This window comes from Shewanella sp. 10N.286.52.E4 (genome assembly GCF_041468785.1).
GTDB lineage: Bacteria > Pseudomonadota > Gammaproteobacteria > Enterobacterales > Shewanellaceae > Shewanella > Shewanella electrodiphila.
This window is the reverse complement of record NZ_JBFRJJ010000024.1, coordinates 1-115,343: the sequence shown is the minus strand read 5'-3', so window position 1 is coordinate 115,343 and position 115,343 is coordinate 1. Positions and strand designations below refer to the sequence as shown.

Below are 115,343 nucleotides of genomic sequence, written 5' to 3'. Positions count from 1 at the left end.
GGCTTTTTTATGATTAATTCTTAAGGCAATAACTAGTTATGATTCGAGACTATTTTTTATAAACTGAAACAAGTAGCCAAATCGTACAAGATAACTCTACGAGCTAAAGATGCAATAATATATCAGTCGGCTTATTGACTGTTGCTGTTGGACTCTGACTTAATAAATCTTCTAAGCTATGTGCACCATAAGTGACCGCAATGCTACTCACACCCGCATTATTTGCCATTGCAATATCAAGCTTTGAATCACCAATCATCACTGCCTGTTCAGCATTGATATCTAACTCATCAAGTAAAGATGTGATCATCGAAGGGTGCGGTTTAGACTCAGCTTCATCAGCAGAACGAGTAGCCACAAAATATTTACCTAAACCCGTTTCAGACAACATTCTATCAAGACCTGCTCTGCGTTTACCGGTAGCAATGGCTAACGTGTGCCCTGCTGCTTGAATTTGAGATAACACATTCTCAATACCGTCAAACAAAGGCGAAGGCGTCACATTAATGTTTAAGTAGTAGTTTTTGTAAGCTTCCAAAAGTTCGTCGTACATATCAGCATTGTGAGGAAACAACTTTTCCATCGCAGGTAAAATAGACAAACCGATAATATCGCGGACTTGTTGCTCTGAAGGAACAACTAAACTTAATTCTTTCGCCACACATTGCATGCAATCAACTATTTTACCGATTGAATCCATTAATGTGCCATCCCAATCAAAGATGACTAACTGATACTGTTTTGTCTGATTTGGGTTCATGCGCGCTTTAACTTCTCTAAGGTTGCTAATAAAACATCATCTAATGGCGCTTTTACTGTCGTCACTTCATCATTTTCAGGATGTATAAACTTAAGTTCAGCCGCATGCAAAAATAAACGATTTAAACCTTTGTCACGCATAGCATCATCAAACTTCTTCTCACTGTACTTATCATCACAGGCTATTGCATGACCTGCATATTGACAATGTACTCGAATTTGGTGAGTTCGACCTGTTACTGGACTCGCTTTAACTAATGTGCAGCCTTGGTAACGCTGCATAATCTTATAACGGGTTTCAGATGCTTTACCTTCAGGGTTTACTCTGACTATTCGCTCACCGGATTTAAGAGTGATTTTAAGTAACGACGCTTTAATGACTTTATCTTTAGCTTGCCAATCACCGCGAACCAAAGCCATATAATCTTTCTGCATCGTTTTCTTACGCAGTTGATCGTGTAAATGTTTTAATGCGCTGCGTTTCTTAGCAATCAGTAACACACCTGACGTGTCTTTATCTAATCGATGAACCAACTCTAAAAACTTTTGCTGTGGTCGTAATGAACGAAGGCCTTCAATCACACCAAAATCAACACCACTGCCACCGTGAACAGCAATTCCCGCAGGTTTATTCAATACGATAAGATGATTATCTTCATGAATAATACGTGCCTCTAACTGAGTCACTTTCGATAATTTAGCTGAAGGGGCTGTACGATGATCTTTTTCAGCCATTCTCACTGGCGGAATACGCACCACATCATCAATTTGTAATTTATACTCAGGTTTTATCCTTTTCTTATTTACACGCACCTCTCCTTTTCGCACGATTCTATAAATCATGCTTTTAGGAACACCTTTTAATTTGGTGAGAAGAAAATTATCAATGCGTTGCTCAAAATGATCTTCATCAATGGTGACCAACTGAACTTTTGTGGGAGTTTCTGTATTCATGATGCGCCTATAGTAATTACGGCGCACATTGTACCCTAAGTTTTACCTTGATGGGATAATAAGAATTCGTTGTTTTGATTGCTGTCTAAATTGTTTATTGCTATATTTGCGCAGTGATTGAGGATAAACAGTGAATAAATTGTTCACAACCTCAATTTATTATGGTGTTTTTTCAGTAGAATTCATGAACACGGCAGGTCGCAAATCATTGATTTGCAGACTGTAAACATCACAAAGCAATAAGAATTGCTTTTACAGTTAAACCGTCTGTTTCATCATTATTTAAAAAGTTTTCCTGAAACATTGCACCCCCAAATTCGAACAAATTTTAGCTTGTTATCAAACAGACCGATTCGACTTGGGCATTACCGGATAAGAAATTTTAAAATTTATGGGGTTGGTTGCGTATTAACAACGAATTCCTTGTTTTTGTAATCATTAAAAAATAAGCCATAAATAGGATGCGACACGCAGCGAATGCGTCTTACAGCAATGCGCACCTAACTTGCCTAAAAACCAGCCGTGAGGCTTTGTGAATAATAATTTTAGGCCCGTAATGCAACGATAAGTCTTTGTTTGATGACCTTATTAGAAGAATTAAGTCATCATGAAACGTATGTTAATAAATGCAACTCAATCGGAAGAGTTGCGCGTTGCCCTAGTAGATGGGCAACAATTGTATGATCTGGATATCGAAAGCCCAGGCCATGAACAAAAAAAATCAAATATCTATAAAGGCACCATCACTCGCGTAGAACCTTCTTTAGAAGCTGCGTTTGTTGATTACGGCGCTGATCGTCACGGTTTCCTTCCGCTTAAAGAAATCGCACGCGAATACTTCCCTAAAGGTTACTCTTTCCAAGGTCGCCCAAATATCAAAGAAGTGGTATCTGAAGGCCAAGAAGTTATCGTACAAATCGACAAAGAAGAACGTGGTAATAAAGGCGCCGCCTTAACAACGTTTATCTCTCTTGCTGGTTCTTACTTAGTGTTAATGCCTAATAACCCACGTGCTGGCGGTATTTCTCGTCGCATCGAAGGTGATGAGCGTACTGAGCTTAAAGCAGCAATGTCTGAGTTATCTGTACCTAACGGTATGGGTCTTATTGTACGTACAGCTGGTGTTGGTAAAGACGCTGCTGAACTAAAATGGGACCTTAAAGTTCTTCAACATCATTGGGATGCCATTCAGGAAGCTGCTCAAAGCAAGCCTGCACCATTCCTTATTCACCAAGAAAGTAACGTAATTGTTCGCGCAATCCGTGATTACTTACGCCGTGATGTTGGTGAAATCTTAATTGATCACCCACGTATTTTTGAAGAAGCGAAACAGCATATTGGCCTTGTTCGCCCTGATTTCGTTGAACGTGTTAAGCGTTACGAATCTGAAGTGCCGCTATTCACTCACTTCCAAATTGAGTCTCAAATTGAGTCAGCTTTCCAACGTGAAGTTCGTTTGCCTTCTGGCGGTTCAATTGTTATTGACCCGACTGAAGCATTAACGTCTATCGATATTAACTCTGCACGTGCTACAAAAGGCGGAGATATCGAAGAAACAGCATTAAACACTAACCTAGAAGCTGCTGATGAAATTGCCCGTCAATTACGTCTTCGTGACTTAGGCGGTTTAGTGGTTATCGATTTCATCGATATGACCCCTGTTAGACACCAACGTGAAGTTGAAAACAGAATGCGTGATGCGGTTCATTTAGACCGTGCTCGTGTACAATTAGGTCGTATTTCTCGTTTTGGTTTGATGGAAATGTCACGCCAACGTCTACGCCCTTCTCTTGGTGAATCTGCAGGTCATTTATGTCCTCGCTGTCATGGCCAAGGTACGATTCGTAGTACTGAATCTTTAGCTCTTTCTATCCTTCGCTTAATGGAAGAAGAAGCGATTAAAGAAAACACCTCGCAAATCGAAGCTGTTGTACCTGTTGATGTTGCTGCATTCTTATTGAACGAAAAGCGTAAAGCAATTCGCATCACTGAAGAACGTCACAATGTTGAAGTGTACGTAATCCCAGATTCGCACATGACAACACCTGACTACCGCGTATCACGTTTAAGAAGCGATGATGAAGTCGTTGAGTCAAGCTATAAGCGTGTAGAAAAACCTGAAGCTAAGTTGTACGAACCACGTAAACTAGAACGTGCAGAAGCACAACAGCCAGCTATTAAAGGTTTTGGTACGCCAAAAAATGTAGCGCCAAAACCGACAGTTGAACAGCCTGCTAAAGTTGAAGCTACTGCATCAGAGCCTGGTTTCTTCGCTAAAATGGTTTCAGCGATTAGCAAACTATTCTCATCAGATGAGCCTGCAAAAACTGAATCTAAGCCATCAGACAAAAATCGTAAAGATGGTCAAAACAACCGTCGTAACCGTCGCAATGATTCACGTCGCACTGACAATCGTCGCAATCGTAATGACAACCGCAGCGATAACCGTAACGATGCTGATAACAAAGGCAGAGACAACAAAGGTCGTAACAAGAAGTCTGACAGAGATGTTGCTAACAAAGAGCAAGCTGATAAACGTCCGACTAAGAATGACCCTAAAGTTAATACAAATAAACCTGTTGCAGATAAGCCACGTGCTGAAGGCGAGAAATCACCTAAGCAGGAAGCTGCCAGAGAACGTCGTCAACGTCGTAACATGCGCCGTAAAGTTCGAATTGAAAACGAACAAAATGAAGCTAAGTTAAATGACGTTGCCACAACTGAAACTACTGCTTCAGTTGAAACAGCTAAGCCTGTTGCGACAGAACAAGCAGCTAAACCGGCTCGTACTCGTCGTCCAAGAAAAGATAACACAGCAAAAACTGAGCAAGTTAAGTCTGAATCAGTTGAAGCGGTAACATCTGAATCAGCAAAAGATGCTCAAGTTATCAAAACTGAAAAAACTGATTCTGAAGTGAAAGTTGACTCTGCAGTTGTCGAAACCACGGTTGAAGCAACAAGTTCAGCGCCTGTAGCTGCCCCAGCTGAAGCATCAGCTGAAGCATCAGCAGAAGCGCCTGTTGTTACATCTGAAGATAATGCTGAAGACAGTGATGAGAAACAAGGTCAGCGTCGTAGCCGTCGTAGCCCTCGTCATTTGCGTGCAGCGGGTCAACGTCGCCGTCGTGATGAAGATGAAACTGCGCCAGCAACAGCTGTATTTACTCCAGTTGATGAACTAGAAAAACAACTCGATGCAGAACAAGCTGAAGCAGCAGTTGAAGTTAAAACTGAGGCTCCTGCTGTTGAAACAACACCTGTTGTTGAAGAAGTTAAAGTTGAAGCACCTGTTGCTCAAGAGCCTGCAGTTGAAGAAGTTAAAACTGAAGCGCCTGTTGCTCAAGAGCCTGTAGCTGAAGAAGTTAAAACTGAAGCGCCTATTGCTCAAAAGCCTGTAGCTGAAGAAGTTAAAGCTGAAGCGCCTATAGCTCAAGAGCCTGTAGTTGAAGAAGTTAAAACTGAAGCGCCTATTGCTCAAAAGCCTGTAGCTGAAGAAGTTAAAACTGAAGCGCCTATTGCTCAAGAGCCTGTAACTGAAGACGTTAAAGTTGAACCGCTAAAAGCACCAGCTAAAGATAATTCAATCGCTTCTGCACCTATGGCTAAGCCTGCGGCTATTCAACGCAAAGTTGTTGCTACACCAACAGCATCTGCCGCGAAAGTTGAAGCGCCAGCTAAAAAACCTGCTGCCGCTAGTCGCTTTGGTTCTATGGTGATGTCAGATACAACTAAACCTGTTTCTGAAGCTCGTACTCAGCAAGCTGTCCCTAAAGGTCGTGAATATGAAAAATCACAACCTGATGCTGAAGCATCTAAGTCTAGAATGGCAAATAGTGCTTCGTCTGATACGACAAAAGCTTAATGATTTAAGTTCAGTCTAAAAGACTCATTTAAAAACCACGCTAATTAGCGTGGTTTTTTTATATTTACAATTTAATGAATTATTCTATTTATAATCAATTAAGATTAATTTCAGGTTTAGCGCAGCATTAAATTTTGTTAACATACGCACACTTTTATTATCAAACACATCAATTGTTTTCAGGGGCTAAATGTTCGATCTACTTCGTCACAAAACAAGCAGTAGCAAAGCAGATATTTTATCTGGATTGACTGTTGCACTAGCACTTATACCAGAGGCTGTTGCTTTTGCATTTGTCGCTCAAGTTGAACCTATGGTCGGTTTATACGCAGCCTTTATCATGGGTATTATTACTGCTGTTATTGGCGGGCGCCCAGGCATGATTTCTGGCGCAACCGGCGCTATGGCAGTTGTCATGGTATCGCTTGTTGTTGAGCATGGAGTACAGTATTTATTTGCAGCGGTGGTGCTAGCGGGGATAATTCAGATATCCGCAGGTATATTCAAGCTCGGTAAATTTATACGCATTGTTCCTTATCCTGTGATGATTGGCTTTGTAAACGGTCTCGCTATTGTTATTTTCCTTGCCCAGCTTGGACAATTTAAAGTCAAAGATGCCGCAGGAAACATGATCTGGTTGGCACAAGAGCCATTAATGATTATGCTCGGCTTAGTCGCTTTAACGATGGCGATCATCCACTTTTTACCAAAATTAACCACTGCGATTCCGTCTTCATTAGTCGCGATTTTAACGGTTACCGCAATCGTAGTTGGTTTAGATTTGGATACGCGTAATGTACTCGATTTCTTAAAAACCATGAGTGGTGATGAGCATGCAACCATTGCAGGCACCTTGCCTAGTTTTGCCATTCCAAGTGTGCCATTTACTCTAGATACCCTATTTATTATCCTTCCGTATGCATTTATTCTTGCTGCAATTGGTTTAATTGAATCACTGTTAACACTTACCGTTATTGATGAAATGACCAATAGTCGTGGTAAAAGTAACAAAGAATGTGTTGGTCAAGGTGTGGGGAATATTACCAGTGGCTTCTTCGGCGCTATGGGTGGGTGTGCAATGATTGGTCAATCAATCATTAATATCAACTCAGGTGGTCGTGGTCGTTTATCTGGCATAACAGCAGCTTTAGCACTACTTGCCTTTATCTTATTTGGCTCAGCATTCATTGAAATTATCCCCCTAGCCGCGCTAGTCGGTGTAATGTTCATTGTGGTTCTCGGGACATTTGAATGGGCTAGTTTTAAAGTCATGGGCAAAGTACCAAAGCATGATGCATTCGTTATCGTCTTAGTCACTGCTGTGACCGTATTTACCGATTTGGCATTTGCTGTTTTTGTTGGTGTTATTGTTTCAGCACTCGTGTTTGCATGGGAACACGCAAAACACATCAACGTTGAAACTAATACAGATGCCAATGGCTGGAAAGTTTACAAGTTAAATGGCCCATTGTTCTTTGGCTCTGTATCTAACTTCTTAGATCTTTTCGATGCAACTAATGATCCTGAAGATATCATTGTAGATTTCCAAAATTCGCGCGTTGCTGATCATTCAGCACTTGATGCTATTGATACGTTAGCTGAACGATATGTTGCGGCGGGTAAAAAATTACACTTACGACACTTAAGTCCAGACTGTAAAGATTTACTCCATAAGGCACGTGATTTAGTTGAAGTTAATGTGATTGAAGATCCACATTACAAAGTGGCAGATGATGCACTGGATTCTTAATCCGAATCAATAAGTGATGTTATTCCATCAACAAAAAAGCGAACTAGATAGTTCGCTTTTTTATTGGGTTACCGCTTTGTCAACGTAGGTATTTCTTACATCAACTAGACTAATCTTTCTTTAGTAATGCCTCAAATTGTCTCATCGCCTGTTCAAACTTGGGCTTGATAAGTAGTTGGCAATAAGGTTGTTCTGCATTTTTAGCAAAATAGTCATCATGAAAGTTTTCTGCATGATAAAAAGTTTCGTACATAGAAACTTCAGTCACAATAGGTTTTGGCCAAATCCCCTGCTGTATCAATTTACTAATTGCAATTGTCGCTTGATCGACTTGCTCAGCATTATGAGTAAATATCACCGAACGGTATTGTGGACCTTTATCATTACCTTGTTGATTCAAAGTGGTAGGATCATGAATCGCAAAAAATACCGACAGTAAGGTGTTGTAACTAATCACAGCTGGATTAAATGTCACTTGTATGACTTCGGCATGACCTGTAATACCACTGCATACCGCATCATAATGTGCATCTTCTGTTGTGCCGCCACTATAACCAGAATAAACACTCTCAACCCCGTCGAGCCTTTGGAAAACGGCCTCTATACACCAAAAGCAACCTGCACCAAATGTGGCCATTTGCATCGATTTGGCCGCTTTAGATTTCTCTGCTTCTATTTCATCGTAACTTTTAAAAACCATTGAAATAGAGTTGACACAATGACGCATATTTTTACCGGTGAGCATTTCACCTTTAAACACATGACCAAGATGACCGCCACATTCATAGCAAGTAATTTCTGTGCGTTGGCCATCTGCATCTACAGTACGCTTGATTGCACCATGTATTTCATCATCAAATGCAGGCCAGCCACAAAAAGCATTAAATTTATGTTCGCTTTTATATAAAGGCGCTAAGCATTTTTTACACAGATATAAACCTTCAGCTTCATGATTGACGTATTCTCCACTAAATGGACGTTCAGTTCCTTTCTGCTCAATGACATACTTTTCAAACTCAGTTAATTCATTCATTTGCATCGTCCTAACTTCAATCTTAGCCTTCTCACTTTAAAGCAATAGTTAAACAGATGGCAGTATGCCGAATAAAGATCACTATTTCGACTTATAAGACCGCTTTTTAGATCAAAAAATTGCGACAAAGTGTGACGGAGGTTAAAATCACATTGGGTCAAATAAAACAATAAGTAGAAAACATGAAATTAGAAACAATTGATTACCGCTCAGAGGGCTGTGCAAAGCAGTTTGTTGAGTCATTAAGAGAAACAGGGTTTGGTGTATTATCCAATCACCCAATCAGTAAAGAACTCGTCGAAACCATCTATAAAGAATGGTATGAGTTTTTCCAGTCTGAACAAAAAAATGATTTTTTATTCAAACCAGAAACACAGGATGGGTTTTTCCCAGCCTCAATTTCTGAAACGGCCAAAGGCCATAGCGTAAAAGATATCAAAGAATATTTTCACGTTTACCCTTGGGGCCGCATTCCTGAATCATTAAAAGCCAACATTCTGGCTTACTATAAACATGCTAATGAATTAGCTGCGGAATTATTGGGTTGGATTGAAGAGTATGCACCTGCTGAGGTAGCTGCAAAATTTTCAATTCCGCTGCCAGCCATGATAGCTGAAAGCGAAAAAACATTATTACGTGTTCTGCACTACCCACCAATGGCTGGCGATGAAGAACTAGGCGCAATTCGCGCAGCAGCACATGAAGATATTAACTTAATTACTGTACTACCCGCGGCTAACGAGCCGGGTCTTCAAGTACAAACCAAAGATGATAATTGGATAGATGTACCCAGTGATTTTGGTAATATCATTATTAATATCGGTGATATGCTTCAAGAAGCATCTGGTGGTTATTATCCATCAACGTCACATCGAGTCATTAACCCTGAAGGAACAGATAAGACCAAATCGCGTATTTCGTTACCACTGTTTTTACATCCCAACCCAGAAGTGGTGTTATCTGAGCGCTACACAGCAGATAGCTACTTAATGGAAAGACTACGAGAGCTTGGCGTTATTTAAGTTCTTGAGTATTTCCAATAAGTTTAAAGCGCCAAATGGCGCTTTTTTTTATCATTTAACGGCATAACAAGGTAGAATATGCCCCCTTTGTTAGTAGTGGTTTTAAAAAAGGCAAACACATGGCAATTCAATGGTACCCAGGACACATGCACAAAGCTCGAAAAGAGATTGAAGAGGCAATGCCTCAAGTCGATCTTGTCATCGAAGTATTAGATGCGCGTATTCCATATAGTAGTGAAAACCCTATGGTTTCAACCTTAAGGGGCGATAAGCCATGTATTAAACTACTCAATAAATCTGACCTAGCCGATCCTAAAGTGACCGCACGCTGGATTGAATACCTAGAGCGTGAACAAGGTGTAAAAGCAACTGCGATAACCACACTTCAACCAGGTCAAGTTAAAAGCATTCCTGATATTTGTCGTAAGTTAGTTCCTTCTCGCGACAAACTTGAAAAAGATATTCGTACCATGATTATGGGGATCCCGAATGTCGGTAAGTCCACTATTATTAATACCCTTGCGGGTCGCACTCTCGCAAAAACAGGTAACGAACCCGCTGTCACCAAGCGTCAACAACGTATCAATTTAAAAAATGGCATCGTACTGTCTGACACTCCTGGTATTTTATGGCCAAAGGTTGATAACGAATCAAGTAGTTATCGTTTAGCTGTCACAGGTGCGATTAAAGATACTGCAATGGAATATGAAGATGTCGCCATGTTCGCTGCAGAGTATTTTCTTCACGCTTACCCTGAAGAGATTTGTGAGCGATATAAACTCAAGTCACTGCCTGAAACCGATATTGAATTACTCGAAGAAATTGGCCGTAAACGCGGTGCATTAAGACCAGGCGGTCGTATTGATTTACACAAAGCATCTGAATTACTACTCCATGAATTCCGCTCAGGAAAAACAGGCTTATTGACCTTAGAAACCCCTGAAATGGCTGAGATTGAAAAAGCTGAAGTAGCGCGAGTGATGGCAGAAAAAGAAGCCATTAAACAGCAAAAGATTGAACAAGAAAAATTAAAACGTTCAGGTAAACGTCATCAAAATGGTTAACCCTAATTAGTTATTACGTTACGATAGAACAAATAAAGGCTTATCAAATGATAAGCCTTTATTCGTTAAATTAGAGAGATTATGCCGATTTAATCCGCTTTGCCAACGCAACTAAACTTGCATCCAACAAATCTAAAACCACTTCAAAACCATTCTCGCCGCCGTAATAAGGATCGGGCACTTCCATTACACCGTTAACGTCATCTGCTACAAAGGATAAAATCAACCTCAATTTATGTTGGTATTGAGAAGGACAGCGAATGATTAAATCATCCATATTAGCGTTATCAGCTGCCAATATTAAGTCAAACTGCTCAAAATCTTGGTCTATTACTTTACGTGCTTTCATACCACTGAACTCTAATCCACGAGCCTCACCTGCTTTGATTGAACGAGGATCCGGTGGGTTTCCTTGATGATAGGCAGCTGTTCCTGCTGAATCTATATGAATTTCAAGAGCTAACTCAGCAACTTTATGGCGAAAAACAGCTTCAGCGCTAGGCGAGCGGCAAATATTACCGAGACAAACAAAAAGTACAGACTTAACCTGACTCAAGTTTAGCGTTTGTATCGCATCAGCTTTAGAATGGGATTGGGATTCCAATACTTACTCCTTTATTTCGCTTGGAAAAATCGTCGATTTAGCTAACCTAATATTAACTAGGTTTAGGTCAAAAAGCCTATATTTATTCATTCCTTAATCTTAAAAAATGTGCGAATCGTGGAATGCCGTTTTTCGTCAGCCCTAAATATTGGTAAGTGATGATAGAGCCAATTGCCGGCGGGTTAGCTCTTTGATGATCACTAAAACCACTGCCAATTTTAAACTGTTTTCCATCAGGCATTTCAACAGTGAGAGAGCCTAGTAAACCTGAATATTTCCCCTTACCTTCGTTATAAGCGATGACAATGGCTTCAGCATCATAGCGAGGTTTGAGTTTAACAATATCTTGGCTGCGGCCCACTTTATACAAGGCCGATTTTTTATGTAGCATCAGGCCTTCAGCTTTTAGTGCTATAACACGATTAAGTTCTTGATATAGCGCTTCGTGAGTTGAGAATGATTGTTGGGGGATCATGTTTATGTACTTAGAGTGAGACGCTATTTGTGCCATGCCTTGCACACGCTGACTAAATTCGCCCTTATGTTCTGGCATATCAAAAATCATAAACTTAACTTGTCGCCACAAGGGGTTATCGACCCTCTGACTTCGCGATAGCGCGGACACTGATTCAAAATCATTACGTTTAATCCATAACTCGCCATCCAGTTTAGACGCTGGAAAGTCTGCAACAAACCAATCAGGCACGGATATCTTTCTACCAGAGCGAGACAACAGATGTTCACCATTCCAATAGCCTCTTACACCATCAAGCTTTTCACTGACAAAGTATTGTTCAACCTTGATGTCATCTTGAAACCGGCTAGCAAGTTGAATGGGAGGCTTTTCAGCTGCAAATAATGGAACAGAAAGTAATAAATAGATGGGAAGAAATATAATAGACAGTAAATATCTTTGCATAGTAGCATCCTTGCTAGTAATAATTTGAAAATGAAACCTATTGGACTTGATCAATACACTGCTGCCACAACAGCGACCATATTGAATAGCAACAGTAGTCGGCTCCTACCTTAGTTAACAGCTAGCATAGTTAACCCCAGCAATAGACAACAACTCTGACACTAAACAGCATTCAAGATAATTGATTTTAGTAAAGATTTTATATTTTGCTATGTTAAGGGCTGATATAACAATCTACCTACGTTACAAACAAAATGAGATATAGGCATAAAATGAAACCGGTAAATAATAATGGCTTTAAACGGATCATCCGAGCGACTGGATTTTCATTACAGGGGTTAACAAGCGCCTGGAAAAATGAAGCTGCATTTAGACAAGAACTTATCTTAGCAATGGTATTACTCCCTATTGCACTTTTCACCAATGTCAGCTTTATCGAATCAATATTAATGATAATGACTTTGTTCATCGTACTTATCACAGAGTTACTTAACTCAGCCATCGAAGCGGTCGTCGATAGAATAGGTGATGAAATCCATCCTTTAAGTGGTCAAGCCAAAGACGTGGCTTCTGCAGCGGTATTTTTAAGTTTGGCATTGTGCGCTATAACGTGGGGCGCAATATTGATCAATGCTTACTTATTATAGCTATTCGTCCGAATCACTCTCTTGTAGTAAAGACAGCTAAAAACATTAAATGATCCAGCTAAGATCAACGATAAATTTTATGTGTTAGTACTAGCAGAGCTTGTTCAATTTCATCAATTCGCTCACTGTTAATCCAATGCGCGGCGTAAATATGTCTGCGCATTGGCTCAACGCCTTCAACTAAAAACAGTTCAGATTGTAAAAGCTTTTCCTCAACCATCGTTTCAGGCAAAAAAGCACTACCGCCATTGCTCATTAGATAATCAAATGCTATTTGCGCAGAACTGGTATGTAGAGATGCCATGGGAAAGTATGCTAACTCTTGGGCATGCATGATATTAAAAGCGGTACCCCAATCCACTTTCACATACTGGTATTGGCTTATATCATTCACCGATAAATCAGGCTTGTCAGCCACCAATATTAAATTCACACGGTGTAGTTTAGTGATTTCGATATCATCGATACGCAGAGGATCAAAACTTAGCGCGATATCTAGCGTTCTTTCAGACAACTGTTTTGACATCACAGCCGTGGTTATCACATCAGTTCTTAAAGACACGTCTTGTAAGCCAGAACATAATGGTTGCATCAATTTATTTAAGTAGCTATCCCAAACATTGTGTCCAATACCAAGGCTAAGTTGTACTAGCTGACTGCCTGACAATGATACATCTTGCTTTGCCCTTTCAACTGCGGTTAACACGGCATTGGCATGCTCTAGTAATCGCTCACCCGCTGGTGTGGGCTGAATATTATTTCGCTCTCTATTAAACAGCGAAACACCTAACATATTCTCAAGCTGTTTAACTCTGAAGCTCACAGCGCTACGAGTTAAAAATAGATTATCTGCAGCTTTTCCAAAATGACGGGTGCGATAAACTTCTAAATACGTTTTTAATAAATCAGTATCCATAATGGATTAATACTCAAACAGGAATGTACGAGGTTATTTTAATATCGCTTTATAGCAAAATTATGGCAAAGAGTAATTAGCTTTAACACTTGTAGACGTAATATCAAATCAGCAAAAAATTGACAAACCCTCTCAATTACAAATTTTTAACACTTAGTCAAAATACTGACTGTAAATTCCATAAAATAATCAGTAAATATTCCATTAATGTTCCCTTAAACACACTGAACACTTCATTTTAAAGATTCATTAAACCAAGCCAAGCCTCACCACAAAACTCAACTTAAAGCTTTTAAAACAGGCACTTAAATTTATCATACAAATATTTAGCTTTAGCCCGATGTTTGTCGATACTTCTAAACTTTGATCTAGGATCACTTTTCAGCACATTTTAACCAACAAAGTCTTCACATTTAGTTACATAGTGCTAGTATTAGTACGCAAAAAGATATAACCCTGATTATAAAATAAAAATAAAAAGCACGTCTAACTCACAATGAGTTCATATTAAGTGCGGAGATAAAATGTTTAAGCGAGCCTCTTTAGGACTTTTAGCTGTGGTTTGTACTACTGGCCATGTTAAAGCTGACGAATACAAATTTACCCTTGGTGCATTTTACGCTAGCTCAGATTCAACGATGCTAGTGAAAAGTGCTAAAGATACGGGTAATTATTATTTGCTCGATTTTGAGGATGACTTGCTGTTAACCGAAGATCAATTCCTACCTTTTTTTGAATTCCAATATAGCTTCAAAGAACGCCACCACATTTATGTCGATTGGAAGTCATTACACCGTAATGCCGATACCCCACAGTTAGGTTTTGATATCGAAATCCCTGAGTTCGGTGATAATGATCAAAGCTATGTCATTGACGGCAGTGCTAAATTATCGACCACATTAAATATCGATATTTTAAGAATTGGTTACGGATATGATATTTGGGAAGGCAATGATTATACTGTAGGCGGCTCAATTGGTTTGCATACTATGTTTGTAGAAACCATATTTGAAGGCGACATTAGCCTCTGTGGCGAAACTAGCGAGCCAAATAGCTTGTGTGATACCGTCTCATTTACGCCTAAAGTTGTTGATAACGCGTTAACAGCACCTTTACCAAATATTGGTTTATTCGGCATGTACGAATTTTACCCAGGTTGGCAGTTTAGTGCTCATGCACAATACTTTGCTATTAAGTATGATAATTTTAAAGGTTCATTAGTCGATATTCGAGCAGGTGTTAGTGCCATGATCTGTGAAAACTTCCACTTATCTTTGGCGTATAATTATTACGATGTTGACGTTGATATTGAGCGTTCTCGTAGTATCTTGGATAAAGAATTTAGAACTTTAGATTACAATATAAATTATAGTTTTACTGGCCCCATGTTTGCCGTATCCTATTCATTCTAATGTTCAAAAAGCACCTTAATAAAGGTGCTTATATAACGTTGAAGATTAATAATTAAGTCACTTTCAAGCATCAACATTCATTAAAATTATGCCTCTTTTCTTTTGATAGTTTGCAAAGTGACCTCAACTGGTATTGAGGAATTGCATGTCAACTGATCTACTAAAATCTGCCGCTTTAAATTTAAAAAAAGCCGTTCCTTTAATGTTGAAACACAGCATTCCAACCACGCCGACCAATTATGCACTTTGGTACACATATGTGGCCGAATCCAATCCCAAGCTTAACCTTGCCCTCGATTCAGCTATTGCACAAAACCAGCAATACTCTCCTGTTTCCAGCGAATTACTTTACCGAGAACACATTTCAGATCCCGTTGAGCTAGATGTGCGTGATATGAGACAAAACCTTGATGCAATGGTTTGCGAGCTGTCTCAATCCTTAAAAGACACTAATCATGACACCAACAATTTTCAATCAAAAATCGAAAAGGAATTTAGTAAGTTAAGCGAACTTGAAAGCAAAGGCTTTTCACTTGAGCAAGTTATCAAGGTCGTTCGCAATATCGTCAGTGAGTCAGCAAATATACATTCAAGTACCGTTAGTTTTACCCAGCAATTGGACAAAGCACAATCAGAGATAAATACCCTCAAACAACGCCTAGCTGAATCTGAAAAAGATGTTTTATTTGATGCATTAACTGAAGCATTAAACCGCCGTGCATTTAACGAAGATATTAATGCCCTTATCAGTCAATCTCCGTCAGGGGCTTGTTTGATCATCGCCGATATTGACCATTTCAAACAATTCAATGACACCTTCGGCCACCAGCTGGGGGATTTAGTGCTCAAAGTAGTATCTAAACGGTTACAGGAATCTTGTCGTGATGGGGTTAAACTTTACCGATTTGGTGGCGAAGAGTTTGCAATTTTATTGCCTAACAGCAAACAACGCATTGCAAGACAACTGGCTGAAGCCATGCGCCGCTCTATAGAAAAACTGAGCGTCAAAGACCGACGCAGCGAAACACGTATTGATAATATTACTGCTTCATTCGGCGTCAGTGAATGGAAAGAAAAACAAACAACCAGTCAGCTGATTGAAAGTGCTGACAAGTTGTTATACGAAGCAAAACGATTAGGTCGTAATAGAGTGATGCCCATTTCAAATTAAACGATGACCACTGTTTACTTTCTTGGCCGTCACCACATAGCGATAATCGCTGTTAGCAGATAAATCTTCAAACGGATAACACGTTATTAAAGTTAACTGGTTATCCGTTGTCATATTAAGTACCTCAGTTTGTGTTTCGTGAACGATATCAATATGCGTGATTAAGTAGTTCTGCTGCATTCCGTATGATGTTTCAAGCTCAACAATGTCCCCTTTTTTCACTTGTTGCAGTGGTAAAAAATGAGTATCTCTATGCCCTGCAATAATGGTATTACCTTGCTCACCCACTCCAGCGCCACTTAATACTAAGCTTGGGCCAAATGCTAAGTTTCGCCCTGAAGCCCCCGCGAGAACAAACATTGGCTGGCCTATTGGATATAAGTCAGTTTCTTTATCTGCGTATAATTTTAACTTAGCCACAGGGTGTGTATCTGCCCAGCTCCAAGGTTTATGCGGTAATTGATCTTCTAAGGTTTTACTCCATGCCTGCTCAATCAAATATTGAGCAAAATTAGCTTTAATTTGCATATACGCTCCTTGCGATAAAAAACTCACTCCTATCAATGCCACACAACTCGGAATAATCCATTTAAATGACATAATAAGACCCGCCTTGCTCGTTATTTTTGGGCAAAATGAGTCGCTGTGCGGGTAACAAACCTTTTAGCCAAAGGCCATGTAGCAAAGCAATGATAAGTAGGCTTAGCCCGATTAAAATGTTTAGCCGACTAGATGTTGCAGTTTGAGGCAAAACACCTTGAGGTCTTTTCCAGCCATCAGGCATATGTCTTTTCACTTGTTGATTGCGATTAAATTCGGCCATAGGGTTCACAGGCGTTTTATCAACCGCAACTAGGCTTGTTTGCGATGTAACTAAATGATATTTCATTCCCAATGCCTCCACTTGCTTTTTCACTCGCTGTAAGTTGCTGCGACTTTGGGTGGCTTCAATGGCATCAATTTGCGCATTTGCCCAGATTAAATCCAGACCCGCTGCTTGTTTGGGTGCATTACGGTTTATCTGATGTTGCCAAAATTGTCCTTGGCTATAACCTGAAACAATTAAATCTTGTTGGTTATATGAAGGCGATTTATAACTCACTAATAATGGTTCATCTTGATATAAATCGGGGATCTGAGCAGGCCAATAATCAGGTACTGTGCCATCTTGATAAGTTAACTTAATATCTGTACTCACTGGTTTCTCGATTTTAGCGAGTAATTGCGAAATTTTGCTTTTTACTTCAGACGTTTTACCAATGTATGTATATGTACCGCGCCCAAACATAGCTGCACGTTCCATAAAGTATGAATTAGGCGCCGAACCGATCCCTACGGTGAATAACCTGCTGTCGCCTAATTCAGCTTCAATTTGCTGAAATAAGCCATGCTCATTACTCACCGCGCCATCAGTGATAAAAATAACTTGCCTTAACAACGTTGAATGCTCTTGTGCGCGATTAAATTCATCCTCGTGATTTCCAGCTTGATTTGCAGCGTGAGTCAAAGACACTGATAAGGCTTTACTGATTTCAGTTCCACCATTGGCTTCAAGTTGACGGACAAACTGATTAGCTTTGCCGATATTGCTACTTGAGCCTACTAATGACTGTTCAGATAACTGACTCGTCGCGTGATTAAACTCAATCACATTGAATTTATCTTGGCTGGTTAATCCTGCAAGCGCATAAAGCATCGCTTGTTTGGCCTGTTCTAAAGAGCCGCCTGACATTGAGCCTGAAGTATCAATCACTAAAATTAACTCTCGTGGCACGTGATGTTTACTGATGTCATCGTTTGTATTTGGGTCCCTTTGAACAAATTGGCTTTGATTTGACGCTGCTGGAGGTGTCAGCATGACTAAACCATATTCCACTTGATTAAGCTTTGCCTTGTTATCAATATGCTCATTACTCTTTTTATTACTATGTTCTTTACTCTGTTGATTAACGACTTCATGAGTCTGACCTTGCTGAGTAAACACTGCTGTCAGCGGCGATAAGCTTTCATTAGCCTGGGCTCGCCAGGTCAGCACAAAATCTTTATTGGCTTTTTGTTGCCCCACAAGCGATATTTGCCATTTATCCCCTGCTCCAACCTTTTTAATCTCTTGGTATGGGCTGTTGATATCTGCAACATTAAAGCCTGCTTCTAATTCCACTTGTAAGTTGACCGTTACCCCGTCTGAGTTTTTATCATCCAGTTCGTAATCAATCTCACTTCGATCGTCTGCCTCTGGGTACAATAAAAATTCAGGTGAAAAACTTAACAGTGATGACGGCAATGTTGGCGATAAAGATTCATACGATTGTTGCGATAATTCAGACGTTACAGTCACCCCATTGACTTTCTTACGATTAACAGTCTCGCCATCAACCGCCGAAGATCCTGGCTTATACCTAGGGTTAATCGTCATCGGAAATCGTAAGCTAAACTCACCGTCTCTATAGCGCAGTTTTTCTTGATAACTAATTTCAACCGTTAATGTTTCCTTCGGCCCAAGATTAGCGACTTCTGTGGTGAATATATTAGCGCGTTGCTGTGAGACGAGACTGGCTCTTTTCCCCTGAGACTTTGCTTTTTCAAATGTGGCTTTAGCTTGCTTTTTAGGTTGAATATCGCCTTCAATAACCCGCTCGCCGATAATGAGGCGCATTTGATCGACCGCACTATTAGACGATAACGGGAAAATATAACTACCATTAATCCAATCACTAGATTGGTTTGTGAAGGTTTGCTTAACACTCACCCTATTTGTCCAGCCAGAGACTTTCATCCTGACATCAGTTTTTAAAGGTAAACTTTCAAATTGCTGACCATTAACCTGATAACGCAATATTCCTTGGGTCACTTCGGATAAGTCATTTCCTTTATGCTCAGAGCCAGTATTTCTGCGATCTGATGATCCCATGGCATGCACTGGAAACAACACATTCAAAAGCATCAATGCCAACAGAATTAGACCTGAACAGCCATAGGCTGCTAGATCAAGCTTGTTAGTGGCATTCCTAATTACAGGTATTTTCCTGTTTCGGTAACGGGTTAACCTTTTCATCGTTTCTCTCCTTGAACTCGGTACTCCCTTCGATGAAACGCTGCCAACTCAGCAAGGTTTCACGAAGGTTGAATCTTTAATAAAGGTTAATTAGTTAGCAGCGAGAGCTTCACCGACAGGCATAATTTTCAATGTGACACGACGGTCAAAAAAGTCATTTTCAAAACTTTGCTGGGCATGTAATGGCGCTGATGCTCCAAATGCTTTGGCATGTAGACGCTCAGCTGATACGCCTTGGCTTTGTAGATAACTTGTCACTTCAATCAGTCTTTGCTCAGAAAGCGCCTGGTTAAATGTGCTATCTCCGCGACGATCTGCGTAGCCCGTCAAATCCAACATTAATTCAGGAGATAAAGCCATTAAGTAAGCCACGTCATCAAGTTGTTGCTCAAAGTGTGGCTCGATAGTGGACGACCCTGTTTTGAACTGCACATTCAAGCCAATAGCTAATTCTTGTAACTGTTGTTGCTGCGCTTCACGCAAGTCAGTTAATTGCGATTGCACGAGTAAATACTCATCCGTCACCTCTGCAAGTGATTGCTGTTTTTCATGTAAGGCTGTTAACTCAGACGTTTGGGTTTCAATAGATTGCTGTTGCTGCACTAACATTTCTTTCTGAGTTTGAATTTCAGAATCATCACCTACTGTTTTACCAATTAAGGTACCGGCAAACGCGCCGATAATTGCACCAACAGGCCCGCCTACCACTGCGCCTAATACAGCACCTGACGTCAGTCCGACTAACTCTTCAGTGTGTTCACGCTCAGTGACTTGTTCGGTCATTGGCTCAGTATTAGCAACTGAGATAGTAGAAATAAATAAACTGCTGATTACGGCTACTGCGATTAATTGCTTTTTCATGGTGATTCCTTTTGTGTTCTAGTTAAGTCATAAAATGAAGGAGACAATGAGTGATTCAATAAACAAACTTGAATGTCGCTGCGTCTCATTCGATGTCACTATTAAACACAATAGAAATGGCAACCAAGGGGCATAAAAATGGCAATGTAGAGATGAAATGTGGCAACAATATGGCAATTACTTTGTGACGATTTTTTTGGATTAAAAATCATGTATAGTCAGCCATATAAGTCACAAGAAAAACCAATACATGAAAAGAATTGCCATCGTTGAAGATGAAGTTGCTATTAGAGAAAACTACAAAGAATTGCTACAACAGCAAGGCTATAATGTGCAGGGCTATGCCAACCGTCCCGCAGCAATGCTGGCCTTCAATGCTCGCCTTCCGGACTTAGCTATTATTGATATCGGTTTGGAAAATGAAATCGATGGGGGTTTTACCTTATGTCAGTCACTTCGTTCAATGTCGAGCAGCTTGCCGATTATTTTTCTCACCGCAAGAGACAGTGATTTTGATACCGTTTGCGGCCTTCGCTTAGGCGCAGATGATTACTTATCAAAAGATGTTAGCTTTCCGCATTTAATTGCCCGTATTGCCGCGCTTTTTAGACGTTCAGAACTCATTGGCGCTGCCACCGTCGAAGATAACCTCATCGAACATGGTGCATTAACCATTGATGGCAATCGAATTCAAGTATATTGGAACCAACAACCCATTGAGTTAACCGTAACTGAGTTTTGGATGGTGCATGCGATGGCAAAACATCCCGGGCACGTCCGCAGTCGCCAAGACCTAATGCAAGAAGCTAAAATTTTTGTCGATGACAGTACTATTACTTCTCATGTTAAACGGATTCGTAAAAAGTTCATCAGCGCAGATAAAGACTTTAATTGTATAGATACCGTTTACGGCATGGGTTATCGCTGGGATAGTGTTAGCTAATGTTTAATATTCCCATAGGTCTGCGTGCCAAAGTCGTTATCTTGTCTTTATTCTTACTTTGCTTGCCTTGGCTGGGTTATGAGTATGTGTGGGAGATGGAAAAGTATTTACGACATGGGCAAGAAAAAACCTTAGAAGGCACAACCCAAGCATTAGCAACTGCGTTGCATGAACGGCCGAAACTGTTTAATCATCAAGCGAGTTTTTTAAGCCAAGTTGAAAAAGGCCGCGACCTTTATGCTTACCCATTATCAGGCCCAATTCAATTAGATGGTAAGCTGATTGATTGGCAGCAGTACCAGCACCGTATGATCAATTACGCTAGTGATCATGTGATTTTTAATCGAAATGAAAATCAACCGGTTGATATTCACTTTACCCACATGGTGGGTAAATATGCTGGCTACTTATATGGTTTCTTTAAAGTACACGATAAACAGTTGGTTTATCGCAGTAAAAATAGCTTACGTGTCGATAAGAACGACCACTTAGTGATTGCCACTCAATCACCAGATGGCCAATTTAGACGTTATATCGTTGCTAACACACAAGATGGCTGGTTAAGCGCATTTGAATTGCCTCAAGATCCAGCTCAGTCCATGCCAGTAACACCAGAAATTCGTATCCAAGGACAGTGGCTAGCGACGAAAGATGGCTACAATATCGAGTTTAGAATGCCGCTTTCTATGGTGGGCAGTAAACTTGGTTTTGCGATTTATAATGTCGACGATGTTAAAACTCGCACTGTGAATACCATTATTGGCACTTCCGCTATCGACTCTGTGGCTCAATTAGGGACGGTATTGGTGCCCTCACCTGAAATTGAAAACATCATTAAAGGCATGAGCCATAACAGCTCGCGTATTTGGGTGGTTGATAACCACGGCCGTGTGTTAGCAAAATCAGGGGATATCCGCGCGACTAACAATGTCTGGTCTTCAAGTTTAAATGAAACAGAAACAGCCAGTGCTTGGCGCCAATTTAAAAGTGATCACTTATTGCCTTTGTATTATAAAATTCTCACTAAACCACCACAGGACTTTGTTGACTCATTGCAAGATTCAACCGAACTCAATGGTAGTCACATTCAACAGGCTTTAGATGGCAAACGGGCATCAACTTGGCGTCTAACACCAGATAACAAAGCCGTTGTCTTAGCTGCTGCTAGCCCTATTTGGATTGATGATAAAGTCATGGGCGCTGTCATTGCAGAAGAAACCACCCATGGGATCCGCACGTTACGTAATCGCGCTTTAGAAAAGTTATTTAATGTCATCTTAACGATTATGAGCATGGGCACATTAGCGCTATTCATATTTGCCTCAAGTATCTCAAGCCGCATTCGAAAACTGCGCGACCAATCTGAGCAAGCCATTGATAGCCAAGGCCGAGTGAGACAACAAATTGTGCCGTCTAAAACCCGTGATGAAATAGGCGATTTGTCACGTAGCTTTGCTAATATTGTTGGCAGACTAGGACAATATACCCATTACCTTGAAAACATGTCATCACGCTTATCCCATGAGCTTAGAACCCCTGTGGCAGTGGTGCGCTCTTCTCTTGAACACTTAAGTCTACAACCTCTTGAACCTGCAAGTGAAAAGTATGTCGCCCGCGCCCAAGAAGGTGTGAGCCGTTTACATCTTATTTTAAATAACTTGAGTGAAGCAACTCGTCTTGAAGCCAGTTTATCCCATGTTGAACAAAGTGATTTTTCACTGCAACAAGTTGTCAGCGGTTGTATGCAAGGGTATCAATACACCTATCCTGATAACGAGTTTGCTGTCGCCATTGATGAGCACACTATGTCTATGAACGGTGTGCCAGAATACATTGCCCAATTAATGGATAAACTGATTAATAATGCGATTGAATTTAGTACTGAAGATCCGATTGAAGTTTCGTTGAAACAATCAGGAAAAATGGCCAAGTTAACGGTTAGCAACCGCGGCCCTTTATTACCTCAAGATATGAGTGAGCAAATTTTTGAATCTATGGTGTCGATCAGGCCACAAGGCATGCAAACAAAGCCTCATTTAGGCTTAGGGCTATATATCGTGAGATTAATCACCGAGTTTCATCAAGGGGAAATACATGCACAAAACCTCGCTGATGGTTCTGGTGTGCAATTTAGTTTGGCGTTTCCAATTACAGACCCTAAGTAAGCTAAGCACACGATAAATCGTCATTTATATTCGACTAGCGCTTTATTATGGCCGTATAGATGGTAGGATGGCTAAATTAATAGATAACATCACCTTGTATCAATTGGGAATGAGTTTATGAGTAATCAGCAAGACAAACTAGCCACTCAAATTGTCAGTGTCGGTAGAGAAAAGAAATACTCGAAAGGGATTATTAACCCACCAGTATATCGCGCATCGACAGTCGTATTCGATACCATGGATGACATGCGTTTTGCGATTAAAAACAAAACCAATGGCGAAATGTTTTACGGCCGCCGTGGCACCCCTACTCATTTCTCTTTTCAACAAGCAATCAGTGAATTAGAAGGCGGCGCAGGTACTGCGCTTTACCCATCTGGTGCTGGTGCTATTAGTGCTGCTCTGTTGTCCTTCTTAAAAAGTGGCGATCATTTATTAATGGTCGATAGCGCCTATGAACCGACGCGTGATTTATGTAATAAGCTGCTGGCAGGCTTTGGCATTGAAACCACTTACTACGATCCGCTTATTGGCGAAGGGATTAAAGACTTAATTCAGCCGAATACAAGAGTCTTGTTCCTAGAATCCCCTGGGTCTATCACCATGGAGATTCAAGATGTGCCAACATTAAGCCGAATCGCACATGAACATGATGTTGTGGTAATGCTCGATAATACTTGGGCATCGCCAATTAATTCCCGCCCTTTTGAAATGGGCGTGGATATCTCCATCCAAGCTGCAACCAAGTACATCGTCGGCCATTCAGATGTGATGATGGGCACAGCAACAGCCAATGAAGCACATTGGGAACAACTGCGTGAAAATAGTTATATCATGGGCCAGACAACGTCACCTGACGATGTGTACCTCGCCGCGCGTGGTTTACGCACATTAGGTGTAAGAATGGCCCAGCATGATAAGAATGCGCTTAAAGTCGCCAATTGGTTAGCTAGCCGACCTGAAGTGGATCATTTACGTCATCCTGCCTTTGAAACCTGCCCTGGTCATGAATTTTATCAACGTGATTTTAGTGGTGGTAATGGCCTATTCTCATTTGTATTAAAACAAGGCAACTTAGCCTCTGTCACTGCATTTGTTGAAAACATGCGTCATTTTAAAATGGGCTTTTCATGGGGCGGATATGAGAGCCTTATTTTAGGTGTATTCGGTATTGACAGACTGCGTACTGCAACAACATGGGATACCAGTAAACCACTGATTCGACTTCATATTGGCTTAGAAGATCCTGATGATTTAATTGCGGATTTAACTGAAGCATTCGAGCGCTTTAATGCTGTTATTGACAAATAACACGATAGATTAACAGCCAATAAAAACTAAGGGCCTTCTCAGTGAGAAAGCCCTTTTTTATATTTTTCAAATACAATTAAACGCGCTACAGCAATTTAGTTAGCATTAACAATAGACTGTAATACTTTACGTAATTCATCACTGTTAGCTTTAGATAATCCAATAATCACACTGGGTTTCTGACCACGAGTTTCAATTTCAACCTTGTCCCAAATAATACCGCTACGGTAATTAAACCCTGCAATTTTATTCCATGGTACTTCATCCGTGTTATTCCACAGTCTAAACACACCGGGGGTATTAATCGTGATTTTATCTTCATCGGTTATGATTTCTTGCGGAAGAAGTCGAAACCTAAACAGCAAAGAGGCCAACACTTCCGTGTTGAATGCCATGGACAACTGACCCACATCAACACTTATCTGGCTAAAGCGATAACGACAGTGCATGCACACCTTAGCACCAGCAGGTAATGTCCCATAACAGTCGGGGCAGACATGCTCTGATAAATACTCATGACAATGAGCGCATTTGAGAGCGCCTTCATTCAGTTCACTTTGGCAAAAAGGACAATCCATGTAATCACCATTTATTTTATAAGTTAACCATTAACTTAAGCTATGCCCATGATACTTCAAGATGCAAAGTCAGTAAGGCAATATAGTGCCAAGATGCTAGGCATAAAATTGAAGTATAGTTATTCTACATCGATATTTTATAACAACGCAGATTGGTGCTATTTGACTTGCCCTACGGGGCGCAAGCTCGAAAACCATTGCTTCGAAAGCCATTGCTACGTTGTAACCTTTGAAAAGTGAATAACAATTACCTCAGCTTACGCCTTGCATTGTTATCCGAGCTTGTGCCTGACAAAGCATCTTGAGGTAACATGGGTATATCAGTACCTCAACTAGCAAGCTTAAAGCTAAATCGCAGGCTGCGGCTGACGATAAGCCTTTGTAGCCCACAGAGGTACAGTGGATAAACTGTGTTTGTAACTGCCTGATGTTTCTTTCGTTGAATATGAAACATACATTAAAGTTTGATTTTCTTTATCAAAAATACGTCGAATTTTCATGGTTTTAAAAAAGATACTTTTTGACTTTTTAAATACAATCTCGCCTGATGCTGACATATCAATTTGTGCAATCATTTCTGGTGTAATTTCACCCGTTTGTCGGCATGAAATAGCCGAATCGGATGGATCTGAAAAGCTTAAATCAGCTTCAATACTGGCAACATGACACGTTACACCTGAAACGATCGGGTCGACCATCATATTTAGCTTAATATCTTTGGTCGTAAAAACACCTAAACTGACTTTACCAACATCATCACTGCAACTCATTGTTAGCATGCTAGCAGCCACAACAAGTATTGCCGCAGTAGTTTTAGTCAGCGAAGGCATTAACGCTTTGTTATTCAGTGTCGACTTTAATGGAGCAAACATCATTTTACTTTTCCTTAAGAATTAAATACTTTACCAGCCCAGCGCACAAGACCACTGGTCACACTACCAAAATGATCACCAACAACGATTTCTGCATCAGTAAATTGCTCGGCAATGCATTGATGAATAACCGGACTTTTTGCGGTGCCGCCAGTAACATAAACCACATCAGGCATAACGCCAGTCCCCTCCACCGCTTGCTTCATAATTGTCACCAACTTAGCAACGGGTTGATCAACCGCAGTTTCAAAATCAGTTTGATTTACCGGCACAGTAAATAAAGGCTCAATAAATGACAAGTCAGCGCTGTACTCAGACTGTGATGATAAACCTATTTTAGATTGCTCCGCTTGGCGTACAAACTGATAACTCATTTGATGTTGTCTTAATGATTTAAGACGTGTTAATAATGCAGGTTTTGACGAATCTTTAATTAACTCATCAATTAATTTTGCCGTAGCAAGCGAGCCAAAATCACGCTGAGCGCTGATATCATTTACCGCAACACCATTCCAAAACGGTTGTCTTGGTACGGTTAAATTGTTTTTCAATTGAGAACCAAGACCAAGGTGCGGCATAAAACAATTCATTGCTACGGCAATATCTAAATCGTTACCGCCAACACGTTGTCCACTATGGCCTAGTACATCTTCACTGCGATCTGTTTTGTGTTGTAAGTCTGGCCCCATTTTCACCATAGAACAATCCGTAGTACCACCACCGACATCAACCACTAATACTGTTTGATTACGTGTCATTGAAGCTTCATAATCCATCGCAGCAGCCATTGGCTCAAACAAAAAACTCACCTCTTCAAAACCCGCGCGTTTAGCTGCAGTTTCTAAAATAGTTTGCGCTTGTTGGTTGCTTAACTCTCCGCCAATGCCTTGAAAGTTGACTGGTCTGCCAATAACGGCTTTGGTAATAGGTTCATTGATCACTTTGTTCGCGCGAGACATCACTTCTAACATCATAAGCGTCACGATGTCTTCAAACAGTCCTACCTGCTCAACTCTTAACCCACTGGCACCCAAAAATGACTTTGGCGAACGGACATAAAACCCTTCGTCAGGCAGCTCCAAATATGCTTGAATCGCCTCAGGGCCAACAAACACCACTTGCTCATCTGGGTAAATATCCAAATCATGGCGAACCATTCTTGCGCGGCTAAGTTGTGCAGAGCGCAGCTTGCCATATTCAGCTTTTAGCTCTGGTGCAATACGCTGATAAACAGCTTCGGCAATTAACTCTCGGTCCATTGCATATAAGGTCGATGATAAGAAATTACTGTCGCCATTGATCGGAATTAACGTCACTTCACCATTTTTTTCAATTCCTACGGAACAATTAGCACTGCCATAATCAAACCCAATAAACATTTCTTACCACTCAAAAATTCAAATCAATGCTAAAAATAACACAAGCGCTATATAGGATCTTATAAAGTTTAGCGTTCACTGTTATTTCGCTGACATTTTCATCAATTGGTTTAATTTGCTTAATCAATTTGTTGCGTCTTTGAATTTACTGAAAACAGTGTTCACACACAATGTGTTCACATAGCTGTCATATAACTGCAGTAAAATACCTTCCTATTTTTATTCATATTAAACAGCTGATTAGCTACCTCTATCCGATAGTACTATTTAAGCGCTACCTATTTAGTGATAGATTAATTTTTGCAGCATTGCTTTGCAGGAGCCCATCATGAACGAACCTCGACATCACAAATTTATCGATAAAGAACTCTCTTGGTTATCATTCAATGAGCGCGTATTGCAAGAAGCTTATGACACATCAGTGCCTTTAATCGAGCGAGTTAGATTCTTAGGGATTTTTTCTAGCAATATGGATGAATTTTTCCAAGTCAGAGTGGCTGCAGTTCGCCGCGCTATCTTGGTGTCGGGGATCAGTTCAAAGCAACTAGAATATCAAAGCTTGATGGCTAAGATTCAAGCTAAAGTATTAGATTTACAAGAAAAGTTTGATCAAATATATCCAGTGCTAATGAAAGAGCTCGCGCGCTGCAATATCTTTTTAATCAATGAAACTCAACTAAGCGAGTTTCATAGTGCCTGGCTTAAGAAGTATTTTAAAAATCAACTTAAACGACATATTGCACCACATATTATCAATGAAGATAGTGACTTGGTTCAGCACTTAGTTGATGGCACAACTTATCTCGTGGCCAGTTTACAAAGCGGTGAAAACAAAGAATACGCATTAATTGAAGTGCCGAATAAAAATGTACCGCGCTTTCTTGAATTACCTACTGAAAAAACTTCTAAAATAAAGCACTTAATATTGCTCGACAATATTATTCGTCATTGTATTGATGATTTATTTAGACCCTTTTTTGAATTCGATACCATTAACGTGTTTTCAATGAAAATGACCCGAGATGCTGACTACAATATCAGTAATGAACTTGAGCAAACAACTTTAGAGCGCATGACTAAAGGGATTAAGAAACGCTTAAAAGCTCAGCCTGTAAGATTGGTTTACGATAGAAATATGCCTGATGATATGCTCGAGATGTTAAAGTCTCATTTGCATATCAGCTCGACAGAATGCTTAGTTCCTGGCGGTCGTTATCACAGCTTTAAAGATTTTATGGACTTCCCTAATCCAAGTCGTAAAAAACTAGTCAATGAAAAGCTTCACCCTATTGATAGCAGTCAGTTTTTAGCCTTTGATAATAGCTTCGATGCCATTAGGCATAGAGATATCATGCTCAATTATCCATATCATAAATTCTCGCATTTCACAGAGTTAGTCAGACAAGCCGCTTATGATCCAGCAGTTAAATTCATTAAAATAAACTTATACCGTGTGGCTAAAAAGAGTCACATAATGCAATCACTTATTGATGCGGTTAAAAACGGTAAACGCGTCACCGCTGTAATTGAATTAAGAGCGCGCTTTGATGAAGAGTCCAATATTAACTGGACTCGCCGCTTAGCTGAAGCAGGTGTAAAAGTTCATCACGGTATCCCTAGTTTAAAAGTGCATTCAAAACTGTGCCTAATTGGTCGTAAAGAAGAGAATAAAACCCAATATTATTGTCATATTGGTTCAGGTAATTTCAACGAAGGAACTGCACGCTTTTACACTGATTTCTCGTTATTCTCAGCAAACCAAGATATTGCCGGTGAAGTAAAACAAGTCTTTGACCTCATTGAACGACCTTACCGCAAAGATGAATTCAACCATTTAATTGTCTCACCTTATAATTCTAGAAATAAGCTCATTGGTTTAATCAATAATGAAATTGAACAAGCTAAGCAGAATAAGCCTGCCAGTATTCAACTGAAATTAAACAATCTAGTCGACGACATCATGATTAATAAACTCTATGAAGCGTCACAAGCGGGTGTCAAAATCACCATGCTAATACGCGGTATGTGCAGTTTAATTCCTCAAGTCCCTGGGCAAAGCGATAACATTAAGGTTTTCAGTATTATTGACCGCTATTTAGAGCATTCGCGCGTTATGTTGTTTCATGCTGGCGGTGAACAAAAACTGTTTATAGGGTCGTCAGATTGGATGACACGAAATATTGATGAACGAATTGAAGTCACTACGCCTGTATATGATAAGCAGTTGAAACAGATGGTTATTGCTATACTTTCACTGCAATTTAAAGATAATACAAAGTCTAGGGTGATTAACCAGCAGCAAGACAACCGATATCACCCAAGAGGAAATAAACGAAAGCTTCGCAGCCAAGTGGCCATTCATCAATACCTCAATGGCTATGAGAAAAAAGTAACAAGTGCACTCGCTGCAATAAGTAACACAACAACTCATTGTTTAAATAACAATAAGAAACTACAAGAATTACCACAAGAGGCGTAGATTTGGCAGATGTTATTGCAGAAGACTCACAACATTTTGTCGCTATCGACATGGGGTCTAATAGTTTTCACTTAGTCATAGCCCGCGAACAAGATGGGCTATTACAAGTGCTGCACAAAGAAAAGCGCCAAGTGCAATTGGCTAAATATTTAGACAACCAAAATGTGCTAGATGAAGTTGCTATCGACAATGGTGTTCAGTGTCTTAAAGATTTCAGTCAACGTTTTTCAAACTTAGCCAAGACGCAAGTCAAAATAGTCGCAACCCACACACTTCGTGTTGCTAAGAACCGACAATCATTTTTAAAAGCCGCCAGAAAAATACTGCCCTATCCCATTGATGTGGTCTCAGGGCATGAAGAAGCTCGCTTGATCTACACTGGTATTGCCCACAGCCAAGTACTGAAACAGAAAAATATTGTCATTGATATTGGTGGTGGCTCAACAGAAGTCATTGTGGGGAATGAAAAACGCGCAAAACATTTAGCCAGTTTAAAATGTGGTTGTGTCAGTTATAACAAGCGTTTCTTTATTAATGGTCAGTTATCAAAAGATGCTTTTAAGCAGGCGATTTTAGCAGCAGACAAGCAGTTTGCAGGCTTAAGTCAAGTGTACTTTAATCAAGACTGGTCACTTGTATTGGGTAGCTCAGGTTCTGCTAAAGCCATTTCGCTTGCGATTAGTGAAATTACCGATAACGGCGAAGGCATTACCGCTAAAAACCTGCTGGCATTAAAGAAACACCTGATTAATATAGGCAGCATTGAAAAACTCGTATTTGAGCATTTAGATGACAGAAGAATCCCATTATTGGCTGCAGGCCTAGCTATTCTTATCAGCTTTTTCAGGCAGTTAGGTATTGAAAGCCTGCAAGCGGCTAAAGGCGCTCTACGTGAAGGGGTATTGTACGAACTGGCTAAAATTGAGCAGCAAAATGATATAAGACAACGCACGTTATCAAGTTTAACTCAGTTATATCATACTGATTCAAATCAAGCGCTTAAAGTAACCAATACTGCGCTGACATTATTTGAGCAAGTCACAGAAAAGTGGCAGCTGACGGATTATCGCTGGCTTTTAGAAGGTGCCTGCCAGCTACATGAAATAGGTATTTCGATTAACTCAAAGTCTCACCATAAACACGGAAGTTACATTCTTGATAATAGTGATTTACCAGGATTTAATCAGCAACAGCAACAATTATTAGCCTTGCTTGTTGGCAACCATAGAAAGAAAATCAATTACCTGTCAATCACCATTGCTGATGAAACACAGCGCCTTGCCTTTTTCAGATTATTGACCCTTTTGCGATTAGCAGTGCTATTTAATCTTGGCCGTACATCCAGTAGTTATCAGCACATAATCGTAAAAGCACAGCAGGCAGATTTCAATGTCATATTTTCTGGTGAGCAAGCCAAACATAATGAATTATTACTGCAAGATTTATACGCTGAGCAAAAGAGATTGGCCACAATTGGGATTAACCTCAGTTTTGGTTAGTCTCAATTATAGTTAGTCTCAATGTTAACTAATCTCAATTTAAATTAAGCTCGGTTGCCGTTAATCTGAACAACTAGTTAAAAAACTAAAAAAGCATCCATATGGATGCTTTTATACTTTGGTTAATCACTAAAACTCTGATACGAAGCTAGAAATTTGACCAATAGACCTTGGCGTGCAACATAAACTTGCATACTTAGCTTTTACTTTTCATTTTGCGCTTGTTTTAGTGACTCTTTATCTTTGCGACGCTGGGCAATAACTTGTTTTACTTCGCTACCAATATGCGCTTCGCCACGCTGTTTCGCTAGCTGAACTTGGCGTTCACGTTCGATAAAACGTTGGCGTTGCTCATCAGATATTTTATCAATACAATGGGGACAACTTACACCTTGCACATAAGCTTCTGATTGCATTTCTTCTTGAGTGATAGGCATACGGCATGCGTTGCACTGATCGTAAATGCCTTTTTCAAGGTCATGATTCACTGCAACTCGATTATCAAATACAAAGCACTCACCTTCCCACATGCTTTGTTCAGGTTTGACTTCTTCAAGGTATTTTAAAATGCCACCTTCAAGATGATAAACATCTTCAAAGCCTTGCTCTTTTAGATAAGCAGTCGATTTTTCGCAGCGAATACCACCGGTACAAAACATAGCCACTTTTTTGTGTTTAGCAGGGTCTAGATTTTCTTTGACGTAATCAGGAAACTCTCGAAATGTCTCTGTTACTGGGTTAACGGCATCTTTAAAGGTACCGATTTTAACTTCGTAATCATTACGTGTATCAACCAGTAATACTTCAGGGTCGGAAATAAGTGCATTCCAATCCTTTGGTTTAACGTAGGTACCAACGACTTCACGAGGGTCGATACCCTCTACACCCATGGTCACAATTTCTTTTTTAAGTTTTACCTTAGTGCGATAAAAAGGCATGTCTTCATCAAAAGAAAACTTACAGACAATATCAGCTAAGCCTTCTTGAGTTGCCAGCCATGCAAGTAACCCATCAATGGCTTGCTGACTACCTGCAACTGTGCCGTTAATACCTTCTTTAGCGAGTAATAAGGTACCGCGGATCTCGGCATTTTCCATATGGGCTAATAATGGCGCTCTAATGGATTCGAAATGAGGAAACGCAACAAATTTATATAAAGCACAAACAACGACTTGTGACATGGGGTTCTCCGCAAGCTGGAACTTAATTTCCAGAGCATTTAATGTAAGCTGACTAATGCAAGACTACTTAAGGTGACAGACCTCAAATAAAGGCGCGAAATTGTACCCTAATCACAGTCTTTACGGCAATTAAATTTGATTCAGATCACATACTTTGATGCTCAAGTTAGGATTTATCACTAACAATTCATTTATTAACCTCTTAAAATGAATCAAATACTTAATAAAAAATAACTCAAATTATGATCCTATATAGTTTTAGACGTTGCCCATATGCTATGCGCGCCCGCTTAGGGTTACATTTATCTTCATTAAACCCGCAAATACGTGAAATAATACTAAAAAATAAGCCGACTCAATTACTCGACATTTCACCTAAAGGCACGGTACCTGTATTAGTGGTAAACACGCAGCAAGATACTGGCGGCGCTGGTGTAGACCATCACCCTTTTGTACTAGAAGAAAGCCTAGACATTGTCCATTTTTCTCTAGGTAATTATCCTGCAACCAATAGCGAATATTTATGCAAAGATGAATATGATTTATTAATTCGCTCTCTAAATGATGCCAATGCTAAAACACTAATTGAAAAAAATGATAACGAATTTAAAGCCTGGCTAGATAAATACAAATACGCAGATAGACACCTTGAGTATTCTGAAGAGTATTATCGAGAAAACGCATGTAAATTCATTGCATTACTGGAACAGAGATTAAGCGACTCCACGCACTTATTTGCTGACAGCCCTACCTATGCAGATTTTGCTATTTTTCCGTTTGTCAGACAGTTCGCCCATGTAAATAAAAATTGGTTTGAGCAGAGCCAATACTCCAAAGTGAGGCAGTGGCTAAAACTTCACATTGAAAGCAATTTATTTCAGGTAGTTATGCGTAAGTATCCACTATGGCTTGATGATATTAATCAACAAATGAGTTTAAAAAGCACACTATAGTTTAGTAACTGCTTAATTAAACAGCTCAACTTCAAACTTTTGTATAAATATTCATAAAAACCATTGAATTAGTAAGACTAATTAGAGTAAGTTATATCAACTTAAAGATGGATTTTTAATTGTTTTTACTGCGAAATCCTAAAATGAGATTAAGCTTAAATAAGTCTCTTTGCAGTAATCAAGGATGTAGACATGGAACAAATGGATTTGGTGATGTTATTAATACTGTTATTAAGTATTTTGCATATCATGTTTTGTCATCGAGCAATAACAACGGGTGCTCATATCGACAATGTACGAAGGTATCTATGGGGAACAATTAGCTTGATTTTTGGGCCTTTAGGTTATTATATTTATCAAAATTTACTCCCGCTAGACTCCTTAGACCCAAGTGAATAAAAGCTCAAGTATATGACGCTGATACATTACAGCGTCATATTTTATCTACAGATGTTTTCACCTGATAGCGCCGAATCCTTCACTATTTATTAAAGCCTATATTTGGTGAATCAATACTCAAACTTATTAGACTCAAGCTCATTAGACTCAAGGTTTGTATTAGCCCAGATTTTATCAAAGCTAGTCATTTATCTAGGCTGAGCAAATATCAAAGAAAGCGAGCAAATTGACGTCCAGGCTTTAACGGTTTAACAGGTGCGTTAACTGCTGGCGTACCTACGTATAAGAATCCCACTATTTGCTCATCTTCGGCTAAGCCTAAACCTTCATTAACAACCGCGCTAAAAGCAAAGTCACCTGTGCGCCACACTGCGCCAAGCCCTAATGAAAAAGCCGCTTGCTGCATTGCCATCGTGGCACAACCTGCTGCCAGTTGTTGCTCAAGTAAAGGAACTTTAGGGTGCTGCTGATTTTTGGTCGCGATAGTGATGACCATAGGGGCACGGTGTGGCATATTTTTAGCTTTAGCGATAAAGGCTTCTTCTGCTCCGTTTGCAGTCGCTGCTTTAACAAAAATATCGCCTAACTTATTAAGACCATCACCAGTAGCAATGATAAATTCCCATGGCGTTAATGCACCATGATCAGGCACACGTGCGCCAGCATTAAGAATGAAATCAAGTTGAGACTCTGAAGGAGCAGGTTGAGTTAATCTCGGCGTTGATTGTCGGGTAAGTAATAATTCTGATGCGTCCAATGAAATGTCCTTTTTATCAATCACATTAATTAAATTCTGACTGATACTAACAAAAATCCCACATTGAAGTGGGATTTTTTAATGACTCAATTTATGACATAAAACGCTTTCGAATAAAGTAATCAACGCTAGTGTATCGGCCACCACCCATCATGAGTAGAGCCAGCAACATAAATAAATAGGTAATGGCAAACTCTATACCATTATTTAAGATAACAAAGTTACCTGAGCTAGTAAGCCATTCATAATTACCGTGCTGTTGCAAAATTGACTTCGCAGCAGCCAATTTTTCAGCAGATGCGGCAACATTATCATTCGCAAGCCAAGAACTAGCATCTGCAATAGCTAACCAGCCGTTATCAATGTGAACAGCAAATGCCGCAACCAACATGGTAAACATCATTGGAATAGCCACTAATCGAGTAGCTAAACCAATCAATAATAAGAAACCACCAAATAACTCAGTACCTGCAGCAAGTGCTGTCATCACCTCAGGCATTGGTAGTCCCAATCCCCAATCTGGATTACCAAACCATGCAGCAGTATCGCTAAAATGCGACAACTTATTATAACCTGCCTGCATTAATACCGGCGCAAGATAAATACGTAATGCTAATGGTGCTAAACCTTCAAGGTGTTTTAAAAAATTTAAAAACTGCTGGTAAAGGTTGGTCATATTTATTCCTTAAAATATTCATTCATTACGTCAATAGACCAAGCTTAGTCGATAATTATTTCATCGCAGGTAATTAAAACAGCCAAAAATAGTACCTGAATTATTTTATCTCACTTGAAAGATCACTTAAGTCAGTAATTAGTTCTTCCATTTTACCGGTAAAATGTTGCCTTTGTTTGGCGGATAAACTGCGATTAATATCAATCACCAATTGACCAAATAATCGAGAATTTTGATCAACATGTTGCTGGTAAACCTCTGACTTTAATTCATCTGGTGAGGTCATTAATAAACGCATACGTTGTTCTAATAAGCGTTCATCATCACGCATTTCAATCGCTTGTTGAAACTCTCTTAACCATTCAAGTCGATATTCGAGCCACATATCTAAGGTCGCAATACGCTGTTTATTATACTTTTTAACTAAACTTTGTTGTTCTGTAGATACGCTGCCTAACCAATCATCAATACGATCTAATATCTTTTCATTGGAATCTTCTAATAACTCTTGTTGTGTCTTTCCTGCATACTTTTTGTTTAAGTCTTTATTATCTTGTTTGAGCTGTTCAATCATGCCATTGGCTTGTTCATCAGATAAGCTTGCAAGGATGGGTAATAAATCAGGTAGGATAAAGTCGAAAATACGGAACCAGTGAGCCTTTGCATCCGTAACTTGTTGCTGCCACATTTCGGGCGTCACAGTTTGCGTTTCAATCGCAGTAGAAAGTGTATTGAGTTGTTGGCTATACCTTAATAATTCATCTTTTTGATGCCAGATGAGGAATTTATCTAGTAGAACATCAAATTGTTTTTGCTGACTCTTATCTAAAGTCACATATTCCTCGACCCGCCATTCTATGGCCCAATCAAGAAAAAAATAACTAAATTTAGTTGAGCAGCCAACTAAAAATACCACCAGCAATATTGGAACGAATGACTTCTTCAACGGACGTTCTCCTTAATCTTGGCTATTGATTAAGAATAATAGTCTTATGATATTAAAGATAGGTATTTGTTGAATAACGTAAAATATGAAGCTTTTACCTCAGCAATATCTGTCAGCTTGTTACCTACAATTGGTGCTTCAGCTTCCTTTCCCGTGTCTTCAACCTCTGTTCCTGCCATCATTAATGCCCAAGCGGCAGCAAACATCCAAAAACAATTAATGATTTGCCTTACATACTGGCTAGCGCCAGCCTTAAGATTTGGTTGCTCAGCAAAATATTGTTTACATAAGCTGGTCACTTGATGCGAAGTTAATTGGTGAGTTGTCAAAACAGAGGCCAAATCAAACATTGGGTGACTGGCCGCACAATATTCAAAATCAATGCATTGCAATTTATCATCGCAAAACAACAAATTATAGGGTGATAAATCTCGATGGCAAAACTGAGGAGCTATCAAGCATGATTCCAAATCAGCCAACCAAGCATTCATCTCAACTTGTCGTTGCTTTAACTGTCTGAACGAACTCTGCCATTGTTGATTTTTTTCAACTTGAGAAATGGTTGTTAAAGACTCGAGGTAAACTTGCCATTGCTGCGTTAAGCTGATGACTTTAGGTGGCAAAGGTAGCCTTGATAACTCGCAGAGTAATTTTAACAGGTGCTCAACGGGGTCAAGTGCTTGTTGTTGCTTATTTTTTAATAGCGTTTGATCCTCTGCGGATTGAGATATTGGATTTAGATGAAAAACAGAATTAACCGGGCGTTCTCGGGAATTAAAGCCGTTTTCAGAGTATATAGATGACCAATCAAACCTATCTTGCTTAATAAATTCGCTCAAATAAAACTGTTTATTAGCACTTTTCCAGATCAGCTTTGGCGCTAATTTAACTGCTTCAACCATCTGCCAGCAAATGACTTCATTGTCTCTATCACACCATTGTTGAACATTTTTATTATCACGCAGCACCCAATCTTGATGAAGCATGTGGAGCCGATAATTACTATTGCTTAAACCAGCAGATAGCTTAGTGACGCCAATACAATGTGAACTTATCTCAGTCACAAAATTTGACGGCAGTAGTCTTTGAAATGATGCAGGCAATACAGACCAAGGATTAAATTTTTTCATCTATTTCTGCATTTTAGTTCAGGCTCCACTCTGGCTCCATTCTTGCTCCACTCTGGCTTTAAAGTCATTTTAAACGCCTTTATTTTGCTAGAGATAAATTAACGTCAAGGCTATCTTGCTGCATTTTCTTGCGCCACATGAAATAACCACTGACAGCCATGAACAGATATAAAATAAGTAAACCAGATGTGAGCATCAAGCCTTTCTGTAAGTATAAATAAATCGATAATGAATTAATCACCATCCAGTAATACCAATTCTCAATGATCTTTTTCGCCACTAGATAGGTTGTCATCACAGCAAAGCATGTCGTTAATGCATCAAGGTAAGGAAACGAAGCTGAGGTATTCGTTGCCATTAAATAGCCTACGACTAGAGAGATTATGCTTGTAACGGCAATAATTATTAGATGAGTCTTCAGTGACCAACTGATAATGGGAGAAGCCGTGTTGTGGACATCGCCGGCACCATAACGCCACAACCAAAAACCATAAATAGCCATTGCCATGTAATATACATTCAACAATGACTCCATCAATAATGAGACTTTCCAAAACAACACGGTGTAAATTGCCGTACTGACAAATGCTGCAGCCCAGCACCAGATATTAGTTCTCATGGCGAGAACTAAATATGCGATGGCCAATATGACAGCAACCGCCTCCCAGCCAGTCATAGCGGTGGCTTCAGCGATGGCCGTTTGTATTGATTGAAAAATCTCAGCAAGCATAATAAGGCGCTTCTTTTTCTATTTTGAGCGAATTAACAAGTTTTATTCTGTATGGCTTAAATCTAATTCGCCACCGATAAACTTACATACAAAAACAGCCTTGCCCCACTTTTGATGGGCGGCTTCCATTTCTACCGCAAGCATTGACATCACATCTGCATATTCGCCACAGATTTGTGTTGCCATCGCATTGGTTTTTCTTTCAATGTTTGAATAGCTATCAACACGACCAATAAACCATTTAATCGGATCTAAATAGTTTTCGTTAAATGGATACATACTGATTTCAGCAGTTAATTTCATCAGGAATTCCTTAGGTACGTCTCAATTAAAAATACCGCCATAGTCTAGCAAATTATGGCGGTATTTCACTGAAATACGTTGTAAAAATATATTGTTAAAACTATTGTAATTATTAAAGAAAATGATCTTTAACGATTACTCATTAACGCTACATAAACTTCACATCAAGGGTAATACCTAATTGACGAGGGTCGCCATAACGAACGTATTGTTTGTCAGCCCAATCTAAATCTGGCTCGTTACCAAAGTAGAAACCTCTTACACCATATTGCTCATCAAATAAATTCCTGCCCCACAGGTATGCTGACCACATTTGTGACTCATAGCCAATGCGAGCATTGAAGATAGTATAAGCATCGGACTTTGATTCATTACTGTCTGAGTAATAAAAATCACTTTTGCCACTCGCATTAAGGTTAGTAAACCAACCTGAATCACTGACATAACTCATACCAGCACTATAGGTAAAGTTAGGCGCATGCGCTTGGTCACGACCTGTCAAATCAATCACGTTGCCATACTTATCGTTATATTGATAATCACCGTATTCAGTTTCTAACCAACCAACACTGCCATAAAACTGAATATTATCTGTCGCATAGTATTTAAAATCAGCTTCTGCACCGTAATTTTTGGCGCTGCCTGCATTTTCTGTATACAGAATAAAGCGCTGCTGATCATCTGGATCTTGTTGTGACGCTGATACTTGTTGGTTTTGACGGTCCATATAAAATAACGCCATATTCGTCGCAACCACACCATCTAACCAAGATGACTTAAGACCTAATTCGTAGTTATATAAGATTTCAGTATCGAACTCTTTTTTATCCGCCAATTCCGGTGGTAATGTCATGTTAAAACCACCAGCTTTATATCCTCGCGCGATTCTGAAATAAGCATTATGATCTTGGTTCAAGCTTTTCGAAATCGCTAAATGGCCGCCCCACATATTCTCTGTTGGGTCGAACTCATCGCCGTTGCTATCGTTGTATTCACTTTCTCGGCGTTCTAAACGTACACCAGCAGAAAAGACATAACCGTCGCCAAACTGGGTATCTGTTTGAGCAAAAACAGCATAATTGGTTGCTTCATATTCAGATTGTAAAACCTCGTCAGGCCAGCCATTATATTCAGAATATAAATCATTATCTTCTTTTAGGTTCATACCATATAAACCCAATAACCAATCAGTTGAATCATTAAAGATTCGACCCGCTTCGTTTGAACTGATCCTAAACTCTTGTGAAATAGTTTTACGATCGCCTTGTTTATCCCATGTGTAATCGTACACACACGGCTCAGTGCCAATAACAGCCCAACTGTCATCATAGGCTGGACATTCTTTAGATGCCCAATATTCAGGGTTAGCCCAGTCACCGTCATAATTATGATGATGATCAGTTTGCGCAAATGAGGTTAACGAGGTGAGTTCAAATTTTTCAAACTGAGAGAAAATTGCTTTTAAACCTACACCTGTGGTTTTTTGAGCATCAACACCTGGTGCATCTGTGATGGTATCAAAACCATTGTTATCCAGTGTCCAAGCATCATAACCATTATCAAAGTTAGCGTGTAATAGGGTTAAATCTAATTGGACATCATCAGATGCGTACCAGCGCAGTTTAGCTCTAGCCGTAAACTCGTCGCGGGCATTGGTATCTTCACGTTCAAGGTAAGTATTATCGCGGTAACCATTTTGAGAATGCTGCTCTAGAGAAACGCGATAAAGTAATTTTCCTGAATCAGAAATTGGACCAGAGCTGAAACCGGAGAATGTCTGTAAGTCGTCGTCGCCCATTGATACTTGCGCGCCATGTTCAAACACATCTGTAGGGTCATTACTTTTTAAATAAATCAAACCCGCTAACGCATTAGCACCGTATTGCGTACCTTGAGGCCCGCGCAAGACTTCAACTTGTTGCATGTCGTACATGCTCGAAACCATGCCAATACCAGACAAGTCGATATCATCTACAATAAAGCCAACCGATGAATTAGGTGCGCCCTGATACTCTTCTTGTTCACCCACACCACGGATTTGGAAGTATTTAGGGCGAGAGCTGCCACCAGACCAGTTAAAGTTAGCAATTGAGTTTAAAACGTCTTCAAAATGTTGAGCGCCTTCATCTTGCAATTGTTGACTGTCAATAACGGTGACACTAGATGGCGCTTTTTCAAGTTCTATACTGCTAAAATCAGCATTAACAACAATCACTTCCATTTTTTCAGCATTAGGAGCAACGCGTTCGATATTTTCTGTTTGAGCAACAGCGGAAGTTGATAAAGCAGCGAGAATGGCTATCGCAATAGGCGATTTAGATTTTAATAAAGACATAGGACCTCAAATAATAATTTTGAGATCCGGCAAGCATAGCGAATGAGTGATGTGCATCTGTGACAATCTTGTCGCATTAACTATGTGTTAATTACGCTATGATAAATCAGTTGTCGTAAATAAATGCAGCCTATTCCTACGCCGGTATGAGCCGGATCAGGTTCTAAGGGTTTGTCATTAGACATCTCAGTTAGCTCAATATTGAGTTAACACCCCTTGGCGAGGCGGATTATAAACGATTCAACTTAAGTACGACACTATTACCGTGAACTTTTCATTAACTATTTAAGTACAAATTTATATCACACAGCAATAAAAAATATATAGCGATAAAAAAACACCCAATTAGGGTGTTTTTAATACTCAAAATACAGATTAGTTAGAGAATGCTTTACGCACGTACACATCAAAACGTGTCGCATTGGCATTAGGCGCTAACGCTGTTACTTGCATTTGCTGTTTGCCATGTAACTTTAACGACTTCCAACTTGTGGCCTCATCTTCGATAGTAAAACCGCTGACATCATACCAAGTGAACTTATATTGTAGGCGTAAATCGCTGCCAACTTGGCTCATAATAAGTGCTGAACCTTGTAGCAAGTCCCCTTGAGTACGTACTCTTACTTGCTCAACGGCAACTTCTTGACCAAATGAGTAATTATCCACTCTCGTGACACCATTTGAACCCGCTGAAACCCCTGCTGTGTGATTGGCACAAGCAGACATCATTAATACTAATGTTACAACAACGATAGACAGTTTCATGATTGTTCCTCTGGGTACTATTTTCTTATTAAGAATACTTATTAAGAATACTGTAAAAAATGGCTTATGTTTAATTTACACTTTATTGGTCTAATAAAAAATGGGCTCTAGCTGTTGCTATCAACTGCTTTCTATTAGTTTGCCAACAATTTATCGTTACGTGGGCGACTCTGCGCCCCTGACGAGTAATTTTACACTCTGCAAAGGTATCTTGGTGTAAGCCAGCACGTAAGTAATCAATTGAGAAGTCAATGATCTTAGGTACCTTCTTCGCCTGCATAAATACCATTAATTGCACAATCGCCGACATTTCCATAAAGCCCGCAATAACACCCCCATGGATGGCAGGTAAAATAGGATTTCCGATATTGTCGTCTTTTTGTGGCAATTTAAACACCATTTCATCACCGAAACGGTTAACACTCATGCCAATAAATTGCGTGTACGGCACTTTTGCCAGCAGATAACTGTAATCATTAAGATCAATAGCACGCTTCACAATATCATGAACGTTTAATTCATCGTCAACGAGTACTTCGCTGTCAGTTTTTGAAGAAGTGCCAGTACTAAGGTTTTTATTAACAGCGAGCTCATCGCTGGTGCTAGTGTCTCCCATTAATGCTTGGCGGAATTCTTCGCCGACCATTTCTGGACTTATTCGCATAAAAGAGCCAACAGCATGAGCAATAGGATCATCAACACTGTCTTGATAAGCAATGGCTCTTGTAAAAGCAACGTTAGCTGATAAACGATAACACTCAGCAATCGCATAAAGTGGCTTATCAGGTTCTGCGGGTTTCATATAATCAACACGCAAATCCAAAGTTGGCGATATCTCTAGAGACTCATATTTAGCTAAAATTGCACTCACAACCGACGTACCTGATGCCGTGTCGATTAACGTAGTTACCACACCACCATGGATAACTCCGGTATCAGGATCACCAATAATATCTTGGCTGTATGGTAGTTCGAGTAACACATGATGCTCACTCGCCTCAAGTACGCTGATGTTCAGGCGGCGACATTGGGCTAACTGGTTCACGAAACGAGTCGCAACTTGCGTTAGCGGAAAAAATTCACTGTTTATTTTCATTGGGTTAGAACTATCCTGCATGATTAAGCATTGAACCTAACGGTTTGCCGCCTACTAGATGCATGTGGATATGATAAACCTCTTGGCCACCATGCTTATTGCAATTCATGATTAATCGATAACCGTCTTCGGCTATCCCCGCTTCATCAGCAAGCTTTGCCGCAACAGACATCATGCGTCCTAAAGCTAACTCATCGGACGCTTTGATATCGTTAGTCGTTGGAATAAGGTGATTTGGGATAATTAAAATATGCGTTGGAGCTTGCGGGGAAATATCACGAAAAGCGGTCACCAACTCGTCTTGAAATAAAATATCCGCAGGAATTTCGCGGCGAATAATTTTACTAAAAATGGTTTCTTCGGCCATGGGTAATCATCCTTATCGTTATTTGTGAGGTGAACTTTACTATAGAGCGCGCCAACTAGATTATCTTATAGTATCAACTACGACCTTTGTCACTCCAGTAAATGTACATTTTAGATTTTGTCGTCTTGTACATATGCATTTGCACATTGGCAGTGATTTTGGCAGCATTGTGGTTCTTCTAGCTCGCATTTCTTTTTAGCAACACCAACTTATTTGGAAATTGTTCATGCATTATCACATCATTGCTATCGATCCTAAAGCGCATTTATTTGAAGTCACTCAAACAATTAGCAAAGCAAAACTGCAGCAAACACTGTCATTGCCTTCTTGGTTACCAGGAAGCTACATGATCCGTGATTTTGCAAGAAACCTAATCGATATAAAGGCAATAGATAAAAATGGGCAACCAATTGAGGTGCTTCAGCTAGATAAACAAACTTGGCAATGTCAAAACAGCGACAGTTTTATTAACATTTCTTATCAGGTTTACGCTTGGGACTTATCCGTGCGATCAGCTCACCTAGATACGACTCACGGATTTTTTAATGGCAGCAGTGTTTTCTTATGCGCTGAAGGGCTTGAGCAAGAAAAACACACATTAACCATTGAAAAACCAGTATTGCCTGAATTGAGTGATTGGAAACTTGCCACCAGCATGAAACGAACCTCTGGTGAACAATTTGGCTTTGGTGAGTTCTACGCTGGTAGTTATGATGATTTTATCGATCATCCTGTAGAAATGGGCAACCTCGCGATTGCCAGTTTTGAAGCATGCGGCGTACCTCACGATATCGTTCTCAGCGGTAAACATCGCGCATCACTAACCCGTTTATGTAAAGACTTAAAAGCCATTTGCGAGTACCAAATAAACCTCTTTGGTGGCATTGCACCTTTTGAGCGATATGTGTTTCTTACCACAGTATTAGGCAATGGTTTTGGCGGTTTAGAACACAGAGCAAGTACGGCGCTAATGTGCTCAAGAAAAGATTTACCTACTGATATGCACCATGAAGTGAATAAAGATTACCGGGTTTATTTATCCTTATGCAGCCATGAATATTTCCATAGTTGGAATGTAAAACGGATTAAGCCTGCTGAATTCACCCCGTTTGATTTATCCAAAGAAGCTTATACAGAGCAATTATGGGCTTATGAAGGTATCACATCCTACTTCGATGATTTTTTAACTTATCGCAGTGGCTGTGTCGATCAAACTCAATATCTCACTATGTTAAGCGAGATAATGACTCGAGTGTATCGTTCACAAGGGCGTTTTAAGCAAACCTTAAAATCATCAAGTTTTAATGCTTGGACTAAGTTTTATAAACAAGATGAGAATGCCAATAATGCCATTGTGAGTTATTACACTAAAGGCGCCTTGTTCGCCTTATTCTTGGATCTCACCATCAGAATTGAAACAGAAGGCAAACAGAGTTTAGATGATGTCATGCGCACGCTTTGGCAAGAGTTCGGTGCAAAAGGAATTGGCACTGAGATTAATACTCACCAACAAATTGTCGAAAGCCTGCTAAATCGCAATTGTGATGAGTTATTTGCTTACCTCGATAACACCCAGGATATCCCGCTTGAGCCTTTATTTAACCAAGTCGGTATCACACTTCGCCTCAGAGCCAGTGCCGGCAATGCTGATTTAGGCGGTGGAGAAACCAAAGGATATAAAATAGCATTTGGCGCAAAAACGAAGCCTGAGTCTCTAGGCCTTAAAGTCTTGACGGTTACCCAAAGCAGCCCTGCTCATCAAGCTGGACTGAGCGCGGGTGATTTATTGATCGCAGCAAATAACTTACAAGTTGATGCGCAATTTGAAGCACAATTACAATCAATGAGTTTGGGCGATGAAGTCACGTTAACTTGGTTTAGAAGAGATGAGTTAATGCAAGGTGTTATGACAATTAGCTCTGCAATAACTGATACCGTTAGTCTTGATATCCACGACCAAGAAAAACTGAATATTTGGCTGTAACGCTATAGCCATGACCTAAATATCAAATAAAAATTGAATACGCTTTTATTTCTGAATATAAGACATATTCAATTATTTACAGCAATAAAAAAGGTGCCATATAGGCACCTTTTTTTACTGTAAATAATGGAGCTTTAACGTGTGTTAGCCGCGCTTAATTCTTGCACTCACTCTGGCTTCACTGTGGGCTTCTAACCAATACTTTTGCAAAGTTTCATTTTGCAGACCTGTGACAGAATCACCTAAGTTCCAAGCACCTTTCCAAATACCATCTGCAATTAAATGTACTACAGCACTTTCAATCGCTGACACAACACAAAGGCTTACAGGTTCATTTGAGGTGTAACCGACTTCAGCTTCTAGTAAATCTTGAGCGTCAATAAATTTAAATACACCAGCGGTGATTTCTTTTGAAATTACCGATTTAGTTGTAGTAACACTACTTAAAAGGCGACCAGTTCGAATATCAACTGCACGTAGGTTTACAGTAATACTATCCACACGATACTGACCAGAAGCACCAATACCTAAATATCGCGCGCCAGCACCACCTGTTTTGATGTTAGTGTCATAAGCAACAATACCGCCTTCCATCAATACTTGGGCGCTGTTTAATTGAGGCAGTTTATTCTTATTACCATTTAAGCCAGCACGTAAAATTTTACGCTCGGTTAATAAGTTTTGCAGCCCTTCTCGCTCAACAGGTATAAACCATGCAGAATCATTCAATGATTGCGCTAAAAATGCAGTTCCAGATTGCGGCACCGCAGTTGAAAAGTTACTAGACGGGATTGGTTTATATTGACCTGTTTGATCTCTAAAGTCATAAACTGCAGCAATCATGGCACCTTGAGGAAAAGGCAAGCTGACCAAATCGTAGTAAGTCTCACCTTTTGGCATTAAACTCGATGTTGCGTCTATGTCTGCAAACTCATCATCAACAGAAGAACATGCTGTTAACGAAAGAAGAAATAAACTGACTAAAATCTTATTCATTTTATCCTCCTGTAGACACTAGGCCGCCGACTTCGATTATCGTCGTTTCACCCGTTAGTAGATCTGTAATATGTACGAGTAACGTTCCATCTTCATTAACAACGTTAATTTCGAAATCATCGGTTTTAAGATAACCTTCATTACCATTAGCTGCATCATTAAAGAGTTGAGACATTAACCTAGATTCTAACGAACTTGCTAAACGTTCCAAAGCTGTTGGCGCGACATATCCCGTTCCACCTGAAGATTCAGGCTCATGATCATTTTGAGCAAGTGCATTATTTAATAAATACTGACCATTTAAGTAGCTACCACCAAAAGCGGGATTAACCGGAGTATAAACTAACTGAGTGGCGCTAATATTTGCCGAAAAAACTAACGCCGCGGAGGTAAATAATATTTTTTTCATGTGCGGTCCCTGCCTATATTTCATCGGGAGCTAAGTCTGGGTCTAAAAAAGCTCCCAAAAGCGCCCGTTCATTTTCCTGTTTAATCACTGTGTTAACTCTTTTCGCAGCATAATTTGCTTGATCATCCAAGTTTCTACTGATTGGGGAAACAAAGGTGACGAAAATAGTTTTTCGATTCTGTTGAATCAACATTTTACTACCGCTTCTGGCAGTAGCTTGTTCGATAATAGTAATGCCTGAATGTTTCGTTATTCCGCCAATATCTCTATAAGCCCCGACAAACTGACGATAAAAACGATGCCCAAGACGTGTCATTGCACGATTTAGAATGAGTCCATCGATTAAGTCAGTTTCATCTTTAGGAATAGAATCACTCGTATCTTGAGGTTTTACTTTAATTTCTTTTTGAATATTTTTATCTGTAGCAGAGGTTACAGGCTCTTTAGCATCTTCTTGACGTTGAGCCTGTGTTTGATCAATCACTTCATTTGGAGCTTTATTGATGGTCTCTACTGTATCCACAGATTGAGATACAGAAGAGTTTTCAGCAAATACGTTGCCTGAAATTAATAGTGTTAAAAACATCAAATTGATGTTTTTCATACTCTAACCTCATGCATATGAGTTTGTGCCCAAGCAATTGCCTGGCCTCGACTTGAAACACCTATTTTTCTAAAAGCACGATATAAATGTGTTTTAATGGTACTTTCACTGACAAACAGTTGGTTAGCAATATCCAAGTTTGTGCTACCTGATAGTAAAGCTTGTAGCACTTCCCTTTCTCTAATCGTCAAGTGCTCACTCTCATCATCAGCAATATCACTCAATAACGATTTATGTAAATCATTCGGAATAATACTTCTTCCTTTCAATATTTCATTTAATCCACTACTAACTTGACTTAATTCTGCATCACAGTAAAAAACACCGGCAGTTGTAGCAGGATGAATTAGAAATTTTGCATCGACTTGCTTAGGAAAGTTTAAAAAAACAGTTTTTACAGCATAATGTTCCCTTTCTATCAATTTTTGTAATTGATAGACCTGCTGTAAGTCAATTGTCGCTAAATCAAATACGACTAGAGAATTTTGATGAGATGACAGTTGCGAACTCATTGTTGCTGGGGTGGCTTTAGCTAACTTCACAAGAAACTCTTGCGGCCAACGACAGTCTAATAAATCAACTAATAACTGAGAACGAGAAACTATCATCCAATTGACAACTTTAAACATTAATTACACTCCATTGTGACTAGATGATTAAATTGAACATGTATTGATAAATCATTTACAAGGTAATCTGACAATCCAAGTACAGATAACATTAACTTGTAAAGCAAAGAGCTAGCACTTAACAACGTACTAGCTCTTGTTAAATATTATCAAGGTAGATATGTAATAACTATTAGCCTAACGGGTGTTTTTACTTACTCCAATAGACGAAAGTATTACGATATTACATGCCTTGGTTAACCGTAATGTTGTTACCCGCACCTGAGGTTACTGCAAATGAGCTGTTACCATTACCTATTTGAGATACCGATACAGTACTACCTGAACTCATGTAACCACCAGCGAATGAAAGGTTGCCTTCACCTGTTTGAATAACTGAAACAGTGTTAGAGTCACCCATTATTGCACCAGCATATGATTCATTTAAATCACCAGTCTGAACTAAATCAACTGTAGAACCTAAATCATCAGTCAAAGTGAATGAATAGTTGTCATTACCAGCTTGAGTAACGTTAACCATATCGCCTGCACCGTACTGTTCGTTTTCAGCGGTATTTAAATCACCAGTTTGGGTTAATGTTGCTTGGTCACCAGCACCAAACTGTTGCGAAGAAACCATGTTACCTAAACCGCCAGGTGTAGAAGTTTGTACCACGGTAGCAGTATTATCAGTCCCTGATTGTGCCACCCCTGCCTCATTAGAATCTTCATTTTGAGTTACAGAAGCTTCATTATTATCACCTAATTGTGCAGTAACTGCGGTGTTCGCATTACCAGTCTGAACAACGGTAGCCATATTTGAGATAGAGAAATCTTGAGCAGTCGCTGCAATGTTATCGTTACCTGTTTGAGTAATGACTGCAGAAGTATCATCACTACCTGCACCTAACAAATGGTTGTCAGTTCGTTGCCCTATTAATGCATCATTACCTGAGCCAGTTTGATTAACAGTACCGACAGCAGCATTAGAAACAACTTGAACAATCGCAGCTCTATTAAAGCCAGAACCGCCACCATATTGGTTAATCGTTGCCACAGCATTATCTGATTGAGTATTTACTGCAGCTGCATAATCATCATTACCATACTGATTAATTGTTGAATTAGCTGTATCACCACTATCTTGAATAATACGACCCCAGTTATTATCACCCATTTGAGTAACAGTGGCTGCAGCATCAAGGCCGTTATTAAATCTTTGTTCAACTGTTGCTAAGTTACCAGCACCAACTGACGTAATTGTCGCTGTTGCAGAATCTGTTGCGTCATGCTGATAAACACTACCCATATTTTCAGAACCATCTTGGGTAATAAAAGCATGTGAATTAGTGGTATCAGCTTGTTCAATACTTGCAACACTGTCAGAGCCGTACTGCATAATAGTCGCATCATTATCCATGCTATTTACGACTTGCGTTACGGTTGCAGACTGGTTCGTCCCCATCTGCTCAACCCATGCTTCATTATCATCGCTAGATGCATTAACAGAAGATGCTAAAACCGCTGCCGAAACAAGTATTGCTAATTTTGAATATTTCATGTCGTCTTTCCCTTTACTGAATTAAATTAAAGATTTCCTTGGGTTACTTGGTAATTCTTAAAAGCACCCACCTGATGAAACGTTATATCGTGATTTGAGCCTAATTGGTTGATCTCAATATTGTTATAGAAACCAGCTTGGGTTACTTCAGCATTGTTGTAATCTCCTTCTTGATATAAATCGATAGAAGAACCAACCCCACCTTGCCCAACAAACGCTGTATTATTTGTCCCTATTTGCATTATTTGTAATTCTAAATAAGCACCAGTTTGTATTACTTCTGCGCTATTTTCTTGCCCTTGTTGCTGTACATTAAGAAAGTTGCTTTGACCAAATTGATTCACGTTTGCCACATTACCTTGCCCAGACTGACTTACAATCAAGTCATTAGACCAACCAAACTGCGTAATTGTTGCCTCGTTAAACCCATGGGACAATTCATCAATCTCACTGATATCTTGACCTGCAAAACTCGGAAATGATAAGCACAATCCAATAGCACTTAATACGGCCATTTGAAACATACGAAAATTCGCATTATATCCATTGCAGATTGAACACTTATTCAAGGTCATGCTTCCTGCCTCCTTGTTTTTCGATGTATATCAATTATGACTTGATATATGAACTTTTAAATCCGCCCCGAGTATTAAAGGGAGCTATACCAATAGGTTAAAAAAATTCTCAACCCCCACTTTAGTACTAGACTGACAAATAGCACTAATAGAGATAACAAACTGTTATTAAAGGCAAAAAAATTATTGAGTTACTTAAAGGGGATATTACGAAAGAATGAGGAAGAAACTATAGACGGCAAGAAGCATCAAACTCTATTGCATTCAAATAAGTCAACTTAGCAGTAAGTACATAACCCATATAAGCAGAGTTGCGCACGTACTTTGCCAGAACTTAATTGGGTTTCTTTGAATAAAAGGAATGAAGGTTTTAGAGTCGGTTTGACTGGGCGTAGTTAAGGCGTGAATGAACTCATTGGTGTCAACAAAACGTAATGATGGCTCAACTGATAAAGCCTTTTCTAATGCTTTATCCATCCACTCTGGCACCATAGGGTTGGTTTTATACACAGGCACATAGCATAATTTAACAAAATCATTTCGACTATGACACTTGGCTAATTGACCTTTAAAAGGTGGTTCACCCGCCAGCATTTCATAAGCTATGACTGCAAATGAAAATAAGTCTGCCCTACCATCTGATTGATAACCTAAGATCACTTCAGGCGAGGTATAGTCTGCGGTGCCAAGAATTTGATCGCGTTTAAGTGGTGTATTAATTTCAGCTATACCTTTTATATGGCAGGCGCCAAAATCAATAATTTTAACCACACCTTCACGAGTGATAAAGATATTGTCAGGTTTCAAATCTTGATGAAGGGTTTCTTTACGGTGAAAGGCACGAATACCAGTTTCAATTTGTTTTAATAACTGCAGCACATCTTCAACTGGGCCACGTTGATGCTGCACCATCCAATCGGCGAGGCTTAACCCTTGTAAATATTCAGTAAGATAATATAACGCTGACTTATTCAGGTGATGATCGACGACTTTCACCACATGCTGACTACTTATTCTGTGACCAATCCAACTTTCAAGCATAAAACGCTCAATATAAGCAGCATCATCAATATAATTAACCGATGGGGTTTTCATGCAGCGTTCTTCGCCCAGCTTATTTTGTACAATATACACCTGGCTTCGCTGACTTTGATGAAGCACCTTAGTGACTTCATAATCATCGAGCTTCATGCCAACCTCCATGGGTGGCGGAAATGGACGACTAGACAGTTTTTGGTATACATCATCGATAGCTTGGGTGGGCAATTGTTTTATGCTGATAAGTTGTGCACTTAAATTATCGCCACTGTCCAACTCATAAGCTTTATCGACTAGGTTTTGACAAAAGGTTTCACAGGCATCATCTGTTAATAAAGGGCTACTCTGTTGAAATTTTACTAAACTTTTTAATAATTCATGATCGGTCACCACATCATGAATTCCATCCGTGGTTAGCAAATATATGTCATCAAGTTCAATATTAAATTGTTTGTAATCCACCTCTAAATTGACATCCATCCCTAACGCACGGGTTAAGTAACTGGTAAATTCATTAACAGAAGTACTATGATCACGGCTAAGTTTAACAAGTTGACCTTGGCGAAAACGATAAATTCTTGAATCACCAGCATGTAACATGTGCGCCGAGCAAGATTTAAATACTAATGCGCTGAAGGTACAAACGTAACCTTTACGCGCATCACGATAGTCTTGACCTAACCCATAAAGCCAGCGATTTAATGCTGTTAAAACACGGGTACTGGAAGTCAATACGCTCCAAGACTCAGGTGTTGAATAGTAATCAGCGATAAAGTTAGACACACTAATAGCAGATGCCTTGGCACCACCTTCAGCCGCACTCACTCCATCGCTGATGACACTCACAATTCCTTTTGTCGTTAAGGTCAATCCCGTAGGTATTTTAATCCCAATTGCATCTTCGTTTTCTGGTTTACGGCCTTTGCTCGACACTTGTCCAGCAAACACTGCTAATGCGCCAGAGATGGGTAATTGTTCTTGTTTTTCTGGGCTAGTTTGAATCGACTTAGATGTAATTTTAGAGCGGCTAGCCTCATGTTTTGTCATAGCATCAGTTTTAGACTCTACATTTTGTTTAAGATTCAATTGCATCTCAATCCTTTAAAAGTCTAACACCGTAGAGTGAATACAATACGGTGTTAGCTGTTGGTATAAAAGCTTAAACACTAGGGCCGGTTCAATGCTTTATGATGATTAACCTAGCGCTTTAGTTAACACTGATTAATGTCACCTCACCTTTTTCATTCACTTCTGTCATATGACCTTTAGGTTCTGCCATAAAGAATAAAGTGATAAACCCAAGTACGGCGCTCACAGCAATCACATAGAAAAAGGTTGATGTGGGTACCATCGAATAAACGGTCAGAAAGAATACTGCACCAACATTACCATATGCGCCTGTCATACCCGCAATCTGGCCAGTTAAACGACGCTTAATCAAAGGAACTGCAGCAAATACCGCACCTTCGCCACCTTGTACAAAGAAAGAACAAGCCATAACTACCACAATTGCAACTGGTAATGACCAAGTGCCATCAATTTGCCCGACGGCAAAATAACCCACCGCTAAACCCGCAGTTAAAATTAATAAGGTATTCTTGCGACCAAACTTATCACTTAACCAACCACCGCCAGGACGAGACATTAAGTTCATAAAGGCATAGCTTGAAGCGACCATACCTGCTTGTGCCATACCCAAACCAAATGTTTCCGCAAAAAATAACGGCAACATAGACACCACTGCCAATTCAGAGCCAAATGTGGTGAAGTACAACACATTTAACACCGCTACTTGCTTAAATGGATAACGCTCAAATTCAGGCACTTCTTTAACAAAAATATCCTTGTTAACCTGATAAGTCTGATACAAATCGACAAAGAATACTCCTACCAACGCAGCATAAATAATGTTAGTGGTTTGCTCATCTAGCATACTGACGCCAGCAGGAGAAAGCTTCCAAGCAAGTAACGCAAGGGTTGCATACATAGGGATTTTCATGAAGATCAGTAAAGCAAAATCACCTTTACTGGTGACTTCCAAGCCACCCGCTTTTTTAGGCTTAAAATAAGTCGAACCTTTGGGTGTATCGGTGACATTAAAATAATAAACAAAAGCAAACACTAAACTCATCAAGCCTGTTAGGCCAATGGCATAGCGCCAACCATCTTCACCACCAAAAAATATGGCGATAGCAGGTAAAGTAAATGCAGCTGCTGCACTACCAAAATTACCCCAACCACCGTAAATGCCTTCAGCAGTGCCAAGCTCTTTCGCTGGGAACCATTCACTAACGATACGGATCCCAATCACAAAGCCCGCACCAATAAAACCAATTAAAAAACGCGCTAAAGCTAACTGCTCAAAGGTATCTGCTACAGCAAACATAAAACACGGTATCGAACACACACCCATTAACACTGAGTAAGTGAGCCTAGGGCCATATTTATCCGTCACCATACCAATGATAATTCGAGCTGGAATCGTTAACGCCACGTTTAAAATGAGCAGGGTCTTTATTTGTGATGTAGTCAGACCTAAGGTATCTGCAATCACACTGAGTAAAGGTGCAGCATTAAACCAAACCACAAAAGTGATAAAAAAAGCCATCCAGCTTAAATGCAGTGTTTTCATCTTGCCCGAAAACGAAAATAAGTTAAATTTTTCAGCACTCATATAAAGGCCCCTTATGACTTAGCCAAGATCAGAACTTGGCCAGCTTCTTTTTTAATTTCATAGGGAGAAGCCACTAACGCTTCATCTTCGATACAAATACCCGTTTCAAGGCTGTAATGTTGTTTATAAAGCGGTGATGCGACACATAACACCCCTTCCATATCACAAATTAATCCTCTCGCTAATAAGCTCACGCCAGTAGCAGGGTCAACATTATCAATGGCATATAAACCATGTTGACCTAAATCAAATATTGCGACGGCTTTTCCTGCAACCCAAGCTGCAACACCGGTTCCTTGAGGCAAAGTAGACTCATTACACACGTTTACCCAACTCATACTAATTCCTCCGCTACCGCTTGCTCGTTTTGTTCAGTGGTGATGTCTTTAATCGCAATATTTCCGGCACCTGAAGATTCAGGGCTTAACGGGAAACGTTGATCACGAACTCGTTCATATAAGTGTGTTTCACCATCAGGTTTAGCATCAGGGTTTACGAACTCATTAAAGCGAGATAAAAATTCTGGCTTTTCAAGACTGGTCTTCCATTCACACTGGTAGGTATCAGCAACATTATTCATTTGTGCATCAAGTTCTGCAGCAATGCCTAGGCTATCTTCAATTACGACTGACTGCAGGTATTCAAGACCACCTTCTAACGACTCCATCCAAACAGATGTACGTTGAAGCTTGTCTGCCGTTTTAATATAGAACATTAAAACGCGATCAATGTATTTAACTAAGGTTTCGGTATCTAAATCTGTAGCAAATAAATCACCATGGCGCGGGCGCATTCCGCCGTTACCCGCTACATACAAGTTCCAGCCTTTGTCTGTTGCAATCACACCGATATCTTTACTCTGCGCTTCGGCACATTCACGAGTACAACCCGAAACAGCAAACTTAATCTTATGAGGACTACGCAGGCCTTTATAACGATTCTCTAAATCAATCGCAGTACCTACTGAATCTTGAACACCATAGCGACACCATGTGCTTCCCACACAAGATTTAACCGTTCGCAATGATTTACCGTAGGCATGACCTGTCTCAAATCCTGCATCAATGAGCTTATGCCAAATAATCGGCAAGTCAGACAATTTTGCGCCAAACATATCAATACGTTGACCGCCAGTAATCTTAGTATATAAGTCAAATTCTTTTGCAACAGCGCCAATTGCAATCAAGCCATCTGGCGTGATTTCACCGCCCGCGACACGTGGCACAACGGAGTAAGTGCCGTCTTTTTGTAAGTTACCTAAATAGGCATCATTAGTGTCTTGAAGCTGCACATGACTGCTTTCTTGGTTTAATACATATTTGTTTTGTAATGAAGCAAAGATTGAAGCGGCAGCAGGCTTACAAAGGTCGCAACCAAAAGTAGTTTGCTGACCTGTTGGGGATTTTTTACCGTGCTTGGTAATTAAGGTATCAAAGTCAGTAATATTCTCTACCTGACATAAATGATAAAGCGACTGTCTATCATGCTCAAAATGTTCACAAATACCGGTGTTACATTCTACACCTTCAGCAATTAATGCTTGATCCATCACTTGTTTTACTAGCGCTGAACAACCACCACAACCTGACGCTGCACGTGTACAAGATTTAATTTCAGCAATGGTGTGATTGCCTTCTTTCACTGAATTAACAATGTCAGCTTTAGTCACTTGATGACAAGAACAGATGATTGATGTGTCTTTTAATTCAACAGCAGATTCATCACCTGTCATCAGTAATTCAACCGCATTACCTTCAATTTCATCTTGTGAAAGGTAACAATCTAATAGACGGTTATAATCGCTGTTGTCACCAACAAGCACAGCACCTTTTAAATACTTGCCAGTTTCGTCTAACCACAGCTTTTTATAAATCCCAGACTGATTATCTGACAGCTCAACAAACTGTGCATTTTCAAAGCCGCGACTTTCGCCAATTGCAGCAACATCCACACCCAGCAATTTAAGCTTGGTGCTCATGTCTGCGCCAGTAAATGTCGTCGTTGAATCTACCTCATTAGCACTGGCTGCAATATGTGACACTGCAACACGCGCCATTTGATAACCTGGTGCAACTAGGCCAAAAATACGATTCTGCCATAATGCACATTCGCCAATGGCGTATACATCTGGTGCAGAAGTTAAGCAGTTATCATCAATGGTAATACCGCCGCGCTCGCCCATGGCTAAACCACTTGAACGCGCTAATGCGTCCTGGGGGCGAATACCAGCTGAAAACACAATCATGTCGGTTTCAAGGAAAGTGTCATCATTAAATGTCATACGGTGCATGGCTGACTCGCCATCAACAATCGCCGTCGTCGCTTTTGAAGTATGAACAGAAACACCTAGCTCATTAATTTTACTTTTCAGTAAATCGCCAGCTTTGTCATTTAACTGTACAGGCATTAATTGCGGTGCAAACTCAACAACATGAGTGATCACACCCAATGCCATAAGGGCATTTGCGGCTTCTAACCCTAATAAACCACCACCTACAACCACACCCACTTTAGACTGGCTGGCTGCGGCTTCAATATCTTGTAAATCTTCAATGGTACGATAAACCACACATCGTTCACGATCATTACCGTTAATCGGCGGTACAAAAGGATATGAACCCGTTGCCAACACTAAGCTGTCATAAGTGCTTGTTACGCCATCTTCAGTAGTAAGGGTTTTATTTGCTGTATCAAGTGCTGTAATACGGGTTTCGAGGTGTAATTTTACGCCCCAATCTTGATAATCTTGCGCACTTGTCAACATCAGCTCATCAGCGCTGCCGGTTTCAAAATACTTAGATAACTGCACACGGTCATATGCTGGACGTGGCTCTTCACCAAAAACTTCAATATCAAATTGATTTTGTAAGCCTTGAGTGCATAACTGCTCAATAAAATGGTGCCCGACCATGCCATTTCCGATCACAACAAGTTTTGGTTTTACACTTGTCAGTTTCGTTGAATTCGACGTTCCTGTTGAATCAGCCATCGTAGGCTCCTTTTTTATTTTGAATTAAAAACAAAAAGGCGCCACTCTCTGAATAAACAGAGATGGCGCCTTTGCCTAAGATTCAAATTTTAAATTTTAAAAATATAAACTAAATAACATTCATGATGATAACGAATTCAAGTTCGAGTTATTCAGACGCCATTGCCTGCGGTAACACTCATCATGATTAAATTACTGATTACGCTTAACACTTTATGCTTTACCTAACTATTGCATTGACTACTGCATTGACTATGCCAATCAACAAATTAACTTAAGCTTCTGATTTTATGTGAAATATTAAAGCTTCCGGTTAACAACTTTACGCTTCTTTGTTCACCGCAGGAGCATTCGCACCAAATTGATGCATTTTCTTTGCCTCAAGTTGTTGCGCTGCAATAATGACTTGTTGTGCCATGTCAGCCAAACTGATGCTTTTACTCATTGCCTGTTTCTGAATTAATTCATGTGCTTGAGACTCAGAAAGCCCTTGTGTTTGTAAAAGTGACTTTGCTTTAGATAATTGCTTTAATCCAGTGCATTGCGCGTCAAGCAGTTTGACTTTCTCCAGCATATTAGAGGCACTGTTAAAACGAATTTTAGCGAGGCCAACTAAAGAGTTTAATCGCTTTGGGGTCATTTTTTCTGGCACAAAAGTGACTCGACCACATTTCAGTAGATTCTCGAGATGCGTTTCATCCCAAGAGTATGCATTGACAATGATCGGCAACGCAGTACTTGCCAGTAATCGTTCAATAAATACTTGCTGTAATGGTTGTAATGCCTCAGTGAAAAAAACCAAACATAAACCATTACCTTTCAAGGCTTGGCGCTCTAATTGACTCAATGATGTCATCTCGATACAAGGCTCTTCACTGCTCAGTTCAGACATGCAATCAATAAACAAATCTTCGTTTTTAAACGATGGATCACGATAAACTAAATTAACCATGGGCTAGCTCCTAACTTTCTGGTTAAACAACAAATTTGATAACGTTAAGTTCAGTTGCTTCATGTTCTTTGTTCACAAAAATTTGAATTAGCATTGAACGAGAACATAAACATTTCATCAGGCTGACTGAATGTATTTTTCAAAGAGTTACTATTGTTACGAAGCAGCCAATCTTTGTTCGCTCTTTTTATCGATTTATCAATAGTTAATGAAGGCGACAATAAGACATAAACCAATGCCATAGTTGCAGTTATACTGCTGATTGCTTGCTGTAACTGTAAGTCAGTCAAATCAGTTTCTTCAATGTCAGATCCGCGCCATAGTTGTGCAAGTAAGTAAGCAGGTAAATCAGACTGACCGACTTTTGCACCAACAAAAGCTTCGAGTTGAGTGGGTAATTCAAACTGAGTGCTTTGAGGTAAAAATGTTGAACCTTTAGCACTAAAACGAAGCATGCTCACTTGAGTCGCTACTCGAGGATTTATTTCGGTCTCACCCTGCAAGCCTTTAAAAATAACAATACTCGGTGGTTTACCTACTGCGCTAGGCAAGTGATTTTCAGCCAATAATGATGCTACTTGTTGGTGCTGTTTATCTAAACCTGGATGAAAATAACTGCGTAAACTGAACGGCGAATTGGTTGGGTTGATGCAGCGCACTGACATCTGGATCAAGCTGCGTAAACCTAATTCTTGATGCAAACGGCGACAATCATTTAATACCGGAACAATATCTGCGGAGTTAACGTATATGATCCCTGAACTAGCAAGATTGACTTTCGCTTGTTCGGCGGTAAAACAACGCGGGATATCTAATGCAGAAATAAACCCTTCAACATGTCGTCGGTGAGGCAATGATTGACTATCACCGTGTAAAATAATGGTTTGACCATTTTTGGCTAAGGTTTTAGCCGCTAACAATAACCAAGGTAATTGCTCTCTCTTACCTGCATAAACGGGCCAGTCAATATCGGCCTTAATCGATTGCCATTCTGCGGGTACTAACTTTTTAAGTCCGGCAGCGACACCCGCTAATTCTTCGATTGATTCACCACGAACCCGCATTAACATCATCGCTGCAGCCATTTGACTGCTTGAAACATCGCCTTTAGCAAATGCGGTTATCAGATGAGAAGCTTCAGCAAAATTTAAGCTGCGACTACCTTTGATGCCTTTACCCAATGTTTTAACTAATTTACGATGGTCAAAATCTTCAGATTCGAGCATTGCCTGTGTGTGTTGTTCAACCATTAACAACCTCTGCCATGTCATATCGGCCAAATGCATCTGCACTGCGATCAATATTATTAAGTAATTCAGTCAGCTCTTGCCCTACTGCAACCACTTCACCAATAATAATTAACGTCGGGCCACTGTCTTTAATTAAACTGGCTTTGTCAGCCATATTGCTCACGGTTGCAAACGTGACTAACTGATTAGGTCTGCCACCATTGGTAACAAATGCAACGGGTAATTCAGCTGGTGCATCGACGGCCATTAAGCCTTGCGAAATTGCAGTAGCTTGCTCTTTTCCCATATAAAATACGAGGGTCGATTCCGCAGCAAGTAATGCTTTCCATTGTGTGGGGGCTTGATGATTGCCTTCACTGATAAAGCGAGTTCCTGTCACCAAAGTAACCGAGCGTGCAGTACCTCGATAGGTTAATGGTATGCCAGTTGTTGATGCGCAACCTAAAGCCGCTGTCACCCCTGGAGTGAATCGACTGACAATGCTTTTTTTAGCAAGATATAACGACTCTTCAGCGCCGCGGCCAAAAATGTGTGGGTCGCCACCTTTTAAACGCACAACTTTTAATCCTTGCAGCGCAAGTTTTGCAAGTAAGGCATTAATATCATCCTGCTTGTAGCTAGGTTGGCCACAACGCTTTCCAACAAAGTGACGTTGGCAATCTGGTGACACTAAAGAAAGGATATCGCTACTGACTAAGCTGTCATAAACCAAAGCTTCAGCTTGCGATACAATACGCGCGGCTTTAATGGTCATGAGATCTAACTGTCCACAGCCTGCGCCTACAATTTCGACTTCGCCAGCGCCTAAGGTGTTAGCACTCGATTCGTTAACAGAAGTGATAGCTTGGTTAAAATTCACTAACTGATTAAATGAATGGCTCATCACGCCACCTCCTCTTGTGTTGATTTACGTTGCTTTTGTTTGCCGTCAGTATCTTGATTGCTCAGCGCTGCAGTTTCTAAACCCATATCTTCAAGGCCAATCAACCAAATATCACTGGCACATTGCACAACTTCACTGTGACAACTTCCGCACTGCTTACCGCAGCCAAGTGCAGATTGAGTCTCATTAAGCGCCGTATCAAAATCATCTTGGTTAATCGTTGCATTAGCTTCTGAGCTGCGTTTACTGAACACCATATTGTCGAGCTTTTGCAGCATTGCATCTTGAATCTTTGCTTCAGTTACGCCTGTACAAGCGCAAATTAATGGACTGTTACCTGCTTTAATTAACTGATGTAACTGCTGCATTAATCCTGTATCGACTTCTTTGCCAATTAACAAATGCATGGGTTCTAATGCCACCTCAACTTGAGTTTCACTTAATAATTTAAGTGATACCAGCAGGCCTTTATTGATGTTGAATTGAACATGAATAAGTTGCTGGCTAATTAAGCTAACCGTCCACTTTAGTGAATACGCAGTTGATTGGAATGCAAAACCTTGTTCTGCATCAGCAAACGCAATGTGGTAACACTCCCCAGTTGAAAGCGTATGCTGAACATTCCAACATGCACCTTTAAACGCTGGGTCATGCTTACCAAAAATAACCCCCTGTAAAGCTGTTTCAACTTTTGATATAGAGACGGTTTGACATTTAAATGCGGGTTGCTTTGAAACAGGATCGTAAGCACTGGATAATGCTTGATTCACGCCTAGGCCAATTGAAAACTGTGAAGACCAATGCATTGGCATAAAGGCGATTTCAGGTGCTTGGTTATCATCAGCTACTACCCTTGCTGAAGCATGTTTATTGCTGTCATTAAAACTGATTAAGTCACCTTCAGATAAGTTAAGCTCTTGAAGCTTAAGTGGATGTATTGCAATAAATGGCTCAGGAATGCTGGCGCGTAAACTGGCTATATGCCCCGTACGAGTCATGGTATGCCATTGGTCACGGCTACGACCACTATTCAGTTTAACCTGATGTTTACTGACAATTTCTGTAGATTGATTGTCATTGGTAGCGATAAATTGTGCTTTATTGCTGGCGGTTGAAAACGTCCCAGTTTGAAAGACCCTTTGATTGGATTGCCCAAGCTGTGATGGCGTTGATATAGGCCATTGGGTTGGCAATAATGCATCATACTGCGCATCGGTTAATTCGCTCATGCCAGTTAAATCAAATTGTTTTTCAGGAAAGCGAGCTTTGACTGTTTTTGATAATTGCGAAAATTCTTTAAATACAGCAGCACTATTGCTAAATTCAAATGCGCTTTCAAAACCCATTAATTTACCGACTTCAGCCAATGCCCACCAATCTGCTTTGGCTTCTCCTTTAGCTGGAATAAAGCCGCGCTGACGAGTAATCGTTCGTTCACTATTGGTGACTGTGCCACATTTTTCTGACCAACCTAACGCAGGAAGTAAAATATCAGCTTCCTTAGCCGTTGCTGCATCTTGCGTAATGTCAGATACCACCACAAAAGGACAAGTATCAAAAGCTTGTTTGATTTTTGCAGTATTAGGTAAAGATACTAATGGGTTTGTTCCCATAACCCATACCGCTTTAATTTTACCCTCTGCCATCGCATCAAAAAGCTCAACAGCGGTTAAGCCCTTTTCTGTTGCAATCACACTTTTGGTATTATTTACCTGCCAAAAGTCTGCGAGTAATTCACGTTCTGGAGCTGAAAAGCCCATATGACAAGCAAGTTGTGTGGCTAACCCGCCAACCTCACGTCCGCCCATTGCATTAGGTTGACCTGTGAGTGAAAAGAAACCACTACCAGGCTGGCCAATATGACCCAATGCCAAATGACAGTTAATCATCGCATTGGTGGTATCTGTTCCTGAAAGTGTTTGGTTAACTCCCTGACAGCTCGCTGTCATCACTTTATCGTTACCAATAAAGAGTTGGTAAAAATAAATAAGCTCACTACTTGTAAGGCCTAACTCTGTAGCGAGGTTGTCAATGTCATAACTGAGTTTGTCTTTTGACAAGTGCGCAAGAAGCTCATCAAACCCTTGTGTGTGGGCTTCGACATAATTTGAATCTGTCGCATCGTTATCCGCGATAAATTGCAATAAACCATTGAACAATTTGCAGTCTACACCTGGCGTAATTTGAAGATGTAAATCAGCTTGACTAGAGGTGGCTGTTTTCGCGGGATCGATAACCACAATTTTAGTGCCCCGCTGTTCGCGGGCTTTTATCATGCGTTGAAATAATACAGGATGAGTCCACGCACTATTAGCGCCAACTAACACAATCACATCGGCTAACTCAAAATCTTCATAACACCCTGGCACAACATCTTCGCCAAATGCACGCATGTGGCCACTCACTGCAGAAGACATACATAAACGGGAGTTAGTATCCACGTTTGCAGTTCCAATAAATCCTTTAGCGAGTTTATTGGCAACATAATAATCTTCAGTGAGTAGTTGTCCTGACAAATAAAATGCGACCGAACCAGGTCCGTGCTCAGCAATGGTTTGTGTAAATGTTTCAGCAATTGTGCTTAACGCTGAATCCCAGGAAGTCGGTTTACCCGATTTAAGTTTTGGGTAACGTAAGGTATTAGGTTGAACCAAGCTTTCAAGAAGGCGTTCGCCTTTAGCGCAAAGCTGACCTTTATTGGCAGGGTGAGCTTGATCGCCAAATAGTTCATCAACAGATTTTTGCGCCTCAGCAGCAGGTAAACCCATTTTATGCGAGCCTGAATTTAAAGAAACAGTAACGCCACAGCCTACTCCACAATAAGCACAACTCGATTGGATATTAGACATGCAACTTCCCTTTACTGACAAAATTTTATGTCAATAACATCGCAAAAGTTGTGCCAATTACTAAGGTTATGATTTAACAGTGGTTTAACAAAATGAAATCTAGGAAGTACCGAGAAGTGTGCAACTCAAGTGCATTATTTTGCACCAAACCTGCGCAAGCTATTGAAAACAAATGAGTTTAAATACCTCTTTAGGGGTAGTCAAATTCATAGCATTAGTCATATCTAGAGCAAAAAACCTCATCACAATAACCAGCTTAAGATTAATAGGCATAAAAAAACGCCAACATCTGTGGCGTTTTTTACACTATCTCGCATCGTTCTGTACAAGCGCTCTTATATAAGCAATATGCGTTGCCGATGTAAAATAGCAGTCGATTCATCTCATTTACTGAGCAGAACGTCCATCATCATGACAACTGTCACATGTTGGCACATCACCAACATTCATGTCATGAGGTGCGTGACAATCGGCACACATTAACATTCCATCATGTGGTGCGTGATTATCATCCATTTCAGCAAGTGTTCCGTGACAGCTTTGGCATTGTTCAAACTCATACTCACCATCAGCTGATGGTTCGCCGTCAGCATGACAGCTTTCACATCCACCCATTTCGGCGTGGAAATCTGCTAGATTTTCATCAGCAGCAAAAGCATTCGATGACAATGTTAATACAGCAAGAGCTGCTGCAAACAATGCGACAAGAATTTTATTGCTCACTATAGTACCCTCCATTTGTGATAATCGAGAAAGTAATCATCAAGTCACTTTTTCGATATCGGTTATCAGCACGACATTTATTTGCTCATTATAAACTTAGCTAACACTGGTTGATTTAGCAACAGCAACCGCAACCACTTAAACCTAACAACCAGCTCAACCCTTTAATATGCGTTACTTTATGTATCCGCAAGATTAAAGTGGTCATTATTCTACTCGTTCAAGCGCAAATTGAAAGCAATAAAAAAGGAGCCTTCAGGCTCCTTTTTTTAGATATATTAAGATATTAACTGTTTTTAAGCGCGCTAATACGCTTATCTAATGGCGGATGGCTCATTAGGAACTCAGCCATTGAACGTTTACCATTAATACCTAAGGCTGACATTTGTGCTGGCATAGCGCCTGCTTCTGGGCCTGTTTTTAAACGCTCTAATGCAGCAATCATTTTATGCTTACCAGCTAGTTTTGCAGCGCCTTCATCTGCCTTAAATTCACGAATACGTGAGAAGTAAGCCACGATCATTGATGCTAAAATACCAAATAACATGTCCATGACGAATACAACGGCCATATAAGCAAACATGCCTAGGCCTTCACCATCTTCACTGTTATTAGCAACAACGTTATTCACAATGCCAGCAACCACACGGGCAGCAAAAATAACAAACGTGTTCACAACACCTTGAATTAGCGTCAGTGTCACCATGTCACCGTTAGCTACGTGGCTAACTTCATGAGCAAGTACACCTTCGATCTCATCTTGAGACATACCGTAAAGTAAGCCTGAACTTACCGCGACTAATGCATTGTCTTTACTCGGGCCAGTAGCAAAAGCATTCATTTCCTGTGACTGGTAAATCGCCACTTCAGGCATTTTTATGCCAGCTTGCTCTGCTTGGCGAGCAACAGTTTCAACTAACCAGCGCTCAGTGTTATCACGTGGCGAAGTAATGACTTCACAACCCATGGTCTTTTTAGCCATCCATTTTGAAATAGCTAAACTGATGAATGCGCCGCCAAAACCGAACATCGCAGCAAAAATTAATAAACCGCTCATACTTGAAGTACTGACACCAAGTAGAGACATAACAATTGAAGCCACTAGCAAGATTGCTAAGTTAGTTCCAATCAATAACATAATACGTAACATTACAACTCCTATCTGGCACAAATGCCACTTTACACTTAAATAGCTTGAACCAATCAGTTCGCGTTAATCGCGGTACTGTTTACACTCTTTCGAATTTCTTATTCAAACAATTGAGGAACACTTAATGACATAATATGTCCTAAAAATCGTTTTTCAAGGGCAGGAAGTTAAAAATTGAAAATTAATTAACGACGATATAGAAAAATATCACAGCAAACCTTACCTAACCTGAATGTGTCGCTTGTTTGCCGCAGAGTCTAGGTAGCTAGCATTAATCTAATCTTAAAATTTACACCTAAGTCATTAGTTAAGTTATGGAAAGCGATTAATCTTTGTTAATATCGATATATACAAGAATAAAAAGTTAATAATTAACCAGTTAAGGATTTTTACATGGCTATGAATGCATTGATGTTAAGCAGCTCTTGTGAAGGCAATACCGATTATTTAGCCCATGCTATTGAGTACATCAAACCTTTGACAACCCATGCTAAAAAATGGGTCTTTATTCCCTATGCCGGCGTGAGTGTTAATTACGATCAATACCTTAGTATGGTCACAGAAGGCTTAGCTCCACTTAATATTAATGTGAGCAGCATTCATCAATACAGCGATCCTAAACAAGCCATAAAAGATGCTGATGGTATTTTAGTTGGTGGTGGTAATACTTTCCAATTATTAAACGAGCTATACCGCTACGACCTTATCCATTTAATCAATGAGCAAGTCTCAAATGGTAAACCTTATATTGGTTGGAGCGCAGGATCTAACATTACCGGCTTAAGTATTCGCACTACTAATGATATGCCGATTGTTGAACCAGCATCTTTTACTGGGCTCAAGTTATTGCCGTTCCAATTAAACCCTCATTACACTAATTACCAAGCCCCTGGTCATAATGGTGAAACGCGCGCGCAGCGTTTACTCGAGTTCACTCTGGTTGACCCGATTACCCCAGTGATTGGCATTCAGGAAGGCACAGCCCTTTGGCGCCGTGGTGATACCTTAACGCTTGTGGGTGATAAAGAGGCATACTTATTTCACGGCAAACAACAAGAAGTCGTTATTCCAGTTGGTAGTGATTTGAGCAGTTACCTTGATTAACATTAACAAGGATTGGAATAAAACAATAACAAGCATTTGATTCAAAAAGCCTAATCTAATTAAGCAAAAAGCCTTAAACTCAGTAAGAGTTTAAGGCTTTTTTCAATCAATAAACCGCAATAATTCTACGCTTTAGAAGGTGTAGTTCACTTTCACACTGAAATAACGACCAACTTGGGTAAAGCTGTCTTCTGGTGACCCCATATTGTCCATCAAGAACTTTGACTGACCAGCCACATCGGCATAATCAATGTATTCAGTATCAAATACGTTAAATACACCAGAACGTAATGTCCAGTTATCACTAAGTACCATGTTAGCTGTTATATCTAGTACCGCGTAACCAGCAGTATTATAAACTTCGTTGAAACCCATATCAGGCATGCCAGGTATAGGTTCGAAAATATTTAAATCAGTAGTACGATCCATATTGTCAGCAAAACGCACTGTTAAGCCAAAGTCCATTTCTTTATTTGCAAGGTATGTATAGTAATTTAACCCAACGTTACCTTTAAGCGGACTGACTGAATTTAAATAGTCACCGTTTTGATCTTCGCCGTGGGTATAAGCAATGTTACCCCACACTTCAATTTCATCAGTAATCCATTGACTAAATGATGCTTCAGCGCCATATAGTTTAACTTCATCCAAATTAACGTATCTATATTCGAGTGTGGGTTCTGGCCAAACTTTAAACCCAGCATTTTCCCACTCAATATAATCATTGGCTTGGGTGTAGAATGTGGTGAATTCGTAACGTGTATCGCCATGGTGACCACGAACCCCGAGCTCAATGGTGTGGCTTGATTCAGACTCTAAATCATAATTAGCAAGGATTTTTACTAATGGCATGCTGCCATCTTTAATTTCTAGTTCACCCCATTTTTGATCAGGTGTTGGCATTTTGTAGCCATAAGCGTACTGAGCATACACATTAACGTTTGGCGTCATGTGGTACACAAGGCCTAGCTTTGGCGACCAAAAACCATCGCTCATTTCTTCGAAATCAGCAGGATCTCGACCCGCTTCTTCAGCTTGGTTTTGATCTGGCGTGTTTTTAAAGTAGTCATAACGCAGGCCTAAAATCGCATTTAACTTGCCATCATAAAAAGTGATGTCATCTTGAATGAACGCACCAACTCGAAGGCTTTTAGTATCAGCGAATGAGAAAGTGTCTGTTTCAGAAGGCGACCAATTACCATTATCATCTTTAACTTGATAATCACGTGGACGACTCATTTCTGATTGCTCAACATCAACACCGTAAATGATATTGTGATCGTGACCCGTTAGCGATAATGATTTGCTGAAGGTACTGGCAAAACCAACACGATATTCGTCAAATTGGTAATCTCTGTGCTGGGTAATATCACGTGGGCCATTCAGCGCACCATCATAATAATCACGCTTTTCACTTTGGTCTGTTTTACCGTAATAAAGTACAAAATCTACATTGTCATGGATTACACGGTCTTTAGTAGAACGAAGACGCAATGACGTGTTTAAAGACTGAGTTTGACGGTCGTAATCAATCGAACTTGCTTTATCTAGATTATTTTCCCAGCGGTCTAACTGCTGGTTCATGTAATCGACTGTTAACTGCAGGTTAGTGTCATCATTAAAGTGATACTTACTTTTAAGTAAAAGGCTATCTGTGATCAAGTCACTATCAGGCAATGTTTCGGCATAGTTTTGCTGCTCTTCACCTTCACGGCGTTGGTATGAAACTAAGTTGTCAAAGTTACCTGCACTAAAAGCACTGGTAAATCCAGCGCTGTACTCATCATTCATGCCGGTATAGCCAGCATTCGCTGAGAAGTAATAGTCTTCACCACGTAAATAGTCATCAGCATCTTTAGATGTCATCACTAATACACCGCCAAGCGCGTCTGAACCATACATGGTCGATGCAGCAGCCTTTAACACTTCAACTTGTTTTAAGCCTTCAACTTCAGTTAAACCACGGCCAGTACCTTCAGCACCTGGGCCTAATGGTGAAGCATATTGGTTGTTAACGCGAACACCATCTTTCACCATCATCACACGGTTACCACCAATACCACGGATTGTCACCGAGCTTGGTTTACCAGCGCCGCCTTTAACATCAACTGCCGCTTCATTTCTGAATAACGTTGAAAAATCAGTGCTCATGTTACGTGCAATGGCTTCTTCATCAATCACAACGACAGAGCCCGCAACTTGATCAAGCGTTTGCTCAATACGTGAACCCGAAATAACAATCACTTCATGGAAGTTTGAGATAGATTGTTTAATCTCTTCTTGTGATACAACCTGTGACTCTGCCATTACTTGTGGCGCAAGCGCTGCGGCTACGGCGGCGCTAATTAATTTGATTGAAAGCTGCTTCATCATCGCGAACCTTAATTAAAGCTTAATAGGAATTAATCTCATCTTGAATGGCGCAGGAGTCTACCATGAAGAATATTTCACATCGGGATCACGATCCCAATATCAATTGTTTATAATGATTCCTATGCAAGATTCAGCTTGATACGCAAAACAAAAACACACTATTAACTCAAAACCCAATCAAAAAACCACTTTCGCAAACAAGAAGCCAACTTTTGCAAACAAGAAACCAACAAAACCTCATTTAAAACATGTAAGCAGCACAATGATTGCTTAACAGCATCAAGTCCGACTGCAACAACAAACCTAAATAATGAAAAAATTAAGTGCTGAACGAACGTCGAATCGAATTAATCTACGACCAACAAAGCAGACATTATCCCAACTATTAGATAGACGGACTGAACAATTTAAACTCAGCATTGATTGATAATAACCTTCAAGTACATACCGAAAATCCAAACCCTGTAACTTCCCTCAATCACTTATTTCATTGAGGAGCATAAACATGACCTAGCAATAAATAGACAAATAACATCTGAGATAGTTGACAAAATGACCAATTTAAAAATAACATAACATCATATGTTTATTTAGATGCAATGTTTAAGTGATTGGATAAATGAAAGGTCTCCAAGTGGCTATATATACAAAAATAAATCTCAAAGTCGTGATATCGATACTTTGGGGGTGCTGTTGTTTATCCTCTGTTGTTGTAGCAAATACCTTCGATTCTAGTATTAAACCTACAGGTTTAAATAAGAGCGATCTTAGCCAACCTAATGTTGTATTCATCGCAATTGATGATTTGAAAGCGGGATCAGGCGCAATTACTCCAAACATTGATGCAATAGCAAAGGGAGGAGTCCGATTTACTCAAGCATATGCACAGCAAGCAATATGCGGTCCTTCAAGAGCAAGTGTACTAACAGGAACGCGCCCTGATACCACAGGGGTAATTCATAACTACATTAAATTTCGTGATAAATATCCTGATATCATTACTTTGCCCCAGCACTTTAGTGCCCACGGATATAATACAAGTTACGTTGGTAAAATTTTTCATCATGGTGATAAAGATGACAAACTTTCTTGGAATTGGCCTGCGGTTCAAACCATTCCAAATCAAATAGCAAAACCTAGACGCTACGCATTGAGCATTAACCAACAGCAGCAAATAGCCAATAAAAAAATTATGAAACTGCGTTATGGCGAGCAAGCCAAGTTTGGGCTTGGAAGTGGACCAGCATTTGAAAAGGCAAAAGTTGCGGATACCGCATATAAAGACGGTTACAATGCTCAGTTAGCTATTTTGACTATTCAAGAATTAACAGAACAATCACATAAACCATTTTTTTTCGGCTTTGGTTTGAATAAACCACACCTTCCATGGGTTGCTCCACAAAAATATTGGGACTTATATCAAAATCATGATATTGAATTAACTACGCTAAGAGCGCCTCCGAAGAATGGCGCTAGCGTAGGACTGCACTCTTCCTTTGAGCTAAGAACTTTTTCTAACATCCCCAAAAAAGGTCCTATTAATGACACATTAGCTATTGAACTGAAACATGCTTACCTTGCATCGGTGAGTTACGTTGATGCACAAATAGGTAAGCTAATTAGAGCTTTAGAATCTCAAAACATCATGCAAAACACCATAATTGTCTTGTGGAGCGATCATGGATATCACATAGGTGAAATGGGAATTTGGGGTAAGGCCAGTAACTATGAAACAGCAACGCGTGTTCCGTTAATAATATCTACCCCTGAGACCAGAAAAAATCCGAAATCAGTCACTTCACAAGCATTAGTTGAATTAGTGGATCTTTATCCAACATTAACAGAGCTTGCAGGTTTTTCAGCCCCCGTTATCACCCAAGGAAAAAGTATGGTGCCTTTACTGGAAAACCCTAATCAAATTTGGAAACAAGCCGCTTTCAGCCAATTTCCAACACCTGCACTACGTGAATGGGGAGCATACCCTTTACGAAAAGGCATGCGAGAAACCTATTTCGGACCATTATTACAACAAGTAGAAACTCAAATTCAGCATCAATTCAAACACAACCAACATGCTACTAAAATAAATGAGTGGAATAGAGAGCTTTTTGAGCAATTCCTTATGGGGTATGCCATGCGTACCTCTCAATATCGCATTATCGCTTGGAAAGACCACAGAGATCCGCAGCTGAGTCCACTTTTTGTAGAAGTGTTTGATCATCATCAAGACCCTCATGAAACAGTCAATATTGCAGAGTTAAAACCAGATATAACAACAGCTCTGTTGGCTCAATTGAAGGAAACCTGGCCGAATAGCTCTGTCTCATCTATTGAACAAAATAAGGGACGCATCAATTCAGTAGATACTATTAATAAAGATCATTAAACAGCCTAGATAATCGCTTCTATTGTATTACACCTTTAACTAGCTGGTTTCACTGAGTGATTTTGAATTCAATTGTTAACAAGGAAGAACTAAAACATGAAAAGAAGAAGCTTTTTTAAAGCTGCAGCTCTAGCATCTGTATTTCCAGCAAGTGCTAGCCAAATGGCTATTGGTATCGGCTCTGCTGATAAAAATAAAAACTCAAATACAAATACACCACTCTCCGATGGGTCCAAAAGTCAATTCAATCAACAAGACCGCACTAAAGACAAATGGCTAAACTTAGGTACGAATAACAATACAGATTTAAATCGGCCCAGTCGAAATGTCAGCCTTAGTGCTGATATTGTTGTCATCGGCGGTGGCGCCGCTGGTATATGTGCAGCCGTCTCTGCAGCAAGATTAGGCTCTAAGGTGGTACTGGTACAAGATAGGCCTGTTTTAGGGGGCAATGCTTCAAGTGAAATGCGTGTGCACTTAAATGGCGTCAACCGTTTAAACTCAGGCCTTGCAGAGCGTGAAACTGGTATCATTGAAGAAATATTATTGCATAATCGTTTCGAAAACCCACAAGAATCATTTCCTGTTTGGGACCATGTTTTGTATGACTTTGTCATACGAGAACCTAACATTGAATTGATGTTAAACACCCAAGCTATAGCAAGTATCGTCAAGGATAACCAAATTCAGCAGGTTCGATGCTGGCAACTCACAACGGAAACTGAATATTTAATTAGCGCACAATATTTTATCGACTGCTCAGGCGATGGACTTATGGCCGCTACTGCTGGCGCAGAATATCGAACTGGACGTGAAGGAAAATCTGAGTTTAATGAACAATTTGCCCCAGATGTTGCAGATGGGTGGCAAATGGGCGCATCATTACTAATGTCTGCGAAAGACATGGGCCGTGAAACCCCCTACACCGCGCCTTCATGGGCGATCAAATTTGATGCTAAAAATGCCCATAAGCGCCGAAAATTTGCAGCTTACGATGAAGGTATTTGGTGGGTTGAAGTCGGTAGTGAATATGACATTGTTGGTGAGCAAGAGATTAATCGACACAAATTAATGGGTTACCTTCATGGTGTTTGGGATCATATTAAAAATTCTGGTCAATTCCCTGAATCAGCAAACCTCGCTCTAGATTGGGTGGGTTCATTGCCATCAAGGCGTGAATCTCGGCGCTTTATAGGAGACTATATACATAATGAACGAGACTTAATTGAACTACGACACTTTGAGGATGCTGTTGCATTTGGCGGTTGGGGAATTGATGAGCACAATCCAGGAGGTATGGATAACATCCACATGGCACCTACTATCTTTCATGCTCACTTTGATGAAGTCTACCAAATTCCTTTTAGAAGCTTATATTCACGAACAATAACTAACTTATTATTTGCAGGAAGAAACATCAGTCAAACTCATATCGCACTTGCCTCTTCTCGTATCATGGCAACTTGTGCCCTTATGGGCCAAGCTGTGGGTACCGCTGCAAATTTATGTCAAAAGTTGAACGTAAGCCCAAGGCAGTTAGGGAAGAGTCATATCAATGAATTACAAGAGCAATTATTACGTGATGATGTCTTTATTCCGAAAAGGCCAGCAAAAGCACCGAATGATCTAGCACGTAAAAGTACTTTATTTGCTTCAAGTACCTTGTCTGGAGATATCAGTCTCCTATTAAATGGCATTTCACGAGATATAGACAATAAAATCAATCACTGGCAATCTCGACATTTGCCAGCCAATATACAATTGGAATGGCCTAAGCCTGTTGGTATATCAACAGTTGAAATAAAATGTGACACCAATGTGAAACGCAATATCATGATGCGTAAAGATTCCAAGAATGACCAATACTTTAGTAATAGCGTGCCTGATGAAATGGTTAAAGATTTAAAGCTTCAAGCTAGAGTTAAAGGTCAATGGATTGATGTTGCTAGCATTAAACAAAATCGAACACGCTTAATTAAAGTCAACTTCCCATCCGTTAATGCTACAGCGTTAAAACTAGAGATACTATCAACATACGGTAAACCAACAGTAAAACTTTTTGAAATAAGAGCTTATAGCTAATGTCTATTTTAAGGCGAGTATCTATTTTATTGTTAACTATATTTTTAACGGCTTGTAGTAAACCTGAGCCGTTAATCAGTATTTCGGTAAACTTTACTCACCCAGGTAGCAAAACGAGCGTAGCGGAAAGTAACATATTATATGTCTCATCAGAATCAATTCGCAGCTCAGATTTGAGCAAAAGCTTTTCAGGCTTACCAGAAGAGTTAACTCGTAACTATTCGATGAATGTCATATCCGTTTTTTGCGGCGAAGATCTTTGCAAGACAGATCTTGTGACTTTACATTGGGATGCAATAGGTCAATTCACCCATTACACTATGGCCGATAACCTCAAACTGGAAAAAGGCCAAGCACAGGATTTTGAGCCGCAAGATTACGTAAAGTTAACAAGTATCTTATCGAATAAGCAATCAGGCTTAGCAGATTTAAAAGCCAGTGAACTGATCAATAAGACAAGTAGCGGGTCAGCGCCTACTGTCGGCGCAGATGCTGTTACAGGCGCTACTGTAGCCATTAACAAACAAGATTATATTGAAGGGGCAATTTGGACTTGTTATACACTTTGGCATTTTGCTCAAGGTGAACTAGTCAGCATTGTCGCCAATATTACAGGCAGTGAACTTAACCAGTTGGAACTGCTGAACTTACTCAAACATGAAAAAAATGAGTTACAGCAATTTGCCATTTCACAGCTAGCCTACCAGCAATATCAAGATAACAAAACAATCGCAGCAGTCACTGAATTTGCTTTAACAAACCAGTCAGGTTTTGAAAATGACATCATCGCGTTCTCCAAGAATTTAGCAATGCCGCAGTACCAGAAAATGGTTACAGAACTCACTTTATATGGCAGTCACTCTCTCAGATTGAGAATATTGCAATCTCTACTAGAATCAGAGGAAATAATTAAACTAAATAGCACGTTAATATTAGCATTAGCGAAACAAATATCCGCTTGGCAAGACCCACAATCTTTACATAGCTTTCTGCAGCTATTGCAGAAGCAAAATAATCAGAGTCCACAGCTGATTCAAGCATTGATTCCCTCATTACAACAAGCAGATTTTATCAGTGCAAGAAACGTGTATTATTATCTAATTAATCATGTGACTCATACTCAGCATCAACAAAAGTTGACTTTATTTCAGCAATTACATGCTGAGAAACTATAGTCATAAATCATACTTGCACTAAAAGCTTATTCCGCTAATCTTCCAAACTCAATCAAGAATGAATCATGCTAACTTTCGCTTCCAATAATTGCACTTGATTCAAGTTCACTTAAATTATGAACATCTAGCAATTCTTGTTCTGTTAACACACCACCGCCTAACGAGCGATAAAGGGTAATCATTGATAACAAGCGGTCACGCCTCACTTGGCTTAAGGTTAGCTCGGCATTGAATAAGCTTCGCTGAGCATCCATTAAATCTAGTGAGCTAGAAACACCATTTCGGTATCTCAGCATGGCTAAACGAGTATATTCCTTCGAAGCAGCGACTAAATCTTGCTGCGCCTCGATAGCGAGTTCTGAGCGCCTGAAACTATTCATCGCATCATTCACTTCAAAATAGGCACTTAGTACCGTACTGCGATAGGCAAGATTTGCCTGTTTATATTCTTGTTGCGCAATCTCGTATTGAGCTGAAATACTACCAGCATTAAATATAGGCGCAGTAATACCACCAAGCAGCGACCATGTTAGTCCTTGGCTATCAAAAATGCTGCTGAGGTCATCTGTTTCAGTGCCGTAACTGCCGCTAATGGTAAATTGTGGGAAAAATGCAGTCTTAGCCACACCCACATTCGCATTCGCTGCAATCAATGCTTGTTCCGCTGCTTTTACATCTGGCCGTTGAGATAACATTTGCGATGGCACGCCAACCACAAAGCTATTGGGAAATAACGTTATATCTTCAAGTAGCTCACCACCTGTTTTAGCTTCTAACGGATAATTAAATTCCCCAAGTAATATTTTTAGCTGGTTAGATTTGGCTTTCCTTTCAAAATCTAAATCTGGCAAGGTCACTTTCGCGCTTTGATATTCGACTTCAGCTTGGCGTACTTGTAAGCCTGAAATCACCCCGTTCTTTTTACGCAAACGCGATAAGTCACGCTCTTTTAAACGAATCTCAACGGTATTTAATGCAATTTGATAACGCTGTTCAATATCAAGCCACTCGTAATATCGACTAGCAACATCACTAATAAGACTAATTACCGCTAGATTTAACGCATCTTGTGCTGACAAAAAGTTTGCGTACTCAGCTTCACTTCGACGTCTATTGGCTCCCCAAATATCTAATTCCCACGAAACCGTGCCAGCAAGATTAAACTCATTACCATGCTCAGGATCTGTGCTAGTAATCGCACTATCAATAGCGCGCTCAGCGCCAGCTTCAAGCCCTAGTGATGGATATAGGGCAGCGCCTGTTACTGTAACCTTTGAACGAGCGGCAATTAAACGCGAACGAACTGATTCGAGATCTAAATTTTGCGATAACGCATGCGAGATAAGTATTTGTAAGTCTGGGTCTAAATAAAACGATTTCCATTTCGATAAACCAAGATTCGTCTGTGGCTCTTGGGCTAAATCATCGTGATACTGGGCAGGCAGCTCCATCTCAGGGCGTTGATAATCAGGCCCCATCGCACAGCTTGTTAGCAGTATGCTTAAACCAAGTGGAACAAAGGATCTAGCTGGTTTCTGAACAAGACCGTTTTGAACAAATATTTTTTGCACAAGTAATTTAAACACTGTCAGCCCCCTTTACATCAGTAAGCTTGTTAATGTGTTTATCTTCTGACACTTTAGACTTTAACCAACCTGCGGTGGTGACAAAAAATAGCGGCACCATCACAATACCGATACTGGTCGCAAATACCATTCCGCATAGGATTGGAATAGAAATACTTTGGCGACTGACAGCGCCCGGGCCTACTGATAACACCAGCGGTAACACGCCTAATATGAATGCCATCGAAGTCATTAAGATAGGTCTAAAACGCATGGTCGCGGCTTCTAATGCAGCATCCACTCGACTTTTACCTTCTTTATGAAGTTGATTAGCAAACTCAACAATTAAGATTGAATTTTTAGCCGCCATACCAATCAAGGCAATAAAGGCCACTTGGAAAAATAAGTTACTTTCCATGCCGCTTATCAAGGTGCCTAATGAAGCGCCTAACATCGCAATCGGTGCTATTAACAACACTGCTATAGGAATCGTCCAACTCTCATAAAGCGCGGCTAAAAATAAGAATACAAACACCATAGCCAACGATACGGCAATGCTGGTTTGGTTTGCTGATTGCACTTCCTGATAAGTAATACCTGTCCACTCGTAGCTGAACTCATTCGGTAGCATAGGTTTAGCCACCCGCTCAATGGCTTTAATTACATCACCCGATGCGTAGCCTTGTGCTGGCGTTGCGTTAACAGAGGCGCTACTGAACAAGTTATAATGGGTTACTGAAGCTGGTCCAACGGTGTAGTCATACTTAGCAAGCACACCAATAGGCACCATCGCACCAGTATTTGATCGAACGTAGTAATCTTTAATTTGTTCAGGGAATTGACGGTACTGCTCTTCAGCCTGCACTTTTACCCGATAAACACGGCCAAACAAATTAAAATCATTCACCGTTGAGGAGTCAGTAAAGGTTTTAATCGTGCTATAAATATCTGCGACATCCACTCCAATGGCCATAGCCTTAGCTTCATCTACAGTTAAATGAAGTTGCGGAATGGCACTTTGCAACGACAAACTTGCTGAGGCAATTTCAGGTTGTAACTTTAACGCTTCAACCAGTTCATCCGCCGTTTCCATTAGCCCTTTAAAGTTAGTCCCTGATGTATCTTGCAGTTCCATCTCAACACCTGAGCCATTTCCAAGCCCAGGCACAGCAGAAGGTAAATACAAATTAAATTCAGCTTCTAGCACCTTATGTAATGAAATACGGATGTCTTTCATCACTTTTTGTACTGTGGCATCACTTTCAGCCCTGTCCGCCCAAGGCTTTAAAATAACTTCAAATTGACCATTAGCCTGGTTAGAACCTGAGCGTTTATTTTCGCCCGCTAAGGTAAATGAATATGCAATTGCAGGATGGGATAACACATGAGCTTCAGCTTTTTTCAGCACAGCTTGCGAGCGGTTAACCGTTGCACCATTTGGCAAGGTCATATCAATAAAGAATCGGCCTTGATCTTCATCAGGCATAAAGCTTGAGGGCAGCGACGACATAATGAAATAAACACCACCGACCATTAATGCAAACAAGAAATAACTGCGCTTTGCATGTTTTGTGGTCAGCGCGACTAGAGCACTGTATTTGCTGGTACTGATATCCAGTTTATCGTTCATCCATTTGAAAAAGCCGCTCGTGGCTTTATCACCCGGTTTTAGCAATAATGCACATAAGGCAGGCGACAGGGTTAACGCCACGACGGTTGAAATGAGCACTGCGACGGTAATCGCAACCGCAAACTCACGGTACATAATGCCAGTGATACCTGACAAAAATGACACTGGCACAAATACAGCGGCGAGCACTAAACTGGTAGCAACTAATGCTCCTGATAGCTCTTTCATTGCCACTTTTGTGGCTTCGACAGAAGACATACCATTTTCATTCATTAAGCGTTCAACATTTTCAACCACCACAATGGCATCATCAACTACGATACCAATCGCAAGCACTAATGCCAGTAAACTCACTGTGTTAATCGTAAAGCCAAACGCTAACATCGCTGCTAACGTACCAATCAAAGAAACAGGCACCGCAATAGCTGGAATCAATGTTGCGCGGACATTTTGTAAAAATAAAAACACCACTAGAATCACTAAAATCAGCGCTTCTACCAGTGTCTTAACCACTTCATCTATTGAGTTTTCGATAAACACAGATGCATCAAAAAAGACTTCCCAGTTCATGCCTTGGGGGAATTTTTCTGCCAGCTTTGCCATTTCTGCTTTTACGTTTTTTGTCACTTCTAACGCATTGGCACCCGGTAATAAGTACACCTGTAAAATGGTCGCATTAGCGCCATTTAACTGCGATTGTAATGTGTAAGATGAGGAGCCTAATTCGATTTGAGCAATATCACGTAAACGGATAATTGAACCATCGTTATTTGCTCGCACAATGATTTCTTTAAATTGCGGCACACTGCTCATACGACCTGCCGCAGTAATCGGCAATGTCATGCTAAGTGAGTCACTGTTAGGTTGTGAGCCAATAGAGCCAGCTGGTGATTCTTTATTTTGCGCTTTGATTGCACTTATCACATCGGCAGTTGTTAAACTGTAGCCTGCCATCATGTCAGGCCTTAGCCATACTCGCATTGAGTAACTTCTTGCACCTGTGTTTCTCACTCGGCCAACACCTGGGATCCGCTTCAGTGCTGATTCAATATTAATGGTGCCGTAGTTACTGAGATAAATTTCATCAAAGCGTTCATCACTTGACGTTAGTGCAAGCTTTAATAGCTCAACTGAAGCTTCTTTAGAAACCGAAACACCTTCGGTTTGTACGTCAATCGGCAAACTTCCTGTAGCTTGTTGCGTTGAGTTTTGTACATCAACAGCTGCAAGGTCGGGATTAGTCCCCACGTCAAAAGTAATGGTGACATTGGCACTACCTGAGTTGGTGCTTTTTGAACTCATGTAAATCATATTCGGCAAGCCGTTTAGCTCTTGTTCAAGCGGCGTTGCGACAGATTCTGCTGCAGTGGTTGATGTTGCTCCGGGGTATGACGCTGATACTTTGACTTGCGGCGGCGTAATGTAGGGATACTGATCAATTGGTAGCTGAAACATGGCAATAAGCCCAAGTAACACGATAACAATTGAAATCACGCAAGCATAAACAGGTCGATTAACAAAGAACTGAGCCATCAGTTTTGCTCCTGCTCTTGTTCTAACTCCTGCAGCTTAAGCGCCTGTTCTTTAAGAATCACATCTTCTTTCTTATGATATTCCTCTGCTGTTAATGGCTCAGCTAATTGACCATGGCGAACACGGTGCATGCCTTCAACAATCACTAACTCCCCTGCTTTTAAGCCACTTTTAACCACAACGCCCATTTCGCCTTGATGCTCAATGACAATAAATCGACGTTCCACTTTATTGTCTGGTAGGACGACCATCACGTAGACACCGCCCTGCTCCACTTGCGTGGCTTTTTGAGGGATGACGATGGCATTATTCACTTCATTGAGTTTAATGCGCACATTAGTATATTGGCCCGGAAGCAACTCTCTATCAGGGTTGGGTAATTCGGCTCTGACTTGGAATGTACCGGTTTCTGGGTTGACTGAAGGATCAGTAAAACCAACATCGCCTAAAAAACGGTATTGACTATTATCAGGCAGTGTAATTCTCACAAAACCCTCAACTGCTTTACCTTCAGCTTCTGCTTCTTGCTGTGCAGAATAACTGGTCATACGACGGCGAGCATTAAGGTAATCCAGCGCCGACATATTAAACGTCACATAAATTGGATTGACTTGTTTTACGCGAGTCAATAATGACTGGCCGCTGCTACCGACTAACGCGCCAATATCCACTTCAGAACGACTAACAAGCCCAGATATTGGCGAGCGGATTTCGGTATAACTGAGTTCAAGTTCAGCTTCTTCTAATTCAGCTTTACTGGCTGCTAAACTTGATCTTGCTTGTGACAATATCGATATCGCATTATCAAAATCTAGCTGACTGGTGGCATCTTGCTCATAAAGAGGCTTTAACCGCTCAACATCACGTTTAGATTTATCTAGCACTGATTGTTGCGACTCAACATTAGCTTTTAATCTATTAACCACAGCAAGATAAGGTCTATTATCGATGGAATATAACAGCGCACCTTCTTTCACAGCGCTGCCTTCAATGAAGCTTTTTCCTTCTACAAAACCGTCAACACGAGCTCTAACCTCGACATCTAAAGAAGCTTTCGTTACCCCGACATAATTACCATATAAAGGCACAGTCGCGGTATTCACTTGCTCTACTACCACTAATTTAGGGGTTATTTGAGGAGCTGGCTTTTCACAGCCCGATAAAGATGCTGCTGTAATAATAACTGCGAGTGAAAATGTTGGAGGAGTGAAAAACGATGCCATAGCTATCCCTAAATCCTTGATGGTGAGTGCTAATCCATTACTTGCTTTTTGTCCATAAAAACACAATAAAACAGCAAGAGGTTACAGTTACACTTTTATAACAGTGTAAGTTCAATTATCTAACACATCAAGGAATGGATAGGATTAGTTTTTACAGCAAGCACAGGTAGTTAGCGACTTTGTCTACAATGGAAGAATAAAATAATGCTACTGGCTAGAAACATCATTTATCCAAGGTAAATATGCTTAAGCCGTAGAGTTAGTTAGCGCAATGAAGTTTATTATAATAGGTTCGCAGTTGAGGCATATTCTCAAAACAAAACGACTAGTTCAGTTCAGTCGAGTCACGTCAGTTTTATCGTCTCTGGCACTTTCGTGAAAGATGTCGCCTAAATACCGAGCAAGCTCATGTTCTGATAATTCACTCGGGATCACAACATCATATACCCGAGTGCGTAACCCAGTATTTGAGTCTATAAATAAATGCCATTCATTGTCTATTCTTTTAACTGACATAGCTTTTCCAAACACATCAAACTTTAACAACATACGTTCTCCTCTAATGTTTTTAAAACATCTCAACAAACAACTGGAGATGATAACTGAATTACATCACTTTAAAATCTCGTTAATGATGAATATTACTTACATAAAAAATCTTTGAACAATCGTTCCATTTCAACTTTATCGATAAGTTTTGCACACTCATTAAAGTCAACATGTACTGGTCTACAAAATAAGAACAAAAAATGCCGCTATCAATAAGCGGCATTTTTAACACATTGTTTAAAAAATTAATTTACAACTGCAACTTGATTAGCCTTATTGCACAGTTGCTTCAGCAGAACCAGAGTAAGTCGTACTGAGATCGTAACCCACAGCATAACTTTCGAAGTCCTCAGATAAAACCGACGTATCTGTTGCATCATCAATCAGGATATCATCAGCGAGTAATTCTTTTGATGATTCTTTATCCGAGGTACCAATACGGACTTGGTACGTTTCTGTTGCTGTCCCCGTTTTAATTGCAACATAAGGACCAAAGAACGTAGAACCACCATCAATTGACACTGAATAACCTGTCGCAGTCCACTCAATAACTACATCAATATCAGTACCATCAGTATAGGTTAAGTCTCCAATAGTTTGTTGCTTTTTATCTGCATCGCGATATTGAACAACGCCATCATTACTAAAGGCAACTTCACCCGTTAAGTTACTTGAAGAAGCAGAGCCACCGTAAATACTAATGTAAACGGTATTGCTTTCACCAACACCTGTTGTAGGAGTAAAGCCATCAATAGCTTGTCGCTTAATGGTTGCAGAAATAGAGCCTTCAGCAAGTGGGGCCGTTGTTAAACGTAATTCAGCATCAGCATCTGTTGTTGTATCAGCCATTCTAGCGACATTATTATCTCCAGTAGCAACAACAACTGTACCTGTAATTGTGATAGTAAATTCAGCGGTAGTGCCATCAACTGATTCAATGGTAAAGGTATCAATTTCACTTTCACCCACAACAAGCGCAGCAATAGTGGGATCCGTGGTATCAAGGGTATAAGTCCATGAACCATCATCTAAAATTTCTAATGTACCGTACATACCCGTTAAGGTTGACTGAACAATAGAATCTTCGCCAACATCTGGGTCAAGTATACTTACAGCGCCTGTTAACGTTGCCTCATCAGCCGCAATTCTTCCTACTAAATCAAAAAATGCCGCTGGCGTATTTTCTACTGTGCCGTCACCAGCATCAAATACGATAACTTCTGAGTAAATAGCTACGCCATACTTGCTGCCTGTACCATCTAAAGTTTCGCCTGCATCATAAACTTCAAAGTCATCTGAAAATATACTAGTTGTGCCAGCGGTATCAGAGAAGACCTCGATGTTATCAACATAAAAAGAACCAAAAGGAATCGTTCTATCATTATCACCGAATCTAAATTGGATAGCTTTCACACCATCAGCGAACCACTGGTCTAAGCCAGTATAATCAGAGTCAACAACCGCTGCAGTAGAGAAAGAACCGCCACCAATCACTTCACCATCAATAGTCACGGTGATTTGTTCCGTTTCGTCTAAGTCCCATGTGATTTCTACATCATAAAACTGGTCTTCAACAAATGGTGCAGTGATTAAATTTCCAGGGTAAGCGTCACTGTCAGTATTTCGAACAAAGAAACGTGGATCAATTATAGTGCCGTCGTCTCCAGTTTGAGTTCCTTGAATACGTAAATCCATTAACGCTTCACTAGAACTACCAGAAGAACCATAAAGCGTAATATAAGCATCTTTAATATTTCCATCACTACCAAGCGCAACCTCTTTAGTGAAAGAAGCACTTAGTTTACCTTGACGAAGGTTATCAACGCTAAATCTAAGCTCACCCGTATCGCCGCCTGTATCGCTTATTTTTACAACCTGAGTAAGCGAAGCTACACGAATATCAATGTAAGCAGTGGTACCGTCAATAGAAGCGATAGTGATTGAATCTCTTACAGAATTACCTAACTCAAGGCTAGCCACTGTTTCGTTTGCAATATTAACTGTATACGACCAGCTACCGTTAGCGCTGATACTAAATGTACCATAATCAAGTGCTACATCAGTTTGCGCAACAAAAGCTTCTTCTTGAAAGTTTGGATCAATAATGGTTAATGAACCAGTTAATGGATCCGTAGTAGTATGTTGAACAGTACCACCCAATTCTCCTTCGATGATTGCAGCAACAGGGTCATTGTTATAACCCACAGACGCGCCAATGACGTCAAGTAACGCCTCATCAACAGAACTAGCGACTTGTGAAGTCGTTTGCAAATTAATTTGTGCTGTCTCAAGTGTCACTAAAGACTCTTCAGAAAAAGAACCATCAGCGACGTCACTTGCAAGATCTTGCATAACGGTAGATAAATCTGCGTCTGCGTTGTCTGCATCAACTTGTGATAGTAGCGCTAGCACAGAACCATATCTATCAGCATCTTCAGCACCATCAGCGCCAAGTTCAACAGTACCAACTAAAGTAGGAAGCACTTCTGTTGTATCAAAACGAATACCAAAACGAGCATTAATTATTTTAGCTTCGTCAGCAAACTGGTTTAAATCACTACCCGCGTTTTGAACGGCCATTTCGGTTAAAGGAGAAACAACATAGGTAGGTGGTGGTAGTATAGTTTCCACACCATTTTCATCAGTCTGAACAATATTTTCAACTACATTCACTACAGATCTTAGTTGAGGAGCATCTAAGGTTAAACCTGTTGATTCATCTGCATAAGTACCGCCAGTACATGTAATTAAACCTGTACCTTCGAAGTGTACGTCGCTAAATGTAACACCACCTGAAACATCAGAGGTTGCAGCAGCTTGTGCAGGAAGAACCGCAGCACCACTATCATCAACTTCAAATATGTCACAAGTTGCACCATCAATAGGGCCCTTAATAATGCTAGCAGAAACATTTAAGGTTGGATTGATAGTAGGTGTAGATGCACCAACACCTTCGGTAAAACCTGCCTCATCAGTATAATTAGCAGAAACAGAAATGACTGAACCTTCATCGGCTTCAGTAATGGTGATGGATGTACCAATAACACCTGTTGACCATACGTAAGTAAGTGTATCAGCTATAATTCCGTCAGCATCAGTAGCTGCTGCAGAGATTGTTTCGCCAGCGATAAAATTGCTTCCGGTTATTGCTATACTACCGCGAGTATTTCCATCTAGTTCAGCACCGTCATCACCGCCACAACCTAATAGACCTGTCGCAATGATGAGCGGTATAAAGGATTTATTATTCATTTTTATGACTCCAAAAAAGATTCTTTTTCCAAATTTAGCTTGTTTTATTTAAGTACTAGACTTGGCTAGTACTTAAAGCTGACACCTGCAAACAGGCGAGGACCGTAATCACTTACTTGACCTAAGTTACCTTGGGTATAGAAGTCATCACTGCGAGGCTCACTGAACAAGTTAATTGCTGAAACTTTAATACGAACGTGTTGATTGATTTTGTAAGCAGCACGAGCTTCCCAAATACCTGCCTCATCAACATAACGCAGTCTTGTGCCGTTAGAAGTGTATGGTTGGAAGTATTCACTACGATACTTGTAGATAAGAGCAGTATCAAAACCGCCTATTTGATAGTAAATCTGTCCATTGAATACATGTTCAGAAAACCCAGGTACTGAGGCAGGAGGAACAATACCTACGGTATCCTGAATAGCAACACCATCTAAATCAGTAGTAAAGGTACTACCGTAGTTACTATCTTCAAACTCATAGGTTGTATCTGCATAGTTATAACCAAGCTTCACACCAATGCCTAAGTCCCAACGATAGGAGAATGTCGCTTCAAAACCATAAAGGTCACTATTTTCGTCAGTAGTGACTGAATTAGTAATAGGTAAAGAAACTTCCACACCGTCAACGATAAAATTCTCTAACTGTGTTTGCTGTTGGTAACCGCCATTGAATTGCTTGTAGTAAACACCTAACGCTACCATAGAGTCATCGCTTGGATACCATTCAAAAGCAGCGTCATAGTTCCATGACATTAATGGTTGAAGATCAGGATTACCTGAACCATTAACACCAACCAACAAATCTTCAACTGATTCAGGGTCATCCGAGTCATCGGTTACGAATGTGCGGCTATAACCTAGATCAGATGGATCTGCACGTGACATACCTCGGTAAATACCGGCCCTTAGGAGAATATCGTCACTATAATCAACGACTAAGTTAAAGCTTGGTAGTACTTCAGTGTAATCACCACCACCAACAATCTTTTCAATACTTCCGTCTGGTACTAATTCGACGATACCTGTCGCCGGATCAGTGACAACGTCGAAACCTTCTCTAAAGCCAATAGAGGTAATGTCAGAGTTCACTACACGAACACCAAAGTTACCACGAATAAATTTACCAAACATTTCAGTGTCGTAATTAAGCATGGCGTAAGCAGAGATAGTTTCTTCTGTTACGTCAATAGTACCCGCATTCTCGTATGTAACCTCTGGGTATGCGAATTCGCCGCCTTGTGATGCTGCTACTGCTTGAGAGAAACACTCGTTATTGTAAGTTGCCCACGAAGCGCCTGTACCGCTTTCTACAACATTACCTGAACTGTCAACATGGGTGATAATATCACCGTCAGAAACACTAGATAAAAAATCAGTCTCAGGGAAGGCTATTTGGCAACCTTCAAGTACGTCGATGGCCGATGTTGCAGATTCATCTAAATTAAATGTAGTTCTTGAGCCATTACCGTTCGTGCCACCAAATTGAACAAATGTTAGCTCAGAAACGCGAACGCCAGCTTGAACGCTACTGAAAAAATCACCGTCTAGAATATAATCAATATCAAGGCGTGCACCCATAATTTCGTTGTCGCGGACATTTTCTCTGTCGATACGAGTACGAAGGCTGTCAGTAAAATTGGAAATATCAGTCACATCAAAATCAGTAACTGTGAAATGAGGAATATGTTCACCTAAATCCCAAGAAAAGAAAGGACGAGAGCTCGTTCTTCCTCGGTTTGTTATTTGTAGTTCTTCACGGCTAGTTTTAGAATAGCCAAGGTCAAGACTAATCTTTAGATCATCAGAGAAAAAATGTTCAACGTTCAAGCCATATCCACGATAATTTTCTTCACGCGAAAATTGCTCGCCCGCAGATTCGATACGTTCTTCACCTTCCCAATGTAGAATACCGCCAACATCGTTTGTGATCAGATTTTGTCCCGTTACACCCGGTGTAACGCGCTTTTGTAAGAAAATTAAATCATGACGCGCTTCTGCTTGGGTACGATCTGAAATTTGCGCGTCAAAATTGATATCCCATTTATTTGAGGGTTGGTATTGTAGAGCAAAGAATAAAGCATCTCTTTCATCAGATGTTTCATTTTGACGGAAGCTTCGGCTTGAGCCAGTCCATGCGTATTCTCTGCCATCATCTACTGCAAGACCGGTTTCTGGATCAATTTCATTATTATAACCTTGGTTATTCGAGCCAACAATTTCATCTTCACAATCGCCCGCTTCACTGCGGAAAAAGCCAGTATTGGTATCGGTTGGATCATTCAAACATGCCCACAAAGATGAACCCGTTGGGCTTGAGCTTCTATATTCAGCTTCTGGCTGGCTAATATCTTGACGCTGAAAACCCACACTTAAACCAAATGCTTGGCCGTTATCTAACTCAAATTGATCAACATAACTTAGTGTTCCACGGTAGCCCAAATCATCTTGAAGTGAATTGTCAACGTTTGCTTGGTCTGGGTTGTAGTTAGCTTTTACTTCAGCCTGAAAACGTTGCTTACCAAAATCTAAAGGCTTAAGTGTCTCCAGGGTAATAACACCGGCAACACCACCTTCAATCATGGAAGCGTCTTGTGTTTTATAAATAGCTACTTTCTGCATCAACTCTGATGGGAACTGAGAAAAGTTAACTGAACGGTCACCACTACCATTGGTCGCTTCACGGCCATTGATGTTAGTGGCACTTAAGAATGGGCCTAAACCACGAATACTGATTTCAGTAGCACCACCATTTTCACGGTGAGATGATGCACCCGTTAATGTTTCTAGCGCCTCACCAATTGAAAGTGCAGGTAAATCACCAATATCTGAAGCAGATAAACCGTCAACAACCGTGGTAGATTCACGCTTTATTGCAATTTGGTCTTGAATTGTTCTACGTGTACCAGTAACTACAACAACTTCTATATCATCATCAACTTTATCTAGATTTTCAGTTTCTGCTTCTTGTGCTATTGCCGAAAATGCAAAAGAACTGGTTAAAGAAGTAAATGCAGCAAGCTTCATCCATTTTGCTATAGGTGAAAGCTTGAACTTCCCTATTTTATGGATGGGTTTTGTTTTTTTACTTATTTTCGTCGACATACCGTACTTCCCCTTAGTATTTTAATAAGCATGTTAATGCCATATATTGGTATATTTTTTATTGCTAGCAGGTTACTGCCATTAAAGTCTTATATTTATTATTGCAAGCAGATTACTGCCATTAAATTCTTATATTTATTATTGCAATCAGGTTACTGCTATTAAATTCTTATATTTAAATTAGAGTTATATTAATTTCAACAGACGAACCCCAAACAAAGGTTTTAACCTATTAATTTAAATAAAAATATAACCAATAATTGTAGTTACGAATTACGAGTTACGAATTTTAAATTGATGTGTTAAATGCGCTAAAACTTATAACCTTTATGCATGTTGTGGATATGATAAAAAGTGGCTTGCACATAATCGCCTTCGGCGCCGCCATTGTTTTGGTTATAAACACCCGCTTTAAAGTACATATACTGGTTACTAGCACTGTAACCACTATCTTTCATATCGTAGTACTTAGTAATATTAGGCTTACCTTCCCTGATTATAGTGACGAACAACACTTCATCTTCGACGGAAATTTTATAAGAGAATTTTTCGTTTAAGGCGATTCCGTCATCAGGGTCTGACAAAGTATGTGAACGTGAGCCAATCATATTTATCCAAATATCATCACCATCATTTATTTCATGGGCAAAATAAATAGCCCCTTTCGAGTTGGCTGGTAATTTTCGATAATATAAACGAATAGGTTCGTCATCCGTCGCGTGAATTTGCCCGATGACCACGCGTCCAACCTTTTTTTTATCACCTGTGGTAGATACTCGGTTTATTGCCAACGTCCCTTCCAAACTGCCTTCAACACCCCCAGACTTAGCTTTCGCCGAACCATGCGCATTGCTGAAAACCCAGTTATTTTTAGTCAGGCCACGAGTTTTTATTCTGCTATTACCTCTACGTAGCATTTCGCGTAGTTCGGTTCTCGCATATTTTGTATTTTTTGAGGTCTTGGCACCTACGTTTGGGCAAGCGAATACCAAACCACCATCATCTGCTGTATAAAAAAATGGCTTTAAGTTAAAGCCTTTACCTAATGATTTCTCATAGACGGTATCAGCTTTTTTATCTTTGTTGAGATCGGTTGGCAACGTTAACGACCAATCGAGTAAGTCAAAATTTTCACCTGGCTTTTTAAGCGGATCGAGTTTTGACAAATCCCCCAGTAAAACACCTTCAGCAAGACTAGTGTGTGACTTAGGAATAAGCGTATTCTCCTCAATCTCCTGAGCATTGAGTGATGCGCTAAAAACAGTTAAAGCAAAAACTAGCACAGCGAAAACGTCACACATTTTCTTTTGAATATGTCGGTAAGATTTATATGTGTTGATATTGGAATCCTTTATAATTTACGATCTCTTTGTTGAATATGATCGTGTATTGTTCGGCTTAACTATTTTCATAGCTTACTTAGAATACCTATATGCGCAGCATGAAGTGACGCACCTACACATGAACTTAACTAACCCTGAAAAACGTAATAAAAATAGGTAAGACTTTGCTTCTAATTAACACCAAAATTTATCTAATTTCGTTTTAAAAATAAGCAGAACTCTTTGTTGTATATGATCAAAGAGCTATGATTAATTGTTACGCACAGAATCACACGCAATCCACCTAAAACACTCATATACTTAACAACTTGTTTACACCTGTAACTTTGTGTTAAACAAAATATAACCAACACAACATATCATTGTCAACCAAAATAGTGCCACAAGCATTACCAAAAACCAGAATTGGTAGTAACAAGGGATTAAAAAAGACTAGCGCATTGGCTTGACACATTTTTCACAAAATAAAAAGAACATGATAAACAGAAACTTATAGGAGGAACGAGCTGTTATTGTTGAATGGTTTTTATATTCACTACCAATGGATATGACAACATTACCAAATAACAGAACAAAGTTAGTCAGTGACTCAGCGGTATCCCAAATTTACAAAGGTTTATTACCAATTATTCATATAGGTATTACCAATAAATAGTGTAATGAGATTACAGTTCAGAACTAATATGCAGATTATAAGCTGTACGATAATTCGTATTGATTGTGATTTATCATTAATGATCTTGTTGAACGAAGCTGCGCTGTCAGGCGCATTAGTGCTTATTTCGATGCATGTCCTGATAACCTTTCAATCGATGATTTGAAGCGCTACTTTGCCAGTTTGATTGCCTTACATTCGTGGAGCACCGTGAAACTTGACCGTAATGGGTTGCACAATCACTTGTAAATAGGTCTATCGATATGTCCTTGACCAGCACTGGCAGTGGCTTAATATTGTTAAGCCGCCACAAGTCCATAGACTGCCTGATATTCTTACGCCCACAGAAGTCTCTATCGTTATTAGTCTTACTCATAAGCTGCGATATCAAGTGTGTTTTCACACCTTATACAGTATGGGATTGCGCCTCGGTGAGGCTATTTCACTTCAGGTTGGTGACATCGATTCACAGGTGATGCAGGTGCACATTCGTAACGCCAAAGGTGGGCATGATATAAGGACCGTACAAGAACTACTTGGCCATAATGATGTAAAAACAACCCAAATATATACCCATGTTGCAGGCTTACACCAAACAGGTGTTTTAAGCCCTATGGATATAAAGTAATAAATGTAAAAAGTGATTAACTTTGAATGCGATTTACTTTTAATGCGCTAGGGCCTGTTGATCTTTCGAGGTTATTTTTGCAGCGAATTGTTGGTCATTTGTACAAGGCAGAGACTTTGTGGTGTAGTTATTCTACATAAAAAGTTGATAACGCAGTAAAAAGGACCAACAAACGCTGCCCGAAGGGTTCGACTAAAAGCGTTTTACTCTTTGTTGAATGCATCTTTGTGAATAAAAGGTGCTTAGATGACTAGGCATCAATTCATTCGCCTCGATTAAAACGCTTTTATTTCGAACAAAACTTAACCAGCAAAGATCAACAGGCCCTAGTAAAGCGAATAGATTGAGCAGCTTGTTTTGCGGTTGGGTTAGATAAGTGAGGAACATAACCCATAAACTCAGAGGTCATTATTTGTTTTAACGTCGCGAGGTTTTCATCTTGATATGCCATGTCAGGGTCCACTTGATTTGCAACCCACCCCACGATGGTTAATCCATCAGCCAATATCGCTTCTTGGGTTAATAAAGCATGATTAAGGCAACCTAACTTCATGCCAAGTACCAAAATAATACCGACTTGATGTTGTGTTGCTAACAATTTAACACTGTCAGATAAGTACTCGCCATTGCCTAGTGGTAAACGCCAGCCACCAGCGCCTTCGATTAATCCAAAATCAGCCTTTTCAAGCTCAGTTAGTGGTAAGGAGTCCACTACACCTTGTGCCGTCAACGCTAGCCCTTGTTGCTTAGCCGCAATATGCGGTGCAATAGCTGGCTTAAATGCAACGGGGTTGATTTGCTGATAATCAAGCTTGATATTTGACTCTGCAATTAGTGCCAAGGCATCGCTATTTCTCAGGCCGTTTTCGGTTTGTTCACAACCAGAAGCGATGGGTTTAACACCAATTTTAGTGCCTTCTGCCGCATGTAATAATGCTGACGACACTAAGGTTTTTCCGCTATCGGTATCAGTGCCTGTGATGAAATAAATCATTGCAATAAACCTTCTATTTTTTTGTTAACTGCAAATAGGTAATTTGATATGTCAGTGGAATACCTTCTGCCTGTCGCATCGTTTCAGCATGTTGCTTTAATGCTAACCAATCCTTACGGCCACGAAGTGTTACTCTTTCTAATCCTGTGCGGTTTGTATGCGAGCGACTTTTATTTGAGCCGCTTTTATCTGAGCAGCAGCTATGCGAGTTATCTTGATGAGATTTAACCGAAGCACCGACACCTTTTATTGAATAAAGCATTGTTCGTAAATCATTAAAATATAGCGATTCACTGCATTCATTAACTGAATCAACTTGCCAATATTGGCTATCGATTGCTGCTGTTATTTGTTCAACGGTTCGAAAAGCGTTGTGCCCTAACCCCAATGTTTCAAGCTCAGGTAAACTGCCACTGGTAACAATACTGATAAAACACGTGGCTTTAGGTTTAACGACTCGATGAAACTCGTTAAATACTGCCGTTAAGTCACCGCACCATTGCAATACTAGATTTGAATATAGCCCATCAAATTGTTGCTGAGATAAAGGTAAGTTAGCAGCATCGGCGCACAAGGTAAGATATGAAGGAAAAGACTGGTTTACTACTGCCAGCATTTGCTCTGATAAATCCACCGCAATCACTTTGGTAATGTCTTGTCCGTACGCAGTGAAATCGGTGCCAGGTCCGCAGCCAATATCAACAAGACTGCCTTTAAGCGCCGCTTTATTTAATAATTTTTCAGCGGTTATCCGCTGCAACACATCATGTTGTTTATAAGTTGTCGCTGCCTGAGAAAACTTCACTGCCACAGGGTTATTTGAGTTCATTCACGCTCTCGAAACGATACATTTATCATAAAAGTATGCTTATATCATAAAAGTATGCTTAAAAATTAAATTAAGGTGGCTAATACACAAACCAATTCAGCAATATCATGCTGACTATGCTGCGCGTTAATTGTAATGCGAAGCCTTGCTTGCCCTGCTGGTACTGTCGGTGGCCTTATCGCCCCAACTGCAAAGCCTAAATCAAAAAGTTTGCTCGCTATTAACACTGTCTTATTACTATCACCAATGAGAACAGGTTGAATAGCAGTGGTTGAATCGGTGAGTTCAATATTGTTTTTGCCACAAGCCTGCCTAAATTCGGCAATATTGGCATTCAAGGCTTCAAGCCTTTGTGGTTGTTCTTGGGTTAATTTTACTGCTGCTAGTGCCAAATATGCACTGGCAGGTGATAACGCTGTTGAATAGATATATTGGCGAGACTGAGCAACCATAAAATCAATCACTGCTTTGGGACCTAATATGGCTGCGCCCTGACAACCAAGTGCTTTACCAAATGTCACCACTTGGATATCGCAAAACTTACCATTGGTTTGAGTTGGCGTGACCCCAAAGCCATGGGCATCATCAACCACAAGCAAACTATTATACTGCTGACACAAAAGCTGAAACGACTTTAATGGCGCTTTATCACCATCCATGCTGAAGACACTTTCGGTAATAACCACGCTATCGGGATTGCGTTCGAGTAGCTGCTTGGCATGATTTAAATCGTTATGTTTAAAGCGTTTAAAGACTGCCCCGCTATCTCTTACTCCATCAATGATTGATGCGTGAATAAGCTTATCGGCAATCACTACATTATTTGCATCAAATAAAGTTTTAATTAACGCTTGATTGGCGCTGAAGCCTGAGCAAAAAAGTAGTCCTGCTTCATGTCCAGTGAGTTCACATAAACTCTGTTCTAATTGAAGATGTGCTTGGCTATAACCTGATACTAACGGTGAGGCTTTACTGCCTACGCCATAGATTGTTGCCCCTTGTGTAAGGGCATCAACCATTTCATTGGCACTCGCTAATCCAAGGTAATCATTATGGCTAAAATCGATAACGCTTGGTTTGCTATTGTCGTTAGACAATTTACGCTTTCTGAGTAAGCCATCATTATTCAGCTGCAGCATTCGCTGACTGATTTTATCTAAAATTGGATGACTTACCATATCAAAACCTATTAACGATTAAATTGCGCCAGCATCAAAGAACTGTTGAGTTGCTTTATCTTTTTTGGCATTTGCTTTGGCAAGTAAAGCACTGTCTGATTCGATATCAGCAGATGGACCTTGCTCAGGATGTAACCCCAAGCGTTTAAATAAAGTCATATCATCGTTTTCTTCAGGATTTGGTGTTGTCAGTAACTTGCATCCGTAAAAGATCGAGTTTGCACCAGCAAAGAAACACATAGATTGCAGTTCATCGGTCATGTTCTCACGACCTGCAGATAAACGTACACGAGATTTAGGCATGATGATGCGCGCCACTGCAATCGTGCGCACAAATTCAAGTGGGTCTAAATCATCAATTTTTTCAAATGGTGTGCCTGCTACTTTAACAAGCATGTTAATAGGTACTGAATCTGGATGTTGTTCAAGGTTAGCCAGTTGCTGTAATAACCCTGCACGGTCGGTGGCTTTTTCACCCATACCCACAATCCCCCCTGAACAGACCTTCATGCCAGATGCACGAACATTTGATAAGGTATCAATACGGTTTTGGTATGTACGAGTCGTGATAACGTCGCCGTAGTACTCAGGCGAGGTGTCTAAATTATGGTTGTAGTAGTCAAGACCTGCACTAGCTAATTCATCAGCTTGATCAGGTGACAACATGCCTAAGGTCATGCAGGTTTCCATGCCTAACGCACGAACATCTTTCACCATTTGAGTTAAATAAGGCATGTCACGTTCACGCGGGTTACGCCAAGCTGCTCCCATACAAAAACGTGATGCCCCTGCAGCTTTGGCACTTTTCGCTTCGGTAATCACTTTTTCGATTTCCAATAAACGCTCTTTTTCAAGACCCGTGTCGTAGCGCGCACTTTGCGGGCAGTATTTACAATCTTCAGGACAAGCACCGGTTTTAATCGACAATAAACGACTAATTTGCACTTCGTTAGGATCAAAGGTTTCACGATGAATACTGTGAGCTTTAAACAGTAAATCATTCATTGGTAAAGCAAATAGTGCTTCAATTTCTGCTTTAGTCCAGTCGTGACGGATCGCTGACGATGACATGATTAATCCTTTTTTATTCATTTTGTATTCACTTTATATTGGGTTAGGATACCTTCAGCGTTTAAACTGTCAATGCTAGCAAGCACCACACCTTGACTAACGGTTAAAATATGAACAACTCAAATTCTCAACACTCTGACTCGACAATTAATTCTGAAATCGACTTTGCTTTCGATAAGCAACATATATGGCATCCTTATACTTCGATGAGCCATGCCGCAAAAGTCACCGGGGTTCACTCAGCCGATGGTTGTGAATTAACCTTATCTGATGGTCAAGTGGTTGTTGATGGCACTAGCTCTTGGTGGGCTTGTATTCATGGCTATAATCGTCCTGAAATTATTGAAGCCATGCAGCATCAATTAACCACATTAAGCCATGTGATGTTTGGCGGTATTACCCATGCACCAGCAATTAACTTGTGTAAACGCTTAGTGGATATGACCAGTCCAAATCTGACTAAAGTGTTTTTAGCCGATTCAGGTTCGATTGCTGTAGAAGTTGCCATGAAAATGGCCATGCAATATTGGCAAGGTAAAAACCAGCCATTGAAACAACAATTGCTCACCGTTAAACGTGGTTATCATGGCGATACGTTTGCAGCCATGAGTGTCTGCGATCCTGATAATGGTATGCATACTATGTTTGGCAATGCTGTCGCTGAGCAATTATTTGCCCCTGCGCCGCAATCAGACTTTAATCAGGCGTTGGTCAGTGGTGATACAGATGAATTAGAAGCGATTTTAATAGAAAATCACCACAAGATTGCCGCCCTTATTATTGAACCTATCATGCAAGCTGCTGGCGGAATGCACTTTTACTCAGCCGATTACTTAGTCGCTTTACGCGCCTTGTGTGATAAATACCAAGTGCTGTTAATTTTAGATGAAATAGCAACCGGTTTTGGCCGTATAGGTAAGCTGTTTGCCTATGAATATGCCAATATTGAAGCTGATATTTTATGTTTAGGTAAAGCGTTAACGGGTGGTTATATTAGTCTCGCCGCAACAATTTGTTCAGATGAAGTCGCAACCGGCATAAGTGACTCACCTGCAGGAGTCTTCATGCATGGCCCTACTTTCATGGGAAATCCATTAGCTTGCGCCGCTGCTGATGCCAGTTTAGCCATATTACAAACGGGCAAGTGGCAACAACAAGTCAGCGACATCGAATCGCAAATGACACTTGAACTCGCAGAGGCTATTCATTATCAACATGTAAAAGATGTGAGAGTGCTTGGCACTGTCGGTGTGATTGAAATGGACAGTGCAATTAATACCGGCGCACTTCAGCAAGCCTTTATTCAACTTGGAGTATGGATAAGACCCTTTGGCAATGTTATCTACATTACGCCGCCCTACACCATTAGCTCAGTTCAGCTTACTAAGCTGACCACAGCAATGAAAACCATTGCTGCAGATATTACTCAAGAACAAAGCAGTGGTGATACTTTTAGTAATGGCTAGCTTTTTTAATGACAAAATTGCAGTAACGGCTGCCTTTTAACATAACTGACTTGTTTTTATTCTGACTTTGAAATGCTGGCTGTGTTTAATCTCTGCAATTCATGCCAGTAAATAGTGCCAGTCAAAAGTTAAATACGGCTAGATTAAAGGCCTGTTATCAGCTTTGATAACGGGTCTTTTCATTTAGAATGAAAAATTATGGTTTATCGATTTAGCAAACAAATTTACGCTGAACTTATTCTGTATAAAGAGTCATTAACCCAAAAATCCTAACCAGAATCTGCGACAGTTTTAAATAATAAACAATCTAATGTGAATAACTATGATAATTGTTCTGAGGACATTAATTCCTGTGTCACAATAAACCATATTAAAGTTCAGTTATTAAGCTGATTCGCTCTCTTGCGCATTATCATCTAGCCATTTAAGGCTGCCTAATGGGTAACCTAAAAACCACTTACTGCGCTCTAATACGATACGGGTTTTAATATTTTTAATGCTTAACTCTGGGCGATCTGATAATTCAGTACAAATTTCATTAAGCTTTTTGATATTTGGAAAACAACTAAGGGACATATAATCCACATCACCACTTAGCTGCATGCAGTCCATAAATTCTGGAATGTCTTGAATCGCACTCACAAATCGGCGGCTAGAAGGCGCACTGTTGTCATATAAGGTAAACTCGACATATGCCATTACGTGTTCACAAATTTGTTCTAAATTCACATCAGCGTGAAAGGTTCTAAAATAACCTGCTTCTTTCAGTGCTTTGACTCTTTGAAAACACGCACTGGGTGATAAGCTGACTTTATCGGCTAATTCGATATTAGTGAGATCGCCTTCAAGGTGAAGTGTGGCCAAAATTTTCTTATTGTAACTATCAATTTTTACTTTCTTTTTCATTTTCAGAAACCTAAGCCTATATTTACCTTGCCTATAATGGATTATCTCTCATTTGGTTGCAAAATTTCGTTAGTTTTATCTCAAAGCGATAATTTTTCACTGCATTTAAATAGCATTACAAAATATTATTTTTCCACAAAGCGCCACAATGGTTGTAACGGATATCACACATGCACAATATTTACATATTTATGCATATCAGCCTATGAGGGCAAACACATGAACCACAGCCATCGTCAGTTTTTTTCAAAAACAATTTTAGCCTCTGCCATCAGTTTATCATTTATTAATATTGCTCATTCGGCAGAAGAGCAACAATCGAGCAATGCTGATACTGGTATTGAGCGAATTGAAGTAAGCGCTCGTGGCCGTGTGGAAACCCTGCAAAATGTACCTGACTCTGTTACCGCATTCAGTGGTGATATGATCCAAAATCAGCGCATTGAAAACTTTCGTGATGTTGCTGATCTGACCCCAAACTTAAGCCAATTAGATAACTTTCGCCCTGGTTTAGCGCGTATTACGATTCGAGGCCTCATCACCCCACAGGTAGGAGATGCGCCATTAGCGTTTGTCGTCGATGGCGTTACAGCCCCTGATTTAGAGTTTATCAACCAAGACTTAGTTGATATAGAACGTATCGAAGTGATGCGTGGTGCCCAAGGTGCGCTATACGGTAAAGGCGCTATCGGAGGCGCAGTCATTGTGACCACAAAAAAACCAACTGAAGAGTTGGAAGGTACGCTAAAAGGCTCATACGGTAATGGCAACACCTATAATTTAAATGGTGTCGTCTCTGGTGCATTAAATGATGACAGTAGCGCTTTCTTTCGCGTCGGTGGCTACACCAAAAATTCAGATGGTTTAATTGATAATGTATTTTTAGATGAACAAGCAGATTACTTTTCCGAAGACTCGGTTTTTGGTCAGCTAGAGTTCGAATTAACTGACGATACCAGTTTAAACCTTCGCGGCAGATACACCACCAGCGACGCGGGTTTTGCTTATTATCAAGGTGTAACAGAGGAAACTGCTGAAGATTTTGATATTCCAACCTCTCAAAATATTCGTAATAACGATCAACGTGATGTTTATGAAGTCAGTGCAAAATTAACTCAACACTACGACCTTGGTACATTCGACTTAATCACAGCCTATAGCAGCTCTGAGAACAATCACTTTTACGATGGTGATTACTCGGCTGATCCAACCTTTATTGACGAAGAAGACTTTTTCCGTGCCCCATTTGGCACTGAAGGCCTATTTGATGTGAAATCATTCACGGTGGAATCTCGATTCACTTCTCAAAGTGACCAACCATTAAGATGGGCAGTATCTGCGTTTTATCAAGACAAAAAACGTGATAACACCATTAACTTCTTCGACGATTTCTTAGGTGATGTCCCGTTAGAGAGAGATGACTTTACTGACGATATGATTTATCTGACCATTGCTGATAAAAATAGCAGTAAAGCCTGGGCACTATCAGGACAAATCAACTATGACATTACCGATAAACTTGAGTTGACTGCTGCGCTTAGATACGACAATGACAAGCGAGAGTCTTACGATCCTAATTATCCAGTAGACACATTTGCTGAAGATACATTCAGTGAGTGGCAACCTAAATTCACTTTAGCTTATCAAATGAACCAAGATTTATTACTTTATACTGGTTACTCAAAAGGCTTTAGAAGTGGCGGTTTTAATGAACCAGCAGAAGGAATTAATCGCGTATTTAATCAAGAAGTATCCGATAGCTATGAAGCGGGTTTTAAAACGACATTATTTTCAAATACAGTAACCTTAAACGGTGCAATCTTTATGATTTCACAATCTGATGCGCAAATTACCCAATTTAATGTTGATAGCTTTACCCTAGAAAATCTTGCTATTGATAAAGTAGAAACCAAAGGTGCAGAAGTTGAATTAGGTTGGGCTGCGACAGAGAATCTTGATGTGCGTTTTAATGCTGGCATTATTGATTCTGAAATTAAAGAGTTCTCTGATAGGCCTGAACTTGAAGGCTACTCACAAGTGTGGGTGCCTGAATACAGTTATACACTTTCAGCTAACCACTTCTTCCCTATTGGGGCTAATTGGTCAATCGTTTCGCGAGCAGATATTCAAGTACAGGGGCCACAATATTTTGATATTGAAATTCCCGATGTCACTTCATCAACGTTCACCTCTATTAACGCTGGCGTTGGTTTACAGTCTGACGATTGGACAGTACAACTTTATGTGAATAACCTTACCGATGAACGCACAATTGAAGATATCTTCTTTTATGGGGATGGCGTAACTGACTTAGCACGTATGCCAAACAAACCTCGTACCTATGGTATCGAAGCAATATATAACTTCTAATTCATTAATCATTAAATCAAAGGCCTCAATTGAGGCCTGTCGAGGGTTCATGTCAGTAAATCAGCCAGTACAACCAAATAGTCAGTCAAGCTCGACACCATCAAATGCTGATAAATCAAATTATGATGGATTACTTGACGACTATGCCACCAGCCCTGTTCCTTTACATAAAACCGTAGGTGGCATCCGTATTGGAATGATTAATGGCGGTCTTGCCTTTGCTGTTCCTGGACTCATTACTGGCTTAGAATTAGGCGGCGCACTCGGTATAACACAAAGTATTTATGCATTCTTAATAGGTGGTGTCATTCTATCTGTGCTCGGTGCGATAACGGGCTTAGTAGGCATGCATAACCGCTTAGCATCATGTATGACGATGAAGTTTGTGTTTGGTACAAAAGGCGCCAACCTGCTTACTTTGGCATTTGTCTTGTCTTTACTTGGCTGGTACGGCGTTAACATCAATTTGTTTAGCGAAGTATCGCAAAGCTTAATACTGCAAATGTTTAATTTTACCTTTCCTATCTGGGCGTTAGAGATCTCTGCAGGGGTCCTTATTACGCTGACCACTATCTGGGGCTTTTCGCTTATTGAAAAAGTATCCAGTTTGTTTGTTCCCGTACTGTTTATATTGACCGCATATATGCTTTACAAGAGTTTTGGCTACGTGATCCCCGCGACAGAAACTGCAGCACAGACTAACCAAATGGACACTATTTCACTTAGTTTTGGTGAGGCTGTATCCGCCGTGGTCGGAAGTTTTATCGTCAGTGTGGTACTGATGCCTGACTTTACTCGATTCGCTAAAACCAAAACCGATACTGTTGTCGCCTCATTCCTGCCCTTTTTACTGCTCAATACATTTGTGTATATTGCTGCGGCAATGGCTGGCTTAGCAGTTCAGCAAAATGACATTTTACAAGTGATGCTTACGCTTGGAATTGGTACATTAGCCTTTATATTATTAATCATGTCCAGCTGGGTCACTAATGTAGTTAACCTTTATAGTGCAGCATTAGGATTTAATGCCATTAATGCTAACTGGGAAGAATGGAAAATTATCGTAGTGGCTGGTGTACTGGGTACTATCGTTGCTTCATTCAATCTATTAGCAAACTTTACCGACTTTTTATTTAGTTTATCGATCATTTTCACGCCTGTTGCTGCTATTTATGTCGTCGATTTTTTTATCCTTCGCAGACAAAAAACTTATCAATTAGCACAAATTTCTCATTTACCTGCAATAAATTATTTAGCCGTTATAGCTTGGGGAATTGGTATTTCGACCTCGCTACTCGTCAATAACGGTTATTTCACTTTTACTGGAATTGAAGTGTGCGATGCAATCATCATCACAATGCCGAGTTATTACCTATTGATGAAAGTTTGGCAAAAAAATCGTTTGTCTCGCTCAAACTAAACCATCATTTGTTTTGTGTAGTCGCCACTTTTGAAAACATATTTTTTAGCTAGTCCCTAACATTAACGCGGTTAGCCCCTTTTGACTTTCCCTTAACCTATAGCTTAAGAGATGTATACGATGAAAACACTGACTCGATTAGACTTATCAGACATATTGCACGGTTGCGCTATTTTAGGAACTGGTGGGGGTGGTGAGCTTGACGAGGGCTTCTATTATATTGATAAAGCACTCGCAGAAGGTAAAACCTTTAACTTAGTCAGTGTTGATGATGTGCCAACAGGTAAAAAAATCTGCACTCCTTATATGCTCGGTGCATTATCACCACTCACAGTAGAGGAAGAGCAGGAATATACGCGTCTGCCTAAGTCAAATAGCAGCTCAATCATGACCGCTTTCAGACGCTTAGAAAAATACACGGGCGATGAATTCTACGGCACCATTTGTTGTGAATTAGGCGGTTCAAATACCGCTATCTCATTCTACGTTGCTGCAATGGCAAATGGCTATATTATTGATGCTGATGTAGCAGGACGAGCAGTGCCAGAGATAACCCATTCAACTTACTATTTTAATAATATTCCAGCAGCACCAATAGTCACAGCTAATGAGTTTGGTGAGTGTTTTATCTGTGAAAATGTCGTAGATGATTTACGCGCTGAAAGCGTTGTCCGTGCTTTATCTATGATTAGTCGCAATGACATTGCCGCGATTGATCATGCTATGCCCATTGAGCAAGTAAAAAATGCCGTCATTAAAGGAACAATTTCTAAATCATTAGCGATTGGTCAAGCTTATCGTCTAGCCAAAGAACAAAGCGAAGATATTGCGACTGCGATAGCAAGTCACGGTGAAGGTTATGTGGCATTCAGAGGCGTGGTCACTGATTTTAACTTTAAAACCCAAGATGGCTTTACTATAGGCGAAGTATTTATTGACGGAACGGGTGAATATAAGAACAACCGTTACCATATCGAAGTAAAAAATGAGAACCTTGTGGCCAGGGTCAATGACAAGGTTGATATCACTATTCCTGACTTAATTTGCAGCTTAGATATGGATAACTTAACCCCTATTACCAATCCTAATTATCATAAACAGATGAACGTGGCCATTGTAGTACTTCCCGCACCTAAAGAGTTCACCACTGAGCGCGGACTTTCAGCTTTTGGACCTGCTTACGTCGGGATTGATACCCCTTACCAACCTGCCGTTACACGTTATTTTGCTAACAAATGAGACTGCATTAACTAAAAACTAATCTCATTAACTAAATTGCTGAACTTGATATTGAGTTCCGCAATTAATCCCTCTGCCAATGTTTAACAACTATTTATATTGAGCACCAATATGTTAATTTTTCACAGGTTCGTTACATTATTACAAGTTTGAAAAATCCTTGCCTGAAATTGCAAGTTTTTAAATATGAGTTTAACACCTGTTTTATAAGTACTTTTTACAACATCACCTAATTTAAACTTGATTTATTTCAATTAAAATCTAGGACTACGTGAATAAGTTCTGTAATAAAAACAACACCAACTGGTATTACCAATACGTAGGTTGATACATTACCAAAATTTAGACAACTGTATTTAAACTATCAAAGCCCCACATCTACAGCACGACCGCCGATAAAGATTAAACCCCATAAAAACAAATAGATGAGCCAGAATATAGCTCAGAACAGGCCCCTGTCTTAGCACTACTAAAGAACAGCCAGTATCGTTCATAAATAGCGACAAACCAAGAAAGATTAGACCTTGGTATACCAATGTGAACATTTTGGTAATAATAGGTTGCATTCGAATTACCCTTGTTATATAAATGTTACTGTTGATAAAAACAACAACAATTGGTCATACCAAAGGGTAATGTATGACCTGATACCATTCTTGGGGGAATTATGAAGCTGAATAAAATAAGTGCCATGTTTAGTGACACTAAAAGTAAAGCGACTAATATATCGATTTTCGGTGCTGCATTAACAGCACTGTTAACACTACCAGCTTACGCTGCAGAACCAACTGAACAAGCAGATACTGATGACATCGAAGTGATTGCTGTTAAAGGTATCTTCGGTAGTTTAAAAGCGGCAAACTTAATGAAACGAACTGATGATCGTATCGTTGACGCTATTGTTGCTGAAGACATAGGTAAGCTACCAGATAACAACATTGCAGAAGCATTACAACGTATTACAGGTGTTTCAATTGGCACTGACTTTGGTGTTGGTGAATCTGTCACAATTCGTGGTGTATCAGAAAACCTTGTACTACTTAATGGCCGTTCAACTGCTGGCGCTGGCCGTGGCGGTATCGGGTTAGATGACTTCCCATCAAGTTTCTTAAAAACAGTAGAAGTAATTAAGTCACCGACTCCTGACATGATTGAAGGTGCCTTGGGGGGTACTGTCAACATGAAAACGATTCGTCCACTAGAACTTTCAGAGCCTCTAGTAGCGATAACGTTAGACGGTGAATACGCAGACAAAACAGAAAATACAGCACCTAATTTCTCTATGGGTATTGGTAATAACTGGGACCTCGGTGATGCGGGTTCATTTGGTGCGTCAGCTAACTTAGCTTATCTAGATCGTGAATTACGCCGTGATGAGTTTTTTAGCAAAGTAGATTTACAAGACAATATTGACATTGATGGTGACGTTTTTGCTGATGATTCTGGTGGACCAAATGGTAAATACCTGCGTCGTACTCAGAATACAGTAGAGCAAAAAACAGAAGAACGTGAACGTACTGCTTATGGTATCTCGCTACAATGGGAACCTGTGAGTGCAGAAGCTAATATTTATCTTGATTTGAATGCCACAAAGCTTGACGGTGGTCAATCAGCGTACTCTATTCTTGACGTGGGCGGTTCTAGCGTCGCTAGAAGTGATTCATACTATGATAGTAATGGTGAGTTACATAACTACGATTTAGATGGCGTATTAGTGATTCCAAAAACATGGAGTGACTTCACTACATCGGATACCACTTCACACGCTATTGGCGGTGAATGGTTCTTAACAGATTCAATTGAAATTTCTGCTGAGTACTCTTTATCAAAATCTGAAGAAAAACAAACAGCAAACGAATTCAACCTACGTCCTATCGAACGTACCGATCCTACAACTGATTTAGTGACTCACACCAGTACGAGTAGCTCTTATTCAGGTGGCGGCATTCCTGGTTATATGTATGCCGACTCGGGTATGTTAACTAACCCTGATAACTTAGTGTTCCGTGAATTTTTCCACAAAACACTTGAAACAGACAATGAAGAGCAAGCACTTCGCTTTGACTTTAAAATGTCTGATATCGGTGTAGATTGGGTATCAGCGGTTAAAGCTGGTGTTCGCTTTACTGATAGAGACTACACAGCTAATCGTTATGATCTTAAGCCAATTAATGGCAATACCACGCTAAAAGATTCATATAAGAAAGCCGTTGATGATAATGGTAATTTTGCGCCAATCTGGATTGATAATGCGCTTCTTAGCGACAGCATGAACATTGTCAATTTAAATAACTCATTTGATCAAACAGGTGTGAACGGTCAAAACGATTTATTAACATACAATGTTTACGATGCTGATCAGTTGCAAAATACTGAAGCAACTTATGAACTTGTTAAGCAAATGCTTGCAGGCACGTCTTATGCTATGAACGGCTCTTTAGCTGACAACATGGTAGAAGATAATGGTGCATATAAAGAAATTAATGAGAAAACCAGCGCGATTTATGCTCAATTCCATTTGGATTTCGACGACCTAACAGCGGTATTCGGTGGTCGTTATATTCAAACAGAACTTGAATCAAGTGTTGTTGCATCGGTTGATGCTGATGGTAATAAAGTTTTAGATACAGGTAAAAATGATTATTCGGATTTCCTACCTAGCTTAAACGTAACTTATACGTTAACTGACGAAACCTTAATGCGTTTCGCAGCTGCTAAAGTAATGCGTCGTGCAGACTTTGATGAATTAAGCCCTGCATTATCAATTGATAACTCGTTAGTGACTGGTACTCAAGGTTCTTACCAACTTGAGCCATACCGTGTAACGCAATATGATTTCTCGGTTGAGCATTACTTTGGAGACGGTGGTCTAGTTTCTGCTGCACTTTTCTATAAAGATGTTAACTCATTTACCCAAACTGACAGCAGCTGTTTAGCAGATGCAAGCACTGTCTCAGGTCAAAACACCACTGAGTGGGGCAACATTTGTTTACTCGACACAGCAGGACAAAGCCAAGGCGATGTTAACTTTGCTACAGAAGATCAAGGTTTAGCTTACGTTGACCAACAAAAAGCGGCTGGCCAAACGGGTATCGTAATCGATACTGACGTTAATGGCGGTAGCGGTGAAGTAAAAGGTATTGAATTAGCTTATCAACAGCAGTTTACCTTCTTACCTGGTTTCTGGTCTGGTTTTGGTGTTAATGCCAACTATACCTATGCAGATAGTGCACAGCCTGACGGTAACCCTCTTCTAAATATTTCAGAAAATACGGCTAACGGTCAAATTTACTGGGAAAATGAAGATCTTCAGTTCCGTTTAGCATACAACTGGCGTGACCGTTACTTATATTCACAAGCTGAAAAACGTGTTCAAACAGTGGGTGCTTTAGGTTATAACGTATTTAACCAAAATGACCCTACTGCAGACAACTTTGATGCAACTGTGGGTAACAACTACCGTGAAGCCCGTGGTCAGTTTGATTTCTCTGCTAGCTGGGATATCAATGAACACTTTGCTGTTGTCGGTAACGTTGTGAACTTAACAGGTGAACCAATTGAGTACACAACTGAGCTAGGTTCAGTATGGAAATACAGTGAATCAGATCGTCGTTACACTCTAGGTCTACGCGCTAGATTCTAATTTAGCCACACCTTCGAAGAGAGCCTATTAAACATTAATGGGCTCTCTTAAATAAATACAAATAGCCACACCACTTTGTTTACTTCAAAAAACAACCAACATCACAAAATCACAAATTGGTAAACCAATTAAGATAATTGGTCAGTAATAGTTTGGCTTTACAGTCTTATTGTAATACAATTAAAAAATCAGAAGTAAGTAAAGTATTCGAATCATTAATTGAATATATAAAGCCAACACTGAAATTCAGTCATCGCTTTATAAAAATAACTTAGCACGCCTATTCTAGATGCTAGATTTTATTAGCATTCGGATAGCATTTACCAATATATTTAGGAGTTAGATATGACAAAGCCTGTCATTGGTTTCATCGGACTTGGCCTTATGGGCGGCAACATGGTTGAGAACCTTCAAAAGAGAGGTTATCAAGTCAATGTAATGGATCTTAGTGCAGAAGCTGTTGCTCGTGTTATTGACCGTGGTAACGCAACTGCCTTTACTTCAGCAAAAGAACTAGCAGCAGCGAGTGACGTTGTTCAATTCTGTTTAACGACTTCAGCTGTTGTTGAAAAAATTGTTTACGGTGATGACGGTGTTTTAGCCGGTATTAAAGAAGGATCTGTATTAGTTGACTTCGGTACTTCTATCCCTGCTTCTACTAAGAAAATCGGTGCTGCACTAGCAGAAAAAGGCGCAGGCATGATTGATGCACCTTTAGGTCGTACTCCTGCACACGCTAAAGATGGTCTGTTAAACATCATGGCTGCTGGCGAAATGGAAACATTCAACAAAGTTAAAGCGCTTTTAGAAGAGCAAGGCGAGAATGTATTCCACCTAGGTGCATTAGGTGCTGGCCATACTACGAAGTTAATTAACAACTTCATGGGCATGACAACCGTTGCAACTATGTCTCAAGCATTTGCTGTAGCAAAACTTGCTGGTGTTGACGGACAACAACTGTTTGACATTATGTCAGCTGGTCCTTCTAACTCACCTTTCATGCAGTTCTGTAAGTTCTACGCTGTAGACGGTGAAGAAAAATTAGGTTTCTCTGTTGCTAACGCAAACAAAGATCTTGGTTACTTCCTTGCAATGTGTGAAGACTTAGGTACTAAGTCTTTAATCGCTCAAGGTACTTCAACAAGCTTACAAGAAGCGGTTGATGCAGGTATGGGTCAGAATGACGTACCAGTAATTTTTGATTACTTCGCTAAACTAGCAAAATAATTTAAAACTGACTCAAATAACCTTACTAGGGTGTCACTGTTTGAACAGTCACACTCGGTAAGGTTTTTTTATGCTTGTAATATCCCTTAGTCTATCATTGCCACATACCCAATTTGCTCAGTGATTCTAAATAACCAGTTTTGAATATTGGGATATACTGACAAGTCAAAACCGCCTTCATGAGCAACATGAGTGTATGCATAAAGGGCAATATCAGCCAAAGTAAATTGCTCCCCTATCATAAACGGCTTAGCCAGAAGTTCTTTATCGAGCAAACTTAATATCTGCTCACCTTTCTCATGTAACACAATATATTCAGATTGACGTTCAGCAGGCATATTTTGATAAAACTGAATAAAACGCGCCACTGCGATGCAAGGTTCGTGTGTGTATTGCTCATAAAACATCCATTGATACATTAATGCTTTGTCGAATGTATCTTGAGGGATCAACTGCGAACCTTCAGCTAAGTAACCAATGATTGCGTTTGATTCAGCCAATATTTTGCCATCAGGCAGTTCAATAATGGGGACTTTACCTTGTGGGCTTTTAGTTAAAAACTCAGAGGTTTGCGTCTCCCCTTTAAGTAAGTCTACGTTTTTCCACTGATAGTCTATGTTGAGTAAACTTAGAGTTAACTTAATTTTGTAACAGTTACCTGACTTTTCATCCCCAAAGACTGTAATCATTCTTCATCCTTTCATTTATTTTTTCCATACTTAAGTCTGTGACTTATTGTCTAAAAATTTTATTTTACTAGGCTTGAAATAAGTGCCCTCAGCGCTGCGGGTTTTACCATTTTCGCCATATAGTGATAGCCACGTTTTTGAACATCATCAACGAGATCTTTATTAGTATTGGCTGTAATCAAAATGCCAGGTAGATGCTCACCATAACGAGAGCGAATACCGTCCATCGCATCCACGCCATTTTGGTCATTATCTAAGTGATAATCCGCTAACACAATATCTGGTGCCACGCCTTTTAAGCCCAGCTTAATACGTGCATCGGCTAAATCAGAGGCGCAAACCACTTCACATTTCCAGCGGGTTAATAAACTTTCAAGCCCTGCTAAAATAGCTTCTTCATTATCAATACATAACACTTTCACCCCCGCTAACGGTTGAGTTAATGTTGGTACTGGCTTTATCACTTTCTCGCTAACCGTTTCTCCAAGGGGCACAATTATCGAAAATACAGAGCCCTGGCCGAGCTTTGAGCTCACTTGAATTTGATGGTCGAGTACTTTGCTTATTCTATCTGCAATCGCCAACCCTAACCCCAATCCGCTGACATTACGGCTACTAGGATGATTTAGCCGTTTAAATTCTTTAAAGATTTCTTCGGTTTCGTTTTCGTCAATGCCACAGCCTGTATCCAATACTTGGATCTCAACAAAATCACCACGGCGGCGACAACCAAGCAATACTTGACCACCTTTGGCGTAACGATAAGCATTGGTTAAGAAGTTTTGTAAAATACGTCTTAATAAGGATAAATCAGAATTAATCGTGGCATTACAAGGCATCATGTTAAATCGAATTTGATTATCTTTCGCCATCGCCTCAAACTCTACTGCTAAACCATTTAACAGTTCTCCCAATGCGAAATCTCGGCGATTAACTTCGACCATGCCTGAATCAAGCTTAGAAATATCGAGTAAATCCGTTAATAGCTCACCAGCTGTGCGCAAAGAGTTATTAATATGCGAAATGGTGGTTTTACCTTCCAAATCCAAATTTGGATATTGAGCAAGCGAAGCGGTAAATAATCGAGCGGCATTTAAAGGTTGCATCAAGTCATGACCAACAGCTGCTAAGAAACGACTTTTCGAGGCATTAGCAAGCTCTTCTTGGGCTTTAGCCTCAAGCAGTTCACTGTTAAGCATCGCCAGTTCATAAGTACGCTCTTGCACACGAGTTTCTAAGGTTTCATTCGCTTCAATTAATGCTTTTTCTTGTAGGCGATATTGCGTAATGTCAGTAAAGGTCATTACAAAGCCACCATCAGGCATTGGATTACCTTGTATCTTAATGACTTTGCCATCACGGCGCTGACGCTCAGAAGTATGCTCTGTGCCATTACGCATGTGTTGCACCCGAATATCAACTTGAGTTTCGATATCTCCTTCACCGCAATAACCTCTAGCAGCATTAAAGCGAACCACTTCACTAATCGGCATACCTTGCTGTAAAAAACCTTCAGGATAATCATACAGCTCAGCATATTTAAAGTTCCATGCAACAAGGTTTAAGTCTTTATCGACAACACTCATACCTTCATATGCATGCTCAATCGCACCACGAAGCATGTCTTGGCTTAAAATGATTTTTGAAGAGGCTTCATCCACTAAGCTGAACACTTCATCAAGAGCTAAGTCACGACCTTGTAGAACAGAATCCATGACCAATGAGGCACTTGAAGCACCTAACACACCTGCCAGCATATGTTCTGTGTGAGAAATAAGCGGCTCCCCTGCCACTTTGTGCCACGAGTCACTGCGCACTGCGTCGGGTGAAAATTTACTAAAGCTCTCATAAGCCCGAGTAGGACTGACAAATCGACTCGCAAGGATTAATAAATCTTGCTGTGAAATAGCACCATGTTTACGGTTAGCATCTTTTTTATCGCCCTGCTTATTAACCCCAGGATTAATAAAGTGACTTGCTTGAATACGTTCAGCGACACCGGCTCTAAACCATAAAGAACCTAAAACATAACAAATTACATTGGCTAAAAGTGCAATCAAGGTATCAGCAACTTCAGGGCTGATTGAAGCTAATAATCCTGTGTCTCCGCCAAGTCCGACACTGCCTTCAAATAAAATATAACACCAAAGCGAAAAGCCAACCGCTAAACCAAGAAACACCCCAGAGCGGTTACCATACTTCCAATACATTCCGCCTAATAAAGCCGGTGCTAATTGCGCAAATGCACCAAAAGATAACTGACCAAGATGTGATAATGACTCACTATTACCAAACAATAGGTAACTTAAGTAACCTAACGCCAGAATGATAACGATGGCTAAACGGCGTGCGTTTAATAAGAATCTAGCAAACTGATTAAAATTGGTACCGTTAACGCGCCCAGTACGTAGCATAAATGGGACTAACCATTCATTACTTATCATTACACTAATGGTCACAACCGCTACGATGACCATCCCTGTAGCAGCAGATAAGGTACCCAGTAGTGCAATAACCGCAAGCACGGGTTGATCGAGTGCTAACGGCAGATTAATCACATAAGTGTCAGCAGCAACGTTATCTCCTAGCAATAACGTGCCAGCTAAAGCAAGCGGAGCAACAAACAAACCAAACATGGCGAGGTATAGCGGAAATATCCATCGCGCTTTATTCAGTACAGTTTCTTCAGCACACTCTACGACCATCACGTGGAACTGACGTGGCATACACATAAAGGCCGCAATACCCACCAGCATTTCGGGTAAAAATGAAACAATATTCAAATTACCTTTTTTAATAATGTCTTTTTCTGATGCTTGTTGCCAAATGTCACCAAAGCCATCAAAAAAACCATAGGTAATCACAAAACCAACAATCAAAAAAGCGGCTAATTTGACTAATGACTCAAATGCAATAGCCACCATCATGCCAGGATTATGCTCGGTAGCATCTAGCTTTCTTGTGCCAAATAAAATCGCAAAAATGGCTAAAACGAAGGTGATTAATAAAGGGACACTCACAGGACTGAGTGGCTGATTATCGGGTTGAAAAAGATTTAAACTAAATACCATCGCTTTAAGTTGTAAGGCGATGTAAGGCATTATTCCAAATAAAGCAATTAAGGTAACGATGGCGGCTAAGGTCTGAGATTTACCATATCGCGCAGCAATAAAATCAGCAACAGAGGTAATATTTTGCGCTTTTGAGATGATAACCATCTTGCGCAGTACCCCAAAACCCAGGGTAAAAATCAATATTGGTCCAAGATAAATCGGTAAAAATGACCATAAATCGTTTGCAGATTGACCTACTGTGCCCAAAAAACTCCATGACGAACAATAAACCGCTAGACTTAAGCCGTATATCCAAACCTGCACCTTTTTGGTGATCTTGCTAAACCACCGCTCAGCACCCCATGCCAAGATGAACAGTAAAGAAACATAGCAAATTGCAATGACAGCAACGACTAAGGTTAAATTCATGGCTTTCTCTTCTTATTATATTTGCTTAATAATTGGGCAATAATTCTGTATCAATTTGATGCCATGCTAACATGCGCAACAGGTTAAATATTAAGGATATTTTAAAACTAGACCAAGGTCTAATAGTGTTAACCTCACCTTGCAGACGATACTTTCGTAACGCTAAATTCGACAAAGGGAAGCCATATGAGCTCGCAGTCTCTCTATAAAGTACCAGCAGATTTTGCAACCAACGCACTGGTAGACAACGATACCTATAAGAAAATGTACCAAGAATCTGTGGTAAATCCAGAAGGTTTTTGGAGAGAACACGGTAAGCGTATTGATTGGATCAAACCCTACACCAAAATTAAGAAAACATCATTTGATGATCATAACCTTTCCATCAATTGGTTTTATGACGGTACATTAAACGCATCAGCGAACTGTTTAGATCGCCACCTTGAAAAGAATGGCGACCGTGTTGCTATCATTTGGGAAGGCGATGATGCCACTGAACAACGTAAAATAACTTACCGCGAATTGCACACTGATGTGTGTAAGTTTGCTAACGCCCTTCGTAGCCAAGGTGTTTGTAAAGGTGATGTCGTTACAATCTACATGCCTATGGTCCCTGAAGCGGCTGTAGCAATGTTAGCCTGTGCTCGCATTGGTGCAGTCCATTCTGTAGTGTTTGGTGGCTTCTCACCAGACTCTATCGCCTCTCGTGTAATTGATGGTAATTCAAAAGTTCTTATTACTGCCGATGAAGGTGTTCGTGGTGGACGAAAAATCCCATTAAAACGCAGCATTGATGATGCGCTGAATAATCCTGATGTGGATTGTGTGGAAAAAGTCATTGTACTTAATCGCACTGGTGGCGACATCGATTGGGTTGAGGGTCGTGACGTTTGGTGGAGCGATGTGATGGCAACAGCATCAGAACATTGCCAAGCAGAAGAAATGGGCGCAGAAGACCCGCTATTTCTACTTTACACTTCCGGTTCAACTGGTAACCCTAAAGGCGTTTTACATACGACTGGTGGTTACATGGTCTACGCTTCAATGACTCACGAATACGTCTTTGATTACAAAGAAGGTGAAGTCTACTGGTGTACAGCTGATGTAGGCTGGATTACAGGTCACTCGTACATGGTTTATGGCCCATTAGCTAACGGGGCAACTGTACTTATTCATGAAGGCGTTCCTAACTCCCCTGGCCCTTCTCGTTTAGGTGAAATGATTGACCGTCATAAAGTTAATATCCTTTACACTGCGCCGACATTAATCCGTGCATTAATGGCTGAAGGTAAAGAACAGTTTGAAGGTTTCGATGGTAGTTCGTTACGCGTCATGGGCTCAGTAGGCGAACCAATCAATCCAGAAGCATGGCGTTGGTATCATGAAGTCATTGGGCATGAGTCTTGTCCTATTGTCGATACCTGGTGGCAAACAGAAACTGGCGGGATTTTGATTAGCCCGTTACCTGGCGCAACTGATGCAAAACCAGGCTCTGCGACTCGTCCTTTCTTTGGCGTGCAGCCAGCTCTAGTGGATAACATGGGCAACATTTTAGATGGCGCTGTCGATGGAAACCTAGTCATTCTTGACTCATGGCCTGGACAAATGCGCACGGTTTATGGCGATCATGACCGATTTGCACTGACATATTTTAAAACCTTTAGAGGTATGTATTTCACTGGCGACGGTGCACGTCGTGACGAAGATGGATATTATTGGATTACCGGACGTGTGGATGATGTTATCAATGTTTCTGGTCACCGTTTAGGTACTGCTGAAGTTGAGAGTGCCCTAGTTTCACATGAGCTAGTTGCTGAAGCCGCTGTAGTTGGTTACCCCCATGACATCAAAGGTCAAGGCATCTACGCTTATGTGACTCTGACCAAAGGTGTTGAAGAAACCGAGGAGCTACGTCAAGGGCTTCGCCAATGGGTAAGAAAAGAAATTGGTGCCCTCGCGACCCCTGATTTAATTCAATGGGCTGGCGGTCTACCTAAAACACGTTCAGGCAAGATTATGCGTCGATTCTTACGTAAAATTGCCGCTAATGAAGTAACTAACTTAGGTGATTCGTCGACATTGGCAGATCCAGCCGTTATCGATACCCTAATTGAATCACGTTTGAATAAAACAGAATAACGCTAACAATATTTGTTAGAGGTTATTCAAAACCTTTTACGTCCTACCCACCTAGAGAATCTTGACCAGATTCTCATTGCCCCCTCAATTGAGGGGGCTTTTTTATGTCACATAACCATTTTAGCAATCTCATTGCTCCTGATTTAGCGGGCTTCCATGCTAAAGTAGCTATTCAGTCATGGGTCATACTCATATTTCTAATTATTGAATTATTATAAAACAACGAGTTTATGTCAGTAACCATTTCGCTTCGTGATTATCAGCAAGATTCAGTCAATGCAGCTATTACTCACTTTAAGAAAAGTAATGATTCAGCAGTATTAGTTTTACCTACCGGTGCAGGAAAAAGCATTGTTATTGCAGAGCTTGCACGGATCGCTCGCGGTAATGTTCTAGTACTCACTCATGTAAAAGAGTTAGTGGCACAAAATGCTGAAAAAGTGGCTCTGCTCACCGAAGAGACCAGTATCTATTCTGCGGGTCTAAATCAAAAGAAAGCCGTTGGTAAAACCGTTGTTGCCAGTGTGCAATCTGCAGCTCGGGCACCTGAAAAATTTACTCAAGTGTTTTCATTAGTCATCATCGATGAGTGTCATCGAGTCAGTAACGATGAAAATAGTCAATACTGGCAACTACTTGAACATTTAAAAAAACAAAACCCACAACTTAAACTGCTAGGTTTAACAGCCACGCCCTATCGATTAGGATTAGGATGGATTTTTCGCCACCACTATCACGGTAAAGTCGGCAATACTGAAAAGCCAATATTTGAGCAATGTATTTTTGAATTGCCTATGCGTCCGCTAATCAAGCAAGGGTATTTAACCGCCCCGAAAATCTTTGATGGCTTAAGTGCACAATATGATTTTAGCCAAGTCACGCCTTCTGAAACAGGGGAATTCCCCCAAAAAGAAGTTGATGATTTGCTCAATCATCAAGGTCGTGCAACCACAGCAATTATCAAACAAGTTCTACAACTTGCAGAGCACCGTAAAGGTGTACTCATTTTTGCCGCAACAGTTAGGCATGCAAAAGAAATCATTAAATTACTGGCAGATGATGCCGCTTTAATTACTGCTGATACACCTCATATTGAACGCGATGAAATTATTTCCCGCTTTAAACAGCAGCAACTTAAATTCATAGTTAACGTTGCGGTATTAACTACAGGGTTTGACGCGCCTCACGTTGATTTAATCGCGATATTAAGACCCACTGCATCAGTGAGCTTATTTCAACAGATGATTGGCAGAGGATTACGTTTAGCGCCTAATAAAGCTGATTGCTTAGTCATAGATTACGCTGCAAATGGCTATGATTTATATTTCCCAGAAGTCGGCCAAGTAAAAACTAACAGCAAGTCGGTTCCAGTTCAGGTTCATTGTCCTGTATGTCAATTTGCCAATACCTTTTGGGGGCTAGTTGATGGCGACGGTGATATCGTTGAACATTTTGGTAGGCGCTGCCAAGGGCTTATCGAAAATGCTCACGATACTCAAAAACATCAATGCGATTTTCGTTTTCGCTCTAAATCGTGCCCAGACTGCGGCGCTGAAAATGATATTGCTGCGCGTATTTGTCAAACTTGCCAATCAACCTTGATTGATCCCGACAAACGCTTAAAACAAGTGCTTTCATCACAGCATCATCATTTATTTAAATGCCAAGAAATGCAGTTAGTCGCTGAAGGCAATAAATTAATAGTCCAGTATTTTGATATTGACGCCAATGACTTTAAACAAACGTTCAGAATGGAAACACCCGCTCAACGTCGCGCCCTATTCGCCATTTTTATTGCACCTCATTCTCGCACTCCAGGAATGAAACACCCACAATATAAATCACCTCAGGAATTAGTCGTTTCGTCTGAAAACTTTAAAACTCCTGATTTGCTGTTATTAAAAAAACACAAGAATAAATGGGATTTAGTTGAAAAGTTTTTTGACTACAAAGGCCGTTATAAAACAATCAATGAGAACAGTTTTTAATTGGGTAAGGTATAAATTATCAATTCAATAAAACTTATGGTATAAATCGTCAAATCAAAAAAAGGAGTCACTATGTTTGTTGTAATTTTTGGCCGTCCAGGCTGCCCATATTGTGTTCGTGCTGTTGAATTATCAGAAAAATTAACTGCGCAGCGTGACGATTTTAAATTCAAATACGTAGATATTCATGCTGAAGGCATTTCTAAAGCAGATTTAGAAAAAACAGTAGGCAAGCCTGTTGAAACTGTACCACAAATCTTTGTCGATGAAACTCACGTAGGTGGTTACACTGAATTCGAACAGTATGTTCGTTCAAACAACTTGTTAGGCTAATTAGCAACTTAAAAAGTTGATAATTCACGTCATTAAAAAAGGGTTAATTCAATTGAATTAACCCTTTTTGTTGTAACAAAGCTCATGGGGGGAGAAGTTACACGTAAACTGTTTTACAGAACGTATTTAGCTGAGAACATAATTCGGCTTAAATCACCATCACTACCATCTTCTCTTTCGTTCATTGCATACATATATTCAACACCAAAAGTTAATGGCTTAGTTGGAGAATAAAGTAAGTTAATATAGCTTGAGTAAGACTCGGCATTCACTTGATCGCTTGATAACATTGTGTCGTTATCTGCTTTAAATGCTGATACGGTTAAACTTGAACGCCATTTATCATTCCACCAGTGGCGATAAGCAGCATAACCACCATAAGAACTGATGGTCTGGATTTCACCTGAAGCATCAAGGTTACCAGCGTTAGCATAGTTAAGCGCCATATAACGCCCTAAACCTTCACCGTAAGTCGCTGAAAATTTAAAATCATCACTACCTACAGGGATAACACCAGCAATACTCGCACCATAACCCATTTCAGTTGAATCTATAGATTGTGTCACATCACCGTCACTATCTTTCAGATTTTGCTCTACATTTAACTGACGTAAAATACCTGCAACAGAAATCGCTGTACCACCTTCAGTCTTAAAGTTATAGCGCGCAACCACATCAGGTACGATACCACTGCCACTGGTTAATCGAGAGGATGTTTGATATTGGTTAACTGTTGTTTCAGGGTTTTCAATCGCTAATTGGAATCCACCATTGGTATAACGAATCATTGCTTGGCGAACAAACGGCGTACCTTCTGCTGCGCCAACAAAATCTAAGTTTTCTGGTAATGCACCTGGATTTTGGAAGGTCGTCCATGTTTGGCCCACGGTCCAATTATCGTAACTAATAAATGCCTGGCGAATTCGAGGTGAATAACTATTAGAAACACGCTCGTTACCATCGCTGTGTGTCATAAAATCTAATTCAATAAAACCCGTTAATTTATGGCCGTCAAAATCAGACACGGTTTTGAAATTAAATCGAGTTTCACGGGCTTGAAAGTCGACGACTTGATTACCATTGCCGGCTTCCCCATAAATAGTACCTGGAACATAAAACTGACGAGATAAACTTCCTGAGTCTGGAGCTCCGTTACCATAATCACTGAACATCACATCAGCTTTAACATAACCACCAAACTGCATGTCAGTATCCGCATAACTCACATTACTTAATGCCAGCATCGAAATACCTATTATTAAACCAATTTTTGCTTGTTTCATCATGCTCTCCCTGTTCTTATCATCCATAGCAATATGACCCAGTTAACAACTAATCAACATTAGCAATAGGTCTATTAGACAAAAGTAGATGAGGAGCCACTTAAATTATCAGAGAAGAATGACACGAGTTATGGGTAAATATTTAAATTAAAAAGGTTTAGCAATGAAAGTGAAGATAAGAAAAAGAATGCTTAAAAGCTGTAGATACTAATTTAGTTTTATAGAAGAGTGTAACTTTTAATATCACGGTAGTAAGTGTAAAGCGAAGTTAAATATTGAGAGGAGGAACTGAATTAAAGCCAAACGGGCAATCTCACTTTCAGAAAAGTGGTGGGTCGTGAAGGAT

At 40.1% G+C, this 115,343-nt stretch carries 83 protein-coding genes, 1 pseudogene and 1 riboswitch; of the genes and pseudogenes, 29 read left to right on the top strand and 55 right to left on the bottom strand.

The window, feature by feature from the left end:
- Window positions 1-103: 103 nt before the first annotated feature.
- Together AB4153_RS14405 and rluC are read right to left on the bottom strand one after the other, a co-directional pair.
- On the bottom strand, window positions 104-760 hold the full coding sequence (locus tag AB4153_RS14405; protein ID WP_102528690.1) for an HAD-IA family hydrolase: 657 nt from the start codon (window positions 758-760) through the stop codon (window positions 104-106).
- On the bottom strand, window positions 757-1,713 hold the full coding sequence (rluC, locus tag AB4153_RS14400; RefSeq protein WP_229370376.1) for a 23S rRNA pseudouridine(955/2504/2580) synthase RluC: 957 nt from the start codon (window positions 1,711-1,713) through the stop codon (window positions 757-759). The genes AB4153_RS14405 and rluC overlap by 4 nt, the downstream gene beginning before the upstream one ends.
- Before the next feature lie 607 nt (window positions 1,714-2,320).
- On the opposite strand from rluC, the gene rne reads away from it, so the two are divergent.
- Window positions 2,321-5,575, top strand: coding sequence for a ribonuclease E (gene rne / locus AB4153_RS14395; protein WP_371997931.1), 3,255 nt, complete (start codon window positions 2,321-2,323; stop codon window positions 5,573-5,575).
- A gap of 190 nt (window positions 5,576-5,765) precedes the next feature.
- On the top strand, window positions 5,766-7,325 hold the full coding sequence (locus AB4153_RS14390) for a SulP family inorganic anion transporter (protein WP_102529315.1): 1,560 nt from the start codon (window positions 5,766-5,768) through the stop codon (window positions 7,323-7,325).
- A gap of 109 nt (window positions 7,326-7,434) precedes the next feature.
- Here the strand turns inward: AB4153_RS14390 and AB4153_RS14385 are convergent, their stop codons facing one another.
- Complete coding sequence (locus AB4153_RS14385; RefSeq protein WP_102529314.1) at window positions 7,435-8,358, bottom strand: bifunctional methionine sulfoxide reductase B/A protein; 924 nt, start codon at window positions 8,356-8,358, stop codon at window positions 7,435-7,437.
- A 182-nt stretch (window positions 8,359-8,540) separates the two neighbouring features.
- Between AB4153_RS14385 and AB4153_RS14380 the strand changes: the two genes are divergently transcribed.
- Complete coding sequence (locus AB4153_RS14380) at window positions 8,541-9,380, top strand: isopenicillin N synthase family oxygenase (protein ID WP_229370384.1); 840 nt, start codon at window positions 8,541-8,543, stop codon at window positions 9,378-9,380.
- 119 nt (window positions 9,381-9,499) lie between these two features.
- Window positions 9,500-10,444, top strand: a complete 945-nt coding sequence (gene ylqF / locus AB4153_RS14375) for a ribosome biogenesis GTPase YlqF (protein WP_229370387.1) — start codon at window positions 9,500-9,502, stop codon at window positions 10,442-10,444.
- A 79-nt stretch (window positions 10,445-10,523) separates the two neighbouring features.
- Here ylqF and AB4153_RS14370 read toward each other — a convergent pair whose 3' ends face one another.
- Together AB4153_RS14370 and AB4153_RS14365 are read right to left on the bottom strand one after the other, a co-directional pair.
- On the bottom strand, window positions 10,524-11,000 hold the full coding sequence (locus tag AB4153_RS14370; RefSeq protein ID WP_371998040.1) for a low molecular weight protein-tyrosine-phosphatase: 477 nt from the start codon (window positions 10,998-11,000) through the stop codon (window positions 10,524-10,526).
- Window positions 11,001-11,130: 130 nt separating this feature from the next.
- Complete coding sequence (locus AB4153_RS14365; protein ID WP_371997928.1) at window positions 11,131-11,967, bottom strand: DNA ligase; 837 nt, start codon at window positions 11,965-11,967, stop codon at window positions 11,131-11,133.
- Between the two features lie 272 nt (window positions 11,968-12,239).
- On the opposite strand from AB4153_RS14365, the gene AB4153_RS14360 reads away from it, so the two are divergent.
- The gene (locus AB4153_RS14360; protein ID WP_102529310.1) at window positions 12,240-12,614 is read left to right on the top strand and encodes a diacylglycerol kinase; all 375 of its coding nucleotides are present in this window, start codon (window positions 12,240-12,242) and stop codon (window positions 12,612-12,614) included.
- 64 nt (window positions 12,615-12,678) lie between these two features.
- On the opposite strand, the gene AB4153_RS14355 is transcribed toward AB4153_RS14360, so the two are convergent.
- Window positions 12,679-13,530 (bottom strand): LysR family transcriptional regulator, encoded by an 852-nt coding sequence (locus tag AB4153_RS14355; RefSeq protein WP_102529309.1) that lies wholly within the window; start codon window positions 13,528-13,530, stop codon window positions 12,679-12,681.
- Window positions 13,531-14,054: 524 nt separating this feature from the next.
- Between AB4153_RS14355 and AB4153_RS14350 the strand changes: the two genes are divergently transcribed.
- Both AB4153_RS14350 and AB4153_RS14345 read left to right on the top strand, forming a co-directional pair.
- On the top strand, window positions 14,055-14,942 hold the full coding sequence (locus AB4153_RS14350; RefSeq protein ID WP_102529308.1) for a hypothetical protein: 888 nt from the start codon (window positions 14,055-14,057) through the stop codon (window positions 14,940-14,942).
- A 145-nt stretch (window positions 14,943-15,087) separates the two neighbouring features.
- On the top strand, window positions 15,088-16,113 hold the full coding sequence (locus AB4153_RS14345) for a GGDEF domain-containing protein (protein WP_102529307.1): 1,026 nt from the start codon (window positions 15,088-15,090) through the stop codon (window positions 16,111-16,113).
- Here the strand turns inward: AB4153_RS14345 and AB4153_RS14340 are convergent.
- The 3 genes from AB4153_RS14340 to pdsO all read right to left on the bottom strand — a co-directional run bounded on the left by AB4153_RS14340 (window position 16,105) and on the right by pdsO (window position 20,029).
- A complete protein-coding gene (locus tag AB4153_RS14340) occupies window positions 16,105-16,713 on the bottom strand; it encodes a class GN sortase (protein WP_371997927.1) in 609 nt (202 codons plus the stop codon). The two genes, AB4153_RS14345 and AB4153_RS14340, sit on opposite strands and share 9 nt — an antisense overlap.
- Window positions 16,703-19,168, bottom strand: a complete 2,466-nt coding sequence (locus AB4153_RS14335; protein WP_371997926.1) for a marine proteobacterial sortase target protein — start codon at window positions 19,166-19,168, stop codon at window positions 16,703-16,705. Before AB4153_RS14335 ends, AB4153_RS14340 begins: the two co-directional genes overlap by 11 nt.
- Before the next feature lie 90 nt (window positions 19,169-19,258).
- On the bottom strand, window positions 19,259-20,029 hold the full coding sequence (pdsO, locus tag AB4153_RS14330) for a sortase-associated OmpA-like protein PdsO (protein ID WP_102529304.1): 771 nt from the start codon (window positions 20,027-20,029) through the stop codon (window positions 19,259-19,261).
- Window positions 20,030-20,279: 250 nt separating this feature from the next.
- Here pdsO and pdsR point away from each other — a divergent pair, with 250 nt between their 5' ends.
- The 3 genes from pdsR (at window position 20,280) to AB4153_RS14315 (ending at window position 24,448) form a co-directional block, all read left to right on the top strand.
- A complete protein-coding gene (gene pdsR, locus AB4153_RS14325; protein WP_102529303.1) occupies window positions 20,280-20,972 on the top strand; it encodes a proteobacterial dedicated sortase system response regulator in 693 nt (230 codons plus the stop codon).
- A complete protein-coding gene (pdsS, locus tag AB4153_RS14320; RefSeq protein WP_371997924.1) occupies window positions 20,972-23,137 on the top strand; it encodes a proteobacterial dedicated sortase system histidine kinase in 2,166 nt (721 codons plus the stop codon). The genes pdsR and pdsS overlap by 1 nt, the downstream gene beginning before the upstream one ends.
- A gap of 117 nt (window positions 23,138-23,254) precedes the next feature.
- On the top strand, window positions 23,255-24,448 hold the full coding sequence (locus AB4153_RS14315; RefSeq protein WP_371997923.1) for a cystathionine beta-lyase: 1,194 nt from the start codon (window positions 23,255-23,257) through the stop codon (window positions 24,446-24,448).
- Window positions 24,449-24,543: 95 nt separating this feature from the next.
- On the opposite strand, the gene AB4153_RS14310 is transcribed toward AB4153_RS14315, so the two are convergent.
- The 3 genes from AB4153_RS14310 to yegD form a co-directional block, all read right to left on the bottom strand.
- Window positions 24,544-25,026 carry a double zinc ribbon domain-containing protein gene (locus AB4153_RS14310; RefSeq protein WP_102529300.1) on the bottom strand — a complete coding sequence of 161 codons (483 nt, stop codon included), beginning with the start codon at window positions 25,024-25,026 and terminating at the stop codon, window positions 24,544-24,546.
- 347 nt (window positions 25,027-25,373) lie between these two features.
- Window positions 25,374-25,805, bottom strand: a complete 432-nt coding sequence (locus AB4153_RS14305; RefSeq protein WP_198589606.1) for a CreA family protein — start codon at window positions 25,803-25,805, stop codon at window positions 25,374-25,376.
- Window positions 25,806-25,912: 107 nt separating this feature from the next.
- A complete protein-coding gene (gene yegD, locus AB4153_RS14300) occupies window positions 25,913-27,277 on the bottom strand; it encodes a molecular chaperone (protein ID WP_371997922.1) in 1,365 nt (454 codons plus the stop codon).
- 328 nt (window positions 27,278-27,605) lie between these two features.
- On the opposite strand from yegD, the gene ppk1 reads away from it, so the two are divergent.
- Window positions 27,606-29,756, top strand: coding sequence for a polyphosphate kinase 1 (gene ppk1 / locus AB4153_RS14295; protein WP_371997920.1), 2,151 nt, complete (start codon window positions 27,606-27,608; stop codon window positions 29,754-29,756).
- A 2-nt stretch (window positions 29,757-29,758) separates the two neighbouring features.
- Window positions 29,759-31,255: an exopolyphosphatase gene (locus AB4153_RS14290; RefSeq protein ID WP_371997918.1), complete on the top strand. Its 1,497-nt coding sequence runs from the start codon at window positions 29,759-29,761 to the stop codon at window positions 31,253-31,255.
- 203 nt (window positions 31,256-31,458) lie between these two features.
- Here AB4153_RS14290 and AB4153_RS14285 read toward each other — a convergent pair whose 3' ends face one another.
- Window positions 31,459-32,436 carry a rhodanese-related sulfurtransferase gene (locus AB4153_RS14285; protein WP_371997917.1) on the bottom strand — a complete coding sequence of 326 codons (978 nt, stop codon included), beginning with the start codon at window positions 32,434-32,436 and terminating at the stop codon, window positions 31,459-31,461.
- A 242-nt stretch (window positions 32,437-32,678) separates the two neighbouring features.
- Here AB4153_RS14285 and AB4153_RS14280 point away from each other — a divergent pair, with 242 nt between their 5' ends.
- Together AB4153_RS14280 and AB4153_RS14275 are read left to right on the top strand one after the other, a co-directional pair.
- Window positions 32,679-33,389 carry a glutathione S-transferase gene (locus AB4153_RS14280; protein ID WP_371997915.1) on the top strand — a complete coding sequence of 237 codons (711 nt, stop codon included), beginning with the start codon at window positions 32,679-32,681 and terminating at the stop codon, window positions 33,387-33,389.
- A 192-nt stretch (window positions 33,390-33,581) separates the two neighbouring features.
- The gene (locus AB4153_RS14275; RefSeq protein WP_102529295.1) at window positions 33,582-33,788 is read left to right on the top strand and encodes a hypothetical protein; all 207 of its coding nucleotides are present in this window, start codon (window positions 33,582-33,584) and stop codon (window positions 33,786-33,788) included.
- 208 nt (window positions 33,789-33,996) lie between these two features.
- Here the strand turns inward: AB4153_RS14275 and AB4153_RS14270 are convergent, their stop codons facing one another.
- The 10 genes from AB4153_RS14270 to hinT all read right to left on the bottom strand — a co-directional run bounded on the left by AB4153_RS14270 (window position 33,997) and on the right by hinT (window position 42,893).
- Complete coding sequence (locus AB4153_RS14270; protein WP_102529294.1) at window positions 33,997-34,545, bottom strand: NAD(P)H nitroreductase; 549 nt, start codon at window positions 34,543-34,545, stop codon at window positions 33,997-33,999.
- Between the two features lie 91 nt (window positions 34,546-34,636).
- Complete coding sequence (locus tag AB4153_RS14265; protein ID WP_371997914.1) at window positions 34,637-35,221, bottom strand: DoxX family protein; 585 nt, start codon at window positions 35,219-35,221, stop codon at window positions 34,637-34,639.
- A gap of 100 nt (window positions 35,222-35,321) precedes the next feature.
- Window positions 35,322-36,167 carry a DUF6279 family lipoprotein gene (locus AB4153_RS14260; protein ID WP_248955361.1) on the bottom strand — a complete coding sequence of 282 codons (846 nt, stop codon included), beginning with the start codon at window positions 36,165-36,167 and terminating at the stop codon, window positions 35,322-35,324.
- Between the two features lie 44 nt (window positions 36,168-36,211).
- A complete protein-coding gene (locus AB4153_RS14255) occupies window positions 36,212-37,297 on the bottom strand; it encodes a phosphotransferase (RefSeq protein ID WP_371997913.1) in 1,086 nt (361 codons plus the stop codon).
- 79 nt (window positions 37,298-37,376) lie between these two features.
- Window positions 37,377-38,027: a nicotinamide riboside transporter PnuC gene (gene pnuC, locus AB4153_RS14250; protein ID WP_371997912.1), complete on the bottom strand. Its 651-nt coding sequence runs from the start codon at window positions 38,025-38,027 to the stop codon at window positions 37,377-37,379.
- A gap of 42 nt (window positions 38,028-38,069) precedes the next feature.
- On the bottom strand, window positions 38,070-38,330 hold the full coding sequence (locus AB4153_RS14245; protein WP_102529289.1) for a YkoF family thiamine/hydroxymethylpyrimidine-binding protein: 261 nt from the start codon (window positions 38,328-38,330) through the stop codon (window positions 38,070-38,072).
- 148 nt (window positions 38,331-38,478) lie between these two features.
- Window positions 38,479-40,665, bottom strand: a complete 2,187-nt coding sequence (locus tag AB4153_RS14240) for a TonB-dependent receptor (protein WP_371997911.1) — start codon at window positions 40,663-40,665, stop codon at window positions 38,479-38,481.
- A 115-nt stretch (window positions 40,666-40,780) separates the two neighbouring features.
- Window positions 40,781-40,892, bottom strand: a riboswitch (TPP riboswitch).
- 148 nt (window positions 40,893-41,040) lie between these two features.
- Window positions 41,041-41,430, bottom strand: a complete 390-nt coding sequence (locus AB4153_RS14235) for a YcfL family protein (RefSeq protein WP_102529287.1) — start codon at window positions 41,428-41,430, stop codon at window positions 41,041-41,043.
- Window positions 41,431-41,512: 82 nt separating this feature from the next.
- Window positions 41,513-42,526, bottom strand: coding sequence for a PaaI family thioesterase (locus AB4153_RS14230; RefSeq protein ID WP_229368205.1), 1,014 nt, complete (start codon window positions 42,524-42,526; stop codon window positions 41,513-41,515).
- Between the two features lie 10 nt (window positions 42,527-42,536).
- A complete protein-coding gene (hinT, locus tag AB4153_RS14225) occupies window positions 42,537-42,893 on the bottom strand; it encodes a purine nucleoside phosphoramidase (RefSeq protein ID WP_102529286.1) in 357 nt (118 codons plus the stop codon).
- Window positions 42,894-43,119: 226 nt separating this feature from the next.
- Between hinT and AB4153_RS14220 the strand changes: the two genes are divergently transcribed.
- Window positions 43,120-44,877, top strand: a complete 1,758-nt coding sequence (locus AB4153_RS14220) for a M61 family metallopeptidase (protein ID WP_371997909.1) — start codon at window positions 43,120-43,122, stop codon at window positions 44,875-44,877.
- Window positions 44,878-45,021: 144 nt separating this feature from the next.
- On the opposite strand, the gene AB4153_RS14215 is transcribed toward AB4153_RS14220, so the two are convergent.
- The 16 genes from AB4153_RS14215 to htpX all read right to left on the bottom strand — a co-directional run bounded on the left by AB4153_RS14215 (window position 45,022) and on the right by htpX (window position 64,138).
- Complete coding sequence (locus tag AB4153_RS14215) at window positions 45,022-45,873, bottom strand: CsgG/HfaB family protein (RefSeq protein WP_102529284.1); 852 nt, start codon at window positions 45,871-45,873, stop codon at window positions 45,022-45,024.
- 1 nt (window position 45,874) lies between these two features.
- The gene (locus AB4153_RS14210) at window positions 45,875-46,282 is read right to left on the bottom strand and encodes a curli assembly protein CsgF (RefSeq protein WP_102529283.1); all 408 of its coding nucleotides are present in this window, start codon (window positions 46,280-46,282) and stop codon (window positions 45,875-45,877) included.
- Between the two features lie 13 nt (window positions 46,283-46,295).
- Window positions 46,296-46,886, bottom strand: coding sequence for a CsgE family curli-type amyloid fiber assembly protein (locus AB4153_RS14205; RefSeq protein WP_371997907.1), 591 nt, complete (start codon window positions 46,884-46,886; stop codon window positions 46,296-46,298).
- Window positions 46,883-47,515: a LuxR C-terminal-related transcriptional regulator gene (locus AB4153_RS14200; RefSeq protein ID WP_102529282.1), complete on the bottom strand. Its 633-nt coding sequence runs from the start codon at window positions 47,513-47,515 to the stop codon at window positions 46,883-46,885. Before AB4153_RS14200 ends, AB4153_RS14205 begins: the two co-directional genes overlap by 4 nt.
- Before the next feature lie 223 nt (window positions 47,516-47,738).
- Entirely contained in the window at window positions 47,739-49,055 is a 1,317-nt protein-coding gene (locus AB4153_RS14195) for a hypothetical protein (protein WP_371997905.1), read from the bottom strand.
- 26 nt (window positions 49,056-49,081) lie between these two features.
- Window positions 49,082-49,630: a hypothetical protein gene (locus tag AB4153_RS14190; protein ID WP_102529280.1), complete on the bottom strand. Its 549-nt coding sequence runs from the start codon at window positions 49,628-49,630 to the stop codon at window positions 49,082-49,084.
- 273 nt (window positions 49,631-49,903) lie between these two features.
- Window positions 49,904-51,760: a protein kinase domain-containing protein gene (locus AB4153_RS14185; RefSeq protein ID WP_371997903.1), complete on the bottom strand. Its 1,857-nt coding sequence runs from the start codon at window positions 51,758-51,760 to the stop codon at window positions 49,904-49,906.
- Between the two features lie 115 nt (window positions 51,761-51,875).
- Window positions 51,876-53,342 carry a NarK family nitrate/nitrite MFS transporter gene (locus AB4153_RS14180; RefSeq protein WP_102529279.1) on the bottom strand — a complete coding sequence of 489 codons (1,467 nt, stop codon included), beginning with the start codon at window positions 53,340-53,342 and terminating at the stop codon, window positions 51,876-51,878.
- Between the two features lie 11 nt (window positions 53,343-53,353).
- Window positions 53,354-53,680: a nitrite reductase small subunit NirD gene (gene nirD / locus AB4153_RS14175; protein WP_102529278.1), complete on the bottom strand. Its 327-nt coding sequence runs from the start codon at window positions 53,678-53,680 to the stop codon at window positions 53,354-53,356.
- Window positions 53,677-56,331: a nitrite reductase large subunit NirB gene (nirB, locus tag AB4153_RS14170; RefSeq protein ID WP_371997900.1), complete on the bottom strand. Its 2,655-nt coding sequence runs from the start codon at window positions 56,329-56,331 to the stop codon at window positions 53,677-53,679. Before nirB ends, nirD begins: the two co-directional genes overlap by 4 nt.
- A gap of 322 nt (window positions 56,332-56,653) precedes the next feature.
- A complete protein-coding gene (locus AB4153_RS14165) occupies window positions 56,654-57,283 on the bottom strand; it encodes an ANTAR domain-containing response regulator (protein ID WP_229368224.1) in 630 nt (209 codons plus the stop codon).
- 59 nt (window positions 57,284-57,342) lie between these two features.
- Window positions 57,343-58,533, bottom strand: a complete 1,191-nt coding sequence (locus AB4153_RS14160; RefSeq protein WP_371997898.1) for a glycosyl transferase — start codon at window positions 58,531-58,533, stop codon at window positions 57,343-57,345.
- Window positions 58,526-59,416: a uroporphyrinogen-III C-methyltransferase gene (cobA, locus tag AB4153_RS14155; RefSeq protein WP_229368230.1), complete on the bottom strand. Its 891-nt coding sequence runs from the start codon at window positions 59,414-59,416 to the stop codon at window positions 58,526-58,528. The genes AB4153_RS14160 and cobA overlap by 8 nt, the downstream gene beginning before the upstream one ends.
- Window positions 59,416-62,265 carry a molybdopterin-dependent oxidoreductase gene (locus tag AB4153_RS14150; RefSeq protein ID WP_371997896.1) on the bottom strand — a complete coding sequence of 950 codons (2,850 nt, stop codon included), beginning with the start codon at window positions 62,263-62,265 and terminating at the stop codon, window positions 59,416-59,418. Before AB4153_RS14150 ends, cobA begins: the two co-directional genes overlap by 1 nt.
- A 387-nt stretch (window positions 62,266-62,652) precedes the next feature.
- Window positions 62,653-62,988, bottom strand: coding sequence for a tetraheme c-type cytochrome CctA (cctA, locus tag AB4153_RS14145; protein WP_102529272.1), 336 nt, complete (start codon window positions 62,986-62,988; stop codon window positions 62,653-62,655).
- A 286-nt stretch (window positions 62,989-63,274) separates the two neighbouring features.
- Window positions 63,275-64,138, bottom strand: coding sequence for a protease HtpX (gene htpX, locus AB4153_RS14140; RefSeq protein WP_102529271.1), 864 nt, complete (start codon window positions 64,136-64,138; stop codon window positions 63,275-63,277).
- A gap of 393 nt (window positions 64,139-64,531) precedes the next feature.
- Here htpX and pepE point away from each other — a divergent pair, with 393 nt between their 5' ends.
- Entirely contained in the window at window positions 64,532-65,242 is a 711-nt protein-coding gene (gene pepE, locus AB4153_RS14135) for a dipeptidase PepE (RefSeq protein WP_371997894.1), read from the top strand.
- A gap of 132 nt (window positions 65,243-65,374) precedes the next feature.
- Here pepE and AB4153_RS14130 read toward each other — a convergent pair whose 3' ends face one another.
- A complete protein-coding gene (locus AB4153_RS14130; RefSeq protein ID WP_371997892.1) occupies window positions 65,375-67,612 on the bottom strand; it encodes a TonB-dependent hemoglobin/transferrin/lactoferrin family receptor in 2,238 nt (745 codons plus the stop codon).
- A 637-nt stretch (window positions 67,613-68,249) separates the two neighbouring features.
- Between AB4153_RS14130 and AB4153_RS14125 the strand changes: the two genes are divergently transcribed.
- The 3 genes from AB4153_RS14125 (at window position 68,250) to AB4153_RS14115 (ending at window position 73,258) form a co-directional block, all read left to right on the top strand.
- Window positions 68,250-70,001, top strand: coding sequence for a sulfatase (locus AB4153_RS14125; RefSeq protein ID WP_371997890.1), 1,752 nt, complete (start codon window positions 68,250-68,252; stop codon window positions 69,999-70,001).
- A 96-nt stretch (window positions 70,002-70,097) separates the two neighbouring features.
- Window positions 70,098-72,083 (top strand): FAD-dependent oxidoreductase, encoded by a 1,986-nt coding sequence (locus AB4153_RS14120; RefSeq protein ID WP_303516240.1) that lies wholly within the window; start codon window positions 70,098-70,100, stop codon window positions 72,081-72,083.
- A complete protein-coding gene (locus AB4153_RS14115; protein ID WP_102476054.1) occupies window positions 72,083-73,258 on the top strand; it encodes a hypothetical protein in 1,176 nt (391 codons plus the stop codon). Before AB4153_RS14120 ends, AB4153_RS14115 begins: the two co-directional genes overlap by 1 nt.
- Before the next feature lie 68 nt (window positions 73,259-73,326).
- Here the strand turns inward: AB4153_RS14115 and AB4153_RS14110 are convergent, their stop codons facing one another.
- The 7 genes from AB4153_RS14110 to AB4153_RS14080 form a co-directional block, all read right to left on the bottom strand.
- A complete protein-coding gene (locus tag AB4153_RS14110) occupies window positions 73,327-74,844 on the bottom strand; it encodes an efflux transporter outer membrane subunit (RefSeq protein ID WP_303516242.1) in 1,518 nt (505 codons plus the stop codon).
- On the bottom strand, window positions 74,837-77,986 hold the full coding sequence (locus AB4153_RS14105) for an efflux RND transporter permease subunit (protein ID WP_248955377.1): 3,150 nt from the start codon (window positions 77,984-77,986) through the stop codon (window positions 74,837-74,839). Before AB4153_RS14105 ends, AB4153_RS14110 begins: the two co-directional genes overlap by 8 nt.
- Complete coding sequence (locus AB4153_RS14100) at window positions 77,986-79,209, bottom strand: efflux RND transporter periplasmic adaptor subunit (protein ID WP_303516245.1); 1,224 nt, start codon at window positions 79,207-79,209, stop codon at window positions 77,986-77,988. Before AB4153_RS14100 ends, AB4153_RS14105 begins: the two co-directional genes overlap by 1 nt.
- Window positions 79,210-79,539: 330 nt before the next feature.
- A complete protein-coding gene (locus AB4153_RS14095; protein ID WP_303516247.1) occupies window positions 79,540-79,758 on the bottom strand; it encodes a hypothetical protein in 219 nt (72 codons plus the stop codon).
- Window positions 79,759-80,031: 273 nt separating this feature from the next.
- On the bottom strand, window positions 80,032-83,010 hold the full coding sequence (locus tag AB4153_RS14090) for a VCBS domain-containing protein (protein ID WP_371997887.1): 2,979 nt from the start codon (window positions 83,008-83,010) through the stop codon (window positions 80,032-80,034).
- A 65-nt stretch (window positions 83,011-83,075) separates the two neighbouring features.
- A complete protein-coding gene (locus AB4153_RS14085) occupies window positions 83,076-86,114 on the bottom strand; it encodes a TonB-dependent receptor (RefSeq protein ID WP_371997885.1) in 3,039 nt (1,012 codons plus the stop codon).
- Window positions 86,115-86,425: 311 nt separating this feature from the next.
- Complete coding sequence (locus AB4153_RS14080; RefSeq protein WP_371998038.1) at window positions 86,426-87,346, bottom strand: polysaccharide lyase family 7 protein; 921 nt, start codon at window positions 87,344-87,346, stop codon at window positions 86,426-86,428.
- A 1,271-nt stretch (window positions 87,347-88,617) separates the two neighbouring features.
- On the opposite strand from AB4153_RS14080, the pseudogene AB4153_RS14075 reads away from it, so the two are divergent.
- Window positions 88,618-88,740, top strand: a pseudogene (locus AB4153_RS14075) (tyrosine-type recombinase/integrase); the annotation flags it as partial.
- 316 nt (window positions 88,741-89,056) lie between these two features.
- Here AB4153_RS14075 and bioD read toward each other — a convergent pair.
- The 4 genes from bioD to bioB form a co-directional block, all read right to left on the bottom strand.
- The gene (gene bioD, locus AB4153_RS14070; RefSeq protein WP_371998037.1) at window positions 89,057-89,731 is read right to left on the bottom strand and encodes a dethiobiotin synthase; all 675 of its coding nucleotides are present in this window, start codon (window positions 89,729-89,731) and stop codon (window positions 89,057-89,059) included.
- Between the two features lie 16 nt (window positions 89,732-89,747).
- The gene (locus AB4153_RS14065) at window positions 89,748-90,563 is read right to left on the bottom strand and encodes a methyltransferase domain-containing protein (RefSeq protein ID WP_371997884.1); all 816 of its coding nucleotides are present in this window, start codon (window positions 90,561-90,563) and stop codon (window positions 89,748-89,750) included.
- 65 nt (window positions 90,564-90,628) lie between these two features.
- Window positions 90,629-91,741, bottom strand: a complete 1,113-nt coding sequence (locus AB4153_RS14060; protein WP_371997882.1) for an 8-amino-7-oxononanoate synthase — start codon at window positions 91,739-91,741, stop codon at window positions 90,629-90,631.
- 18 nt (window positions 91,742-91,759) lie between these two features.
- Window positions 91,760-92,812: a biotin synthase BioB gene (gene bioB, locus AB4153_RS14055; RefSeq protein ID WP_102528380.1), complete on the bottom strand. Its 1,053-nt coding sequence runs from the start codon at window positions 92,810-92,812 to the stop codon at window positions 91,760-91,762.
- Window positions 92,813-92,922: 110 nt separating this feature from the next.
- On the opposite strand from bioB, the gene bioA reads away from it, so the two are divergent.
- Complete coding sequence (gene bioA / locus AB4153_RS14050) at window positions 92,923-94,278, top strand: adenosylmethionine--8-amino-7-oxononanoate transaminase (protein WP_371997880.1); 1,356 nt, start codon at window positions 92,923-92,925, stop codon at window positions 94,276-94,278.
- A 384-nt stretch (window positions 94,279-94,662) separates the two neighbouring features.
- On the opposite strand, the gene AB4153_RS14045 is transcribed toward bioA, so the two are convergent.
- A complete protein-coding gene (locus tag AB4153_RS14045) occupies window positions 94,663-95,184 on the bottom strand; it encodes an Lrp/AsnC family transcriptional regulator (protein ID WP_371997879.1) in 522 nt (173 codons plus the stop codon).
- 219 nt (window positions 95,185-95,403) lie between these two features.
- Here AB4153_RS14045 and AB4153_RS14040 point away from each other — a divergent pair, with 219 nt between their 5' ends.
- From AB4153_RS14040 to AB4153_RS14020, 5 genes are all read left to right on the top strand, one after another.
- The gene (locus AB4153_RS14040; RefSeq protein ID WP_371997877.1) at window positions 95,404-97,554 is read left to right on the top strand and encodes a TonB-dependent receptor; all 2,151 of its coding nucleotides are present in this window, start codon (window positions 95,404-95,406) and stop codon (window positions 97,552-97,554) included.
- A 49-nt stretch (window positions 97,555-97,603) separates the two neighbouring features.
- Entirely contained in the window at window positions 97,604-98,974 is a 1,371-nt protein-coding gene (locus AB4153_RS14035) for a cytosine permease (RefSeq protein ID WP_371997876.1), read from the top strand.
- 120 nt (window positions 98,975-99,094) lie between these two features.
- On the top strand, window positions 99,095-100,213 hold the full coding sequence (locus AB4153_RS14030) for a DUF917 domain-containing protein (RefSeq protein ID WP_248955388.1): 1,119 nt from the start codon (window positions 99,095-99,097) through the stop codon (window positions 100,211-100,213).
- 667 nt (window positions 100,214-100,880) lie between these two features.
- Entirely contained in the window at window positions 100,881-103,856 is a 2,976-nt protein-coding gene (locus tag AB4153_RS14025; RefSeq protein ID WP_371997875.1) for a TonB-dependent receptor, read from the top strand.
- Between the two features lie 345 nt (window positions 103,857-104,201).
- Complete coding sequence (locus tag AB4153_RS14020; protein WP_371997873.1) at window positions 104,202-105,083, top strand: NAD(P)-dependent oxidoreductase; 882 nt, start codon at window positions 104,202-104,204, stop codon at window positions 105,081-105,083.
- A gap of 86 nt (window positions 105,084-105,169) precedes the next feature.
- Here the strand turns inward: AB4153_RS14020 and AB4153_RS14015 are convergent, their stop codons facing one another.
- Window positions 105,170-105,772, bottom strand: a complete 603-nt coding sequence (locus tag AB4153_RS14015; RefSeq protein WP_371997871.1) for a glutathione S-transferase family protein — start codon at window positions 105,770-105,772, stop codon at window positions 105,170-105,172.
- Between the two features lie 59 nt (window positions 105,773-105,831).
- Window positions 105,832-109,254, bottom strand: a complete 3,423-nt coding sequence (locus AB4153_RS14010; RefSeq protein WP_371997869.1) for a NahK/ErcS family hybrid sensor histidine kinase/response regulator — start codon at window positions 109,252-109,254, stop codon at window positions 105,832-105,834.
- 186 nt (window positions 109,255-109,440) lie between these two features.
- Between AB4153_RS14010 and acs the strand changes: the two genes are divergently transcribed.
- The 3 genes from acs (at window position 109,441) to AB4153_RS13995 (ending at window position 113,714) form a co-directional block, all read left to right on the top strand.
- Entirely contained in the window at window positions 109,441-111,393 is a 1,953-nt protein-coding gene (gene acs, locus AB4153_RS14005) for an acetate--CoA ligase (protein WP_102528372.1), read from the top strand.
- A 230-nt stretch (window positions 111,394-111,623) separates the two neighbouring features.
- Window positions 111,624-113,381: a DEAD/DEAH box helicase family protein gene (locus tag AB4153_RS14000; protein ID WP_371997868.1), complete on the top strand. Its 1,758-nt coding sequence runs from the start codon at window positions 111,624-111,626 to the stop codon at window positions 113,379-113,381.
- Window positions 113,382-113,453: 72 nt separating this feature from the next.
- The gene (locus tag AB4153_RS13995) at window positions 113,454-113,714 is read left to right on the top strand and encodes a GrxA family glutaredoxin (protein ID WP_102528371.1); all 261 of its coding nucleotides are present in this window, start codon (window positions 113,454-113,456) and stop codon (window positions 113,712-113,714) included.
- 113 nt (window positions 113,715-113,827) lie between these two features.
- Here AB4153_RS13995 and AB4153_RS13990 read toward each other — a convergent pair whose 3' ends face one another.
- On the bottom strand, window positions 113,828-114,997 hold the full coding sequence (locus AB4153_RS13990) for a DcaP family trimeric outer membrane transporter (protein ID WP_229368304.1): 1,170 nt from the start codon (window positions 114,995-114,997) through the stop codon (window positions 113,828-113,830).
- Window positions 114,998-115,343 lie beyond the last annotated feature (346 nt).

Coding starts and splice junctions, on each gene's coding strand:
- AB4153_RS14405 (WP_102528690.1), bottom strand. CDS start 760: ATGAACCCAAATCAGACAAAACAGTATCAGTTAGTCATCTTTGATTGG.
- rluC (WP_229370376.1), bottom strand. CDS start 1,713: ATGAATACAGAAACTCCCACAAAAGTTCAGTTGGTCACCATTGATGAA.
- rne (WP_371997931.1), top strand. CDS start 2,321: ATGAAACGTATGTTAATAAATGCAACTCAATCGGAAGAGTTGCGCGTT.
- AB4153_RS14390 (WP_102529315.1), top strand. CDS start 5,766: ATGTTCGATCTACTTCGTCACAAAACAAGCAGTAGCAAAGCAGATATT.
- AB4153_RS14385 (WP_102529314.1), bottom strand. CDS start 8,358: ATGAATGAATTAACTGAGTTTGAAAAGTATGTCATTGAGCAGAAAGGA.
- AB4153_RS14380 (WP_229370384.1), top strand. CDS start 8,541: ATGAAATTAGAAACAATTGATTACCGCTCAGAGGGCTGTGCAAAGCAG.
- ylqF (WP_229370387.1), top strand. CDS start 9,500: ATGGCAATTCAATGGTACCCAGGACACATGCACAAAGCTCGAAAAGAG.
- AB4153_RS14365 (WP_371997928.1), bottom strand. CDS start 11,967: ATGCAAAGATATTTACTGTCTATTATATTTCTTCCCATCTATTTATTA.
- AB4153_RS14360 (WP_102529310.1), top strand. CDS start 12,240: ATGAAACCGGTAAATAATAATGGCTTTAAACGGATCATCCGAGCGACT.
- AB4153_RS14355 (WP_102529309.1), bottom strand. CDS start 13,530: ATGGATACTGATTTATTAAAAACGTATTTAGAAGTTTATCGCACCCGT.
- AB4153_RS14350 (WP_102529308.1), top strand. CDS start 14,055: ATGTTTAAGCGAGCCTCTTTAGGACTTTTAGCTGTGGTTTGTACTACT.
- AB4153_RS14345 (WP_102529307.1), top strand. CDS start 15,088: ATGTCAACTGATCTACTAAAATCTGCCGCTTTAAATTTAAAAAAAGCC.
- AB4153_RS14340 (WP_371997927.1), bottom strand. CDS start 16,713: ATGTCATTTAAATGGATTATTCCGAGTTGTGTGGCATTGATAGGAGTG.
- AB4153_RS14335 (WP_371997926.1), bottom strand. CDS start 19,168: ATGAAAAGGTTAACCCGTTACCGAAACAGGAAAATACCTGTAATTAGG.
- pdsO (WP_102529304.1), bottom strand. CDS start 20,029: ATGAAAAAGCAATTAATCGCAGTAGCCGTAATCAGCAGTTTATTTATT.
- pdsR (WP_102529303.1), top strand. CDS start 20,280: ATGAAAAGAATTGCCATCGTTGAAGATGAAGTTGCTATTAGAGAAAAC.
- pdsS (WP_371997924.1), top strand. CDS start 20,972: ATGTTTAATATTCCCATAGGTCTGCGTGCCAAAGTCGTTATCTTGTCT.
- AB4153_RS14315 (WP_371997923.1), top strand. CDS start 23,255: ATGAGTAATCAGCAAGACAAACTAGCCACTCAAATTGTCAGTGTCGGT.
- AB4153_RS14310 (WP_102529300.1), bottom strand. CDS start 25,026: ATGGATTGTCCTTTTTGCCAAAGTGAACTGAATGAAGGCGCTCTCAAA.
- AB4153_RS14305 (WP_198589606.1), bottom strand. CDS start 25,805: ATGCTAACAATGAGTTGCAGTGATGATGTTGGTAAAGTCAGTTTAGGT.
- yegD (WP_371997922.1), bottom strand. CDS start 27,277: ATGTTTATTGGGTTTGATTATGGCAGTGCTAATTGTTCCGTAGGAATT.
- ppk1 (WP_371997920.1), top strand. CDS start 27,606: ATGAACGAACCTCGACATCACAAATTTATCGATAAAGAACTCTCTTGG.
- AB4153_RS14285 (WP_371997917.1), bottom strand. CDS start 32,436: ATGTCACAAGTCGTTGTTTGTGCTTTATATAAATTTGTTGCGTTTCCT.
- AB4153_RS14280 (WP_371997915.1), top strand. CDS start 32,679: ATGATCCTATATAGTTTTAGACGTTGCCCATATGCTATGCGCGCCCGC.
- AB4153_RS14275 (WP_102529295.1), top strand. CDS start 33,582: ATGGAACAAATGGATTTGGTGATGTTATTAATACTGTTATTAAGTATT.
- AB4153_RS14265 (WP_371997914.1), bottom strand. CDS start 35,221: ATGACCAACCTTTACCAGCAGTTTTTAAATTTTTTAAAACACCTTGAA.
- AB4153_RS14255 (WP_371997913.1), bottom strand. CDS start 37,297: ATGAAAAAATTTAATCCTTGGTCTGTATTGCCTGCATCATTTCAAAGA.
- pnuC (WP_371997912.1), bottom strand. CDS start 38,027: ATGCTTGCTGAGATTTTTCAATCAATACAAACGGCCATCGCTGAAGCC.
- AB4153_RS14245 (WP_102529289.1), bottom strand. CDS start 38,330: ATGAAATTAACTGCTGAAATCAGTATGTATCCATTTAACGAAAACTAT.
- AB4153_RS14240 (WP_371997911.1), bottom strand. CDS start 40,665: ATGTCTTTATTAAAATCTAAATCGCCTATTGCGATAGCCATTCTCGCT.
- AB4153_RS14235 (WP_102529287.1), bottom strand. CDS start 41,430: ATGAAACTGTCTATCGTTGTTGTAACATTAGTATTAATGATGTCTGCT.
- AB4153_RS14230 (WP_229368205.1), bottom strand. CDS start 42,526: ATGAAAATAAACAGTGAATTTTTTCCGCTAACGCAAGTTGCGACTCGT.
- hinT (WP_102529286.1), bottom strand. CDS start 42,893: ATGGCCGAAGAAACCATTTTTAGTAAAATTATTCGCCGCGAAATTCCT.
- AB4153_RS14220 (WP_371997909.1), top strand. CDS start 43,120: ATGCATTATCACATCATTGCTATCGATCCTAAAGCGCATTTATTTGAA.
- AB4153_RS14215 (WP_102529284.1), bottom strand. CDS start 45,873: ATGAATAAGATTTTAGTCAGTTTATTTCTTCTTTCGTTAACAGCATGT.
- AB4153_RS14210 (WP_102529283.1), bottom strand. CDS start 46,282: ATGAAAAAAATATTATTTACCTCCGCGGCGTTAGTTTTTTCGGCAAAT.
- AB4153_RS14205 (WP_371997907.1), bottom strand. CDS start 46,886: ATGAAAAACATCAATTTGATGTTTTTAACACTATTAATTTCAGGCAAC.
- AB4153_RS14200 (WP_102529282.1), bottom strand. CDS start 47,515: ATGTTTAAAGTTGTCAATTGGATGATAGTTTCTCGTTCTCAGTTATTA.
- AB4153_RS14195 (WP_371997905.1), bottom strand. CDS start 49,055: ATGAAATATTCAAAATTAGCAATACTTGTTTCGGCAGCGGTTTTAGCA.
- AB4153_RS14190 (WP_102529280.1), bottom strand. CDS start 49,630: ATGACCTTGAATAAGTGTTCAATCTGCAATGGATATAATGCGAATTTT.
- AB4153_RS14185 (WP_371997903.1), bottom strand. CDS start 51,760: ATGCAATTGAATCTTAAACAAAATGTAGAGTCTAAAACTGATGCTATG.
- AB4153_RS14180 (WP_102529279.1), bottom strand. CDS start 53,342: ATGAGTGCTGAAAAATTTAACTTATTTTCGTTTTCGGGCAAGATGAAA.
- nirD (WP_102529278.1), bottom strand. CDS start 53,680: ATGAGTTGGGTAAACGTGTGTAATGAGTCTACTTTGCCTCAAGGAACC.
- nirB (WP_371997900.1), bottom strand. CDS start 56,331: ATGGCTGATTCAACAGGAACGTCGAATTCAACGAAACTGACAAGTGTA.
- AB4153_RS14165 (WP_229368224.1), bottom strand. CDS start 57,283: ATGGTTAATTTAGTTTATCGTGATCCATCGTTTAAAAACGAAGATTTG.
- AB4153_RS14160 (WP_371997898.1), bottom strand. CDS start 58,533: ATGGTTGAACAACACACACAGGCAATGCTCGAATCTGAAGATTTTGAC.
- cobA (WP_229368230.1), bottom strand. CDS start 59,416: ATGAGCCATTCATTTAATCAGTTAGTGAATTTTAACCAAGCTATCACT.
- AB4153_RS14150 (WP_371997896.1), bottom strand. CDS start 62,265: ATGTCTAATATCCAATCGAGTTGTGCTTATTGTGGAGTAGGCTGTGGC.
- htpX (WP_102529271.1), bottom strand. CDS start 64,138: ATGTTACGTATTATGTTATTGATTGGAACTAACTTAGCAATCTTGCTA.
- pepE (WP_371997894.1), top strand. CDS start 64,532: ATGGCTATGAATGCATTGATGTTAAGCAGCTCTTGTGAAGGCAATACC.
- AB4153_RS14130 (WP_371997892.1), bottom strand. CDS start 67,612: ATGAAGCAGCTTTCAATCAAATTAATTAGCGCCGCCGTAGCCGCAGCG.
- AB4153_RS14120 (WP_303516240.1), top strand. CDS start 70,098: ATGAAAAGAAGAAGCTTTTTTAAAGCTGCAGCTCTAGCATCTGTATTT.
- AB4153_RS14115 (WP_102476054.1), top strand. CDS start 72,083: ATGTCTATTTTAAGGCGAGTATCTATTTTATTGTTAACTATATTTTTA.
- AB4153_RS14105 (WP_248955377.1), bottom strand. CDS start 77,986: ATGGCTCAGTTCTTTGTTAATCGACCTGTTTATGCTTGCGTGATTTCA.
- AB4153_RS14100 (WP_303516245.1), bottom strand. CDS start 79,209: ATGGCATCGTTTTTCACTCCTCCAACATTTTCACTCGCAGTTATTATT.
- AB4153_RS14095 (WP_303516247.1), bottom strand. CDS start 79,758: ATGTTGTTAAAGTTTGATGTGTTTGGAAAAGCTATGTCAGTTAAAAGA.
- AB4153_RS14090 (WP_371997887.1), bottom strand. CDS start 83,010: ATGAATAATAAATCCTTTATACCGCTCATCATTGCGACAGGTCTATTA.
- AB4153_RS14085 (WP_371997885.1), bottom strand. CDS start 86,114: ATGTCGACGAAAATAAGTAAAAAAACAAAACCCATCCATAAAATAGGG.
- AB4153_RS14065 (WP_371997884.1), bottom strand. CDS start 90,563: ATGAACTCAAATAACCCTGTGGCAGTGAAGTTTTCTCAGGCAGCGACA.
- AB4153_RS14060 (WP_371997882.1), bottom strand. CDS start 91,741: ATGGTAAGTCATCCAATTTTAGATAAAATCAGTCAGCGAATGCTGCAG.
- bioB (WP_102528380.1), bottom strand. CDS start 92,812: ATGTCATCGTCAGCGATCCGTCACGACTGGACTAAAGCAGAAATTGAA.
- bioA (WP_371997880.1), top strand. CDS start 92,923: ATGAACAACTCAAATTCTCAACACTCTGACTCGACAATTAATTCTGAA.
- AB4153_RS14045 (WP_371997879.1), bottom strand. CDS start 95,184: ATGAAAAAGAAAGTAAAAATTGATAGTTACAATAAGAAAATTTTGGCC.
- AB4153_RS14040 (WP_371997877.1), top strand. CDS start 95,404: ATGAACCACAGCCATCGTCAGTTTTTTTCAAAAACAATTTTAGCCTCT.
- AB4153_RS14035 (WP_371997876.1), top strand. CDS start 97,604: ATGTCAGTAAATCAGCCAGTACAACCAAATAGTCAGTCAAGCTCGACA.
- AB4153_RS14030 (WP_248955388.1), top strand. CDS start 99,095: ATGAAAACACTGACTCGATTAGACTTATCAGACATATTGCACGGTTGC.
- AB4153_RS14025 (WP_371997875.1), top strand. CDS start 100,881: ATGAAGCTGAATAAAATAAGTGCCATGTTTAGTGACACTAAAAGTAAA.
- AB4153_RS14020 (WP_371997873.1), top strand. CDS start 104,202: ATGACAAAGCCTGTCATTGGTTTCATCGGACTTGGCCTTATGGGCGGC.
- AB4153_RS14015 (WP_371997871.1), bottom strand. CDS start 105,772: ATGATTACAGTCTTTGGGGATGAAAAGTCAGGTAACTGTTACAAAATT.
- AB4153_RS14010 (WP_371997869.1), bottom strand. CDS start 109,254: ATGAATTTAACCTTAGTCGTTGCTGTCATTGCAATTTGCTATGTTTCT.
- acs (WP_102528372.1), top strand. CDS start 109,441: ATGAGCTCGCAGTCTCTCTATAAAGTACCAGCAGATTTTGCAACCAAC.
- AB4153_RS14000 (WP_371997868.1), top strand. CDS start 111,624: ATGTCAGTAACCATTTCGCTTCGTGATTATCAGCAAGATTCAGTCAAT.
- AB4153_RS13995 (WP_102528371.1), top strand. CDS start 113,454: ATGTTTGTTGTAATTTTTGGCCGTCCAGGCTGCCCATATTGTGTTCGT.
- AB4153_RS13990 (WP_229368304.1), bottom strand. CDS start 114,997: ATGAAACAAGCAAAAATTGGTTTAATAATAGGTATTTCGATGCTGGCA.